Genomic DNA, 113,823 nt, shown 5'->3' with positions numbered 1-113,823 from the left:
GAACACCATCGGGATCGCGAAGCTGGAGACGGCGCTGCCGCCCCAGATCGCCATCGGCACCAGCGCCAGGAAGGCGGTGGCGTTGGTATAGAGGCTTCGCGCCAGGGTCTCGTTGATCGACCTGTCGATGATGTCGCGCAGTGGCATCGACTTGTAGAGCCGCATGTTTTCACGCATGCGGTCATAGACCACGACCTTGTCGTTCACCGAATATCCCACAAGCGTCAGGATCGCGGCGATGGCCGTCAGGTTGAAATCGAGGCCGGTGATCGCGAAGAAGCCGATCGCCTTGGTGACGTCGAGTACCAGCGTGATGATGGCGCCGACCGCGAACGGCCATTCGAACCGCACCCAGATGTAGACGAGCATGGCCAGGCTGGCGATCACGACTGACAGGATGCCGGCCCATGCAAGCTCGCCCGAGACCTTCGGACCGATGACGTCGGTGCCTTCGATGGTCGCGCTTGGGTCGAGCTTGACGATTTCCGCCTTGAGCTTGGTCACCGCGGCTGTCTGTGCCTCTTCGCCGCCGTCCTGGCGTTGGGCGCGGACAAGGAGGCTGTTGTTGTCGCCGAAGGACTGCAGTGCGATTTCGCCGAGGCCGAGCGTGTTCAAGCCTTCGCGGAACGTCGCCAAATCGGCGGCCTCCTTGGTCTTGACCGACATCTGGATGCCGCCACGGAAATCGACGCCGTAGTTGAGGCCCGGATGGACGAACAGGACCACCGAGGCGATGGAGAGGATCGCCGAGACGGTGATGCCGAAGAAACGGGCCTTCATGAACTGGATGTGCTTGTCATAGGGGCTGAAGGGGATCAGCGGCCTGATGTTGAGCACCTTCAGCTTGCTGCGACGGGTGATGGCGATCATCACGACGCGCACGAAGGCGACGGAGGTGAACATCGAGATAATGAGGCCGAGACCCATGGTCACGGCAAAGCCGCGAACCGGGCCGGAGCCGAAGTAGAACAGGATGGCGGCGGCGATCAGGGCCGTCATATTGCCGTCGATAATCGTCGAATAAGCCTTCTTGAAGCCGTTATCGATGGCGGCGAAGGCGCCGCGGCCCTTGCGGGTTTCCTCGCGGATGCGCTCGTTGATAAGGACGTTGGCATCAACCGCAAGGCCGATACCGAGGACGATGCCGGCGATGCCGGGCAGCGTCAGCGTGGCGCCGACCAGCGTCAGGGCCGAGAAGGTCAGGATCGTGTGGATGAGCAGTGCAACATTCGCGAGAACCCCCCATGCGCCATAGAGCACGAAGATGAAGGCGGCAACCAGGACGAAGCCGATCAGGCCGCTATAGATGCCCTTCTGGATCGCGTCGCTGCCGAGGTCGGCGCCGACGGTGCGTTCTTCGATGACTGTCAGCTTGGCCGGCAGGGCGCCGGCGCGCAGCAGGGCTGCGAGTGTCGTTGCGCTATCGGCGGTGAAGTTGCCGGAGATCTGGCCCGAACCGCCGGTGATCGGCTCGCGGATGTTCGGCGCGCTCAGCACCTTGTTATCGAGCACGATGGCGAAAGGCTTGCCGACATTTTCGCGGGTGATTTCCGCAAAGCGGTTAGCACCGGCGCTGTCGAAGCGGAAGGTGACCAGCGGCTCATGCGTGTTCGGATCGAAGCTGACGCGGGCATCGGTCAGGCGGTCGCCGGAAAGCTCGATACGATCGAGCACCGGATAGCTCTGGCCCTGTTCGTCCTTGAGGATGGTGACGCCGGGGCCGGGATTGTTCGGATCGACATTATCGGCAAGCAGATGGAAGGACATCTTCGCGGTCGAGCCGAGAAGCTGGCGCAGATGCGAGGGATCCTGCGCGCCCGGAAGCTGCACGAGAACGCGGTTGGGGCCGACACGCTGGATGGTCGGTTCGGCAACGCCCACCTGGTCGACGCGCTTGCGGATGACTTCCAGGCTCTGCTGGACGGCGGAATCGACGTTGCTGGCGATACCGGCCCTCGAGAAGGACATGGTGATCGCGCCGGCGTTCGGAGCGATTGTCAGGTCGGACTGACCGGCAGAGAGACCGGAGGTGATCGTGTTGGCAAGCGTCTGCAACTGGGTCACCGCATCGCCGCTCTGCGTCGGATCGGTGAGCGTTACGACGATCTGGTCGCCGTTGCGGACGATCGAGCGGGTCAGGATGTTCTTGTCGCGCAGGACGCGGCGAGAATCCTGCTGCAAGGATTGCAGCCGGCCGTTGGTCAGGTCCTTTTCGTCGACTTCCAGGACGAGATAGGAGCCGCCGCGAAGGTCGAGGCCGAGGGCAACCTGGCTATGCGGCAGCCAGGACGGAATTTTGCTCAGAACCGACTGCGGAAGTGCGTTCGGCAGGGCAACGAGAAGGCCAAGCACGATGATCACTGAGTAGAGTGCCACCAGCCATGGTGAAGTACGCATGGGTATTATCCTTGGAAATACGCTGATGCCAGCGGCGGGGCCGCTGGCGGACGCAGGTCATGTCGGGGATGCGCCGAAGGGCGCGGTAACCGGTCAGACGAGGCTGGCCGGCGGGGCGCGGGCAAGATAGGCGCGGAATGTAAAGATTTCCGGTCGCGTGACGTCGCCGCGCTCACGCGGCTGCCACGGGTCGATATGAAGTCCGAAAGACGGAATGGCCGCGAGCGTTACCGGCCCGATATCATGCCAGGTGGCTTTCGGCAGGGCCGCGCGGTCGGCGACGGCAATGCCGCGCAACGGATCGCGCTGGGCGACATAAAGCGGTTGGCTGTCCCTGCCGGAGGAAAAGGCTTCCGCATCCGCCCGCGCGGCAAGATTGATGCCGCCGCCGAGCGCCAGTCCGATATAGGCGAAGAAAGCGACGAACAGCGAAGCGATCACGCGCGTTGCGGCGTGAGGCGTCCTCTCATCGTTCTCTTCGCTGTCGGCAGCGCCGAATTCGAACGGGTTCAACGGTTATAAAGGCCTTTATTCCTTTGCCGGAGCGGCTTCCGACGGTTCGGTCATGATATCAGGACGCTCCGCGTCTTCATAGTGCGGCCTGTCATGATGCACTTGAGCCAGCCGGTCAACCATGCCCAGCGCAATTTCCCGCTCTCCCATGATGACGGTATCGGCGCCATATTGCTTCAGCACGTCGATTTCGGCGTCGGAATGGGCGCGGGCGACGATCAGGATCGATGGGTTGATGGCGCGCGCCTGTTCTGCCGCGCTGCAGGCTTCGAAGGTGTTGGGAATGGCGATGACCAGGCTGCGGGCCTCGGCGATATTGGCATATCCCAGGGTCTTCGCGGAGGCCGCATTGCCGTAGATCGTCTCGATCCCCGCCTGTTTCAGATCGGCGATGCGCTTCTCCGCATCCTCGATGACCACGAAGGGCGTCCCCGAAGATTTGAGGTTTTCCCCAACGATGCTGCCGACGCGGCCGTAACCGATCAGGATGGCATGGCCGGTGAGCGTAACCGTACGCTCTTCCTCATCGACGGTGACGGGGGCGGGCTGCTCGGCGGCGGCGGGCTGGGTCTCGCTTGCCGAGGGTTGTTCGGCTTGCGCGGCGGGCTCGACGGCCTCCGGTGCCTCGCTCGGGCGCTTGCCGTCCAGTCTCTTCCGCAGCCAGTCGCACGCAAAGAAGACAAGCGGATTGAGAATGATCGAGATGATCGCACCGCCGAGGATCAGGTCGCGGCCTTCGCTTGGCAATAGGCCAAGCTCGACGCCGAGGGCGGCGAGAATGAAGGAGAATTCACCGATCTGCGCCAGGCTGGCCGAGATGATCAATGCCGTACTCATCGGCTTGCGGAAGGCCAGAACAATGAGGAAGGCGGCGGCCGATTTGCCGATGACGATGATGAACACCGTCGCCAGCAGCGGCAGCGGGTTTTCGATCAGGATGTTGGGGTCGAACAGCATGCCGACCGAGACGAAGAACAGCACGGCGAAGGCATCGCGCAGCGGCAGGCTTTCCTGTGCCGCCCGGTGGCTGAGCTCGCTTTCCGCCAGGATCATGCCGGCGAAGAAAGCGCCGAGCGCCAGCGACACGCCGAAGAGTTTCGCGGCTCCGAAAGCGACGCCGAGCGCGATGGCCAGGACGCCGAGACGGAAGAGCTCGCGCGAGCCGGTATGGGCAATGCGATGCAGGATCCAGGGAATGACCCGCCGGCCGACGACCAGCATCAGTCCGACAAAGGCGGCGACCTTGAAGAGTGTCATGGCGATGATGCCGGTGAGGCCCATATCGAGGCCGAACAACCGGTTGATGCCGGCCGACAGCGGCTCGACCGCGCCATGGCCGTCGCCGGAAATGCTGGCGGCGGCGGGAATGAGGACGAGGGCCAGCACCATGGCCAGATCCTCGACGATCAGCCAGCCCACCGCGATCTTGCCACGCTCGGTCTCGATCAGCCGGCGCTCCTGCAGGGCTTTCAACAGAACAACTGTCGAGGCGACGGATAGCGCGAGGCCGAAGACCAGGCTGCCGCCAAGCGGCCAGCCCATCAGCGCGCCGAGACCCCAGCCGAGCAGCGTGGCAAAGCCGATCTGGACGATGGCGCCGGGAACGGCGATGCCGCGCACCGACAGCAGGTCCTTCAGCGAAAAATGCAGGCCGACGCCGAACATCAGGAGAATGACGCCGATTTCTGCCAGTTCAGGCGCAAGGCCCTGGTCGGCGACGAAGCCCGGCGTATGCGGGCCTGCGAGCACACCGGCGATGAGATAGCCGACGAGCGGCGGCAGTTTAAACCGATTGGCGATGGCGCCAAAAATGAATGCCAGCACAAGGCCCATGACGATGGTCGAAATCAAAGGCGTGTCGTGTGGCATTAGCCATCTCCTCGATACTGGAAATCCCGCGCAGTTTATGACATATTTGGCTTATGTTGACCAATATGGGTGGTTTCTGGTTGTGAATCAAGGCAATAAACCAATGATTCTCACCCCTGCGCTCTGCCGAGCTGCACGCGGGCTGCTGGACTGGACGCAGTCGGATATCGCTGAACACGCCGGCGTGTCACGCAGCACGATTCGTGACTACGAGGGCGGTCATCATGATATTCACCGGGCAACGGAAGCGCAATTACGCCTCGCCTTCGAAGAGGGCGGTGTCGTCTTCGCGGAAATGCCGGAGCTTGGCTGGGGCGTCTGTCCACGTCGCGCCCCCAAGCCGGGTCAGGACTAGGGCCAGAACTAGGGATTGGGTGCGAGGCAGGCTGGCGAAACGCGATAGGCGTAGATCGTCTTGCCTTTCTTGTAGCCGAATTCGAGCGACCAGCTCTTGATCAGTTCCGATCGGCCGGCCGTGCAATCGAGCGGGCCGTCATCGACATAGAGTACATCGGCGGTCGTGTTCGAGGGCAGCGAGAAATTCTGTTCGTAATAGCTCTTCGGGAAACCGCCGAAATTGCGGGCATGGATGCGATAGGGCTTATCCTTCAGCGTATAGAACAGATCACCGAGAATATCCCGGTCGCTGGAGACGATGTCGGGCAAGTTCGCCTTGGTCGCGATATCGGCGACCTCCCGGCTGATGGCGCTGCGGCCGACATAGCGCTTCATCACCAGATCGCCGTTCGGCAGCTTAATGTCATAGGCAAAGACAGTCAGCACCGGCAACAGGAAGGCGACGACGGCGCCGATGATCAGCGAAACGACGAGGCCCTTCTTCGTCAGGCGATACAGAATCCAGACGGCAAGGATGGTGCCGGCGGCATAGGCGGCGACGGCCCAATTGGCATAGGCCTTGGCGAACAGCGCCTGCAGCGTGATCATGGCGACGACCGGGACCGACAGCCAGACGAGCAGTTTTTCCCTGTCGTCGCTTTTTCCGCGGATCATCCGCCACGCGGCCCAGAGCATGGCATAGAAGATCACGGGGCCGACGACGCCGAATTGCGCGCCGAGGAAGCCGAGTCCACCGAGCAGGTGCTGCACCAGCCCGCCGCCGCTGCCTCCGCCGTTCCACCGGGCAATGCTTTCGGTATGGCGCACCGTCGCCGCATCATGGGCGAAGTTCCACCAGAGGTTCGGGGAAACGACGATAGCGCCGACGATGGCGGCGATGATCACGTCGCGCCAGGCAATGCGCGCCGAACGTAAGGTCAGCATGGCGATGCCGACGCCCGGCAACAGGAAAAGCACCGAATATTTCGTCAGGAACGCGATGCCGAGGCTGGCGCCGAGGATCAGCGCCTCAAGCACCGACGAGCGCCGGGTCAGGCCGAGAAAGGCCCAGATGGCGATGGTGACGAACAGGATCTGGATTGTGTCGGTCGATACCAGCACCGCCGACAGCGAGGCGGCCGGCAAGGTGACGAAGATGACGCCGACCCAGGGCGCGATCTCTTCTCCCGTATCCCCGGCAAACAGCCGCCGCGTGGTCAGCATCAGCATCAGCGCGGTGGCAAGATGGAAGAGCGGCGCGGAAACGCGAATCCAGAATGTCGAGTCCGATCCCGATATCGCATTGAAGAAGCGGATCACCCAGGCGATCATCGGCGGCTTGGAGTAATAGCCGAAATCCAGGTTCTGTCCCCAGAACCAGTATTGCGCCTCGTCGACGAACAGATCCGTCCTGTTGAAGACGAGCATGATCACGCGCCACAGCGTGATGCCGAAGATGATGGTGAGCGCAAGCCGCAGCGAAAGTCTCTGGTGGCTTGTATCGGAATAGGTCGTATCGGACATTGACGGATCGATCTCGGTGCCGGGTCGTGAGGCTTCATACGGAACTATCGAGCTCGACGCCAGCTTCCGATGCGCGGGAAAGACGGCGGAAAGCGCGGCGCGATGCCGCGCACATAGGACCCTTTCATGAGGGATTTGTGTCGCCTACGGGCATTGGAAAGGAATTTTCAGAGCACTCGCGGGGAGCTCTTCACTCGCACCTCTTCGAGGCGGTTCAGAAAAGTGAAGGCGGCAAGCGTCATGCCGGCGGTCAACAGGGCAGTCAAACCAAGAACAATCATTGCTCTCTCCACGTCGACATCGAAGGTGTCTCTACTTGCAGGATTAAAGCATGAAGCTTGCTCGTGACTTGCGGCCTGTCCGGGTTTTACTCGAATTGACCACCGCGAGAAATTGAATCGAACATCGTCCAAATTAAAACCGAGTAGCCGACGACGGCTATTAACCTTCAAGCAAGGAATTAACCATAAACATGGAAGCTGCACGTCGGAATGGGAAAATTGTTACTCGTTCTCACCAGGCATGAAGCCGCCCCGTCGTACCGGGCCAGATCCGGTATCAATCTCATCAAACAGGTCCGGGAACAGACTTTGATGAACGAGCGAGCTTCAGTGTGCCGCGATCAATCGATCGACGGCAACCTCCGCCCTTTCTCGTCCTCTCATTGCATCTGAACCCGATCATCAGCGGTTTCGCCGGGGCTCTTTGCGCCCGGCAGTTCGGCAGGGACGATTTTGGCGCAGGATTCGCCGTCAGATCAGGCAGGGCGGGCGCAGGCGGGAAGCCTTCGCGATCGCTTGCGTTTTGCGGGGCTCGCCGCCGAGCAATGCGAGATCGTGCGCCGCAACCGGCCAATGCTCGAGACCCACCTGAAAGCGGGCCTGCGCGATCTCTTTCATCGTTTCCAGACCTTTCCGGATGCCGCGCGCAATTTCGCCAGCGAGAGCCAGCTCGAACGGCTGCAGGATCTGCAATCCTCGCATTGGGACGTGCTGACAGATGCCCGTTTCGACAGCCTCTATGCCGAGCGCGTCAAGGTTCTCTCCGACAGCGAAAGCAAGATGGGGCTCGATCCGCGCTGGCATGTTGCCGGCCATGGCGTGGTTCTGGAGCATATTCTGGCCGGTATCGTCGAAGAGATGGGCGGCCGGGCCGTCCTGCCGGGAACCAAGCGCCGCGCCCGTGAACTGAGCGAGCTGGTCAAGGCCGCCATCCGTCTTGTCATGGTCGATGTCGAAATTGCCGTGTCGCTGCGCTTCAACGAATTGCGCCTCAACCATCAACGCGCCTTGGCCGATCAGCGGACAGCCGATCAGGCAGAAGTGGCCGGTCTCTTCGCCGATGTCATCCAGGGCCTTGCCGAGCGCGACCTCACCGTCCGCATGCCGGCCGATACCCCGCCGGCCTATACCGAGCTTGTGGAGGCGCTGAACGCCGCGCTGGACGATATCCAGCAGCAATTTACGGCCCTGTCCGGCGGCGTGCAGGCCGCCGAAGCGGCAACGAATGCCATCTCTCGCGATTCCCGATCGCTTGCTCATGATTCCACGGAACAATCCAAGGGTCTCGCCATCTCCGCAAGACAGCTCGCAGACCTTGCCGAGCAGATCGGCGGCAATGCGACAAGCACCCGGTCAGCCGAGCGCGCCGCCGCCTCCACGCGCGTTGCGGTCGAAGACAGCGGTCAGGTCGTCGGCCAGGCGATCTCCGCCATGGCCGATATCGAAACCTCGGCCGAAAAGATCGGCCAGATCATCGGCGTCATCGACGAGATCGCATTCCAGACCAACCTCCTGGCTCTCAACGCCGGTATCGAAGCGGCCCGCGCCGGCGACAGCGGCCGTGGCTTCGCGGTCGTCGCCCAGGAAGTCCGCGCGCTTGCCCAGCGCTCCGCCGATGCCGCCCGCGAGATCAAGGTGCTGGTGACAGGCACCAAGGCGCAGGTCGATGCCGGTGTACGGATGGTCGGTCGCACGCAGGAAGCGATCGGCAACATCGTCCGCCAAGTGACCGATATCAACGATGCCATTTCCGGCATCGCCGCCGCCACCGACGAACAGGCCGCGGGCCTGCGCAGCGTGACGGTGGAAATCGGCAGCCTCAGCGAACGCGCTTCCGTTGCCGGAGACCTCGCCGGTCGTTCGGGACAGGGCGCCGATCACCTTCATGACACCATCCTCGACCTCGGTCGCACCATCCGCGAATTCCGCCTCGAGCGCGAACGGCGCCATGCCGTGGCACCGCGCCCGGTAGTCGGCGCGCAACGTCTGCCGGCCCCTCGGCGCGATGACGTCTTCACCCTGCGTCAGGACGACGATGTCGAATTCGACTTTCCGCCTCGCAGGGCAGCAGCCGGGGGCGAGCGGAATGCTTATTGAGCTCTCTATTTCACGCGCATGCGGGCCGTGGAGCCCGATTTTAGGCAACAAGGATTGAAGCGATGGCGAGCAGGAAAGGCGAAAAGACAGTCAGTCTGGCCGCGGTGCTGGACCTCAACGAGGCCTCGGCGCTTCGCGGCAAGTTGATGGGGCTGCGCGGCAGCAATGTCGCGATCGACGCTTCGGGCGTCGAAAGGATCGGCGCCTTGTGCATTCAGGTCATCATGGCCGCCGCCAAGACTTGGGATGAAGACAAGCTGTCCTTCACCTTTTCGAAGGTGTCGGACGCATTTCAAAAAACGCTGCAGATGATCGGTATCGACATCGATCACCTGCTTGCCAAGGAGATCCGGCAATGAAGAAAAAAGTGCTGACCGTGGACGATTCACGGACCATTCGAAACATGCTTCTCGTCACCCTCAACAATGCCGGCTTCGAGACCATTCAGGCCGAAGACGGCATCGAGGGTCTTGAAGTCCTCGAGGAAGCCAATCCCGATGTCATCGTCACCGACATCAATATGCCGCGCCTTGACGGTTTCGGCTTCATCGAGGGTGTGCGCCGCAACGACAAGTATCGCGCCATCCCGATCCTGGTGCTGACGACCGAAAGCGATGCCGAAAAGAAGAACCGTGCCCGCCAGGCCGGTGCGACGGGCTGGATCGTCAAGCCTTTCGACCCCGCCAAGCTGATCGATGCCATCGAGCGTGTAACCGCCTAAACAGGATCCGCCTCTCATGGATATGAACGAAATCAAAGAGATTTTCTTCCAGGAGTGCGAGGAGCAACTCGCCGAACTGGAATCCGGTCTCCTGAAAATGAATGATGGCGACCGCGATCCGGAAACCGTCAATGCCGTCTTCCGCGCCGTTCATTCCATCAAGGGTGGGGCAGGGGCCTTCGGTCTCGATGATCTCGTCTCCTTTGCCCATGTCTTCGAGACGACGCTCGATTGCGTTCGATCCAACAAGCTGGAGCCGACCCAGGATGTCCTGAAGGTCATGCTCAAGGCCGCCGACGTGCTGGCGGATCTGACCAATGTCGCCCGCGACGGCGGCAGCGTCGATCCGGCCCGCAGCCGGGGCCTGGTCAAGGAACTGGAGGCGCTGGCCCATGGCGAGTTGCCCTCGGCATCCGCCGCCGTCGACGCCGCGCCGAAGCAGGTGAAGCCGGCGGCACCCGCACCGGCTCCAGTCGAGGTTGCGCCCGCTGCGACGGACGATAGCGGCTTCCAGCCGATCCCCTTCAGCTTCGATGATGATTTCGGTGCCGACGAAGCGCCCGTGGCCATGCCGGAATACCAGGTCAGCTTCAAGCCGCGCGCCGATCTCTATGCCAAGGGCAATGATGCGACGTTGCTGCTGCGCGATCTCGCGCGCATCGGCGAGCTGAGCGTTCATTGCAATATGGATGCCCTGCCTGGCCTGGACGAAATCGATGCTGAAGGCGCCTATTTCGCCTGGACGATCTCGGTCCGGACGGACAAGGGCGAAGATGCCATCCGCACGGTCTTCGAATTCGCCGAGTGGGATTGCGAGCTCGATGTCCGGCGGATCGAGGATGCCGCCGCCAAGGGTGACGACGAGCTGCCGATGGTGCCCGTACCCTTCGATCTCTCTGCCCTCGACGATGATAGCGCCGGGCAGACCGTGCAAGTGGTCGAGGAAGCGCCGCAGCCTGCGAATGATGTGGCCGCCGCTGTTGCGGCCGCCGAAACGGCAAGCAATATCGCACAGCTCGCCGCCGCCCGCGTCGAAAAGAAGGAAGCTGCTGCCGCCGCTGCTGCTGCTGCCAGTGCCGCCGCGCAAAACAATGCCGCCGCTGCCGGCGTCGGCCAGACCATCCGTGTCGATCTCGACCGCGTCGACCGCCTGATCAACCTCGTCGGCGAGCTGGTCATCAACCAGGCGATGCTGTCGCAGAGCGTCATCGAGAACGACAACAATGGCACATCCTCGATCAATATGGGCCTCGAGGAGCTGCAGCAGCTCACCCGCGAGATCCAGGACAGCGTCATGGCGATCCGCGCGCAGCCGGTAAAGCCGGTCTTCCAGCGCATGTCGCGCATCGTCCGCGAAATCGCCGATATGACCGGCAAGTCGATCCGCCTGATCACCGAGGGTGAAAACACAGAAGTCGACAAGACGGTCATCGACAAGCTGGCCGAGCCGCTGACCCACATGATCCGCAATGCCGTCGACCACGGCGTCGAGACCCCGGAAAAGCGCGCGGCACTCGGTAAGAACCCGGAAGGCACGGTTCGCCTGACGGCAAAACATCGCTCCGGCCGCATCCTGATCGAACTGGCCGACGACGGCGCCGGCATCAACCGCGAGAAGGTCCGCCAGAAGGCGATCGACAACGACCTGATCGCCGCCGATGCCAATCTTTCCGACGAGGAAATCGACAACCTGATCTTCCTGCCGGGCTTTTCGACCGCTGACAAGATCTCCGACATTTCCGGCCGTGGCGTCGGCATGGACGTGGTCAAGCGCTCGATCCAGGCACTCGGCGGCCGTATCAACATCACATCCAAGCCGGGACATGGCTCGGTCTTCACCATGAGCCTGCCGCTGACGCTCGCCGTCCTCGATGGCATGGTGGTGACGGTGGCCGGTCAGACGCTGGTCGTGCCGCTGACCGCGATCGTCGAGACCCTGCAGCCGGAAGCCGCCGCCATCCATTCCTTCGGCGCCAACCATCGTCTGATCTCGATCCGCAACAGCTTCTGCCCGCTGGTGGATGTCGGACGCATCCTGAATTTCCGCGCTACCCAGGCTGATCCGGTCGAAGGTGTCGCGCTGCTGGTGGAATCGGAAGGCGGCGGACAGCGTGCCCTGATGGTTGACGCCATCCAGGGTCAGCGTCAGGTCGTCATCAAGAGCCTCGAGGCGAACTATACCCATGTCCCCGGCATCGCCGCGGCGACCATCCTCGGCGATGGGCGCGTCGCGCTCATCCTCGATGTCGATGCCGTGGTCGGCGCCTCGCGCGGCCAGTCGCTGAAGGCCGAAATCTCCTACGCAGCGGTGGGTTGAGCCTATGTCCGACGCGATCAAGAGCCTGACCCAGGGTGCCCGAGAGCTGATCGCCTTCCGGATCGGCGATCAGGAGTTCTGCGTCGACATCATGTCCGTCCGCGAAATTCGCGGCTGGACGCCGGCTACCGCCATGCCGCATTCGCCCGGCTATATGCTTGGCGTGATCAATCTGCGCGGCGCGGTGCTGCCGATCGTCGATCTCTCGGCCCGGCTCGGCATGAAACGCTCCGAACCGACGGTGCGGCATGTGATCATCGTCGCGCAGGTCAAGCGCAAGGTCGTCGGCATGCTGGTCGACGCCGTGTCGGATATCCTCACCGTCACCGACGACACGATCCAGCCGACGCCGGAAGTCTCTTCCGACTATGAGCGGCAATTCGCGCGTGGCGTCCTGGCGATTGACCGCCGCATGATCTGTCTCATCGAACTCGAAACCCTGTTCCCCGAACACGAAAGCCAGGCCGCATGAGCGTGATGGGAGCAATAGATCCGAGAGTATCCCCGGACGAGGTGCTGGCCAGCGGCGAATATCCGCTGACCCGCCGCGATCTCTCCGAAATCGCCGCCATGATCTATTCGGACGCCGGGATTTCTCTGAACGAGACCAAGGCCTCGCTGGTCTATTCACGGCTGTCCAAGCATATCCGGGCACTCGGCCTGCCGGGCTTCCGCGACTATTGCCAACTGGTCTCCTCGCCGGCGGGAGCCGTCCAGCGGCGCGAGATGCTGTCGCACCTGACGACCAATTTCACGCGCTTCTTTCGCGAGAACCACCATTTCGATCATCTGCGCGACGAGGTTCTGCCCGGCCTTCTGGCGCGCGCCAAGGCCGGCGGTCGCGTCCGCATCTGGTCGGCGGCCTGTTCCGACGGACAGGAGCCCTATTCCATCGCGCTCACGGTTTTGTCGCTGATGCCGAACGCGGCGGACCTCGATTTCAGGATCCTGGCGACGGATATCGATCCGAAGATCCTCGGCCTTGCTCGCGTGGGCGCCTATGACGAGGCCGCGCTCGAAACCGTCTCGCCCGCCATGCGCAAGCAATGGTTCCAGGAGGTGGAGATCCAGGGGCGCCGCAAGTTCCAGATCGACGATCGCGTCAAGCGGCTGATCACCTTCAACGAGCTGAACCTTTTGGCGCAGTGGCCGTTCAAGGGCAGCTTCGACGTCATCTTTTGCCGCAACGTCGTCATCTATTTCGACGAGCCGACGCAAACGAAGATCTGGTCGCGTTTTGCGGGTCAGCTGCAGGATCACGGCCATCTTTATATCGGCCATTCCGAGCGGGTTGCAGGCGACGCCAAGCATCTCTTCGACAATATCGGCATCACCACCTATCGCCATATCGGCAAGCCCGCGGGGAGAAAACCATGAGCGCTCCCGCCCGCGTCCTCGTCGTCGACGACTCGCCCACCATGCGCGGCCTGATCACCGCTGTCCTGCGCTCCGATCCGGAGGTCGACGTCATCGGCCAGGCCGGGGATGCGCTGGAGGCGCGCGCCGCGATCAAGGCGCTCAATCCCGATGTCGTGACGCTCGATATCGAGATGCCGAACATGAACGGCCTCGACTTCCTCGAGAAGATCATGACGCTCAGGCCCATGCCGGTCATCATGGTCTCGACCATGACGCATCGCGGCGCCGAGGCGACACTGGCCGCCCTTGAGATCGGCGCTTTCGATTGCGTCGGCAAGCCGGTCCCGGGTGAGCCCCGTCCTTTCGGCGATCTCGCGGAAAAGGTAAAGGCGGCGGCCCGTTCGCAGCGGCAATATGTCAAGCCAGCCGCCAGCCATGCCCCGCCGCCCGCGGTTGCGGATTTCCGCGTCGGCCGCAAGATCGTCGCTATCGGCTCCTCCACCGGCGGTGTCGAGGCCTTGATCGCGGTGCTGCAGAAATTCCCGGCCAATTGCCCGCCGACGGTCATCACCCAGCATATGCCGCCGAGTTTCACCCGCAGTTTCGCCGAGCGTCTCAACCGTCTCTGTGCCCCCGTGGTGCAGGAGGCGAGCGACGGCGCGCGGCTGGAGATCGGCAAGATCTATCTGGCCCCCGGCGGCGAAAGGCATTTGCAGGTCGCCAGCGCCTCGGCGCCGCATTGCCGGCTGGTCGAGGGCGGGCCGGTCAACGGCCATCGCCCCTCAGTCGATGCGTTGTTTGATTCGGTGGCCGAGCTTGCCGGCCGCAATGCCGTGGGCGTGATCCTGACCGGCATGGGGCGCGACGGCGCTGCCGGTCTTCTCAAGATGCGCCATGCCGGCGCGCGCACCATCGGCCAGAACGAAAAGACCTGCGTGGTCTATGGAATGCCGAGGGTCGCGTTCGAGCTCGGCGCAGTCGAACAGCAGTTTCCGCTGAACGCCATTGGCGAGGAAATATTGAAAGTAACAGCCGCCCGAAAGGAAGGGAGCGAATAATGTCTCTAGCGGAAAAAATCAAAGTTCTGATCGTTGACGATCAGGTCACCAGCCGCCTGTTGCTAAGCGACGCGCTGACGCAACTCGGCTTCAAGCAGATCACTGCCGCTGGCGACGGCGAGCAGGGCATGAAGATCATGCAGCAGCAGCCGCATCATCTGGTGATCTCGGACTTCAACATGCCGAAGATGGATGGTCTCGGCCTGTTGCAGGCCGTTCGCACCAATCCGGCAACCAAGAAGGCCGCCTTCATCATCCTGACAGCGCAGGGCGATCGTGCCCTGGTGCAGAAGGCGGCACAGCTTGGTGCCAACAATGTTCTCGCCAAGCCTTTCACCATCGAAAAGATGAAGGCTGCGATCGAGGCCGTGTTCGGAGCACTGAAATGATTCTCGAGGCCACCGCCCGTCGTGTGCATATCATTCAGGGCGAGTACAAGGTCATCGGTGACCCCGAGGTGGTCCTGGCGACCATTCTCGGCTCCTGCGTGGCGGCATGTTTGCGCGATCCGGTGGCTGGCGTTGGCGGCATGAACCATTTCCTGCTGCCGGGAATGGCGTCTTCGCCGACGAGCGGCGGCGACGCCACGCGCTACGGCGTGCATCTGATGGAACTGCTGATCAATGGCCTTCTGAAGCAGGGCGCGCGTCGCGACCGGCTGGAGGCGAAGGTGTTCGGAGGCGCGAAGACGATTGCCACCTTCTCCAATGTCGGCGAACAGAATGCGGCCTTCGCCATGCAGTTCCTGCGCGATGAAGGCATCCCGGTCGTCAGCTCCAGCACGGGCGGCGAGCATGGACGCAAGGTGGAGTACTGGCCGGTTTCCGGCCGTGCACGGCAATATCCGCTAACCGGCGCCGAAACGCAGAAGACCGTGGCCCTGGAACAGCGCCCCGTTGCTGCCCCGAAGCCTGTCGACAATGCGATCGAATTTTTCTGATCAGCGAGGACTATCCGATGACCAACTTCCAGCGCGCCGATACGACCGCCATGCAGGAGACGCTCCCCGCCATCCTGATGCGGATCGTCGCCGAATTGCACGATATCGCTTACCTGATCGAGCGCATCGAGCCGCAACTGCTCGATCTCAGCGGCGTCAATGTGCTGGAAGCGCCTGACGCGATGAAGGTGATGCAGGGCATCGATCTGGCCGTGCAGAAGACACGCGGCATTGCCGAATTCATCGACACCATCACCGGCGACATGCCGGATGGCTGGATGGTCGATGTCGCGACCGCGCTGAGCCTGGTGAAGCTCACCGAGATGCAGAAGGCGCTTGGCGGCAGTCAGCGTCACGGCCATTCTCAGCCACTCGCCAAGGCCGCCGGCGATTTCGATTTCTTCTGACCGCAACCGCCGGTACCCGATATTGTTTTTCCTATATTTTTTTAAATAGTTTTCTTCCCGCTTCCTTCGTTTTCCCCGCCGGACGAAACGCTCGCACAAGTTTCGATTCCTATCTTCGCTGCAGGGCACAAAGCCATCAGGTCTTTGACGAATCGTGCGAGAACAGAATGAATCTGTTAAATCAATTAGTTCCCTTGTTCAGGAATCTGCAGAATCTCGGGAGGACGCGGTTGCTGACTCTCGCCGGCGTGGGCATTTTGTCCGTGGCGCTGGTCCTGTTTGCAGCCCTTTACGTCAACAAGCCTGCCCAGGAGACGCTTTATGTCGGCCTGGATGCGACCGATCTGAACCAGATCAGCATTGCGCTTGCCGAAGCCAAGATCAATTTTCAGGTAGGGACGGACGGCACCAGCCTGACCGTGCCGACCGGCATGACCGGCAAGGCCCGCGCGCTTCTCGCCGAGCGCGGCCTGCCGAACAGCACCAATGCCGGCTATGAACTCTTCGACAATGTCGGATCGCTCGGTCTGACCTCCTTCATGCAGGAAGTGACCCGCGTCCGTGCGCTGGAAGGCGAAATCGGCCGGACGATCACCTCAATCTCGGGCATTAGCGCGGCTCGCGTCCATATCGTCATGCAGGATGTCGGCAATTTCCGGAAGGCGGATCAGAAGCCGACGGCCTCGGTGATGATCCGGGCCAATGCCGAAGCGGCGCGCAAGGCAGCCCAGGCTATCCGCCATCTCGTCGCCTCCGCCGTTCCTGGTCTTGAGGTCGACGATGTCACCATCCTCGATTCCACCGGGCAGCTGCTCGCTTCCGGCGACGATCAGAGCAATGGTGCGCTGAACCGCAATCTCGGCATCGTGCAGAATGTTCAGGGCGAAATCGCATCGAATATCGACAAGGCGCTGGCCCCCTTTCTCGGCATGGACAATTTCCGCTCCAGCGTGACGGCCCAGCTGAACACCGACAGCCAGCAGGTGCAGGAAACCACCTACGACCCGGAATCGAAGGTCGAACGTTCGGTTCGCACCACCAAGGAAGCGCAGAAGTCGCAGCAGCGCCAGTCGGATACGGCGGCGACTGTCGAGCAGAACATTCCTCAGGCAGCACCTCAGGCCGGCGGCAATGGGCCGACATCGAACGACCAGACCGATAAGCGCGAAGAGCAGACCAACTACGAGATTAACAGCAAGACGACCGCAACGGTCCGTAACAGCTACAGGATCGAGAAGCTGTCGGTCGCCGTGGTGGTCAACAGGGGTCGTATCGCCCAGATGGTCGGTCAGCCGGCCGATCCGGCAAAGGTCGATGCCTACATCGCCGAGATGCAGAAGATCGTCGCAACCGCTGCCGGCCTCGATCCAAGCCGCGGCGACGTGGTGACCGTCAATGCGATGGATTTCCTCGACACCCAGCTGCTCGACGACAACGCATCGGGTCTCAACATCATGGACGTGCTGAGCCGCAATATCGCCGGCATCATCAATGCGCTCGCCTTCGTCGCGGTCGCTGTCCTCATCATCTGGCTGGGCTTCCGCCCGCTGATCCGCTCGCTTGGCGGTGGTGCCAACGGCACGGCTCTGCCGGATGCGGCCGGCCTGGAATTGCCGGATTTCGCACCTGGCGCGGTCGGCGGACCCGGCGCCGCGCTGATGGACGGCTTCGGTTCGGATTTCGGCTTCGACAGTACCGACGATCTGCTGACGATGGGCGAGGACAACAGCACCTTCAATCGCCGCGTCAAGGAAGGGCCGGAGCGTCGCCTCTCGCGCATGGTGGAAATCAGCGAGGAGCGAGCCGCCAAGATCCTCAGAAAATGGGCCGTCGACAAGGCCGCCTGATAAAAGGACCGGGAGAGATCCCGGTCTTTTCGCGTGAACGGATAGGGTCCGGTCAACTCGTTGCAATCTTGGATTTCGCAAATATTAGCAGCAAGCCGTCGTCACGAAATCAGGCTGTATGAGATGTTGGCAAGTGAAGAAGAGGCGGCAAATTTCATTGCTGGGTAGAAAGAATCGACTTACAGTTTGTTCATCTGTCCGCAACAGCGCCGAATCAGCGCGAATCGGGCCGTAATCCGCCCCCGGTGAATTCAAGGATTGAAGACGCAGGGACGCGGAGAAATCAGTTTATAGTTTGTTGATTGGGTTTCTGGCGATCTGAGCCAATGCGATTGCCGAAGTGGAATTCATGTTAGCGCTTGCGCGCCGTGCCTCCGCCGGATGCGTTTGAGGCGTGATCGTAATTTAAGTTGGCGCAGGCGCCTTTTTTGAAGATCGATGTCGGTTTTCGGGGGCGTGCCCTGGGTCCAGACCGAGCAATGCTCTCGTTGACGTCTGATCGTTCGACAGTGGCAGGAACGCAGAAAATGGACATGCAGATATCGCAGGCGAGCAAGGGCGACAAGGATGCGCGAGCAGTCGCCGCTTCCAGCGCCATGTCGCGCGATCAGCTCATTCTGCAACTGACTGCGGTCGCGGGACCTGCCTATCTCCAATCCGGCCTGCGCGTGTTGACGGACTATGTCGGCGCCTCTCATTATCTCCTGGCGCGCTCCGACCTGATCCAGGAGAGCGGGCTCGATTTCGTCGTATCTTCGGATTGGCCCTTCGATCTCGTCCGGCGCCTGGCTTCCGAACTCACGGGTGGCTATGGCCGCACGGGCGAAGTGGAAAAATCCATGTCGCTGTTCCAGCCGAATTTTGCCTTCCTGCCCGATGATGTCGAGCCGCCGGAGGGTGTCAGCCGTCACTATTGCGCGCTGACCTTCAATGTCGGGCGCACGCGGTTCTCGCTGATGCTTCTGGCCCGCGACAGCCTGTTATTGTCGGCGGAACGGCTGCGCGATGTCGGGCTGCTGGCGGGCTATTTCGCCAGCTTCACCCGCAGTGTCGAAGGCAAGCTGGAGCGCGATTTCGATTTGACCGAACGCGAGCTGGAATGTCTGTTCTGGATTGCCGAAGGCAAGACCAGTGACGAGATCGCCATGATCCTCGGCATCTCGCGCAATACCATCAACAACTACATCACCAGCGTCATGCGCAAGACCGCGACGAAAACGCGATCGGAAGCCATCGCGTTTGCCGTCAGAAACAACCTCGTTTGAAGGCCTATTGAATGCGATATCAGCCGGGCAAGGCGACGGACATGTCGGGCGAGACAAAGCTTAGCCGTTTGCATCGGATTTCTGGTCGTTCCGATCTCTTCCCGAAGCTGGTGTCGATGCAGAAATTGATCGACGCGCAGAATTTCGCACTCTACCGCCTCAGTGGCTCCGGCCTGCCGAGCAAGCAGCGCCTGGTCTGCGAACTGGAGAACTGGGGGTCGGCCAATCCCGTCATGAACAAGGCCTTCGTCGAGGCCTATGGCGAGGCGATGATCGAGCATATCGAGAAGTCGCTGCTGCCGCTGATGTGGAACGGCCGCGACAGCGACAGCACGGCCGAGACGCCGGATTTTGCCGCATTCACCCAGCGCCTGAAACCGCATCTCCTGCCTTTCGCCGGTGTTGCCTTTCCGGTGCGGCTGGGCTCAGTCGGCAACGGCTACGTCGTCTTCACCGCGAAGTTCATGGACGTTACGAGCGATATGATCGTCGAGCTGCATGGCCGCAGCTGCCAGATCATGATGGAGCTTCTGTCGCTCGATGAGCGCCGCTCGCCGGCCGCCGAGGCATTGAGCGAACGCGAGATCGCCTGCCTGCAATTGGCCGGCGACGGACGGATCAGCGAGGAGATCGCCGAAAAGCTCGGCCTGTCGGTGCATACCGTCAACGCCTATCTCGGCTCGGCGACGATCAAGCTTGACAGCGTCAATCGCATCCAGGCGATCGCGAAGGCGATCCGCTTCGGTTACATCAGCTGACGCCGACGCTCCTCAGCGGATCTTCATATCGTAAATTCCGGAATGATTTGGACGTCCTCAGGCCGCCTGCGTTGCGCCGCCGATCGCATAACGGGCATCCTTCAGACTGCGGGCGAGAAGCGCGGTGTTCTCGTCCGGATCGGCGGATGCTTTTTCGAAGGCGATATGGTTGATCTCGATGCCGGCATGGTGGTCGGCAAGCGCGAGCTTGGCATAGATGGTGACGCCGCGCGGCTTGATTTCGAGGTCGATCGTGACCTCGGCCGGGCCGCTCCAATCGAGTTTGTAGTCGCCTCCAAGCCCGAAATTGACAATACCGGGAAGGAAATAGAGCTCAGCGGCCGAGGCCACGAGATCCGCAAGATTGCCGTAGCGTTCGAATCGCAGCAGCGAAATCAGATCGGCGGCGTCGAGGAGCCGCAATTCGCTGGCGACCGGGCTGATGGCCTCAGCGAGAATGCGTTCACGTTGAGCAGAGTAGGGGGATTTTTTCATTTGATTTATCGTACCCGTGTTCTATTCGACTGTGCGTAGATCCGATGGATTAGCTCTGCGACGGCCTTGTAAAATACTGACGGGATGACACTATCGACCGAGACTTGCGCAAACATGGAGCGCGCGAGTGGCGGATCCTCGAAAACCGGGATGCCGTTTGCCTCGGCGATCTCCCTGATTTTCAGCGCGATGAGGTCCTGACCCTTGGCAACGACGACGGGCGCGTCGCCTTCCTCGCGGACATAGCGCAACGCCACGGCGAAATGGGTCGGGTTGGCGATAACCAGGGTTGCGCGCGGCACCTGCTTTATCATCCGCCGGCGGGCACGGTCGCGGGCAACCGAGCGCTGGCGCGATTTGACGATCGGATCGCCCTGCGACTGCTTGAACTCGTCCTTGATCTCCTGCTTGGTCATCTTCAACTGATCGAACCAATGGTGGCGGCTCCACAGCACGTCGGCAATGGCGACGACGGCGGTCGCCAGCAGCACGAGTATCAGGATTCTCTGGACGATGGTCGACAGCCGAACGAAAATCGTCTGCGGATCGGACGCGAGCGAATCGATCGCGTGGAAGAACTGGCCGCGCAGCACGAAGAACATGATGATGCTGACCACCACGATCTTGGCGAGCGACTTGCCGAATTCCACAAGGCCGGATGTGCTGAAGATGCGGTTCCAGCCGGAAACAGGCGATATGCGCGAGAATTTCGGCTGAATGCGGTCGAGAACCGGCGTCGGCAGGTTTTGGAACATCGAGGAGCCGATCCCGAAGATGAAGAACAGAACGATGGCTGGCAGCACCAGATTGCCGACTTCCCAACCGATTCGGGTAAACAGCGAAAGGGCGTCCGGACCCGTTTCCAGCTTCCATTGATCCGGTTTCTCGAAGAGGTCTCGCAGGACCTCGCCCATGCGCCCCATGCGCTCCGGCAGGAAGAAGGTGACATAGATGACGGTCGCCAGCATGGAGGCAAAGATGGTCGCTTCCCGGGAGTGGGGCACATTGCCCTTCTCCATCGTGTCGCGGAGTTTTTTCTCCGTCGGTTTCTCTGTTTTACTGTCCCTGTCTTCGTCAGCCAAAGCAGCCGTCCTTCGCGAAACGGAAAGAGGCCGCGCAGCATGCGCGGCCCTGTTTTGAACAGTCTAGGACGATTCAGGTGAGTCGCGTCGAACTTACGCGGCTTTCTCCACAGGTGTCATGTCCTTGGCCTTGAGTTCGATCTGGCCGGAATTGGAAAGCCGGATGGCTTCCTGCGCGATGGCGCGTCGGGCGACGGCGATTTCGCGCGCATTGACGCCGTTGCTGGGCACCTGCAGATCGGATTCGATCATGCGGCGCTGGCGTGGGCTGATCGATGCGAGCACGATTTCGCGGATATCCATCGTCGAGCCGCGCAGCGCCATGGTGATGATATCCGAGGCGATGTCGTTGAGCAGCAGCACACGGCTCTGCTGCGGCATGAGCATGAGGTCGTCGAAGAGGAAGATCTTCGGGCGGACCTTGTCGACCGATTCCTTGCTCAGCGTTTCGAGCGACGTCAGCAGCGTATCGACCTGCGGCTTGTCGAGCTCGTTCATCAGCTCCGCTACCTTGGTGGAGCCGGATGCATTGCGCTCGGCCTCGATTTCCGTCATCAGCCCCTGAACCCGGTTCTCGATGATCTGCGCCGCTTTCGGGCTGACATCCTTGAGATTGACCGTGCGGTTCATGATGTCGGCGCGCTGCGCCTCCGGCAGCTGCAAAAGGATCTTGGCGCCGAAGGAGGACGGCATCATCGACAGCATATAGGCGATAGTTTGCGGATGTTCGCGCAGGAAGAACTTGGCGACGAAGGCCGGATCCGCTTCGCCGAGGCGATCCCAGATCGAAGCCTCATAGGCCTGGAAGGCCGTGCGCCGGCCAAGCAGGCTGTCGACCTCGTCGGGCGTCAGGCCTTCTTCGAGAATGCTCTCGATCGCCTTGGCATTGTCCATCAGGCCGGCGCCTTCGGTGAAGAGGTCTTCGAATTCCGCCACGAGCTGCGCCAGTTCGTCGGGCGGAATGAGCCGCAGCGATTGCGCCGACGCAATGATGAGCTGCAATTCATGCTGCGTGAAATATTTCAGCAGCCGTCCCGCCACCTGTTTTCCCATGGCAAGGAGAACGGCTGCGGCCTTCTCGGCCTGAGACAACGGTTTCTCGGCAAGGGCGCCGCTGAAATCGTCAAAGTCCATCATGGTCTTCATCTCCGTCCCGAACAGGGAGTGGGCTTATTCTGAAAAGAAATCAGGCTTTCATTGCCCGATCCCGAAATGATCTTCGGGAAATAGTATGCAAAATCAAATAAATGGAGCGAAATGACTCATTTCGCCCTATTGTTGGACAGCTCGATCAGCTTGATGCCGAACCGGGTATCGTCATGCTCCAGTACGGTAATCTCGCCCCGGCCGATGCAGCGGCCGTTCACGGTGATTTCGACGGGCTCGCCGATTCTCTTGTCGAGGGCGATGATCGCGCCTTCGGTCAGGTTCATCAGGCCGGAAACCTGCATGCGGCTGCTGCCAAGCACGATCTGGACGTCGATCGGGATATCCATGATCAGGTCGAGATTGGCGCTCAGCGCGCTGCCGAGAGCGGCCGGTTCGGCAAAGGCGGAGGGGCCGCCGAAATCGCCGGCGCCGAAGGCGGAGCCCGCATCGTCGCCACCGAATTCATCGCCGAAGGCCGAAAGACCGGCGGCCGGCTCGGCACCGAACGCGTCGAGATCGAAATCCGTCGCGACGCCGTCGGTGTCTTTCTTCAGGACGCCACGCAGGCCGTCGATAGCCTCGTCCAATGCGGCGTCGCTGCTTGCGATTTCCAGCGAATCCTCGCTGCTTTTCTGTGTCGTCTTCGTAGCCATGAAATCACTATTCCAGTTGAAACTTGCCTCAAGCTGCCGTGAGTGCGGGCCGCACCCAGGCCGCTCAATTCATCAGGTGTCGAAGAAGCTCGTCGTCGGAATTCACGGTGTCCTTGACGCGCACCGTGTAGTTCTCGCCGGAGCGGCCGAATTCGCAGACATAGAGATCCTTGCTGTTGGCGCTGACCTCGACCTGGACGTCGCTCGTATCCATGAAAGGAATGACATCGCCGACGGCGAGCCTGGAGATCGTGTCGAGCGTCAGCGATTGCAGCCGGATGCGGGCTTCGAGCGTCACCTGCGAGCGGCGAACCTGCTCGTTGAGTTGCTCCGCCCATGCGCCGGTCGAGGAGGACGGGTTCTTTGCCCTGGGCGCGCTGACCACGGTGCGCAGCAGCTCGTATTGCGGAACGATCACGATGATTTCCGAAACGGTCTTGCCGAGCGAGATCGTCATCGCGATGGCGGCGGCGAAATCGTCGGTCTGGCCGGCAACCGGCTTCGGACGATCCTCGATATTGTAGGGCCGATCCAGATAAGGTTCGAAGCCGCCGGTCGCGTTGACGGCGGAGCGCAGCACGTTGGCGATCTTGTCGAACACCATGACGGACAGGTCGAGTTCGATCACCGAAAGCGGCCGCGCGGCGGGGGAATCGATCGTCTCGGGCTGGGCGCCCAGCAGATGCTCCATCAAGGTCATGACGAAGCCCGTGCCGCAGCCGAGCAGGAAGTTCTGCGACCAGTTGCGCAGGGAGCCATTGACCAGGGCGCAATTGCTGCCGATGCCGGCGACAAGCTCGCTCATCAGGCCCGACCGGCAGCCGGCATAGCCGACGGAGACATCCAGGCCGGTTTCGCTCTTGATGATGTCGGGGAGGAACTCGGTATAGACCTGGCCGAAGGCCGTGCCCAGCTTTGCAAGCGTCGCCGGGTCGCCGAGACCACCGGTCAGCTTGGCGAAGAGGACGGGATCCATCGTCTGTTTTGGGTGCGTGGATTGCTGGCTCATGATGGTCACGCTGCCTTGCTTTCACCGCCGGGGTTCATCATTTCCTGCTCGACCGCGTCGATGGACGGCCGCTCGTAGGAGGAGATCGTCTTGCGGCCGTATTCCAGCGCCACCTGCGGCACGGAGCCGTTCATGTAGGCGAGCAGCGTCTGCTTCACGATCACGTAGAGGCGGTGCTGCTTGTTGCGCACGATCTTGATCTGCGACACCAGCGGCGCGCAGACGGAGTAGGACAGGATGATGCCGAGGAAGGTGCCGACCAGCGCCGAGCCGATCAGGTGCCCGAGCACCTCCGGCGATTCGTTGATGTGGCTCATGGCCTTGATGACGCCGAGGACGGCCGCGACAATACCGATGGCCGGGAAGGAATCGCCCATGATCGTGATTGCGTGATAGGGCTTCATCTTGTCATGCTGGATGGTGTTGATTTCCTCGTCCATCAGCGCCTCGATCTCGTGCGAGCGGGCATTGCCGATGATGATGAGGCGGACGTAATCGCAGATGAAGGCCGTCAGGTCCCGGTTCTTCAGCACCGTCGGAGCGGCCTGGAAGATCACCGATTCGTCCGGATTGTCGATATGGGCTTCGATCTCGTTGCGCGACTTGGTGCGCAGGTCCCGCATCAGTGCGTAGAGTACGCCGAGGGTGTCGAGATAGTCGCGCTCCTTGGGAACCGCATGCCTGAAGGCTTCGCCCAGCGCCTTGCCGGAGTCTTTCAGGACCTTCATCGGATTGGCCATGATGAAGCCGCCGATGCCGGCGCCCGCGATGATGACAAATTCGAAGGGCTGGAACAGCGCGTTCACATCCCCGCCCATCGCCATGAAGCTGCCAATGATGCAGCCGCAGGTCACTACAAATCCGATAATAATATTCATCGCCGGTCCACACCTGAACGTTGCTTCCTCAAATCAACTAGGAAACCTGCCTTGCGTGAGGCTGTTCGACACGTCAGTCAGCGGGCCTTTTGTCGTGTCAGCCTCGCACAAGCCAATGTCGGCACAGTAACGGCTAAGGGCATCTATGCCCGGCTAACGACATGTTGGAGCGCCGCGCTATCGGGCGTTTCCTGTCCCGTTATTCTCCAATGTCCGGAGGGCGTTGAAAATGCAGTCTGGTATTTATGTGTCGCTGTCATCGCAGATGGCGCTCGAGCGGCGTCTGACGACGGTCGCCGACAACATGGCCAACGTGAACACCACCGGTTTCCGTGGCACCGAGGTCAAGTTCAATCAGGTGCTCAGCAACACCGAAAACAAGCTCAACGCCAAGGTCGCCTTCGTCTCGCAGGGCAATGATTATCTCTCCACCAGCAATGGCGAATTGCAGAACACCGGCAATCTTCTCGATTTTGCCGTCAAGGGCGAAGCCTGGTTCGGCCTCAATACGCCGGCCGGCCTGGTGCTGACGCGTGACGGCCGTTTTACGATGACAGACAGCGGCGCTCTGGTCTCGGCACGCGGCTATCCGGTGCTCGATCCCGGCGGTGCACCGATCCAGCTAGATCCCACCGGCGGGGCGCCGACTGTCGCCTCGAATGGCACGATTTCGCAGAACGACAAGCAGGTCGGCCAGATCGGGCTTTACAACGCTGACGTCACCAAGGGTTTCCTGCGCTACAACAACAGCGGCGTGCTGCCCACGGAAACGCCACAGCCGGTAATCGACCGCTCCAATATCGGTGTCGCACAGGGCTATCTCGAGAATTCCAACGTCAACGGCCTGCGGGAAATGACCGAACTGATCGAGGTCAGCCGCGCCTTCGACAACATCACGTCGCTCACCAACAGCAGCGAAAGCACGCTCTCGGAAGCGATCAAGACCCTCGGCGGCAGCCAGTAAGAAGGGCGGATCATGTTCGAGGACCGGATGCCGGAGGGGGCTTTGTCCCCAAGGCTGCCGCATATGGCCGCGCTGGCGGAGCAATATGCGATGACGGAAAACGCGGTCGCCCATGGCGGCCATGTGCGGACGATCGCGGCCGGGCACTACACCGTCGCCGGTCTTTCCAGGCATGTGCGCCTTGGCGAGTTCGTTGCCCATCGTTCGGCGACCGGCATCCATCTCGGTGAGGTCGTGCGCGTCGAACCGGAATTGACCTATGTCTGTCCGATCGAGCCGGGCGAGCCGATCGGTATCCACGACACTGTCATCCGCAAGGGCGCCTTCCGCATCGCGCCGTCGGAAAGCTGGTGCGGGCGCACCATCAATTCGCTGGGCGAGCCGATCGATGGCCTGGGGCCACTGACGGCGGGCACGCAGCCGCGCTCGATCTCCAATACCGCGCCGCCCTCCATGACGCGCAAGCGCGTCGAGACGGGCTTCAAGACCGGCGTGCGCGCCATCGATATCTTCTCGCCGCTCTGCCTCGGCCAGCGTCTCGGCATTTTTGCCGGCTCCGGCGTCGGCAAATCGACGCTGCTGTCGATGCTCGCCCGCGCCGATGCCTTCGACAAGGTGGTGATCGCGCTGGTCGGCGAGCGCGGCCGCGAAGTCCGTGAATTCATCGAGGATACGCTCGGTTCCCACATGAAGAAGTCGGTCGCGGTTGTTGCAACCAGCGACGAGAGCCCGATGCTGCGCAAGATGGCGCCGCTATCGGCGATCACCATCGCCGAGCATTTCCGCGATCAGGGCGACAATGTGCTTTTGATCGTCGACAGTGTCACCCGCTTTGCCCACGCCATCCGCGAGGTTGCGACCGCATCCGGCGAGCCGCCGATCGCGCGCGGCTATCCGGCTTCCGTCTTCACCGAGCTGCCGCGCCTTCTGGAACGGGCGGGGCCAGGGCCGGAAGGCACGGGCACGATCACCGCGATCATTTCCATCCTCGTCGACGGCGACAATCACAATGACCCGATCGCCGATTCCACCCGCGGCATTCTTGACGGTCACATCGTCCTGCAGCGCTCTCTTGCAGAAGAGGGACGCTATCCGCCAATCGACCCGCTGGCCTCGGTGTCGCGCTTAGCGCGCAAGGCCTGGACGCCGGATCAGGAAAAGCTGGTGTCGCGCCTGAAGGCGCTCGTGCACCGTTACGAGGAAACGCGTGACCTGCGCCTGATCGGCGGATACCGCCAGGGCGCCGACGCGGATCTCGATATCGCCGTCCGTCAGGTGCCGATCATCTACGAGATCCTGAAGCAGACCCCCGGCGAGCGGCCCTCGGTCGACGCCTTCACCGATCTGGCGACCGCTCTGAAAAATGGCGCGGTCGCCACCACACCGGCAAAGAGAGGCTGACGTGAGAGAATCCGATGCAGACGAGCCGGTCGCTCCGCCGAAGCCGGCGAAAAGGCGGACCGTCACCGACAAGGCGCTGGCCTGCACCGGCCTGGTGCTCGCCGGTATCTCGGCCTTCTTCCCGTGGTACGTATTTCTGAACCCGGACAAGTTCGGCATTCAGGTCGCCGAGGGCGACCGGACGCGAGATCTGCCGAACTGGCCAGGGCGCGAGATCGTCAGTGTCTCGCCGCTTGCCATGGTCAACAAGAATCCGGGCGAGCCGAAGGATATGATCCCCGATCCGCTGACGACGGCGACGGTCAGCAGTGTCGGGCGCGAGGATGACAAGGGCCCGCCGGCGGAAGATCAGCCGTTCCCCGGCAAGTCGCCCTTCCATCTGCTGCACGTCGCAAACGGCCGGGCGCTGATCGAGGATGACAACGGCATGTTCGTTGTGCGCGTCGGCTCGCTCCTGCCCGATAACAGCCGCCTGGCGACCATCGAGCAACGCGACGGAAAATGGGTGATCGTTACCTCCACCGGCGACGTTTACAGCCATGAGTAAATGCTCGAAATCGCCCGCATGCCGGGCCTTTTAAAGACTTCCGCAAGAACGCGACCACCGCAAGTCCCACGCAAGATTATCCCTCTAATGTCCCTGGTGTAAGAACGGAGAGAAGCCCATGCAACCCATTCAACTCTTTGACCTGGCCTCGCGGCAAGCCGAGTGGCTTCAGACGCGCCAGGAGGTTGTTGCCGGCAACATCGCCAATGCCAATACCCCGAAGTTTCGTGCCAAGGACGTAACGCCGTTCCAGGCTGTTCTGGACAACCAGAATGTCGGCATGGCGAAGACCAATCCGGCGCATCTCTCCGGCAACGAATTCAGCCAGAGCGGCGACATTAACGTCGAGGAAGCGTCGCTCAACCAGGAAATTGGTGTCCAGGAATCGGGTAACACCGTCGGCCTGGAAGACGAACTCGCCAAATCGGGCGAGATCAAGCGCCAGTACAGCTTGAACACCGCTCTCGTCAGCTCCTTTCATCGCATGATGTTGATGACCGTAAAACAATAGATGAAGTGAAGATGTCATGGATCCCTTATCTGCCGCATTGAAGATTGCGGGCTCCGGCCTGGAGGCTCAGTCGACCCGCCTGCGCGTCGTCTCCGAAAATATCGCCAACGCCCGTTCGACGGGCGATACGCCCGGCGCCGATCCCTATCGCCGCAAGACGGTGACCTTCGGCGCCGAACTCGATCGCGCCAATGGCGTGACAACGGTCGGGGTAAAGAAGATGGGCGAGGATACTGGCAAGTTCGTCGAGCAATACGACCCGGACAATCCGGCGGCGGACCAGAAGGGTTACGTCAAGATGCCCAACGTCAACATCCTCGTGGAAATGGCCGACATGCGCGAGGCCAATCGCTCCTACGAGGCCAATCTTCAGACGGTCCGGCAGGCACGCGACCTCATCTCCTCCACCATCGATCTGTTGAAGAATTCATAATGATTGACGCTATCAAGAATGTCTCCTCCCTCTCGGCAACCCGTGGCCTCGGCAGCATCGCCACGGATCTGAGTTCCGCCGCATCCAACGCGATCGCATCGACGCCGGAAACGGCAATCGGAAGCTCCGCTGTCGGCAGCTTCGCATCGGTCATGTCCGATGTTGCGAAGAATACGGTCAGCACGCTGAAGGAAGCCGAAAATGCCTCCTTTGCCGGCATCAAGGGCACGATGAGCACCCGCGAAGTGGTCGATAAGGTCATGCAGGCGGATCAGACGCTGCAGACGGCAATCGCGCTGCGCGACAAAATGGTCTCCGCCTTCCTCGATATTACGAAAATGCAGATCTAGGGCGGATTGCTCCGCTCAAACTATGTGACTTGGCGTGTTCCTGTTCCAAAGCCGCTTGGCGGCTTCCGGGATCGCGCTCCAGACCGAAGGACGAAAACATGAGAGCGCTCGCTATTGCCGCGACGGGCATGGACGCCCAGCAGACCAATCTCGAAGTGATCGCGAACAACATCGCGAACATCAACACGACGGGCTACAAGCGTTCCCGCGCCGAGTTCTCGGACCTTCTGTACCAGACCGAGCGCGCCAAGGGCATCGCCAACCGGCCGAACCAGGCGGTGGTGCCGGAAGGCGCCAATATCGGCCTCGGTGTGCAGACAACGGCCGTGCGCAACATCCAGATACAAGGCGAGCTGTCGCAGACGTCGAACGATCTCGACGTCGCGCTTGTCGGACGTGGCTGGTTCCAGATCCAGATGCCTGACGGCACGACAGCCTATACGCGCGCCGGCTCCTTCAACAAGAGCGATACCGGCCAGATGGTCACACCCGACGGCAACGTGCTGCAGCCCGGCATTACCATCCCGAGCAATGCCAGCAACGTCGTCATCAACCAATCCGGCCAGGTCTCGGCGACAATCGGCACGGCAACGACGCCGACGGTTCTCGGCCAGTTGCAGATCGCCAATTTCGTCAACGAGGCCGGTCTGCAGCCGATGGGCAGCAACCTCTTCACCCAAACGCCGGCCTCCGGCGACCCCGTCGTCTCCGACCCGAACGAAAATGGCTTTGCCTATATGAAGCAGGGCTATCTGGAATCCTCGAACGTCGATCCGGTCAAGGAAATCACAGACCTGATCACGGCGCAGCGCGCCTACGAGATGAATTCCAAGGTCATCACCACCGCCGACGACATGGCGCAGATCGTCAGCAAAAACCTGAAGTAATAGAGGGACGGGCCGAACATGAGGTTTCGCCGGATGAAAAGCTTAGCAATGGCCTGGTTCGCCGCAGCGGGCCTATCCGTCATGTTCGCGCCGGCCTTCTCCGCCGGCGCAACGGGTGTCGATGGAACCAGCATGGGTACCGCCGTGGTGCCGACCGAGGTGATCTATCCCGGCGATATTATCGGCAGCGGCCAGCTCGAGGAAGTCGATGTCACCAACCCAAACCTGACCGGCGACTACGCCCGGACGATCCGGGACGTGACGGGCAGGGTATCGAAGCGCACGCTTCTGCCCGGCCGGACCATCTCGATTTCCTCCTTGCGCCAGCCCTTTGCCGTGACGCGCGGCTCGAACGCCCGACTGGTGATGAGCATGGGCAGCATGACGATCACCGCGGCCGGAACGCCCCTGGATGACGGCGCGGTCGGCGACAGCGTGCGCGCCCGCAATCTGGATTCCGGCATCATCGTCAACGGCACTGTCCTCGAAAATGGCACGATCCGCGTGGTCTCGAAATGAGAAGCCTTCGTCTTTTTCTCGCGGTTCTGATGGCATTGCCCAGCCTGGTCGTCTCCGATCCGGCGCTTGCGATGCAATCGCGCATCAAGGATATCGCCTCGTTGCAGGCCGGCCGCGACAACCAGCTGATCGGCTACGGCCTGATCGTCGGTCTGCAGGGGTCCGGCGACGGCTTGCGGTCTTCGCCCTTCACCGAGCAATCCATGCGCGCAATGCTGCAGAATCTCGGCATTTCAACGCAGGGCGGCCAGTCCGCCGCCAAGAATACCGCCGCCGTGATGGTCACGGCCAACCTGCCGCCCTTCGCCAGCCCCGGCAGCCGCATCGACGTCACGGTCAGCTCGCTCGGCGACGCGACCTCGCTTCGCGGCGGCACGCTGATCATGACCTCGCTCAGCGGCGCCGACGGGCAGATCTATGCCGTGGCGCAGGGCTCCGTCATCGTTTCGGGCTTCCAGGCGCAAGGGGCGGCCGCCAGCGTCACCGAAGGCACCACCACCGCCGGCCGCGTGCCGGGCGGCGCCATTATCGAACGTGAGCTGCCGTCGCGCTTCAAGGATTCCGTCAATCTCGTCCTGCAATTGCGCAACCCGGACTTTTCCACCTCGGTTCGCATAACCGATACGGTCAACGCATGGGCGACCTCGCGCTTCGGCGCGCCGATCGCGGAGGCGAAGGATTCGCAGGAGGTTGCGATCAGCAAGCCGAAGATGGCGGACTTGACGCGGCTGATGGCGGATATCGAAAATCTCGCCGTCCAGACCGATACGCCGGCCAAGGTCGTCATCAACGAGCGCACCGGAACGATCGTCATCGGTGCCGATGTCCGTGTCTCGCCGGTCGCGGTCAGCTACGGCACCCTGACGGTCCAGGTCAGCGAAAATCCGCAGGTTATCCAGCCGGAACCCTTCTCCGACGGCCAGACGGCTATCCAGGACCAGACAGATATTACGGCGACCAAGAGCGGTGGCGGTGTCGCCATGCTCCAGGGGCCTGACCTGAAGACACTCGTCTCCGGCCTGAACAATATCGGCGTCAAGCCGGACGGCATCATCGCCATCCTGCAAGGCATCAAATCGGCCGGCGCCCTGCAAGCGGAGCTCGTGCTGCAATGATCTCGATCGCTATCGCCCGAAAGATGCTGAATGCCTGCTCTACGGGCATGGTCGCCCTGCTGCTGTCCGTCTGCGCCTGCGCGGCGCAGGAAGCACGGAAACCGATCGTTGATCCGGCATCCAGCCAGGACGAAATCAGGCAGTTCTGCACCAATATCGCCGATCCGGCCCGCGACCAGCGCTATCTGCTGCAAAAGCAGGAGCTTGAAAAGCTGCAGGCCGACGTCAATCAGCGCATCGCCACCATGGATCAGCGCAAGGCGGAATATGAAGACTGGCTGAAGCGCCGCGACGACTTTCTGAAAAGCGCCGATGCCGGTCTGGTCGACGTCTACAAGAACATGAAGCCCGATGCGGCGGCGGCGAGCCTTGACGGCGTCAAGGTCACCATAGCGGCGGCGATCATCATGAAACTCTCGCCGCGCCAGGCGAGTCTCGTTTTGGCGGAGATGGATGTGCAGAAGGCGGCAGCCGTCACCAACATCATGGCCAGCGCGTCTGATCCGAATACATCGAAGTCGAAGGACCCTTCATGAACATGCGTCTTACGGCCACCTGCGCGATCGTCGCCTTACTCGCCGGCTGCCAGTCGCCGCAGGCTCTTAAGGAAATCGGCCGGGCGCCGGCCATGAGCCCCATCGGCAGCGGCCTGCAATATGCGCAGACGCCGCAGATGTCGCAATATCCGAAACGGCCGCACCAGGTCGCGCAGGGCTATTCGCTCTGGAACGATTCGCAGGCGGCCCTTTTCAAGGACTCGCGCGCGCTCAATGTCGGCGATATCCTGACCGTCAATATCCAGATCAATGACAAGGCGAACTGGGACAACGAGACCAATCGCAATCGCACGAACAAGAGCGACATGAACTGGGACATTGCCGCCAGGATCTTCGGCTGGACGCCAAGCACCAAGGCCGACGCAACCTCGGGCTCAGACACCAGCACCGACGCCAAGGGCAAGATGCAGCGGTCCGAGCAGATTACCCTGCTCGTCGCCGCCGTCGTGACTGGCATTCTCGAGAACGGCAACCTGATGATCAGCGGTTCGCAGGAAGTTCGCATGAACCAGGAAATCCGCATTCTCAACGTCGCCGGCATCGTGCGGCCGCAGGACGTCACCGCGGACAACACGATTTCCTACGACAAGATCGCCGAGGCGCGTATTTCCTACGGTGGCCGCGGCCGCCTGACGGAAATTCAGCAGCCGCCGAGCGGTCAACAGGCGGTCGATCTGCTGTCGCCGCTCTGACGGCTGCGTAGTACACGGGATTTTGGGAACGGGCAGGTAACAGACATGGCAGAAGCCGCAGACGCATCGGCAAACAGCAAGGGATCGCCGCTGGTCATGACCATCGTCGGACTGCTCGCCCTGACCGTCCTTGGCGGCGGCGGCGGTTGGTTTCTCGGCACTGTAGTCGCGCCGAAGATCAAGGCGGCAACGGCCGCCGTGCAGGCTTCCTCATCGGCGGCCGATGGTGAAAAGCAGGCAATAGCCCCGGTGGAATCGAACAATATCGTTCAGCTCGATCCAATCATCACCAATCTCGGCTATCCCTCGCAGAACTGGATCAGGCTGGAAATCGCGCTGGTGTTCAAGGGCCAGCCGGACGCGCAGCTCGCCCAGGCGATCCATGAAGATGTGCTCGCCTACGTCCGCACCGTGTCGCTGCAACAGATCGAAGGTCCCCGCGGTCTGCAATATCTTCGGGATGACCTTCAGGAACGTGTTGACCTGCGCTCCGAAGGACGCGTATCGAAAGTCATGTTCAGGACTTTCGTGATCGAATGATTCGATTATTACTTATTTTATCTACATTAGTATTTGCTATATTGTCGCCTGAACTGGCGATGGCGCAGCAATTGTCGCAACAGATTCCAACGGATCTCCTGAATACCCCGGTGAATGGATCGGTCGCGGCCTGGATCATCCGCACTTTCGGGCTGCTGACGATCCTGTCGATCGCGCCCGGCATCCTCATCATGGTGACGAGCTTTCCGCGCTTCATCATCGCATTTTCGATCCTGCGCTCGGGCATGGGTCTGGCGACCACACCATCGAACATGATCCTGCTCAGCCTGGCGCTGTTCATGACCTTCTACGTCATGTCGCCGACCTTCGATCAGGCCTGGAAGGATGGGGCGCAGCCGCTGCTTGCCAATCAGATCTCGGAAGCGGATGCGGTCATGCGTATCGCCGAGCCTTTCCGCACCTTCATGGCGAACAACACGCGCGACAAGGACATCAAGCTCTTCGTCGACCTGGCGAAAGAGCGCGGGCAGACGGTGGTGATCGACAACAAGATTGACTACCGCGTCCTGATCCCCGCCTTCATGATTTCGGAGATCCGTCGTGGTTTTGAAATCGGCTTTCTGGTCGTGCTGCCGTTTCTGGTCATCGACCTGATCGTCTCGACCATCGTCATGGCAATGGGCATGATGATGCTGCCGCCGACATCGATTTCGTTGCCCTTCAAGATTCTGTTCTTCGTGCTGATCGACGGCTGGAACCTGCTGGTCGGCAGCCTGGTGCGCTCTTTCCACTGACAAGCTGAAGCCAGCGGACCCAAAGCCTGTAGGCCTTTAGGTCATCGGGGTAATGCCCCGATGACCAAGCGTTCCTATTCGGCGGCGATTGCCGCCGCGCTCCCGTCCTCGATCAGGAACGGTTCGGTGCGTACGGGCAGCGCCGGCACATCCATGTGATCCGGAGCGAGACCTTGCTTGGCGCGCTCGACCATCATCCCATAGGCCGTCTCCAGATGGCTGGTGAAGCGTTCGGCGTCGAAGAGCGGTTTGATATAGCGGTTGGCGGCGAGCACGCCCTTGAGCCTGGCGGCGCGCTCCGGCTCTCCGGCAAACGCCACGGCCATATCCTCATAGGCCTGGACATCGGCGGCGACCAGTTCCGGCACGCCGATGGCGTTGAGCAGGCTTTCGCTGACGCGCGAGGCGAAGTTCGTGCCCTTCATCGTCAACACCGGCAGGCCGCCCCAGAGCTGCTCTGAGGTCGTCGTATGGCCGTTGACAGGGAAGGTGTCGAGACCGAGATCAGCAAGCTGCTGGCGATCGATGTGGTCTTCGTAGCGAATACGAGTCGTGAAGACGACGCGCTTGCGGTTGACGCCGCGCCCCTCCAGGCGCGCCCAGAGATTGGCCTCGGCGCGCGGGCCGTTGCACAGCAGCCAGAGCACGCTGTTCTTGGTGCGCTTCAGGATATTGCACCAGACGTCGACCATCTGCGAGGTGATCTTGCGGTTGCCGTTGAACGAGGCGAAGACGAAGGCGTCTTCCGGCAGCCCATGCTGCGCGCGCGTCGTCGGCCGTGGCTTCGGACGATAGATCGGGTCGTTCGGCTGATAGCTTTCGGGCAGCCGGCAGAACTTCTCGTGGAAATGCGGCTTCGACTGTTCCGGCAGCACGTAGGGATCGCCGATGATGTAGTCGAGATCGATATTGACGGTGGAGCCGGGAAAGCCGAGCCAGGACGTCTGGATCGGCGCGGCCATATGGTTGAGGATACGCGCACGGCTATCCTTGGTGTGTCCCTTGAGATCGACGAGAATGTCGATGCCGCGGGCGCGAATGACGTCGGCCGCCGCCTGATCGGAGAGACCGCGGATATCGACCATCGCTCCCCATTTTGAATAGTCGAACTCTTCCTCTCGCTGCGACGCCAATGGCGAATGGTCGAAGAGGGTGATCTCGAACCGGTTCCGGTCGTGCAACTCCAATATGCGCTGCAGGAGCTTCATGGTCGCGTGGCCCGGCCAGAAGTCCGCCGAGAGATAGCCGATGCGGATCTTGTCAGCCCATGCATGCGGCGCCTTGCGGCGTGCTTCGGCATGTCCGACCAGCAGCGGCACCGTGTCGTGGATGGCGAATTTGTTGATCGCTTCGTCGCCGCACCAATGCAGATGGAAGAAGGGGTTGTCCGGCGTCACATGGTCGAGATTGCCCGCGGCCAGCGCCGTCTTCACGGGTGCCATGTGCTTGTCGACCGTTACGAGGTCGGACACTTCGCGCGCGAAGATCAGATAAAGCGTGCGGAAGACGATGTTGTCGGGATGGTTCTTGAACAGCGTTGCGACGATGTGCCGGTTGCTTTCGTCGTAAAGGTTGTCGGTCAGCAGTTTCGCGGCCAGCAGCCGGTGCCTGAGCTCGGGTCCGTCGACCAGCACGGTCTTGAAGCCGGTCAGCAGCTCCTTTTGCTGGCGGCCCAGGAAAATGCGGACGAGGGCATAGGCCAGCTCCGGATCCTTGAAGGCCAGCGGCAGGATCAGGCTGCCGATCGATAGCGCCTGGTCCTCATTGCCGCAATCGGCATGCAGCAGCAGGGCTTCGCGCAGATAGTCCTCGCGATGGGGCTTCTGCCTGCCCGCCAGTTCATAAGCCTTGGCGGCGTCCGATTTGAAGCCGAGCTTGAGCAGCGTCTTTGCCAGCAGCGCGTAGGTCTTCGGCGATGTATCGCTATTGAGCAGCTCGTTCAACGTTTCGAGCGCGCGCGTATACTGCCCCTTCTGGTAGAGATTGGACGCTGTCACAAAGGCGTTTTTGATAGTCACGAGCGAGAACTCCGAGCGAAATGTTGAACAGGCACCGGCTGGAGGCCGAGGACCGTCATCATGGATTCGCCGGATCATCGCGCGCGTAGCTTGCCTGAAACCGAAGCGGCGAATGAACCGCTCGTTTACGCGCTGTTAGCTACGTTTGGGACATCCGTTGCCGCGCCCCCCGGATTTAAGGAATTCGCAAGCAATGGATGCGAGCTTACTCGTGACATGACGGGTTTGGTCCCCTAGGAAATGGGGCCGAGGAGCATGAAGCCGCTCCGTCATCGCCGGTATTAGAAGTCCGGTATGTCCTCCTTTTTGTATTCAGTTTCCAGGGGACACACTCATGACCAGCATTAACACCAACAATTCCGCTATGGCTGCCCTGCAGACGTTGCGTGGCATCAGCAGCAGCCTGCAGGACACGCAGAGCGCCGTTTCGTCCGGCCTGCGTATCTCCAAGGCTTCCGACAACGCCGCCTATTGGTCGATCTCTACTTCGATGAAGTCTGACAACAGCGCCATCGGCGCCGTTTCCGACGCCCTCGGCCTCGGCGCTGCCAAGGTCGATACGGCATCCACCGCTGTCAGCAGCGCCATCGACGTCGTCGGCCAGATCAAGGACAAGCTCGTCACCGCCATGGAAGGCTCGGTTGACAAGGGCGCAGTCCAGGAAGAAATCGGCCAGCTCCAGCAGCAGCTGCAGAGCGTTGCGCAGTCCGCTTCGTTCAACGGCGAAAACTGGGTCATGGCTGCCAGCGGTGACTCCGCTTCGGTCGTTTCCTCCTTCATCCGCGGCACCAACGGCACCGTTTCGGTCAGCACCACGTCCTACAAGTTCGACTCCGGCGCAACCGGCAACGTTCTGTTCGGCTCCAACTCTGGCACGATCGACACTGCTTCCGGTATTCTCGGCACCAAGACCGGTTCCTACTCGGTGTTCAGCCTGGATATCTCGAGCATGACCACGGGCCAGATCTCTAGCGCCCTCAACATGGTTCAGACTGCTCTGAACTCGTTGACCAGCATGGGTTCGAAGCTCGGCTCGATCTCCAGCCGTATCGACCTGCAGACGACTTTTGCTTCCTCGCTCTCCGACTCGATCCAGTCGGGCGTTGGCAAGCTGGTCGATGCAAACATGGAAGAAGAGTCCAGCAAGCTTTCGGCTCTGCAGACGCAGCAGCAGCTGGCCATTCAGTCGCTCTCGATCGCTAACTCTTCGACACAGTCGATCCTGTCGCTCTTCCGTTAAGAAGTAGGACTGGCGTTCCGCGCCAGCTGAAATTCCTAAACAATAAGTTAACCGCGCCTCTCTAAGGCGCGGTTTTTTTTATATTTTTTGCTGTTTCGAGGTTCAGATTTTCTTAACTATATTGTTGTTTTCTAGGGTCATTGAAACGGCGAGTTAACCATAACCAACTGGGGTTAACAGGCATGATGCTGAATGCCGTTACCGGTTTTTAGACCCGGAATGTCCCTTATTTAACCACTGCCAAAGGGGCAAAATATCATGACGAGCATTCTTACCAACAACGCTGCAATGGGCGCCCTTCAGACACTGCGCGGTATCAGCAGCAACCTGCAGGACACGCAGAGCGCCGTTTCGTCCGGCCTGCGTATCTCCAAGGCTTCCGACAACGCCGCCTATTGGTCGATCTCTACTTCGATGAAGTCTGACAACAGCGCCATCGGCGCCGTTTCCGACGCCCTCGGCCTCGGCGCTGCCAAGGTCGACACGGCAACCACCGCCGTCACCAGCGCTCTCGATATCGTCAGCCAGATCAAGTCCAAGCTCGTCACCGCCATGGAAGGCTCGGTCGACAAGGGCTCGGTCCAGGAAGAAATCGGCCAGCTCCAGCAGCAGCTGCAGAGCGTTGCGCAGTCCGCTTCGTTCAACGGCGAAAACTGGGTCATGGCTGCCAGCGGCGACTCCGCTTCGGTCGTTTCCTCCTTCATCCGTGGCACCAACGGCACCGTTTCGGTCAGCACCACGTCCTACAAGTTCGACTCCGGCGCAACCGGCAACGTTCTGTTCGGCTCCAACTCTGGCACGATCGACACTGCTTCCGGTATTCTCGGTACGGTCACCGGTTCCTACTCGGTGTTCAGCCTGGATATCACCGGCATGACCGGCGGCCAGATCTCCAGCGCTCTCGACATGGTTCAGACCGCTCTGAACTCCATGACCAGCATGGGCTCGCGCCTTGGCTCGATCTCGACCCGTATCGACCTGCAGACGAGCTTTGCTTCCTCGCTCTCCGACTCGATCCAGTCGGGCGTTGGCAAGCTGGTCGATGCAAACATGGAAGAAGAGTCCAGCAAGCTTTCGGCTCTGCAGACGCAGCAGCAGCTGGCCGTCCAGTCGCTCTCGATCGCTAACTCTTCGAGCCAGTCGATCCTGTCGCTCTTCCGTTAATAGGAAGAGCCGGCGCTCTGCGCCGGTGGCAACAGCCGAGCAAAAAGTTTACCGCGCCTTCCCTGGAGGCGCGGTTTTTCGTTTTGGGGCAGGGGGCTTAACCGGCCGCCTTGTTCCGCAGCGAGTCGATGAAGGCGTCGAACAGCTTGCGCATGGCCACCTGCTTATAGGGATAGGTGGCGGGGCTATCCATGTTGTGGACCACCATCGCCACATCGAGTTCGAACACCAGCAGGCGCCCGTCGGGGAGTTCCGCGCAGTCGATGCCGAAGTAATCGAGCCCGATGCGACGGTAAAGCGCGTCGAAACTGTCCTTGTGGCGGATCGCGAAATCGGTGTCGAAATCCTCCATCCAAGCCTGTTCGACCGCCCGTTTTACCGGGCTTTCCGCCATGCCAGCGCTGAGATAATGCACGATCCAATGCTCGGACAGCGCCATGTGGCTGGCGAAAGCCTTGCCCTGGATGAACACGATGCGCTGCTTGTTGTACAAGCCGTCCGCGCCGCGAAAATCGATGAAGGGCGCGACATAGATCTCCGGAGCCGCCTGCGTCTCGAGCCAGGCCGACAATCCCGAGGGGTCGGCGATGCGTTCCATTCCATGGCCGGCATGGGTGCTGATCGGTCGAACGACGAGCGGGAAGGTAAGTCCTGGCGCACATTTGTAGAGCTGTTTCGCGCCCGCGCCGACGGCGACAAGATCCTCGCGCGGTACGCGATAGGTGATTGGGGACAGAATGGAAGGTTCGCCGGCCAGCATGGCGCTCACGCCATCACGCGTCAGCCGGCTGACCAGTTCCGGATCGTTGTTCATGATCGGGCCGTCGAAATCGGCCAGCAGCGTCCGCATCCGCGCCAATACGGGGGCGTTCTCGGTGGATTCGCCGATCGCCATGAAGGCGACGTCGTGTGCCGGCAAGTCGCCAAGTTCAGTCGTCTCGGCATCCACATAATGCAGCCAGAGAACGCAGTCGCTGTCGACCAGCAGGAAATCCAGCGGCGTGTTCGCCATGAAATCGCCAGGTGTCACAAAGGCCAGCAATCGCGGTCCCTGTCCATTTCCATGGATCACGCAGAAGTCCTGTTTCAGCTCCACCGCGCTCCGGAACATCTGGCGTGCCTCATCGGCGCGGCCCATGGTTTGCAGGATCGTCGCCAGGTCGAACAAGGCGGTGGCATCGGTGGCGTCAGCGCGGATGCGTTGCGTCAGCTCGCTCCACATCGGTGCCACGTCGCCGCCGGCATAGATAAGCGAGACGATTTTGTGCATCCCGATGATTCGGCTGGAGTTTTCGGCGATCTCGGAGGCATGGTCGGCAGCAAGGCCGCGGGTCATCAGCATGGGAGCAAATCCTGTCGGGAACCGAGTTTCAAGACGCCCTGGATCAGCGCGTCGATATCCGTCTGCCGCGTGCGGTGGTTCACGATTGCCGCGCGGATAGCCGGTTGTCCTTTGATGTGGGTCAGGGACGGGGCGACGCGTCCTTCAGCGTGGAGATCTTCGACGATCCGCGCGTTGATCTCCGCCGGCGCATCGCCAATGGGGCCTACATAGGCAAAGCAGACAATGTTGAGGGCGACCGGAGCGAGCAGCCGCAAAGCGGGCTCCTGCTCGACCCTATGGGCCAGATCGCGCGCAAGAGTGCAATTGGCGGCCATCGAATCCGCCAGCGCCTTGATGCCGTAGGTCTTCAGAGTGAACCAGGTCTTGAGCGCGCGAAACCCGCGCGACAGGTCGGGACCATAGTCGCAGGGCCACCAGTCGCCGCCTGCCAGGCCTGTGGCCGCGCGGCTGAGATAGGCAGCCTCCGAAGCGAATGTCTGGCGCTGCCAGGCGCTGTCCCGCACGAGGAGGAAGCCGGCGTCATAGGGCACCTGGCCCCATTTGTGGAAGTCGAATGCGAGCGAATCGCAGGACTCGATCCCCGTGAACAGATGCGCGAGATCGTCGCAGAGGATACCCAGCGCCCCCAACGCACCGTCGACGTGGAAATGCAGATCATGGGCGTCGGCGATGCGTCGCAAGGCGATCAGATCGTCGACGGCACCGGTATTCACGGTTCCCGCCGTTCCGACAAGCAAGAATGGCGCATGTCCCTCCTGCTTGTCGCGAATGATGGCGCACTCGAGGGCTTCGATGTCGATCTGACCGACGGCATTGACCGGAATGCGCCTGAGATGATCGCTGCCGATACCCGACATCTCGACGGCGCGGGGCACGCAGCCATGCACTTCACTCGATGCGTAGGCCATAAGCCACGGTTCGCCTGGAAGCCCCGTCGCGCGGACGCCGGTGCCTAGCTTTCTTGTCTTTGCGAGCAGCAGGGCGACAAAATTGGCCTGTGAGGCTCCAGTCAAAAAGACGCCGCCGGCGGTGTCCGGAAACGAGAATATCTGCTGCGTCCACCGGATGATCTGGCGCTCGACTTCGATCGGCATGTGGTCACGCCCGCCGAGATTGGCGTTCAGCCCCCCGGCAAGCATCTCCGCCAGCATGCCGGCGGCCGTGCCGCCACCCTGCACCCAGCCCATGAAGCCTGAATGGATATTGCCGCTGCCATAGGGCAGGACATTGTCGCGGAAGGTGGCGTGGACATTGGAGAGTTCAGTGGGCTCGATGGGCAGGGGCGCATCGAAGAGTGCGCGCACTGATGAGGGCGCGGGCTGCCAGACGGGCTTTTCGGAAAGCGTTTCCAGATGGTCGATCATGTCGTCGAGCATCCGGTGGCCCTGCCGGCGCAGGGCTTGCCAATCATCGGGGTCGAGGCTGGTCCGTTGGCGAGGGTCCTCCCCCGACAATCCGCCGCCTTGCAAATCTAACATCTCGACTCCGCGCCTTACTGACTATGCCTGTAATCTTACGCCGCCCAAGATGGCGCGAAGCTGACCTGAAGGGCTCGCCCCGGGGCAATCCGCTTGTTCGGCCTCCTGCCGGCAAGCCTATGCGCGGTAATGTTCGTTAACTTTTCGGCCGGCTGTTAACTCTTTATTAAGCCTGATGCTGTCATTTGCGACTAACGCAACGGTTGGTTAACCTCTCCTAAGAGCCGGTTAACAGGCATGACGCTGATTGCCGTTCCCGGCCGCAGACCGGAATGTCCCTTCCCATTTCAGCCATAAGGGGCACCCTTCGATGACAAGCATCCTGACCAACGACGCGGCAATGTCCGCCCTCCAGACTCTGCGCTCGATCAGCACCAACCTGGAAGATACGCAGAACCGGGTTTCCTCCGGCTATCGTGTCGCCAAGGCTTCGGATAACGCCGCCTACTGGTCGATTGCGACCACGATGCGTTCCGACAACAGCGCGCTCTCGGCCGTCTCCGACGCGCTCGGCCTCGGCGCCGCCAAGGTCGATACCGCCTATACGGCCATGGACAATTCCATCTCCGTCGTCCAGCAGATCAAGGACAAGCTCGTTGCTGCAACGGAAAACAGCGTCGACAAGGCCGATGTCCAGGAAGAAGTCTCGCAGCTTCAGCAGCAGCTCGAGAGCATTGCGCAGTCCGCATCCTTCTCCGGACAGAACTGGATGATCGCGGCCGACGGCGCGTCCGCATCGGTCGTATCGTCCTTTGTGCGCAACAATGACGGCTCGGTCGCGGTCAACAGCACCAGCTATGCGTTCGATACGGGATCGGCGGGCAACGTCATGTTCGGTGCCGACGCCAGCGGCACGATCGACACCACCTCCGGCATTCTCGGCACGAAGCAGGACATCAACGGCACATCCTATTCCGTCTTCAGCCTCGACATCACCAATATGACGAGCGGCGATATCGCCAAGGCGATGAACCTGGTGCAGTCGGCGCTGAACACGATGACGAGCACCGCTTCGCAACTCGGCTCCCTGTCCACCCGCATCGACCTGCAGACGAGCTTTGTCTCGGCGCTCAGCGACACGATCGATTCCGGCGTCGGCAAGCTCGTCGATGCCAATATGGAAGAAGAATCCAGCAAGCTTTCGGCCCTGCAGACGCAGCAGCAATTGGCCATCCAGTCGCTGCAGATCGCCAACAACAGCGCTCAGAACGTTCTGGCGCTCTTTAAGTGAGCCTTGACCGGAGCTTGCGTCGCGATCCGGTGGCGGCATTTCCTTCTTGCCGCCGCCCATAAGCTTTTGCTAACCCTGTTGGGTAACTGATTTGCAATATCTGCGCAGGGCTTGGCGTCCGATCGATTTGGTCGGCGCCGTTTCAAGGCCCTGCTCGAGCGACGGGCCGCGTGGGATCATTCCCGCTGGCGGGCATGAGGCCGATCGTTGCTGCCGGTTTGATCCGGTTTGCCAGTCCCAATGGAATTACGGGTTTTCAGATGAGCAATGTGACGACGAACCGCGCCACCTCGGCGGCGCTGACTGTGTTGCGTGGGGTCAACAAAGATCTTGGCGTCGTGCAGCAGCAGGTTTCATCCGGTTTTCGCGTGGCAAGCGCAAGCGACGACCCGACCTATTGGTCGATGGCGACAACCATGCGGTCGGACCAGAGCAGCCTTTCCACCATCACCGACGCGCTCGGTCTTGGCGCCTCGAAGGTCGACACCGCTTCCACCGCCATGGATACGGTTGTCAGCATCGTGAGCCAGATCCGCGCCAAGCTTGTATCGGCGCAGGAAGCCGGAGCGGACAAGAGCGCAGTCAACACCGATATTCAGCAGCTCAAGGATCAGCTGCAATCGGTGACACAATCTGCCGCCTTCTCCGGAGAAAACTGGCTCTACAACACCAGTGCGCAGGCCGACACCCAGAAATCGGTGATCAGCAACTTCACGCGCGGTTCGAGCGGCCAGGTCAGCCTGGTATCGATCAACTACGACAGCTCGCAAACCCTGATGATCGACACCGCCGATGCAAGCCGGGGACTGCTGACGAAGAATATCGATGCCAGCACGCTGGGCACTTCAGATGGCACGTCAACAGCTCGCAATTACTATCTCCTGGCCGCCGATTCCGGCACAGCGCCGACCGATGGCACTGAGATCTCCATTTCCGATAGCACCACGGATGCCGAGCTGACCGACATGCTCAACGTCACCAATTCGATTTTGACGTCGGTGACATCGGCTGATTCGACGCTGGGCGCGATGAAGTCACGTATCGACGATCAGTCGGACTACATCTCCAAGCTCAGCGACGGCATCAAGACCAGCGTCGGCGATCTTGTCGACACCAATATGGAAGAGGCCTCGGCACGCCAGAGCGCGCTGCAGACGGCGCAGCAGATGGGCATCCAGTCGCTTTCGATTGCCAATACCATGGCGAGCAAGGTGCTGATTCTTCTTCAGGGAAAATGATTTCCGCGAGAGGCGCGGCTAGGGTTGCCGCGTCTGCCGCATTCATCCTCGCACAAGTTTGACCCCCTACGGTCCCTCGCAATGGCAGGGTTGCATCATACTCCGGAGACGGTCGGCGTCACGCCGGGAGGATGCGGCCGCAGGACGGAAACCGGAAGCGTGATGATCGACGTTTTGAGCATGGGAATTCAACGGGCCTGTCGAGGCATCCACGCGCGGCCTTGTGCCGGCAAAGGCGAGGGAATGTTCTCATGAGCCCGACGCTATCCCGCTATCTCAAGGATTTCGGTGCGGAATTGCCCCCGTCCGCCGCGCTGCCGGATTTGATCTTCGACGAGACACCGGCCTTTCTCGACAGTCCTGTGGAACCGCCGGTCGATATCGAAGCCGAGCGCCGCGACGCTTATGCGCAGGGCCATGAGGCTGCGACACAGGAATTGTTGCTGAGGCATCAGCAGGCGCTCGAGGCAATGGCCGAAGCCCACCGAGGCGAGATGGACACGCTTCGCGCTCGCTACGAGGAGCAGGCGGCCGAAAGGATCGCCGCCGATATGACGCAGATCGCCACCATACTCGGGCAGACGGTCAGCATCGAGGCCGCCGCCGTGCTTGCACCGATCATGACGGAAGCGCTGACGGCCAAGGCCGTCGCCGATCTTGCCGATCTGGTGGCTGCCTCCATTCTCGATGGTGCAGTCGGCCCGGTTACCGTCAGCGGTCCCCGCCATCTCTTCGATATCCTCCATGCCCGTCTCGACGATCATGGCGCCCTGCTGCGCCATGTCGAGGCCGACGATGTCGATCTCTCCGTGACGATCGGCGAGAGCGTCCTCGTGACCCGCATGTCCGCCTGGGCCGCTAGCCTGAGAGAGATACTGAAATGAGCGATGGCGATCAGAATCAAGGCAAGCACGAGATCATCATCGTCAAGCGGCATGGTGCCAACGAGCATGAAGGCGGTCATGGCGGCGCCTGGAAGATCGCCTATGCCGACTTCATGACGGCGATGATGGCCTTCTTCCTGGTGATGTGGCTGGTGAATGCCGCAAACGAAGAGACCAAGGCCTCGGTCGCCTCCTATTTCAATCCGATCAAGCTCGCCGACGAAAAGCCGACCGAGAAGGGGCTGAAGAAGCCTGTCGATCAGGCCGACGGGAAAAAGAACGAGGCGAAATCGCAGAACGAGGAAACCAATCCGAACAACGGCAAGTCAGCCAAGACCGGCGAGGATCAGACCTCGACCTCGGGCGACCAGACTGCCTATTCGGAGGCCGATTTCTTCGAGAATCCCTATTCGGTCCTGGCCGAGATCGCCCAGCAGGTCGGCCAGCAGGCCAATGTCAGCGCCAAGGGCGAGGGTGGTGCCGCCCAGTCGGGTCCGGCGACTGGCGCCGATGGCGGCCAGGCCTATCGCGATCCCTTCGATCCGGATTTCTGGACCAAGCAGGTTCAGGTTTCCAGTGCCTCGAAGAAGGCCAATGAAGAACAGGCCGCCAAATCCGATCAGGTGTCGAAGGGAGAGGTGATCGCCCTTTCCAAGGCGACAGCTGCCGATTCCGGTGAGCCGACCGACAAGCCCCAGACGCCGGAAGATCAGCCGACGTTGAGCGACCAGCGGCAGAAGGGGCAGGGCGTCGACGAAAAAAGCGCCTCGGCGACGCAGAGCAAGGACATAGCGCCACCCAAGGACCAGCAGCAGAGCGCCAAGGAGCTGCAGCAGGCGATCCAGGCCGAGATCAGCGGCGTCGCTGGTCAACTGGCCGAGGGCGTTCAGGTGGCGTCGGCCGAGGGCGGTCTTCTTGTGACGATTTCCGACCAGTCCAACGATCCGATGTTCAATATCGGTTCGGCCGTGCCGCGCCGGGAAATGGTGCTGGCAATGGCGAAGATCGGCAAGATCCTGTCCGACCGCAAGGGCGTGATCCTGATCCGCGGCCATACCGATGGCCGCCCCTACATGGTCGGCGGTCACAACGACAATTGGCGCCTGTCGCTCGATCGTGCCCAGAGCGCCTACTACATGCTCACCAGTGCCGGGCTGGACGAGAAGCGGATCGAGCAGGTTTCCGGTTTTGCGGATCGCCGTCTGAAGCTGCCCAATGATCCCTTTAACGACGCCAACCGCCGCATCGAGATTTTGATCGAGGATGCCAAGGATCAGTCAGGTGGCCAGGCCCCGACGGCGCCGGGCGCCGGCAAGCCGGGTCAGGGCAAGCAAACCCAGGGCAAACAGGGATAGTTCATGGCGCGCATTCAGCATCGTCATCGCCTCGCGCTCGCGTTCACCCTCGGCATGCTCATGCCGGGGGGGCTTCGTGCGGAGAGCCAGGATGGCCTGCCGCCCTACAAGATATTGCGCTCTCTCGAATTCATCCAGGATTCCGTGGTGGCGGGCGACAGTTCGGCCGGCGAGATGCAGCGCTTCATGCTGTCGACCATTGACGAACGCCTGCGCAACGCAGACAAGTCCGTGTTCGACGATAGCCGAAACGTCGATGCCGCGCTGATCTATGCCATGAGCGGCGGCAATCCGGAGACGCTGGAATATCTGATGTCGCGCGACATCAACGGCAATTTCGACAATCGCGTCGCCGACGTCCTTCGGAAATATCTGAACGGCAAGGGACTGCTGGTGGTCAACACGCTTGCCGATATCGCCAGGGAATATCGCGACAAGAAGATCGGTCCCTATCTCTCGCTTGTCGCAGCCAATGTCATGTCCGCCAAGAATCCGAAGGAAGCCCTGAAGCTTTACGACTGGGCGCGTCTGGCGTCGCCGGGCACCATTGTCGAGGAATCGGCCCTGCGCCGCTCCCTGGCGCTCAGCGCCGATGCCGGCATGGTGCCGCAGGGGCTTGGTTATGCGGCGCGCTACACGCGGCGTTTCCTGCACTCGCCCTATGCCAGCCAGTTCGCCGATCTCTTCGTCCAGCTCGTCGTCGATCATGATGCGGACGTCAAGCAGCAGGACATCATCGATATCCTGTCCTTCATGGATCCGCCACGGCAGCGGGAAGTCTATCTGCGCATGGCGCGCCGCGCCGCCATCGCGGGCAAGGCCGATCTTGCCGCGCTGGCCTCCGGCCGCGCCCAGGCCATCACCAATGACGGCAGCGATGCGTTCAGCGCGCTGGCGGGCTTCTATGGCGGCGTTGCCGGGGTATCGACACCTGATATGGGAACGGCGATCCGCAAGATAGACCAGATGCCGGCCGGTGAATTGAACCAGCAGGACCGCGCTTTGCGCGAAGCCGCCAGGATGGTGGCGGACGAGATCCTGCGCGCGCCCGACCCGACAAGCCTGAAGCAAGGCTCGCCGCTTAATCTGCCTAATCAAGAACATACTGAACACGATGCTGCTGTGACGAACCAATCGGGGGCCAAATCCCCCGGCACGGCGGGTGTTGAGGCGGGAGCCGCGGTGAATGCGGCTCACACCCCGGAGGAAGGAAGGCAGGAGGCCGATCCTTCGTTCAATGCATTCGTCACGACGAGCCGCTCGAAGCTTGATGCCATCGACGGCCTGTTGAAAGCAGGAAAGTAATTGATCATGCAGGATATCGGTATCTCCAGTGCCCCGTCCGGGGCCGATCTCATTGCTGTCGCCAAGGGTGGACGTCCGGCGAAACAGGATGACGGCGCCGGCAAGGGGTTCCAGGATGCGCTGACCAGCTCGCTCGGCAACGGAAGCAAATCCGGCGCGAATGCCAATGGCGACGCGGGCACGGTTGCGGCGGGCGCTGATACCAACATCAACGCGGATGGAGCTGCTGCCCAGCCCGCCGATCTCGCGACGGTCGTTTCCGCCACGGGGGGTAGCATTGGTACCGGAGCCGAGATGATCGACCCGTCCCTGGCGAACCTCGCCAATTCGGCAACGCTGACCAAGGGCGCCAAACCGCCGGTCGGCGCCAAATTTCCGCAGGAAGCGAGTGCCGCCAATCTCTCCAAATCGCTGATGGATCTTCAACAGGCAGTCCCCGACGACACCGCAACAGCCGATGCGACCAAGACGACCGGCGGAGCGGATACGGCGCAGCCCCAGGTCCTGGCTCCGGATCAGCTCGATGATCTCGCCCAGCAATTGGCGGAAGTTGTCCTTGACGATCCGTCTGCCGAGACTGATGGTGACGGCAAGACGACGCCCGTCAAGGCTGGTAAAACCCCGCCGGTTACGGATGATGGTAAGTCATTGCCGACGCAGAGCACTCAAACGGGCAGTGCTGTATCGGACGTGCTGTCGCTCTTGAATGCGCAGCAGACAGCGGTCGCGCCGCAGAGCGCTGCGGCCGCCTTCACCGGAACGGACGTGAAACCGCAAGCGGCGCCGGATCAATCCTTGCCGACGATCGCCAATGTGGCGACGAAGGATGCGTCGGTGGATACCCAGGATACCATGGCGGCCGTTCCGAGCGCCGGCGACGATACGGCCGCGGCACAGACCTTCCGGCTGGTGCGTGCAGATGGGCGTGGTGGTTCGCTGGACATGTCGGTGAGCAAGGGCAGCGATGATACGGCGCAGGCCGACATCTCGCTATCGGGCGGCGGTAATGCGCAGACCGTCACGGTCCTCGATTCCCGCCGCTATCTCGGTCTTGCGGCCAATTCCAATTCGGCCCTCGTCACCTCCGTCCTTGGTGGAAACAAGGATTGGTCAGGAGCGATGCAGCCGGGCTCGGCGCTCGCCAACGCGGCGAGCTGGACGAGCACCGGCAAGGTCGTCAACACACTGAAGATTCAGCTGAATCCCAACAACCTTGGCGAAGTCACCGCAACCATGCGGCTTTCGGGCGATCAGTTGAGCGTCGATCTGAAGGTGCAGACCGGCGAGGCCTACCGGCAGCTCCACGCCGATCAGAGCCACATGGTCGATGCCCTCCGCGCCCAGGGCTATCAGGTCGACAGCATCACCGTCAGCATGGCCGCGAACAGCGATCAGTCGTCGGATAGCAACCGGCAATCCGGCTTCCAGGGGCAGTCCCAACAGCAATCCTTGATGAATCAGGGGCAGGGTGGGGACGCGCGTCCAAAGGGACAGAACTATTCGGGGCAGCAGGCAAATGGCAATGACGGCAATCGCAGCACGGGCGAACGCGGCATGGAGGACAGTGCTGCAGGCTATGCTCAGCGTCTGCGCTCTGGCGACGTTTACCTCTGACGCCCTTGCGTCGGGAAATGCGGCATCGCCAGACAATGGTGCGGCCGGCCTTTGCGAACGCGAGATCCAGTCGGCGGCGGCAAAATACGGGATACCGGAAGGGATCCTCTATTCGGTTGGCCTGACGGAGACGGGACGCAAGGGGTCACTCTATCCTTACGCACTCAACATCGAAGGCAAACCGTATTTCCCCGCGTCTCAAAATGCTGCCCTGCAGACCTTCGCGGCGGCAAAACAGAACGGCGCAAAGCTGATCGACATAGGCTGCATGCAGATCAATCAGTATTTTCACGGAGAGAATTTCGCATCCGTCGCCGCCATGTTCGATCCGCATAGCAATGTCGAATACGCCGCAAAGTTCCTTCGCGCCCTTCATGACAGGCATGAGACCTGGACGATGGCGGTAGCTCGATACCACGCTGGGCCGAACAACGACCCCGCCCAGAAGGTCTATGTTTGCCGCGTCATCGCCAATCTGGTGGCCACCGGCTACGGGAAATGGACGCCCAACGCAGCAAACTTTTGTCACGATTGAGCAACCTATAGATTGCATGCCGTCATATTGTCGCCGCAGCTATCCGCCTTCGAATGGTTGACAGCGGCCAGATGAGATGAATAGCGTATATTCATAATGTTCTAATTAACAATTTTTTTTAGGTGCTGAATCGAGATTGCCCACTACATCTAGTGCAAATCGCGCCCTAAATCTTAATCAATTATTAATTCCCGTCACTCATTTCCGACAGTTGTTCGTGATTCGCCCGATTCGTACCCATAGGTCATCGAAACACCACACTGATTCGGAGGCGGACGAATGATCGTAGTGGTTGATGAGCGCGAGCTCGTTAAGGACGGCTATACTTCACTTTTTGGGCGGGAAGGCATCCCGTCAACGGGGTTTGATCCCCGGGAATTCGGCGAATGGGTTGTGACGGCCGCGGAGGGCGATATTGCCGCGGTCGAAGCATTCCTGATCGGACAGGGCCAGCACGTACACGACTTGCCTCGGGCAATCCGTGACCGTTCGGCGGCACCGGTCATCGCCGTCAGCGATCAACCCTCGCTGGAATCGACACTGGCGCTTTTTGACTGCGGCGTCGACGATGTCGTGCGCAAGCCGGTGCATCCAAGAGAAATCCTGGCCCGTGCGGCGGCGATCCGTCGCAGGCTGAAGGCGATCTCCAATTACACCGATATCGGCCCCATCCGTGTTTTCTCGGATGGCCGTGATCCGGAGGTCAATGGCGAGGTCTTCGCATTGCCACGGCGCGAGCGGCGCATCCTGGAATATCTGATTTCCAACCGTGGTCGGCGCGTGACCAAGACGCAGATCTTCAATGCGATCTACGGCATCTTCGATGAAGAAGTCGAAGAGAACGTCGTCGAAAGCCACATCTCCAAGCTGCGCAAGAAGCTGCGCAAGAGGCTCGGTTTCGATCCGGTCGATTCCAAGCGCTTCCTCGGCTACTGCATCGATTGGACTTGATGCGTCCACCGAGGCCTGGCGCGATGGCGCCTTGAAATGAATGAACGAGCCCGAGGATCTTCCGATTCTCGGGCTTTTTCACGACCTCAAGTTCCGCTCATGACGTAGCTGCCATAACGTGCGTCAATGCTTACCATTTCCATGTTCTTCAGGCATTCCGGCGGGGTGCGCGGCAAAATTCGAGATGCTGTTTCAACACGATCGGCTTTTCCTCTTTTCAGACAGCTTCACGCAAGGCCCGGTCCCTACTCTCAGCCCTATAAGGAATAACGAGGATTCCAGATGAGCATTTTCGGCAGCATGAAAACCGCGATCTCAGGGATGAATGCCCAGGCGAACCGTCTGGGGACTGTTTCTGACAATATCGCCAACTCCAGCACGACTGGCTACAAGCAAGCGTCGACGAGTTTCTCGTCTCTCGTGCTGCCGTCTTCCAGCGGCAACTACAATTCCGGTGGCGTCGAGACGACGGTTCGCTATGCGATCTCGCAGCAGGGCAACGTCACCGCCACCACGTCCAGCACCGACCTCGCAATTCAGGGCAACGGCTTCTTCGTCGTTCAGAGCTCGTCCGGACAAACGTTTCTGACCCGCGCCGGCGATTTCTCGGCGGATTCTTCCGGCAACCTCGTCAATGCCGCTGGCTTCACGCTGATGGGCTATTCCAGCGCCTCCGGCGCGCCTTCCGTGGTTGTCAACGGCTTTGAGGGCATGGTGCCGGTCAATGTTACGCCGAGCGGCACGAATACGGTAGCGACCTCGACCGGCAGCATGTCTGGCAACCTCAACTCCAATGCCACTGCTGTCGACGGGACCAGTGGCTCTCTGCCCTCGGCGAATACATCTCCGGTGACAACCGACACCAGCAAGAGCTCGATTACCGGCTATGACAACCAGGGCAACAAGGTTGTCTTCGACGTCTATTACACCAAAACCTCGGACAATAACTGGGAAGTCGCGGTCTACAATCATGCGGACGCCGCATCGGGCGATACGCCGTTCCCCTATGGCGGTGACGGTCTGCTCGGCAGCACGGCCCTGACTTTCGATCAGAACGGCGCCATGACATCTGATGGAGCACTCGACGTCGCGTTCGGAGATGATACGCCGCAACAGAGCATCGCGATGGATTTCTCGGGCTTCACACAGGTTGCCACCGACTTTACCGCCACGGGTAAGATGAATGGCCAGGCGCCCAATCCGGTGACCAGCGTGACGATCGCCAAGGATGGCACGGTCAGCGCGATCTACAAGGACGGCTCCAACAAGGAACTCTATCGCGTTCCGCTGGCCACAGTGGCAAGCCCCGACAGTCTGACGCTGGAAACCGGCAACGTCTACTCGGCTAACGGCGAGTCCGGTGTGACGGTCACGGGTTGGCCGCAGAGTGGAGGCCTGGGCTACATTCAGTCCGGCGCGCTGGAAGAATCCAACGTCGACCTCGCCACCGAGCTGACGAACATGATCACAGCGCAGAAGAGCTACACCGCAAATTCCAAGGTGTTCCAGGCCGGTTCCGACCTTCTGGACGTTCTCGTCAACCTGCAGCGTTAAACACGATAGGGTACCGGGTCAGTCATGTCGCTCACAACAGCTCTCAACAACGCGCAAGCGATATTCAACAATAGCGGCACGCAAAGCAGTGTCGTGTCGAACAATATCGCCAATGCCGGGAATACCGATTATTCCCGTCGCCAAGCGATGCTGACGACCGACATGTCTGGCGCGCAGGTCGTGAAGATCGCCCGCGCCAACGAGCCGGCCCTGCAGAAGGCGTTCCTCTCCAGCACGTCGAGCGATGCGGCACAGCAAAGTCTCCTGAAGGCCTATACCAGCCTCCAATCCGCAACGCTCGGCGGTAACGACAATGAGGTTGCGCCGGCCACCTACCTGTCGAATTTGCAGACGGCGATGCAGACCTATGCGAGCTCGCCGTCCAGCACGACGGCGGCGCAATCCGCCGTCAATGCGGCGCAGAGCCTCGCAACCGCCCTGAACAATGCCACCACGACGGTTCAGAGCGTTCGCACCGATGCCGACAAGCAGATTGCGTCTGACGTCGACACGCTGAACGGTCTGCTGAAGCAGTTCCAGACGGCGAATGACGCGGTCACGAGCGCGACCGCGACGCCCAGTTCCACATCGACAGCGCTTTCCAATGCGCTCGACCAGCGCGATTCGATCCTGAAGCAGATTTCGCAGATCGTCGGCGTCACGACAGTGACCCGCGACAACAACGACGTGGCACTTTACACCACTGGCGGCGCGACGCTGTTCGAGACGATCCCGCGCTCGGTGACCTTCACCCCGACGACATCTTATACGGCCGGCATACCCGGCAACAACGTCTATATAGACGGGGTTGCGCTGACGGCGGGGCAGGGTGCGAGCACGACGGCGCAGGGCAGCCTCCAGGCGTCGCTGCAGATTCGCGACGACGTCGCTCCGACCTACCAGAAGCAGCTCGATGAAATCGCACGCGGCCTGGTGACGACGTTTGCTGAGACGAACAAGACCGATTCCACCAAGGCGCCCGGCCTGTTCACCTGGAACGATGGCACTGGCACCGGTAGTGTTCCCGACAGCGCTACCATCGTCACCGGCATGGCTGGCTCGATTGCGGTTAATCCGGCGCTGCTGACCACTTCCAGCCAGACCGGTGACCCGACACTGCTGCGCGATGGGGGCATTAACGGTGAGGATTATATCGTTAATCCCAGCTTTGACGAAAGTGATCCCACGAAGGCGATGGATGCTGGTTATTCCACCCAGCTCGACGCCTACATCACCGGCATGAACACGAAGATGGATTTCGATCCGACCGCCGGTTCCGACACCAGCGCCAGCCTCATGGATTACGCGTCCTCTTCCATCGGCTGGCTTGAGGGCCAACGCAGCACGGCAACGTCGGCGGCGGAAAACACCTCGGCGGCGCTTTCGCGCTCCTCGACCGCCTATTCGAACGAGACCGGCGTTAACCTCGACGAGGAGCTGACGCTGATGATGGATATCGAGCAGTCCTACAAGGCGGGAACCAAAATATTGAATGCCGTCAACGAGATGCTTCAATCGGTACTGGATATTGCGAGCTAAGCCATGAAACTCTCCTTCATTTCGAGCACAGCCATTCAGAATTCGATGCGCCAGACGATCCGTCAGGCGCAGAATGAAATGACGAATGCCTCGACCGAAGCGACGACCGGCGTCTATGCCGACATCGGCGTCTCGCTCGGCAGCGGTACCGCAAGCAGCGTCAATCTCACGCGGGATGTGACGCGCATCGATTCCATCCTCAGCAGCAACTCGGTCGTCAACCAGCGGATGACCTCGTCGCAGACGGCGCTGAGCGACATGTCCTCCCAGGCCCAGAAGTTCATGGATCAGCTGGTGGCGTTGCGTGGCAACAGCGATGGCAGCAGCATACAGTTGACCCAGCAGACGGCGACTGCGACGATGTCGAGCTTCGTCGCCGATGCCAACACCATGGTCAACGGCGAATATCTCTTTGCCGGCACCAACACCGACGTGCAGCCGATGACCGACAACTCCTCGGCGGCGACCACGGCTATCCAGAGTGCCCTAGATGATTATGCAAATGGGCTTTACCCAAATCCAACCGCTCCGCAGACGGCTGTAGGTTCGTTGACGGGCGATCAGATGAAGGATTTCATCACGAACGTCGCCGAGCCGCTGGTCACGTCGGACAGCAGCTGGTCGGATTGGTCGAGTGCTTCCGATCAGAACATGTCGAGCCGCATCAGCAATTCCGAGGTTATCGAGTCCTCGACCAATGCCAATGCCACCGGCATGCGTTATCTGGCGCTTTCCACCACCGTCGCCAACGCGCTGATGGGGCAGGGTTTGAGCCAGGACGCGCTGAACGCGGTCACCGATCAGGCGACCAGCTATGCACGCCAGGCGATCGACGGGCTCAATAACCAGGCAAGCCAGCTCGGCCTGTCGCAGGCGCGTCTGACCGATGCCAACACGTCGCTGAATGCGCAGAAGACCATCATCAACACCAATATCGGCGATCTGACGGGGGTCGACCCTTACGAGGCGTCGACGAAGGTGAACAGTCTCCAGACGCAGCTCGAGACTGCTTACACCATCGTCTCCAAGATCCAGCAGTTAAGTCTTGTAAATTACCTTTGATGATCAAAGGGATGGAATGACCAGGAAGGATGCATGAATGTATCAGTTCTCATATGCGGAAGTCATGCAGGATGCAGTGGCCGACGCCAAGGAGCGAGAACGCCAGGTTCTGGACCGGTCGATTACTCTTCTCGCCGCGGCTCGTGACAAGGAGAAATACGGCCGCGAAGCCATCGAGGCGCTGTTTTACACGAGACGCGTCTGGGTCAGCTTCATCGAGGATCTGAAAAGTCCGGATAACCAGCTTAACGTCGAACTGCGCGCCAATCTCATCTCCATCGCACTTTGGATCCTGAAGGAATGCGACAGGATCCGGAGGCGCCAGTCGGAGAATTATCAAGGCATCATCGATGTCACCACCATCATCAGGGATGGACTTAAATGAAAAGTACGCTTCGCATATCGCTTAAAGCCGGGGAAAAGATCTTCATCAACGGGGCCGTGCTGCGCGTTGATCGCAAGGTTGCCCTGGAATTCCTGAATGATGTGACTTTCCTGCTCGAGAACCACGTTCTCCAGCCGGAGGAGGCGACGACGCCGCTGCGCCAGCTCTATTTCATCGCGCAGATGATCCTCATCAATCCGGAAGGCAAGGACCAATCGACGGCGATGTTCCGCAAGTCGATCGTCATGCTGCTCTCGTGCTTCCGTCACGAGGAAGTGCTCGCCGAGCTGAAGCGCATCGATGGCCTCGTCGCCACCGGCCGCGCCTTCGACGCGCTGAAGGCGATCCGTGGCCTCTACGCGATCGAGGACACTATCCTGAACAACCAGGAAATGCCGGCAGCAACGATCGAGCATATTCGTCGGGAGATCGCACCGTGGCGATAGATGCAGTTACCAGCAGCACCAGTACCAGCAGCTCCTCGAGCACCGCGGCGACGGCGGCGGCGAGCGCCAGCCTGAACTACAACGACTTTCTCAAGCTTCTCATCGCGCAGATGAAGACGCAGGATCCGACCGATCCGATGGATGCCACTCAGCAGATTTCGCAGCTCGCGAGCTTCTCGCAGGTCGAGCAGCAGATCCAGACGAACTCGCACCTGGAAACGGTGTTGCAGAACCAGTGGATCTCGCAAGCGTCGGATTACATCGGCAAGGAGATCATGAGTGCCGACGGCACGACCACCGGCACCATCAAGGAAGTAACCGTCTATTCGGACGGTATTATCGCGCAAACGGAAGCAGGGGATAAGATCCTGTTGCAGGCGGGCGTTACCGTCGCACCGGCAGGAACGACGATTGTCGCGCCGACGACAACGAGCGATACTACCACCAGTGATTCGACGACTGAGTAGTGTCGACACGACCAGCAGCTCATGAGGAGCCGGCTGAGCAGAGGATGATGAGGCCATGAACGAAGCCGATGCATTGGATATTTTCCAGGCAGCCATCTGGACGGTGCTTGTCGCCTCCGGCCCGGCCGTTCTCGCCGCCATGGTCGTCGGCTTGGTGATCGCCCTGATCCAGGCGCTGACCCAGGTGCAGGAGGCCACGTTGACCTTCGTGCCGAAGATCGTCGCCGTCATGGTGACGGTCGGGATCAGCGCGCCTTTCGTCGGTTCGCAGATCTCGATCTTCACCAATCTGGTCTTCTCCCGCATCCAGTCGGGATTCTAGGGCCGACCCGAAAGCCTGAAACGGCTTCCGGATCTCGTGTGGGTGTGGGGTCAAGCCACTCTCGCGCAAGCTTCGCCTTCTACTGATCGGTTCGAATAGGGCAGACGGTTCAGCCGTTTGCCTCCTCTCATGAAGAGACGGAACCGGTCGATGGCACAACCACCCGCATTAGCACTTCCCAAAGTGAATCCCAGCGTCCGTGATATCGGGTTTGCCCTCGGCATCATGGTCATCCTGTGCGTGCTGTTCCTGCCGATCCCGCCGTTCCTCATCGACATGGGCCTGGCTTTCTCGATCGCGCTCTCGGTGCTGATCCTGATGGTGGCGCTGTGGATCAAGAAGCCGCTGGAATTCTCGTCCTTCCCGACCATTCTTTTGATCGCCACCATGATCCGTCTGTCGCTGAACATCGCGACGACGCGCGTCATCCTTTCGCATGGCTATGAAGGTCACGATGCGGCGGGGGGTGTCATTGCGGGCTTCGCCAGCCTGGTCATGTCCGGCGATTTCGTTATCGGTCTGATCGTCTTCCTGATCCTGATCACCATCAATTTCATCGTCATCACCAAGGGCGCGACGCGTATCGCCGAAGTCGGCGCGCGTTTCACCCTGGATGCCATCCCCGGCAAGCAGATGGCGATCGACGCCGATCTGTCGGCCGGCCTGATCGACGAGAAGGAAGCGCAGCGGCGGCGCAAGGAGCTGGAGGAGGAAAGCTCCTTCTTCGGCGCCATGGACGGTGCCTCGAAATTCGTGCGCGGCGATGCCGTCGCCGGCCTGCTCATCACCTGCATCAACATCTTCGGCGGCATCATCATCGGCTATTTCCGCCACGGCATGGAGATCGGCCAGGCGGCGGATGTCTTCGTCAAGCTTTCTGTCGGCGACGGCCTGGTGTCGCAGATGCCGGCGCTCATCGTCTCGCTCGCCGCCGGCCTCCTCGTTTCGCGCGGCGGCACCGCCGGCTCCACCGATCAGGCTGTCATGGATCAGCTGAGCGGCTATCCGCGTGCGCTTGCCGTATCGGCGGTCCTCATGGGCATCCTGGCCGTCATGCCGGGCATGCCGTTCTTCCCCTTCATCACTCTCTGCGGCCTGTTGGCGTCCGGCGCATGGCTCATTCCGCGCCAGGTTGCGGCTGAAAACAAGCTGCTGCGTGACGCGGAAGAAAAGAAGGTGATGCAGACGAAGGAAATGGAAAAGGACTCGGTCAAGTCGGTCCTGAAGACGTCGGAAATCGAACTGGCACTCGGCAAGATCGTTTCGACCCGCCTGCTCGGCGCTCACCAGGAGCTGGCCTTCCGCGTCGGCAAGATGCGCAAGAAATTCGCGACGCAATACGGTTTCGTCGTGCCGGAAATCAAGGTGACGGACGACATCGCCATTGCCGACAAATCCTACCAGATCCGCATCCACGGCACGACGATCGCCTCCAACACTCTGCGCGTCGGCGAAGTGCTTGTCGTCACCGGCTCGGGCCGCAAGCCGACCGTTCCCGGAGACGAGATCCGCGAGCCCGCCTTCGGCATGCCCGCCGTCTCCGTCCTCGAAGCCTTCACCGACGATCTGAAACGCGAGGGATTCCAGCCGATCGACAATGTCTCCGTCGTGCTGACCCATATGAGCGAGGTCATCCGCAACAACCTGCCGGCGCTTCTCTCCTATAAGGACGTGAAGATCCTGATCGATCGCCTCGACCCCGAATACAAGAAGCTCGCCGACGAGATCTGCTCGTCGCACATGTCCTATTCCGGCCTGCAGGCGGTGCTCAAGCTTTTGCTTGCCGAGCGCGTCTCGATCCGCAACCTGCATCTCATTCTGGAAGCCGTGGCCGAGCTCGCGCCGCATGTGCGCAAGACCGAGCAGATCGTCGAGCATGTGCGTGTACGCATGGCGCAGCAGCTCTGCGGCGATCTCGCGGACAACGGCGTGCTACGCGTGCTGCGCCTCGGCAGCAAGTGGGACCTGATCTTCCATCAGGCGCTGAAGCGCGACCAGAAGGGCGAGATCGTCGAGTTCGACATCGATCCGCGCAGCCTGGAGGAGTTCAGCGAGCAGGCGGGCAAAGTTATCCGTGAATACATGGATCGAGGCATGCCCTTCGTCCTTGTCACGTCGCCGGAAACGCGCTCCTATGTGCGTATGATCATCGAACGCCTGTTCGCGACCCTTCCGGTCCTGTCGCATGTGGAACTGGCCAAGGGGATCGAGATCAAGATTTTAGGTTCCATTTCATGATATCCGACCCCCAGGGCACCATTCTGGCGTTGTTTCTCGCCTTCTGCCGTATTGGCGGCTGTGTAATGGTGCTTCCGGGGTTCTCGTCTGGCCGCGTGCCGCCGCAGATCCGGCTATTGCTTTCGGCGGCCCTGTCGATGGCGATCCTGCCGCTGCTCTGGAACACGATCTATCCTGAGGTATCCAAGAGCAGCGCCACCTATATCAGCCTGATCTTCACCGAGACGGTGATCGGCCTGATGTACGGCATGATGGCGCGGCTTTATACGCTTGGGCTGCAATTCGCCGGCACGGTCATCTCGATGCTGATCGGCTTCAACGCGCCGGGGGGCATGGACGTCATCGAGGATTCGAACGAGACGTCGCTCACCAGCCTGATCAGCTTCTGCGGGCTGATGATATTGTTCGTCCTGGATTTCCATCATTATGTGCTGCAGGCGCTGGTCGAGTCCTATTCGGTCATCCCCTTCGGCGGCCATGTCGATGTGCGCGCCTCGCTGATTTCGATAACGGATACGCTGGCGACCACCACCTTCATCATGCTGCGCCTGGCGAGCCCCTTCCTGCTCTACGGCCTGATGTTCCAGATATCGATCGGCTTCATCAACAAGCTCGCGCCGCAGATCCCGATCTACTTCATCTCCACGCCCTATCTGCTGATGGGCGGGCTTTTCATGCTCTATCTCAGTATCGCGACCATGATCAGCCAGTTCTCCGGCGCTTTCCTCAGCGTCTTCAACGGGCATTAGCGAGATGGCCGAGAAGAGCCGGTCCGAAAAACTGAAGCGCCTCGTCGCCGTGCAGCGCCATTTGGAGCGGATCGCCGAAAACGAGCTCGCCGACACCACCCGCCAGCGCGCCGAGGTCGGCGATGCGATGGAAAGGGTGATCGGGGCGATCAGCTCTGCCGATCCGGTGCATGCGGTATTTTCGATGCAATATGCCCAGCGTTACGGCCGCCTGACGCTCAGGGACCAGCAGCTTGAGGGCATCCAGGAGCTGATCGAAATGAAGGTCCTGCAAGAGCGCACCAAGGCGGAGCGGCTGGAAGAGCATATGAAGGATGCCCGCGAGCTGGAAACGCGCGAGACGGACGACAATGCCGTCTATGACATCATCGATCAGCGCTTCGCGGATAGTACGCCAGCCTCCAGCAAGGTTCAAAAACCATAATCATCAGGATCTTGGAGGAAATGGCGCGTCGTCGAATCGCCCGCTTCCTCCAACCGTTCGATTCGGCATGATCCCGCTTGAAGGCTGCTTCGCGCGTCCGGGGATCATGCGACAGTGAAAGGAAACGTGACGTGGCTATTTCGCCTCCGAGTGATTTGGTGCTGGATGTCGTCCAGGCCGCCAGTCCGACCGACGTTCAGGCCGCCCAGGAAAAGCTTGCGGCCAACAGGGCTGCCTTCGCCGCCACCAGCCTGGCGGAAAACGGCAATGGCTTCGGCTCGACCGTGGACGCGCTCAACAGCGCCGCGACACAGGCCGGCCTCGCCAATGCCAACACCCATACGGGGCCGACGAAAGTGCCGCAGGTTTATCGCAAGTTCGAGGCCATGGTGCTGCAGAACTTCGTGAAGAACATGCTGCCGAACAGCGAAACGCTCTACGGCAAGGGCTCCGCCGGCGAAATCTGGAAGGGCATGATGGCCGAGCAGATGGGCAATACGCTCGCCAAGAACGGCGGCGTCGGCATCGCCGAAAAAATGTATCAGGATGAGGTCTCCAAGATGCGCAACACCGGCGCCATCAACTCGGCGACCAACGAGAATGACAAGAAGATGGCGCTGAGCGCCGTCGCCGATTTTCAGCGCAAGACGCTCGCCGCGTCCGAGACCGATGGTGACGGCGATACCACCGTCACCAATCAAGACGCGTTGACATCCAAGAAAGCATGAGTTGGGGGAAGACATGGAAGTAATTTCGAACGACTACCGGATCAAGTCGGTCCTCGGACGCCTGGAAATGATCATCGACAACGAGAACAACCGGATCGGCAGCGATCCGGAATTCGATCTCAAGGTGTCGAACGCTCACAAGAGCCGCTGCCTTTACGAACTGACGATGCTGTTTCGCGATACCAATCCGGCGGAGCTTGCTGTCACTCATATCGAGCAGCTGCATGGGTTGAAGAAGAAGCTGACCTTGAATGCGCGTCGCGTTGAAGCCCATCTCGAGGCCGTTCGCGCCGTCGCGGATATCCTGAAGAATGCCGTGCAGAACGCCGATGCGGACGGCACCTATTCGCAGGAGCAATTTCGTGTCCGCGAGGCCGGATGATCAAGCTCGTCCTCACCGGCCTCTGGGTCTGCGTCGTGACATTGGCTTCGGTCTATTTCTCGGTGCAGACGGCGACCGCGCCCGCGACCAGTCCTGACGACGCCAAAAAGGCGCAGCAGGAATTCGTCAAGGGCGAAGCGATCAACGTGCCCGTCATCGCCAACGGTCAGGTGACCGGCTACTTCCTCACCCGCATCTCCTTCATGATGGACAAGGGCAAGGCCAGTGCGCTGCAGCCGCCGCTGGCGGCTCTGACGACTGACGAGCTCTATTCGCTGTTGGTGGGCAATAAGGCGATCGACATCGCCCATGTCGAAACCTTCAATGTCGCTGCCTTTCGCGACGAGATCAAAAAGAATATGAACGAACGGCTCGGCGGCGACTATGTCGGCGATGTGCTGGTCGAACAGCTCGATTATCTCTCCAAGAACGAGATTGGCAGCGGTGAGGGTTCCGGGAAGAGAACAGCAAAGCCCGTGAAGATCGTCCAGGGCGATTCGCCATCGGACGCAGCACCGAAGCCGGCGCATTAAGTTTCGTCGGCGCCGATTGATCCGGCCGCTACGTTCGAGGGACGGCCGTATTCGCCGATAGTCCGAAACGGCATTAACGAAACCTTGTTTTTCCTCCGCAATTGCAATCGATTTCTCTAACGGAAGCTTGGGGCGGCCTTGTTATAAGCTCCCCCTAGCGACGTATCTGATGTTTTCCAACCGGCAGGTGGGTGAGATCTGCGTCGCAAATTTTTGCCGGCGCCGGGTCCATCGAGCGTCCGAGGCAGGAGGTTGTGGGTGAATCTGGTCGCAAATTTTGCCGTGCACGCATCGCGTCGAATGATTTTCGACCTGCCGGTCTGCGATCTCGGTTGGGAAGATACGCTCGCCTTCATCAACGAACTGGCCTCCCATCCCACCGGCCAGACCGTGATCTCCTTCGTCAATGCCCATAACATGCTGATGATGTTGCGCGACGACGACTATCGTGACGTCCTGGCGCAAAATCTTGTTCTGCCCGATGGCGTCGGTCTCGATATCGCCTCGCGGATTGCCCATGGCGATCCCTTTCCCGCCAATCTGAACGGCACCGATTTCGTGCCGGCGCTGTTGACCTTCATGGATCGGCCGAAGCGCATCGGCCTCGTCGGTGGCCGCCGTCATGTCATCGAGAAGGCCGCGGAAAATTTCCGCAAGCATGCGCCCTGGCATGAGTTCATCGTCATCGCCGACGGCTTTTTCGGCGAGGCGGGGAACGATCTGGTGACGGCGGAGATCAGCCGCCGCAAGATCGATGTGCTGATCGTCGGCATGGGAACGCCGCTGCAGGAAAAATGGGTTGCCGAGCATATCAAGCCGCAGCATGCCCGGCTGGTGATGACGGTCGGCGCCCTGTTCGATTTTGTCTCCGGCACCGTGCCGCGGGCACCCGCCCTGGTGCGCGCCACGCGCTTTGAGTGGGCCTATCGTCTGGCACAGGAGCCGGGCCGGTTGTGGCGGCGCTACATGCTTGGCGTGCCGCTCTTCCTCTATCAGGTCGTTCGGCACCAGTTCGGCCGCAAGCAGCGTATTTTGCGAGCCGACTGATCCCCTTTCGGGCGGCTGTTAACCTTTTCTTCGCTATGAAAATTTAGAATGGGTTAACCATCTGCATCGGTCGCTGACCGTGCGCGCGAGATAACCCGCCATGTTCGAAAACAAGGCCAGGACCAGACCTCATCCTGTCGAGACGGAAGCCCTGGAGGTTTCCGGCGGAGCGGTTCGTCATGCCTATCTCGACCGCGGCGAGGATGGCTATCTGATCGCGGCCAATCTCCAGCCCGCCGATCGCCATGCGGTGAGCGATGTGCAGCTGCTGGCGATCATCCAGAAGATGCTGGACGGCGACCCCTATCCGGTCTCGGGGCGGGCCAGATCCCTGGCTGTGGAAGCCGAACAGGCACAGCCGCTGCCCGACCGCATTCGCGATATCCTGCGAAACCGCCCCGCTGTCGATGAAGCAATCGTGGACGGCGAGCCGGCGCCGATTGCCTATGACCCTCCTGCCGCCCTCCATGTGGATGACGCGGCGGTTTCTCTGCCGTCTCCCGTGGTCGTTCCGGCAGTCGCGCCTGCGCCGCAACGCCGCTGGGCATTCGGGCTCGGTTCCATCGCTTTTGTCGTTATCGCTTCGCTGGCCGGTGCCTTCGTTCCGACGATGTTGGCCTCGCCGCCGCGCTATGCCTCGCAGGCTGTCCTGCGGGTGGAGGGGCAGGGGCTTCTCGATGTCGCCACCAAACGTATCGTCGCTCCGTCCCTGCTCTCCGATCTCGTCGCCAGATTGAAGCTCGATCGTGATCCGGAGTTTACCGGCGGCCGGGCCGGCGCCTTTGGTGTCGCCATGGACCTGCTGTCGGGTAACGGCAACGCATCCGACGCGCCGTCGCGCGCGCAGGCCGCTCTTCGCAAGGACATTGCCGTCACCGCCGATGCGCGGAATGGCATTTTGCGTCTCACGGTCACCACCGGCAATCCAATGAGATCGGCCGAGATCGCCAACCGCTTGGCCGATGCGACGATCTATGACGCCATGGTTGCGCAAGGTACGGGTCTCACCGGCAAAAATAGCGCGCCCGCAGATCGGAGCCTCAAAAACCTCGATCAGGCAAAGGCGGTGCTCGCCAATTTCGAGGCGCAGTACGGCGACGACAAGATCGCGGCGGCCTTGGATCTCCAAGCGCAGCGGCAGCGGTTGGATGGCGAGATCAAAGCCTCCGAGGCGGCGGTGCTGAGCGCCAAAGCCCGTGCGTCGGCCGCCAGATCCGCGACCCCCGCCACTGTCATGAGCGGCGCGTTGCCGGGCGATCTGTCGTCTACCGGTCTCGATGATCTGCGCAGCCGCTACAGCGCCGCGAAGATCGTCCTCTCCCAGCTTTCCACGCAGCTCGGCCCGCGCCATCCCCGCCTGCTAGCACAGCAGGCAACCGTCGATAGTCTTGCCGCCGACATCCGCAATCAATTGCAGCGCCTCATCGCCAGTAGCGACGCCGCCCTGAAGGCGGCGCTTGAGGATCAGGCAGCACTTTCCGCCCGAATGAAGGCTCTTGGCCAGCGGACCGTCGATGTCGATATGGCGGGCCTTGCCAGGCTGCAGGATGATGTGGCGGTAGCACAAGGCCGTTATGACGCCGACCTGCAAAACGTCGATGCCGCTTCACCCGAGGTCGCGCCGCCGATCACCGTCCTTGCCCCGGCCACGGCCGCAAAGGCGCCGCTCGACGACGATCTCGCCGGCAACCAGATCGCAGGTTTCCTGATCGGTCTCGTCGCGGCATTTTGCCTCGTGTTCCTCAGAAAATGGGTTGGCGGGGAGCTGTTTTCGCAAGATCGCACGGCCGGATCGATCGCTGTGCCGGAACCGCGTTTCGGTCCCGCGGCCGAACCGATCCCAGACCGCCCGCAATCGCACTTCGACGAGGTCATTCCCGTCGCCGATGATCAGCCCATCGTCACCGACGAACTCACGCAGATCCAGCGGGAATTGGCGCTGCTGCGTGCGAAGGTGGAAACTTATGCCGCACACCGGCGGACCGGGCGCGGCTGATTTCTCCTTGCAATTACCGCTTTCAGATATCATAGGGCGTTCGTAGGCAAATCTGCCGGGCCGACGGCTTGTAGATTGCCGCCGAACTATATCGGGAGAGACGCGTGACGACTGTGATCGACGGCAAGCAGGTGGCGGCTTCGGTGATCGAGGCGGTAAAGGCGGCAACGTCTGCTCTGGAGACGGAGACGGGCGTGAAGGCCGGTCTGGCGGTGGTGATCGTCGGTGACGATCCGGCCAGCCACAGCTATGTGACTTCCAAGAGCAGGATGGCCAAGGAATGCGGCTTCAAATCGATCCAGCACACACTGCCGGCCGAGACGACGCAGGAAGAGCTGGCAAAGCTGGTGCAGTCGCTGAACGAAGACTCCTCCATCCACGGCATCCTGGTGCAGCTGCCGCTGCCCAAGCATCTGAACTCGGAGCCGATCATTCAGTCGATCTGGCCTCAGAAGGATGTCGACGGTCTGCATGTGGTCAATGCCGGCAAGCTTGCCACCGGCGATCTCAAAACCGGCCTCATCTCCTGCACGCCGGCTGGCGCCATGCTGTTGGTGCGGCGTATCCACGGTGAGGACCTGTCTGGGCTGAATGCCGTTGTGATTGGCCGCTCCAACCTGTTCGGCAAGCCGATGGCGCAGCTTTTACTTAATGCCAATGCGACGGTGACGACGGCGCATTCGCGCACCAAGGATCTGCCGACCATCGCCCGCACGGCCGATATTCTGGTGGCGGCTGTTGGCCAGCCACAGATGGTGAAGGCCGACTGGATCAAGCCGGGCGCCACCGTCCTTGATGTCGGCGTCAACCGGATTGCGGCGCCTGAGCGCGGGGAGGGCAAGAGCAGACTGGTCGGCGATGTCGCCTTTGCCGAAGCATCCGACGTTGCCGCTGTTATTACACCGGTTCCGGGCGGTGTCGGGCCGATGACCATCGCCATGCTGATGGCCAATACCGTCATCGCTGCTCACCGGGCAGCCGGAAAACCAGTACCGAAATTCTGACTTGAGTTAGTCGGCTGGCGCCACGCCGGTCGAGGCGCGAACGATCAGCTCGGTTTTCCAAAGCTCCTGTTCGGGGAATGTCTCCGTATGCTTGATCCCGGCGATCAGCCGCTCGGCGATGCGTACGCCGGCGACGCGCAGCGATGAGCGCGTTGTCGTCAGCGGCACGGTGAAATTTTCCGGCTTCAGAAGCGTCAGCACATCGTCATGGGCAATCAGTGAGATATCCTCGCCGAGCTTCAGTTTCGCCTGGTTAATGGCGCGCACCGCGCCCAGCGCCAGCACGGTACTGGAGCAAAGAATGGCGGTCGGCCGCTTGTCGAGTTGCAGAATGCGTTCCATGACGAGCAGGCCCTGCTCATCGGTCATTGCCGTATGGCTGACGCAGGCTTCGTCCAGCGCCAGACCGCGCTCGGCAAGGGCGGCGTCCACGCCGTTTTTCCGCCGGATCGCAAAATCGAGATACATGGGACCGTTCAGCAGCGCGAAACGCCTGTGACCAAGCTGCAACAGCAGCTTGGTGGCGTCGTAGAAGGCCGCTTCGTTGTCGATGTCGAGGAAGGGATAATCCGGTTCCGAGCCGATGGATCGCCCATGCACGAGGAAGGGCACGGATAGCGATTTCAGCATGTCGAGACGGGGATCGTGGCCGCGCATATAGTTGACGAACAAGGCGTCGACATTGCCACTGACGGCAAGCCGCTTCAATGCGCCGACCTCGTCGTTCGGATCGGCGGGCGTCACGACGAAATGAAAATCATGCCGCAGTGCTTCTTCGCCAAGCCCGGTCAGAAATTCGCCGAAATGCAGGTCGGTGGGATTGCCGGGTGCGGTCGGCATGACCAGGCCGATCGAGCCGGCCTTGCCGGTTGCCAGCCGTTGCGCTGCCTTGTTGGGCCGATAACCCGTTTCCTGAACCGCCTTGAGCACGCGCTCACGGGTCTCACGATTGACTTCCGGATAACCGTTCAGCGCGCGGCTGACCGTGGTCTGCGACAGGCCGAGCATTTGTGATAGCTGCTTCAGATTCACTTGATTTGGCTCCTCCATCTCCCCCGCCGCGATGACGCCCAAATCCCTCCCGCCAGGCGACCGGCTTCCAAAGCGCTTTTAACTATGTAGCAAGACACGCATTTGAAACAAGACAAATAGCGAAATATTGCCATCCATTTCGTGCTGCAACGCGAGATATGCTGTGCATTGCGGCCAAATCCGCAAAATCGCTTGACTCCGCGCCGTCGGCAATGGGATGAGTGGGCAGCCAAAGCGCTTTGAGGAAATGAGCGCACAGCACGCGGGATGTGCTCGGCTCGTAAGATTTGTATTTGGGAGGACAACCACATGAAGAAGTTGTTTTTGATGACCGTTGCCGTTGCCGCACTGGCATCCGGAACGGCGATGTCGGCCGATCTGAAATTCCAGCCCGGCCAGGACGCGAAGTTCAACTGGAAGAGCTATGACGACTTCAAGTCCGCTCATGCGGATCTGAAGGGCGAGACGCTGACCATCTTCGGTCCGTGGCGTGGTGAGGACGAAGCACTCTTCACCAGCGTCCTGAATTATTTCACCGAGGCGACCGGAGCGAACGTCAAATATTCGTCCTCGGAAAACTATGAGCAGCAGATCGTCATCGACACCCAGGCCGGCTCGCCGCCGAACGTCGCGATCCTGCCGCAGCCTGGTCTTCTGGCCAATCTCGCCAGCAAGGGCTATCTGGCGCCGCTCGGCGACGATCTTGCCTCCTGGGTCAAGACCAACTACGGCGCCGGCGACAGCTGGGTCGGTTACGGTACCTACAAGGGCAAGGATGGCAAGGACGCCTTCTACGCCTTCCCGTACAAGGCCGACCTGAAGTCGCTCGTCTGGTATGTGCCGGAAAACTTCGAGGAAGCCGGTTACAAGGTCCCCACGACCATGGAAGACCTGTTCAAGCTCTCCGACCAGATTGTCAAGGACGGCGGCACCCCCTGGTGCATCGGCCTCGGTTCGGGCGGCGCCACCGGCTGGCCGGCGACCGACTGGGTCGAAGACCTGATGCTGCGCACCGTATCGCCGCAGGATTATGACGGCTGGGTCGACAACAGCCTGAAGTTCAACGATCCGAAAGTCGTCAACGCCATCGACGAATTCGGCAAGTTCGCCAAGAATGCGAAATACGTCAACGGCGGTGTCGCTGCCGTCGCCTCGACCGACTTCCGCGACAGCCCGAAGGGCCTCTTCGCGGTACCGCCGAAGTGCTACCTACACAAGCAGGCCTCTTTCATCCCCTCCTTCTTCCCGGAGGGCACGAAGCTTGGCCAGGACGCCGACTTCTTCTACTTCCCGCCCTATGCGGCGCATCCGGAACTCGGCAAGCCGGTTCTCGGCGCCGGCACGCTGGCGGCCATCACCAAGGACTCGAAGGCCGCGCGCGCCTTCATCCAGTTCCTGCAGACGCCAATCGCCCAGGAGGTCTGGATGGCGCAGTCCGGCTTCCTGACCCCGTATAAGGGTGTCAACACGGCCACCTACGCCAACGATACGATGAAGAAGGAAGGCGAACTTCTGACGACCGCCACGACCTTCCGCTTCGACGGTTCCGACCTGATGCCGGGCAAGATCGGTGCGGGCGCATTCTGGACCGGCATGGTGGACTTCGTCGGCGGCAAGTCGGCGCAGGACTCGGCTGATGCGATCCAGAAGGCTTGGGACGGCATCAAGTAGCCTGACAGTGCGCAAAGGCATCGCCGGTATCTCCCGGCGATGCCGATCTGCCTTGCGACGATCGGTGCCCTGGAGAGCGCCGACGATGCCGGGCGGATGGCTTCGAGCAAGCAAAAAAATCGGGAGGAAAAGATGATTTCGCAGATCCTGTCGGCGGTCGGAGCCATGATATTCGGCGTTGCCGTCTGTGCCGCGTACTTTCTGTTTTCCAACAAGTTGCTGGACCTGATCTTCCCGGCAAAAGAGGGCGACGATGTCCATCGGGTCGCAGTTAATCTGCGTCGTCGCGGACTGATCCGTCCCTGGCTTTTCCTCGGGCCGGCACTCCTGCTGCTTGCCGTCTACCTGGTCTATCCGGTGGTCGCGACCTTCATCTTGTCCTTCTATGGTCCTGACGGCAGCAAATTCGTCGGCGGCGCCAACTATGTCTGGGCCTTCAACGACACGGAATTCCGCCAATCGATCTTCAACAATATCCTGTGGCTCGCCGTCGTACCGGCTGCCTGCACCTTCTTCGGCCTGGTGATCGCCGTCATGACCGACCGCATCTGGTGGGGCAACATCGCCAAGGCGGTCATCTTCATGCCGATGGCGATCTCCTTCGTCGGCGCTTCGGTCATCTGGAAATTCATCTACGAGTATCGCGGCGGCACCGACACGCAGATCGGCCTGTTGAACGCGGTCGTGCAGCTTTTCGGCGGCACGCCGGAAGTCTGGATCACCATCCCGTTCTGGAACAATTTCTTCCTGATGGTCATGCTGATCTGGATCCAGACCGGCTTTGCCATGGTCATCCTGTCGGCGGCGTTGCGCGGCATTTCCGAGGAAACCATCGAAGCGGCCGTCATCGACGGCGCCAATGGCTGGCAGATCTTCTGGAAGATCATGGTGCCGCAGGTCTGGGGCACGATCGCCACGGTCTGGACCACGATCACCATCCTCGTCCTCAAGGTATTCGACATCGTGCTGACCATGACCAACGGCCAGTGGAACACGATGGTGCTGGCAAATCTGATGTTCAACTGGATGTTCCGCGGCGGCGGCGATTCCGGCCGCAGCGCCGTCATCGCGCTTATCATCATGGCCGCCGTCACGCCGATCATGATCTGGAACATTCGTCGTGCAAACGCGGAAACGAAGGGGCGCTGACATGATTGGAAACCTCGGCCGCATCGGCCCCGCCCGCCTCTTCGTCCACTTCTGCGTCCTGCTCGTCGTCCTTCTCTGGCTGCTGCCGACGCTCGGCATCTTCGTCACCGCCCTGCGCGACAAGGACCAAATTGTCGTCTCCGGCTGGTGGACGGGCTTCTCCGGCTCATCGCAGACGGCGGCCGTGCGCCTGGCCGGCCCCGACAAGGCAGTGCAGGACGGCCCCAACTACGTCATCGCCGGTACGGTTGCCGGTGAAGGCAACAGCGGTAACGGCAAGATCGAAGCCTTCGGTCTACGCGTGCAGGAACCGGCGACCTACAAGGTCGGTTCATCCGCCGACCTTGGCAATGGCGAGACGCTTACCGTCAATGCCGATGGCAGCTACCGCTACCAGAAAAATGCGCCTTTCGAGGCGGATGCGCGCGCCAAGCGCATCTATCTGACCATCGCCACCCCGCCGCAATTCACCCTGGAGAACTATCGCAACGTTCTGACGGGCGAGGGCGTCGGCCAGTCCTTCATCAACTCGCTGACAGTCACCATTCCGGCGACGGTCATCCCGATCCTGATCGCGGCTTTCGCGGCCTATGCGCTCGCCTGGATGGAGTTTCCCGGTCGAGCGCTACTGATCGCGCTGGTCGTCGGCCTCATCGTCGTGCCGCTGCAAATGTCGCTGATCCCGCTATTGCGCATCTATAACGAGATCGGCCAGATGTTCGGCGTGCCGTCGAAGACCTATCCCGGCATCTGGATGGCGCATACGGCCTTCGGCCTGCCGCTCGCCATCTACCTGCTGCGCAATTATATCGCCGGTCTGCCGAAGGAGATCATCGAATCCGCTCGCGTCGACGGCGCCAGCGATTTCGACATCTTCGTCAAGATCATCCTGCCGCTGTCCTTCCCGGCGCTCGCCTCCTTCGCGATCTTTCAGTTCCTCTGGGTCTGGAACGACCTGTTGATCGCCATGGTGTTCCTCGGCACCGACAAGGATCACCTGGTCCTGACGGCTGCCTTGAACGCGCTGCTCGGCTCGCGCGGCGGCAACTGGGAAATCCTGACGGCCTCGGCCTTCGTTACCATTCTCATCCCGCTCCTCGTCTTCTTCGGTCTGCAGCGCTACCTCGTGCGCGGTCTGCTGTCCGGGTCGGTGAAGGGGGGCTGATCAAAGATCTCAGTATTCATACAGGACCATATAGAATGAGCATTGCCTCTCAATCGATTTCGACCGTGGACAAGGACTGGTGGCGGGGAGCCGTGATCTATCAGATCTATCCGCGTTCCTATCAGGACTCCAATGGCGACGGCATCGGCGACCTCAAGGGCATTGCTGCCCGTCTGCCGCATGTCGCCGCCCTCGGCGTCGACGCAATCTGGATTTCGCCGTTCTTCACCTCGCCGATGCGTGATTTCGGCTATGACGTTTCCGATTACGAGGATGTCGATCCGATCTTCGGCACGCTTGCCGATTTCGATGTGATGATGAGCGAGGCGCATCGTCTCGGCATCAAGGTGATGATCGACCTGGTGCTGTCGCACAGCTCCGACCGTCACCCCTGGTTCGTCGAGAGCCGTTCCAGCAAGGATAATCCCAAGGCCGACTGGTATGTCTGGGCCGATGCCAAGCCGGACGGTACGCCGCCCAACAACTGGCTGTCGATCTTCGGCGGCTCGGCCTGGGCCTGGGATCCGACCCGCATGCAATACTATCTGCACAACTTCCTGACCTCGCAGCCGGACATGAACCTGCATAATCCGCAGGTGCAGGATCGCCTGCTCAATGTCGTGCGCTTCTGGCTCGACCGCGGTGTCGACGGTTTCCGTCTCGACACCATTAATTTCTATTTCCACGACAGGGAACTGCGCGACAACCCGGCGCTCGAGCCGTCGCGCCGCAACGCCTCGACCGCGCCGGCGGTCAATCCCTATAATTTCCAGGAGCATCTCTACGACAAGAACCGCCCGGAGAACCTGGCGTTCCTGAAGCGCTTCCGTGCCGTGCTCGACGAATATCCGGCAATCGCCGCCGTCGGTGAAGTCGGTGACAGCCAGCGTGGTCTCGAGATCGTCGGCGAATATACGGCCGGCGATGACAAGATGCATATGTGCTACGCCTTCGAATTCCTGTCGCCGGATGCGCTGTCGCCGGATCGTGTCGAAGAGGTCATGGACGATTTCGGCGCGGCTGCGCCGGACGGCTGGGCATGCTGGGCGTTCTCGAACCATGACGTCGTGCGCCATGTCAGCCGCTGGGGCGGTCTTGTCGCCGACCGCGATGCCTTCGCCAAGCAATATGCAGCCCTTCTTCTGACGTTGCGCGGCTCGGTCTGCATCTATCAGGGTGAGGAACTCGGCCTGACGGAAGCCGAGCTCTCCTATCAGGACCTGCAAGATCCCTACGGCATCCAGTTCTGGCCGGAATTCAAGGGTCGTGATGGCTGCCGCACGCCGATGGTCTGGGATAGCCAGATGGCCCAGGGCGGCTTCTCGACGGTGAAGCCCTGGCTGCCTGTGCCGGTGGAACACATTCTGCACGCCGTCAGCGTACAGCAGGGCGACGAGAACTCGGTGCTGGAGCAGTACCGCCGCTTCCTCGCCTTCCGAAAGCAGCATCCGGCCTTCGCCAAGGGCGAGATTGCTTTCGTCGAGCCGCAGGACGACGTGCTGATCTATACCCGCCGCCATGACGACGAGACCATTCTCTGCGTGTTCAACATGAGCGCGACGGAAGCAGTCGCGACGCTGCCCGAGGGGAACTGGCAGGCCCTGACCGGTCACGGTTTTACAAGCAATAATTACGGCAACAAGATCGATATTCCGGCTTGGGGCGCTTATTTCGCGCGTCTGGCCTGAGTACCTGGGAGGAGGGCAGAGATGACAGGACTTGTTCTAAAAGACATCCGTAAATCATACGGAAGCGTGCATGTCCTGCACGGCATCGATCTGGAGATCCAGCAAGGCGAGTTCATCGTCTTCGTTGGACCGTCCGGATGCGGCAAATCCACCTTGCTGCGCATGATAGCCGGGCTGGAGAGCATCACCGCCGGTGATATGCTCATCGCCGGACAGAAGGTCAACGAAGTGCCGCCCTCGCGGCGCGGTATCGCGATGGTCTTCCAGTCCTATGCCCTCTATCCGCATATGACGGTCTACGACAACATGGCCTTCGGCATGCGGATCGCCAAGGAAAGCAAGAAGGAGATCGACCGCCGCGTTCGCGCAGCGGCGGCGAGCCTCCAGCTCACGCAATATCTTGAGCGCCTGCCCAAGGCGCTTTCGGGCGGCCAGCGCCAGCGCGTCGCCATCGGTCGCGCTATCTGCCGCAATCCGAAGGTCTTCCTCTTCGACGAGCCGTTGTCGAACCTCGACGCGGCCTTGCGCGTCGCGACCCGCATCGAGATTGCCAAGCTCAGCGAATCCATGCCCGAGACGACGATGATCTACGTCACCCACGATCAGGTCGAAGCCATGACTTTGGCCGACCGCATCGTCGTCCTGTCGGCCGGCCGTGTCGAGCAGGTGGGGGCGCCGCTTGAACTTTACGAGCATCCGGCCAACCTTTTCGTCGCGAAGTTCATCGGCTCGCCGGCCATGAACATCATCCCGGCGACGGTGACCGAGGCTGGCGAAAAGACGACGGTGACGCTGACGGGTGGCAAGTCGGTGACCCTCGATATCCCGACGGCCGCCTCCGAGCGCGGCAAGACCGCGAGCTTCGGTGTTCGCCCGGAAGACCTCAGGGTGGCGACGGACGAGAAATACCTCTTCGAAGGCGAGGTCTCGATCGTCGAAGCGCTCGGCGAAGTCACACAGCTCTATATCGAGGGCCTGGTGGATGGCGAGCCGATCATCGTCAAGATCCCCGGCATTGCGGACGTCAAGCGCGGGCAAAAGATGCGCTTTGCGGCCGACCGGCAGAAGCTGCATCTCTTCGATGCCGACGGCCATACCTATCGTAAGCAATAGGGCATCTTGCCAAGAATACTGGAGCGCCAGCCCGATCAAACACATAAAATAAATGCAACTTGGGCTAGCGCTTCCAAACCTTCTGTTAAATACCCGCTGGTAGCGTATGAGCCGTAAGCTACTCTAGGGATTTACGGCAATGGCAGCTCGCGGCGCAGCGAATTCAGGCCAGCATTTTCTCAATAAGGAAGAGTCCTTCATGTACGACCGCGAGGTGCGGTACAGAATGCAGGACACGATGAACGCGGCACGGATCGAATACACCCAAAAAGGTGTCATGAATCTGGCCTCGCGCCGCTGTGACATCATTCGCATCTCGCAGACCAGTGCGATCCTGGCGATCCTCACGCAGTTCAATCTGCCGAAGCAATTCTATCTCGACATACCCGATGCCCGCATCAGCAAGATTGGCTGCGTGCTGATGAAGATCTTCTCCAACAACACGGTGGAGGTCCGCTTCCTGCGGCTGCTGTCGGAGAAGGAAATGAACAAGATCTTCGTCTACAGCACCCATCCGGCGCATCGCGACCGCGTGCTCGATATCCGCGCCTGAGCAAAGTCAGCCAGAGGCGTCCGAGCGGCATTCGGTTGGTCAGATCGCCGCCCGGAATTTCCTGAGCGCGTCCTCGATATAGCCCATCAGCGGGTGCTGGCCATCGTCCTGAAGCCACTTGTCGACAGCAAGGCGAAGGGGGCTCACCGATATCATGGAAACCAGCCGCAATTCGTCGCGGTCCTTGGCTGGAAACAGCGCGCATAGGCTTTCGTAGACGGCCTGCTCAAGTCCCAGATAATTGCCGCGTGTGCGGACACGCAACGCATTGCTTTGTCGCAAGAGCCGGGCAGTCGCAAGGAGCTGGGGTGTCTGGACGCGTGCGACCAACTTCCGCAGCGCCTGATGCACGATCTCGAGCGGTTGCCCGGCCGATGCGCTCTCCAGGATCGAGGTCTTGAAGGCCTCTATATAGCCGCGCTGATGCGCCAGAAGAATCTCGTCCTTGCTTTTGAAATAATAAAAGAAGGTTCGCCGGGAAATACCCGCCGCGGCCGCGATCTCGTCGAGCGTCGTCTCCTGATAGCCTTTTGCAAGAAAGGATTTCATTCCGACATCCGCGATGCGTTGAAACGTCAATCGTCGTTTTTGCTCGCGCAGGCCTTCCGGTTTTGAGGGGGCTTCATGCATTGAAATATTTTGTCACAAGTTGTCGCGACACACAAATCTGTCAGGACTTGCTCCCGGCTTTTTGCCACTTTCATTCCAGGTGAAATAATTCGTCTGTCTCGCTCGATGGTTGCCGCAAAGTTGCCAACATTAATTTTTACATCAAGTGTAATAATTAATGTTAACTCGAGATGCCCGAAGCGGGCAGAGGAGAACCGGTACGCCATGCCAGTCAGCCCGATTTTCAATTGTGATACGACAGCAGTGCATGGTCCGATCCCCTCCAGGGCCCGCCGGGCGGGTCAGTTCGCTGTCTGGCCGACGGTCGCATCGCTGAGCCTGTTGGTAGCCGGCTGTGCGTCGGCACCCCTGGACCGCGCGGGCTCCTTGCGATCCTATGATGGGCTGAAACAATCGGACGGGATGGTGACCCGCTCACTTCTCAAGGTGAACAAGGATGATGTTCTTGCGGCAAAGACGGTGAAGATCATTCCGACCGCTTTTTCGATGCGGGCCGAAAGTGCCGCTTTCACGCCTGCGCAGCGAAACTTGGTAACCAATGCTGTGGACAGAACGCTTTGCTCTGGCTTGAGCGAGCGCTTCGTCATCGTCGGCCTGTCGGAGCCGGCGGACTTGACCGTTCGTGCGGTGGTCACGCAGGTCAAGCCTACGAACACGACGGCAGTCGGCGCGTCGAAAGTCGCGTCGGTGGCTAAAAGCGTGCTGCTGCCCGGTATCCCCGTTCCTGTTCCACGCATCCCGATAGGAATGGGCAGCCTGTCTCTCGAAGCCGAGGCGATTGACGGTCAGGGCGCGCAGAAGGCGGTGATGATCTGGGGGCGCGGCGCGAGTGCTTTCTTGGATTCCGGAACGGTCGCCAAGGAGGGGGATGCGTATAGTCTCGCCGTGAAGTTCGGCAGTGATTTCAGCAAGCTGCTCGTCAAGGGCAAAACACCGTTCGGAACGATGCCCTCTCTCCCATCCAAAGCGAAGTGGAACGCTCTCGTCGGGCGCGGACCGAAATACGAAGCCTGCAAAACCTACGGCAAGTCGCCGGGCGTTGCCGGTTTCATCGGAGAACGCATGGGGCTTCCACCCAAATGGACCGACAAAACCGCGCCGAATGCCCCGTAAACATCTTACCCGCTTTCAGGCGAAATCGCCTGAAAGCGGAATGCTCTAGTGGCGGAACAACACGCTGGCGCCCTGATCGGCCGGCCCGGCGGCACGGCGGAAGGGGGCGAAGAGCTCACGACCCATGCCAAACTCGTTCTCGGAGAGGTCGGCGACGACAGGTTGGCGTTCGGCCATCGTGGCGGCGTCGACCAGCACTTCCAGCGTGCCGGCAATCGCGTCGATACGGATGATGTCACCTTCCTGGATGCGGGCGATCGGGCCGCCGTCGATGGCTTCCGGCGTGACGTGGATCGCAGCTGGAACCTTGCCAGAGGCGCCGGACATGCGTCCGTCGGTCAGAAGCGCCACGCGGAAGCCGCGGTCCTGCAGCACGCCAAGGGCAGGCGTCAGCTTGTGCAGCTCCGGCATGCCGTTTGCCTTTGGTCCCTGGAAGCGGACGACGGCGACGAAATCGCGGTTCAGCTTGCCGTCCTTGAAGGCCTGCTGCATCTCCAGCTGATCGTGGAAGATGACGGCGGGGGCTTCGACGATATGGCGCTCCGGCTTGACGGCGGAGATCTTGATCACCGCCTTGCCGATATTGCCGCGCAGCATCTTCAATCCGCCATTGCCCTGGAACGGCGCGTCGATCGTCGACAGCACCTTCGGGTCACCGCTCTTTTCCGGTGCCGGTTCGCGGACCACGCCGCCATCGGCGCCGATCTTCACTTCGATCGAATAGGCGGAAAGCCCCTGGCCGGCGACGGTGCGAACGTCGTCGTGCAGCATTCCCTTCTTCAGGAGCTCCTTGATCAGGAAGCCCATGCCGCCGGCGGCATGGAAATGGTTCACGTCGGCGAGCCCGTTCGGATAGACGCGGGCAAGCAGCGGAATGATGTCCGAAAGCTCGGAAATATCCTGCCAGGTGAGGGCGATGCCGGCTGCGCGCGCCATGGCGACGAGATGCATCGTGTGGTTGGTCGAGCCGCCGGTCGCATGCAGGCCGACCACGCCGTTGACGATCGAGCGCTCGTCGATCATCTCGCCGGCGGGCGTGAATTCATTGCCCATGGCGGTGATGGCGAGCGCCCGTTTCGTGGCCTCGCGGGTCAACGCTTCGCGCAGCGGTGTGCCGGGATTGACGAAGGAGGCGCCAGGCATATGGAAGCCCATGATCTCCATCAGCATCTGGTTGGAATTGGCTGTGCCGTAGAAGGTGCAGGTGCCGGGGCCGTGATAGGACTTTGATTCGGCTTCCAGCAGCTCGGCGCGGCCGACCTTGCCTTCGGCAAAGAGCTGGCGCACACGCGACTTCTCGTCGTTCGGCAGGCCGGTGGTCATCGGTCCAGCCGGAATGAAGACGGCCGGCAGATGGCCGAAGGAGAGGGCGGCGATGAAGAGACCCGGCACAATCTTGTCGCAGACGCCGAGGAAGACGGCTGCATCGAACATGTTGTGCGACAGGCCGACGCCCGCCGACATGGCGATCAGGTCGCGAGAAAACAGTGACAGTTCCATGCCCGGCTGGCCCTGCGTGACGCCGTCGCACATGGCGGGCACGCCGCCGGCGACCTGGGCGATACCGCCGGCTTCTGCCGCTGCTTCCCGGATGATCGCGGGATAGGTCTCGAAGGGCTGATGCGCCGAGAGCATGTCGTTATAGGAGGTGATGATTCCGAGATTGGGCACGCGGTCGCCCGCCAGTGCCTCCTTCTCGGAGGGGGAACAGACGGCGAAGCCGTGGGCAAGGTTGGCGCAGCCGAGAATGGAGCGTTGCGCACCCTTGGTTGCGGCGTTGCGCAGGCGCTCCAGATAGAGCTCGCGCGTTGGTTTCGAACGTTCGACGATACGTGCGGTAATCGCGGATATGCGGGCGTCAGCGGCCATGGTCGATCTGCCTCCGGCTGTTCTTGCGCTTGGTCCCGAAAGATCACCTTCGATCTTGTCTAGGAAAGGATCAGGCGCAGGCTTGAAATGTCACTGCTATGCCGGCACACCCTTTCGGGCGCGTGGCGCAGCAGCCGTTGCTGTGTCATTCCGGGTCCGATGACGACCATTCGGTCGTGTCAGGGAGCCCAGTAAATCTCGACCGGAGAAGCGGCCCGGCGCAGCATGGCGCGGATCGGCATTTCGGTCTCTTCTCCCGGTGCCTCGGCCTTGGCGAGAACGTCCTTCTTGCCCTCTCCCTCAATATGGAGCACCAGCAATCGGGCATCCTGAAGGCTGGAGAAGGTGAAGGTCAGCCGCGGTTCGCCGGCTCCCTCGGCTTCCATCGTGATGATGCCGCGCGGGGTCTTCGGATCAAGCGCAGTCGCGAGATTGTTGCCGCCCGGAAAGAACGAGGCCGTGTGGCCGTCATTGCCCATGCCGAGGATGACGACATCGAAGGGATGGCCGACGCCCTTGGTCTCTTGAGTAGCGATGACGGCGGCCTCCTCAGCGGAAGCCGCGGCCTGGTAGAGCGGAAGGAACTGCGCCGAGGCGGCCTTGTCCTTCAGCAAGTTTTCCTGGACGAGCAGATGGTTCGAACGCGGATTATCCGCTGGTACGAACCGTTCGTCGACGAGGGTGATCGTCACCTTGCCCCAGTCGAGCGGACGCGATGACAGCGCCTGGAAGAAGGCCTTCGGCGTCGAGCCGCCGGAGACCGCGATGCTTGCGGAGCCGCGGGCGGCGATGGCGGCCGAGAGAACCTCGACCACCTTGTCCGCGAGCTTGCCGGCGAGTTCGGCGCCATAGGCGAAAGCATGCATATTCGCTGTCATCGTCACCGTCCTAGATATCGTCATGCCAGGTGCGGCCGTCGCGCTCGATCAGAGCGATGGCCTGGCTCGGACCCCAGGTGCCGGCGGTATAGCCCTGCACCTGCTGACCGGCTTCTTCCCAACCCTTCAGGATCGGGTCGACCCAATCCCATGCGGCTTCCACTTCGTCGCGGCGCATGAACAGCGTCTGGTTGGAGCGGATGACGTCCATCAGCAGGCGCTCGTAAGCATCCGGGTTGCGGACGTTGAAGGCCGAGGCGAAGCTCATGTCGAGCGAAACGTTGCGCAGGCGCATGCCGCCCGGACCCGGATCCTTGATCATCAGCGACTGCTTGACGCCTTCGTCCGGCTGCAGGCGGATGATCAGCTGGTTGGCGACGGTGCGGCCGGCGGCCTGATCGAAGATGTTGTGCGGGATCGGCTTGAAGGTGATGACGATCTCCGACATGCGGCCGGCAAGACGCTTGCCGGTGCGGATGTAGAAGGGAACCCCGGCCCAGCGCCAATTGCCGATCTCGGCCTTGATGGCGACGAAGGTTTCGGTGTTGGACACGCCGCCTTCGAGTTCATCGAGGTAGCCCTTGACCGGGCCGCCCGAGGATGCGCCGGCGCGGTACTGGCCGCGAACCGTAGCCTGCTCGACGTTGGAGGCATTGATCGGCTTCAGCGCGCGCAGCACCTTCAGCTTCTCGTCGCGGACGGCTTCGGAATCCATCGAGGAGGGGATTTCCATCGCGGTCAGGCAAAGGAGCTGCAGGATGTGGTTCTGCACCATGTCGCGCAGCGCACCGGCGGTGTCGTAGTAGCCGGCACGGCCTTCGAGGCCGACCGATTCCGCAACCGTGATCTGGACGTGGTCGATGTGATTGGCGTTCCACAGCGGCTCGTAGAGGGCGTTGGCGAAACGCAGCGCCATCAGGTTTTGCACCGTCTCCTTGCCGAGATAGTGGTCGATGCGGAAGATTTGCTCTTCCTTGAAGACCTTGCCGATCGTGTCGTTGAGCTGCAGGGCCGAAGCGAGGTCGCGGCCGATCGGCTTTTCGACGACGATGCGGGTCTGCTTGGTGATCAGCTTGTGGTCATGGATCTTCTGCGAGATGTCGCCGAAAATGCCGGGAGCGACGGCCAGATAGAAGGCGCGGACGCGGTCCTTGCCCTCATCGAGGATCTTCTTCAGCTGATCCCAGCCGGCATCGCTGCGGGCATCGACCGGAACGTAGAACAGGCGGGCGAGGAATTTCTTGACCTCAGCCTCGTCATATTCGCCCTTCTTCAGGTGTTCCTTGAGGGCGGCGTCGGCGAATTTGCGGTATTCCTCATGCGAGAGCGCGCTGCGCGATGCGCCGATAATGCGGGTCGGTTCGGAGAACTGGCCTTCGATCTGGCGATGATAAAGAGCGGGCAGGAGCTTGCGCTCAGCAAGGTCGCCGCTGCCGCCGAAAACGACATAGTCAAAAGGTTCAACGGGAATGATTTGGCTGCTCATGAGGTATCTCTCAATCGGTCTTGGTTGAGGCCCCTTTTAATCTAATCGATTTAAAAAGGCCAGTGTGCATCGCAAAATTCAGACTCGGTTTTTAGAGCGGATTGCCGAAAGAGGAAATCCGTTCCGTATCTAAAACCTGTCGCGCAACGCAAACCACGAGAGCGCCAGGAACAGCAGAGGCGCCCGCATGCGGGCGCCACCGGGAAACGGCGGGATGTTCAGCGCCCTGAAAAGCGCAAGATCGTCGGCATTCCCGAGGACCGTTTTCGCATAAAGTTTACCGCAATAGTTTGACAGCATGACGCCGTGTCCGGAATAGCCGCCGATAGAGGTCACGCCGGGCATGACGTCGCGCACGAAAGGCTGGCGCGGCATGGTGATGCCGACCGATCCGCCCCAGGCATGGGTGATGTCGATCTTGTCGAGTGAGGGATAGATTTCGGCGATCTGGCGGCGGATATGCTGCGTTATGTCGCGCGGATTGTCCGCCGTATAGGCCTCGCGGCCGCCGAACAGCAGGCGTCCATCCTTCGACTTGCGGAAATACCGCACCACAAACCGCGAATCTGCCACCGCCTCGCCGCCGGGCAGTACATCGGGAAATCTGTCGAGCGGTTCGGTCGCGCCGATGAAGGAGCGGATCGGCATGACGTGACTTGCCGTAACCGGCTCCAGATTGCCGATATAGCCGTTGCAGGCGATCAGCACGCGATCGGCGGTGATGACGCCGCCATCGGTCTCGATCAGCGTCTTGCCGCCCGATTGTCGGACCGCCTTTGCCGGCGTCATCTCGAAGAGGGAGGCGCCGGCCGCCGCAGCGACGCGCGCCAAGCCGATGAGCAGCTTCAGCGGGTGGATATGGCCGGTGCCCATGTCCCTGACACCGTAGAGATAGCGCTTCGACCCCAGCCGCTCCTGGGTCTCCGCCGTGTCCATGAAACTGACATGCGGATAGTCGTAGCGCGTTGCGGCGATCTCCGCGTTTTCCCTATAGGCGCGTTCGTAGCTCGGCTTGTGCGTGACGTTCATCTGGCCGGGCATGAAGTCGATGTCGATGCCATGCTCCGTGGCGAAATCGAGCAGATGCCGCTTGGCGTCCTCGGCAAGATCGAAGAGCGCCTTCGAGCGCTCATAGCCGATCTTCTCTTCCAGCTCTTCCGGCCACCAGCGCTGGCCGGTGCCGAGCTGGCCGCCATTGCGCCCGGAGGCGCCATCGCCGAAGCGGTTGGCGTCGATCAGCACGACGTCGACACCGCCCTTGGCGAGATTATAGGCAGCCTGCAGGCCGGTATAGCCGCCGCCGATGATGGCGACGTCGGCGCGGCGCGAGCCGTCGAGCTTGGGATAGGCCGGGCGCGGCCCGACGGTTGCCTGATAGAAGGAAAGCCCCGGCGCGATCGGGCTCTGCCATGCTTCCTGCGATGTCATGGGTGGCCCTCCCTCACACGTTGAGCAGAAGGAATTCCCGCTCCCAGGGGCTGATCACCTGCATGAAGGTCTCGAACTCGCCGCGCTTGACGCCGGCATAGATGTCGATGAAGTCCTTGCCGAGGACTTCATGGAAGGCCGGTTCGCCCTCCAGCAGCGCGATGGCTTCGAGAAGGCCGCGCGGCAGGTCGATCGAGCCTTCATTGGCCGAATCCTCGGTCGGCGCCGTCGGTTCCACCTTCTTCATGATGCCGAGCAGGCCGGAGGCGAGCGAGGCTGCAAGCGCGAGATAGGGATTGGCGTCGGAACTCGGTAGCCGGTTCTCGACGCGGCGGGCCTGTGGATCGGAAACCGGCACGCGGAAGGCCGTGGTGCGGTTGTCGTAGCCCCAGGCATTGTTGACCGGGCAGGACATGTTCGGCGCCAGACGCCGATAGGAATTCACGTAAGGCGCGAGCATCGCCAGGGCATTCGGCACATAGCGCTGCATGCCGCCGATGAAGTGGAAGAACTCCTGCGACGGACTGCCGTCCGGATTGGTGAAGACGTTCTTGCCGGTCTCGATGTTGACCACCGACTGGTGGATATGCATCGCCGAGCCCGCCTGGCTCTGCATCGGCTTGGCCATGAAGGTGGCATAGATGCCGTGCTTCAGCGCCGCTTCGCGGATGGTGCGCTTGAACATGAAGACCTGGTCGGCAAGCTCGATCGGATCGCCATGACGCAGGTTGATTTCGAGCTGCGCCGGCCCCTCCTCGTGGATCAGCGTATCGATCTCGAGACCCTGCTTTTCCGAAAAGTGATAGATATCGTCGATCAGCTCGTCGAATTCGTTGATACCGGCGATCGAATAACCCTGGCCACCGAGGATCGAGCGGCCGGAGCGGCCCTTCGGCGGATGCAGCGGATAGTCCGGGTCGTCGTTCTTGGCGACGAGATAGAATTCGATCTCCGGCGCCACGACCGCTTTCCAGCCGCGCTCCTTGTAGAGATTCATAATCTGCTTGAGCAGATTACGCGGCGTATAGGACACCGCCTCGCCCTCGGAATTGACGATGTCGCAGATCACCTGCGCCGTCGGATCGGTTTCCCAGGGCACGACAGAGAGCGTCGAGAGATCGGGCACCAGCTTCAGGTCGCTGTCGCGCGGCTCGTAGCGAAAGTTTTCGGTCTCTTCGGGATATTCGCCCGAGATTGTGTGGCGATAGATTGCCGAAGGCAAGGCAAGCGAGGTGTTGGAGGTAAATTTCGAAGTCGGCATCATCTTGCCGCGCGGTACGCCTGCAAGGTCCGGCGTGATGCATTCAATATCTTCGATGCCGCGCGCCCGCAGCCACTGGGTTGCTTCCTTCCAATTTGCCACGCCGCGTGCCGATCGTAGACTGCGGGGAACTGTAGTGACTTTCGAGACCGGCTTAGAAGCTTTCAGCGGGGTCTTTTTCGAAGGCATAAAACACCGTATTTGCGTGGATCGGAGATTGCATCATAACGGCAGTTTGCCAATTGGCGAGGGGGGACCGCTCCCGCTTTCGCCATATGATGGAAAAATAGTCACGCAGCGCGATAATCGATGAAGGAATGAAACTTGGCCGGCAAATATGATGTGATCGTTCTCGGCGCGGGCGCCGCGGGCATGATGTGCGCCATTCGCGCCGGCCAGCGCGGGCGCTCCGTGCTGGTGCTCGACCATGCCGCCGCACCGGGCGACAAGATCCGCATTTCCGGCGGCGGCCGCTGCAATTTCACCAATATCCATGCCGGCCCGAAGAACTTCGTCTCCGCCAATCCGCATTTCGCCAAGTCAGCGCTGGCGCGCTTCACGCCGAGGGACTTTCTCGCCATGGTCGAGAGCCACGGCATCGCCTGGCATGAAAAGACGCTTGGTCAGCTTTTCTGCGACAACAGCGCCAAGGACATCATCTACATGCTGACCGACCAGATGCGTGCGGCTGGCGTGGATTTGCGGTTGCGCACGGAAATCAATGCGATCGAGCCTGCCGCTGGCGGAGGCTATCGCGTCGCCACCTCGGACGGTGTCTTTGAGGCGGCCTCGCTGGTCGTCGCCACTGGCGGCAAGTCGATCCCGAAGATGGGCGCCACTGGCTTTGCCTATCGTATCGCCGAACAATTTGGCCTGCCGCTGGTCGAGACACGTCCCGGCCTGGTGCCGCTGACCCTCGATCCGCAATTGCTGCAACGCCTGGCGCCGCTCTCCGGCATCACCGCGCCTGTCGAAATCCGCCATGGCAAGACGGCGTTCCGCGAGGCCCTGCTTTTCACCCATCGGGGCCTCAGCGGTCCGGCGATCCTGCAGATTTCCTCCTATTGGCGGGAGGGGGATGAGATCACCGTGGCGATCGAGCCTGATGTCGATGTCTTCGTGATGCTGAAGGCGGCGCGCCAGGCCAATGGCCGGCAATCGGCGCAGACGGCTTTGGCGGAAATCCTGCCGAAACGGCTGGCGCAGCATTTCGCCGAAGGCGAGGGCATGTCCGGCAACATGGCAGACCAGGGCGACAAGCGCTTGCAACAGCTTGCCGCCGCCGTCCAGGCCTGGCCTGTCAAGCCATCGGGCTCGGAAGGCTACCGAACGGCGGAAGTCACGCTCGGTGGTGTCGACACGACCTGTCTCGATTCGAAGACGATGCAGGTGAAAACCATCCCCGGCCTCTTCTTCATTGGTGAATGCGTTGATGTCACCGGCTGGCTCGGCGGCTATAATTTCCAATGGGCCTGGGCCTCCGGCCATGTCGCGGGCGAGGCGGCTTGAGGTGGCCTTGCCAATAGATCGCGAAGCAGGCAAGGACATTTCCAACGACGACACTATTCGATGGAGGCGATGATGACGTTCAAGACCCGGACATTCCGATCCGCAACTCTTCCCGGCATGGCGGCAGCCATGATGGTGTCCTTTGGGATGCTCACCCTTACGGCGCTGGATGCCAGTGCTGCGTCTGCGGCCTGCAAGAAGCTGGATCCGAACGGCCAGGATGCGGGCGGCGACACCAATTTCGCGCTGGCGATCCGCGACAAGAAGGGCGATGTCGTCAAGAAGATGCTTGCCTGCGGCGCCAAGCTGGACATGAAGACGACCGAAGGCTGGTATCCGCTGCACACCGCCGCCTATTATGGCCCAGCCAGCATGGTGGATCTGCTGGTCTCCAAGGGCGCCGACGTCAATGTTCGCGGGGATTATGATGGCTGGACGCCGCTGCATATGGCGGCACAGCAGGAAGATCCGGCCATCGTCAAGGCGCTGTTGAAGAATGGAGCTGACAAGACCATCAAGTCGTCCTCAGGCAAGACTGCCGCCGAGATGGCGACCGATCCGGCGATTGCCGAGCTGCTGAAGTAAAATTAGATGCCTTGGGTTCCGCGCTTTTCGAGCAAATGTTCGAAAGGTGCGGCAATTGCGACTAACCTCTGGTTTTGGCGTTTTCATTTCCTACATCTTTATTTTCTACATTGCCTGTTGCCGGAACGGCCTGTTGCCGGTTATCGTGTCAGTGCGAAAATGGGATATAGGCTCATGAACAGAACACAACGTCGCGCTCGCGCCATTGCAATTGCTCAAACCCGTGACAACGCCAAGCTGGTGGCCGTCAGGCTGCTGATGCTCGCAACAGGCGCCACGGCGGCCTGCATCGCTTACCTTGCGGTGCGCGGCTTCTGATATCGTCGGCCTGATCGGCTGATTTCGCCGTTTCCCCGGCGAACGACTTGCGCAAACGCGCCACGTCTTGTTTCGGCTGACCCGTCGCATCAGCCGTTTTCCTGTGCTCTTCCTCGTGCCAAGGGCTGCCATCGCCCTTTATCCGAAAATTAATCTATCAAACTCACAATCTGCGCAGATTTTCTGGGGCCGCTTCCACAACGTGAAGCAGAAGCAATGATTGCCGCCTGACATCGTTCAGGTCCCCGTCTGCGAACATCTCAAGATTGAAGATTTTGCATCCGGTCAGCGCTGTGAAGGCGCCGGCAAGGGGGGAGCAGTTGTGAGAGGCCCGAGCTACGATGTTCATTGACAAGATCCTGTCCCGTTTCAAGATCAAGACGAAGGTTCTCCTCTTCGTCCTGCCATTCGTCATCAGCATTTCCGCCGTCGGCCTCACCGGGCTCTATGCTTCCGGGCTTTTGCAGGGGCGCATGGAAATCTCCAACAGCGTGCTGCAATCGCTGACGGGCTTCAAAAACCTCTATGGTTCGATGGATGACTTCCTGCGCATCACCAATGAGCAGCAGCGCGACAAGCTGTATGAGGACATCAAATCGCAGCAGGGTGTCCTGGCGTCGACGCTCGACCAGCTCGGCAAAGATGCGGATGGCCGTGACAATCTGACCGATGCGACGACCAAGACCGCCGCCATGGCGAATGAGGTCGGCAAGCTCTGGACGCTGCACGAACAGGAAGTCGATTTCCGCAAGGCGATCGACGATGCTCAGAAGGCGCTGATCAAGGCTCGTTTCAACGTCGATTTCAACGGTCAGCAGCTGGAAGACCAGATGCGCCAGGACCAGGCGGCCGCGACATCGACGCTGCGGTCGGCCGACCGCCTGCTGAAGGGCGGCGATCAGCTCGTTGCCGTTGCCGAGGATTTCAATAAGGCCGCAACCCCTGTCGATAAGGTCAAGCTGCTCAAGGACCGGTTGCCTGATCTGAACAAGGCACAGCGCTCGATCAATCTCGCTCTTCCGCAAAACCAGAAGAGCGTCGTGCAATCCCTTGTCGGCACGATCAAGGACCTGACCGCCTTCACCGAGAGCACGGATGTCCCGACCGACGATACGATTGCCGGCATCACCCGGCTTCTTTCCCGCTTCCGCCAGACCTCGACCTATACGCAGTTGGCCGCGACGCAGATGATGCGCCAGGCGACGACGACCTTCGTGGATATGGACGCCAAGGTTGTTCAGACCAACTCCGTTCTTCAGGATACCCGCCGCCTCCAGGGTTCGATCTATTCGTTGCAGCTGGTGCTCGGCGAATTCCTGGCCAATACCAGCAAGGATAATCTGACGCGTCTGCGCCAGGAGGTCTTCAAGCTCCGCGGCTCGCTGGATACGATGAAGCAAAGTGCCAAGGGCATGGATTTCATCGACGGCATCGATGCGGCTATCCGGCCCGCCCTCAAGGCGATCGAGGACGGCGGCGACCAGCTGGTCAACACGTCGACCCAGCGCGTTGCCGAATATGCCGCCGCGCGCCAGCAGCTCGATCAGGTCTGGGGCCAGCTCACGGCCTTCGCCGAAACGCAGAAGCAGAGCGCCGGCACGGAGCGCGAGCAGGCAAATTACATCTCGATCCTTGCCACCATTCTGGGCATCATTCTTTCCGTCGCCGGCGGCATCGCTCTGGTGCTGACCTTGCAGCGTCCGATCGGCCAGATCACCGCCGCCATGCGCCGGATTGCCGATGGCATGCTGGAGACCGCGATCTCCGGCGAAAAGCGCCATGACGAAATCGGCGACATGGCGCGCGCGCTCGGCATCTTCAAGGAAAATGCGATTTCGAAAATCCGCATCGAAGAGCAGAGCGACGAGGAGCGCGCCGCCGCCGAGCACGAGCGCCAGCGCAACGACGCCGAAAAGCGTGAGCTCGACCGCCAGATCGACTTTGCCGTCAGCGAACTTGCCGCAGGCCTCGAGCGTCTGGCGCAGGGCGATATCTCCTCGACGATCGAGAAGCCATTCATCGGTCGTCTCGAACAGCTCCGCCAGGATTTCAACAGCTCGCTGTCGCGCCTGCAGCAGACGATCAGCCAGGTGCGCGACAATGTCGAGATGATCCAGTCCAACGGCAACCAGATGGCCGCCTCCGCCGAGGACCTGTCGAAACGCACCGAACAGCAGGCCGCTTCGCTGGAACAGACAGCCGCCGCCGTCGACGAAATCACCGTTACGGTTCGCTCATCCGCCGAGCGCGCCAAGGATGCGGATGCGATCGTGCGCGAAGCCAAGCGCAGCGCCGATGACAGCTCCGTCGTCGTCGGCAATGCCATCGACGCCATGACGCGTATCGAGGATGCGTCCCGCAAGATCGAGCAGATCATCGGGGTCATCGACGAAATCGCCTTCCAGACCAATCTGCTGGCGTTGAATGCCGGGATCGAGGCTGCCCGCGCCGGTGATGCCGGCAAGGGCTTTGCGGTCGTGGCCATGGAAGTGCGCGAGCTGGCCCAGCGCTCCGCCGCCGCGGCCAAGGAGATCAAGGGGCTGATCAACAAATCGACCCAGGAAGTCAATTCCGGCTCACAATTCGTGCAGCAGGCCGGCTCGGTCCTGGCGCAGATCAGCGGCCAGATCGTCACCATCAGCCAGCATGTCGAAATGATCGCCCGCGCCAGCCACGATCAGGCAAGCGCGCTGCAGGAGGTCAACGCCTCCGTCAACCACATGGACCAGATGACACAGAAGAATGCCGGCATGGTCGAGGAGACCACGGCGGCCAGCCGGGAACTGGCCTCCGAGGCGGACGCGCTGCTCTATCTCATCCAGCAGTTCAAGATCGAGAGTGGATATAGTCCGAGCCAGTTGCGGGCAGACGCTGCCTGAGTGAAGCAATCGCGGGCATCATCACAGGCGGATCGGCCAACATTGGGCCGGTCCGCCTTTTTCGTTTTGAGCCATGCATAGGTACGATCGAGGATGTTTCCGAACCAGGTGAACACAACATAGGAATTGTGACCATGCACCTGGTAGAAATCGTCCTCGCTCAGGCTCGATCGTCCAAGACGGTATTGGTCGCGAAGTTGGATGATGTTGGCAATAATGACGCTGTCGAGCATGGGAAATCTCCACGTTGAAAGGCATCCCTTCAATTACACATAAGAATTTGCTTTATATACAATCGTTTTCGCCTTATGTTTTTCAACTATGAAAAACTCGACCTGGGATGCCTATCAACTTTTCCTCGATGTCGCCCGTGGCGGCGGGCTGACGGGCGCCGTTTCGTCAAGCGGATTGAGCCCGGCGACGATCGGTCGACGCATGCTGGAGCTGGAGAGCCAGGTCGGCCGCCCGCTCTTCCAGCGCAGCCAGACCGGTTATGCGCTGACCGGCGACGGCCAGGAACTGTTCGATCAACTCCTCGACATGGAGGCGGCGGCCCGCAAGGTGGATAGCTGGCAGCGCGAGGCGCAGGGCGCGGCCATCGTCCGGATTACCGCAGGCACCTGGGTCGCCTGGGTGCTCAGCCAGAACATGCCGTCGATCTGCTCCGAGCGGGACGGCTTCCGCATCGATCTGCAAATCGCCGAACGTCGCGCCAGCCTCGCCCATCGCGAAAGCGATATCGGCATCCGCGCCTTCGAACCGGAGGAGGCAAACCTTGCTGCCATCAAGACCGGTGACGTCGCCTATGCCGCCTATCAGGCGCGCAACATGCGCTTCGCCGGCCCCAGGCGCTGGATCGCGGTTGCGGAAGAAGAGGCGATCTCCGCCTATCTGCGCTGGCCGCATCAGAACGAGCGCGAGGCGATCGCGGTGACGGTCACCCGGCCGCGCTCGCTCCATGATCTGGTTCTTTCAGGGTCGGGCATCGCCGTTCTTCCCTGTTTCGTTGGTGATCTGGAGCCTCGGCTGGAGCGGGTGGGTGAGGAAATCGCGTCCCTGCGTCACGGGCAATGGATCGTCATGAACGATACCGACCGCCATCGCCGCGAGATCCGCACGGTGGTCGACCGCATGGCCCGGCTGCTGAAGAGCCATGCCGATCTCTTCGCGGGCAACCGTCCGACCTATGTTTGAAAACCGCAAGCGGAAGACGGCGTGGTCCGTCTCCGGTCGATGAACCGCACGATCCCTCGATTTCACGTAAATCCGTGAAAGCTCATGGGGCTTGCTTTTCCCCCTTGTGGCCTTTGGGATTCCTTTCTAGTCTGGCGGGAAAAACAGAGGGTTGGGTGTCGCGAGGATGCCCTTGAACAAAACAGGAGAGACCATGAAGTCCATGTTCGCACGGCTCGCGGCAACTGCCTTTGCGGCGGTTTCGCTGGTCACGGTCGCCCAGGCGGAAGACAAAGTCGTCAACGTCTACAATTGGTCGGATTACATCGATGATTCGATCCTGGCCGATTTCACCAAGGAAACCGGCATCAAGGTCGTCTACGACACCTTCGACGCCAACGAAACGCTGGAGACCAAGCTGCTCGCGGGCAAGACCGGCTATGACGTCGTCGTGCCGACCGCCTACTTCCTGCAGCGCCAGATCAAGGCCGGTGTCTTCCAGAAGCTCGACAAGTCGAAGCTGCCGAATATCTCCAACATGTGGGACACGGTGCAGCAGCGGATCGCGGCCTACGATCCCGGCAATCAATATGCCGTCGACTACATGTGGGGCACCAGCGGCGTCGGCTACAATGTCGACAAGGTGAAGCAGATCCTCGGCACCGACGAGGCGCCGGATATCAACGTGATCTTCGATCCGGCGCTTGCCGCCAAGTTCAAGGATTGCGGTATCTACGTGCTCGACTCTCCGACCGACGTCGTTCCGGCGGCGCTGCGCTATCTTGGCCTCGATCCGAACTCGACCAAGCCGGAAGACTTCAAGAAGGCCGAGGAACTGCTGACGGCAATCCGTCCCAATATCCGCAAGTTCCACTCATCGGAATATATCAATGCGCTCGCCAACGGCGACATCTGCCTCGCCTTCGGTTACTCCGGCGACGTGCTGCAGGCGCGCAACCGCGCAGCCGAGGCCAAGAACGGCATCAATATCGCCTATTCGATCCCGAAAAAGGGCGCGCAGATGTGGTTTGACGTGATGGCGATCCCGGCGGACGCGCCGCATATCGCCGAAGCGCACGCCTTCATCAACTATATGATGAAGCCGGAAGTCATCGCCAAGGCCAGCAACTTCACGGCCTACGCCAACGGCAACAAGGCGTCGCAGCAGTTCGTGAGCAAGGAAGTGCTGGAGGATCCGTCCGTCTATCCGACGGAAGAGGTCTCGAAGAACCTTTACACCTTGAAGCCATGGGATCCGAAAACGCAGCGCGTGGCGACGCGCTTGTGGACGAAGGTCACCACTGGCCAATAATTTCAAAGCAGGCCCGGACGGCAACGTCCGGGCCTTTTTCTGACGGCATAAGGTAAAGATCAGGACCGCGCTGGAATGGGGAAGAGCCGGCGCAGCATCCTTTCATTTGGGGATAAATGATGAAGTCTCTCGGTAATATCCGGCGTTCCTTTGCTCCGTGGACCGACCCTTCGGCAAAGCCTTACATTTCCTTCAAGAACGTCACGAAGAAGTTCGGCGATTTCGTCGCTGTCGACAATCTTTCGCTGGATATTTACAACCGCGAATTCTTCGCCCTGCTCGGTGCCTCCGGCTGCGGCAAGTCTACGCTCTTGCGCATGCTGGCGGGCTTCGAGCAACCGACGACGGGCGAGATCATCCTCGACGGCCAGAGCCTTGCCGGTACACCGCCCTATCGCCGCCCCGTCAACATGATGTTCCAGTCCTATGCGCTCTTCCCGCATATGACGGTGGAAAAGAACATCGCCTTCGGGCTGCGCCAGGACGGCATGCCGAAGGCGGAGATCGACGATCGCGTCGCGCAGATGCTGAAGCTGGTCAAGCTGGAGCAATTCGCCAAGCGCAAGCCGCATCAGCTTTCCGGTGGCCAGCGTCAGCGCGTGGCGCTTGCCCGTTCGCTCGCCAAGCGCCCGAAGGTGCTGCTGCTCGACGAGCCGCTCGGCGCGCTCGACAAGAAGCTGCGCGAGGAGACCCAGTTCGAGCTGATGGATCTGCAACAGAGCCTCGGCCTCACCTTCGTCGTCGTCACCCACGACCAGGAAGAGGCGATGACCATGGCCGACCGCATCGCCGTCATGAGCCATGGCAAGGTGGCGCAGATAGCGACGCCTGCGGAGATCTACGAAGCTCCCAACTCGCGCTTCGTCGCCGACTTCATCGGCGATGTGAATATTCTCGAGGGCAATGTCACCTCGGCCCGTTCGGGGATCATCGAGATCGCGGTCGATCCCGCCATCACGCTGCGCGTCGCCTCCAACGACACGCCGGCGGAAGGAAGCCGCGCCAGTCTCGCCATTCGGCCGGAGAAACTCAGGATCACGCCGCGCCCGCCGGCCAATGCCTCGGTCAACGCTGCCGAGGGTGAGATCTGGGATATCGCCTATCTCGGCGACATGACCGTCTTCCACGTCAAGCTGCAGAACGGCCAGGTGGTCAAGGCTTCGTCGCTGAACGCGGTCCGCGCGGTGGAAGAGCCCTTCGCTTACGACCAGAATGTCTGGGTTTCCTTCGACGAAAACGCCGGCGTGCTGCTGAAGGATTGATGATGAAAACGCTAGGTTCCTCCCTCTGCCAGCGCCTTGTCATCATCATCCCCTATGTCTGGCTGCTGCTCTTCTTCCTCGTGCCGTTCCTGATCGTCTTCCGCATCTCGCTGTCGACGAAGGCGCTCTCCATCCCGCCCTATGATCCGTCCTTCAACTGGTCGGACAGTTTCAGCGACTGGTGGGACAAGCTGCAGACCATGTCGTTCGACAACTACACATGGTTGGCCGGCGATCCGCTCTACATGAACGCCTATCTCGGCAGCCTGAAGATCGCCGGCATCTCGACGCTCCTGACCCTGCTCTTCGCCTATCCGATCGCCTACGGCATGGCGCAGGCGCCGCGCACCATCCGCCCAACGCTGCTGATGCTGGTCATCCTGCCGTTCTGGACGAGCTTTCTGATCCGCGTCTATTCCTGGATGTCGATCCTCAGCACCACCGGTCTCTTGAACCAGCTCTTGATGGGGCTCGGCATCATCAACGAGCCGCTGGTGATCCTCAACACCAACACCGCCGTCTATATCGGCATGGTCTATTCCTACCTGCCATTCATGGTGCTGCCGCTCTATTCCGCGCTGGAAAAGATGGACGGTACGCTGATCGAGGCGGCGCAGGATCTCGGCTGCACGGCGAACGGCGCTTTCTGGCGCGTCACGTTCCCGCTGTCGATCCCCGGCGTGATCGCCGGCTGCATGCTGGTCTTCATCCCGGCTGTCGGCGAATTCGTGATCCCGGACCTGCTCGGCGGTTCTGAAACGCTGATGATCGGCAAGGTGCTGTGGAGCGAGTTCTACGGTAATACCGACTGGCCGCTGGCCTCTGCCGTGGCAACGATCCTGCTGCTTGTGCTGGTGGTGCCCATCGTCTTCTTCCAGCACTTCCAGGCGAAAGCCGAAGAGAGAGGGAGATAGGTCATGACCCGCTGGTCCCGTTTCAACATCGTCTCGGTCACGCTCGGCCTGGCTTTTCTCTACCTGCCGATCCTGTTGCTGGTCATCTATTCGTTCAATGCCTCGCGCCTGGTCACGGTCTGGGGCGGCTTCTCGACGCAATGGTATGTTCATCTCTTCAGCAACGATACCATGCTGAATGCCGCCTGGCTGACGGTGCGTATCGCGCTTCTGTCGGCGACGGTCGCCACGGTGCTCGGCACGCTCGCGGCGCTGACGCTGGTGCGCTACACGCGCTTCCGCGGCCGCATCCTCTTTTCCGGCATGATCTACGCGCCCTTGGTCATGCCGGATGTCATCACCGGCCTGTCGCTGCTGCTGTTCTTCGTCACCGCCGGCATCGACCGTGGTTTCTGGACGATCGTCATGGCGCATACGACGCTGACCATGTGCTTCGTCGCTGTCGTCGTGCAATCCAGGCTGCTGACCTTCGATCGTTCGATCGAGGAAGCGGCGCTGGATCTTGGCGCGCCGCCGATGCGTACCTTCTTCGAAATCACATTGCCGATTATCGCGCCGGCTGTGTTCTCCGGCTGGGTCCTGGCGTTGACGCTATCGCTCGATGATCTGGTGATCGCCACCTTTGCCTCGGGCGCCGGCGCCAAGACGCTACCGATGCTGATCTACAGTCAGGTCAAGCTTGGCGTGACGCCGGAAATCAACGCGATCTGCACCATCCTGGTCGGTATCGTCGCCATCGGCGTCATCTGCGCGTCTATCGCCACCAAACGCCGCGAGGTGCAGCGCCAGAGGGATGAGCACGCTGCGGCCGCCGGCTGAGGACTTTATTGCTGCGGCTGATCGGGCTTCGGCAGCAGCGTCGTGACCGGGGAGATCACCGGGTCCGGCCAGGTGCCGCCGATGAAGAAGGGCAGCATTGGCAGATCCGACGTGTCGACTGGGTTGCTCGCCTCGATGGCGCCTGACAGCGCCAGCCCGTTGCTGCGGAACGGAACGACGCCGTTCAGCGTCACCGTCTCGTTGCGTCCGGTGATCTTGGCGCTGTGAACCTCGGCCGATCCCTTGGCGAAGCTTGCATCGACATTAAGGCTGTCGAAATCGAAGGCCGTGTCGGCAATATCGCTCATTCGGAAGAAGGTCTTGTCGGCGGCAAGGGCGCGGAAGGCGGAGATGTTGAATTGCCGGAAGGAGCCCGCCTGTCCGGAAAAATTCATCTTGCCGGCGACATCGCCGAGATTGGCGGCCCAGATCGGCTTCGAGGTGCTGAGCGCCAGATCCAGCGATCCCGTTGTCATCGGCAGCGGACCAACGAGCTTGAGACGAGAGAAAAGCCCGCCGAAATCGGCGTTGCGGATGGATATCTGCAATTTGCCGCCGCCATCGAAGTCGCCTTGCGTGACCTCCAGATGCGCGGTCAGATCCCCGCCCTCGAAGCCGCTGTCGCCGATGTCGAATTTCGCTTTGCCACCGGCCACCAGCAGGCTGGCGCCGATATTGTCGAACTGGAAGGGACCGAGCCAGGCCTTGTTCGATGACATCCGCATATCCAGGTCGAGGCGCTGCAATGGGTTGCCGTTGAGCAGCGCGTCGATGGCGGTATCGGCCGCCAGCCGCATGGAGAATGCCGCCAGGAACGGATTGAGGTTCATCTGGTCGAAGGCGAGCGTGCCGGAAATCTTTGGCTTGCCGGCTGTCGTGTAGCTCAGATCCATGACGCCGGACGCGGCGGAATCGTTGACCTTGAAGTTCAGATTGTTGAAACGCAGGCCATTCTGGATGGCGACGATATCGGCGTTGAGCGAGACGTTCTGCAACGTATTGGCGGCCGGCAGATGCTCCCCGCTCCAGGCAAGGAATGACGGCATGTTCGGCACGCTCAGATCGAGATTACCGGCGAGCGTCGAGAAATCGGAGATACTGGTGACACCGCTATAGGTCCAGTTGATCAGCGGCGAGGAGAAGCTCGTCCTTGCATCCACGCTTTTGCCGGCAAACAGCAGCAGCGGCTGGGTAGAACTGAAATCGATCTTGACGTCCTGGTCGTTGAGCCGCGCCAGGATGACGGCCGTCATCGGCCGCGACAGCCGTGGCCATGTGATGTCCGCATTGACGCCGTTCATCTTGTAGGTGTTGCCGGTGCGCTCGTCGGCCATCTCGACAGTGCCGTCCTCAATGGTCAGCGTGCCGATGTCCGCATCCTGCTCCCGCTGCATCGGCATGCCCTGATTGGTGGACGTTTCCACCCGCTCGATCGCCTTGGACAGCAGTCCTTCGTTGGTCCAGTCGATCAGGCCGGTCTCGTCGCGGCGGATGTAGATTGTCGGGCGCAGGAAATGAAACTCATGGAAATGCGCGCGTCCACGCAGCGCTGCAAATAGCGAGAAGTCCGCCGAAAGGCTGTCGATATGGCCGAGCACCTTGCCGTTCTTCGTCGGCTCGCGAATGTTGACCTGATTGAGCGTCACGCGCGGCGTCGGCCAGAATTCCAGGGTCGGGTCGCCCTCGATCTGGGCGCGATATCCGGTCCAGTCGGAGAGTGCCTTCTCGATGCCGGAGCGCACCAGCCCGCTGGAGATCAGGAACGGGGCGGTTGCCCTGAAGACGGCGAAGACGATGAGGATGGTCAGCAGCACGATGCCGGAGGTGCGCGCGACGGTCGGCAGCCAGCGCGAGGCAGATCGCATCGTCAATCGCCACTTCCTATTCCTCGACGTGCTCATGATCTCACGGAGACTTTCATACTCATAGCGCTGATATGCCTGTGTTTGCCGGATATAGGAAATGATCGGCGGATGCAAACGTTGTAGAGCGGGAGGACCGACGACTCTGAGACTTTATAATGCGCTGCAGCATGGTATATAAGCCGAAAAGCAGGGGGAGATCATATGCACGATAGTGAACCGCTCTGGACCCCGTCGGATGAGTTTCGTCGACACAGCCCGATGTTCGCCTTCATGCAGGAATGCAACCGGCGTTTCGGCCTGTCGCTCTCGGATTTCTCCAGCCTGCACGCCTGGTCGATTACCGAGCGCGAAAGCTTCTGGACAGCAGTGTGGGATTTCTGTGGCATCAAGGGAAAACGTGGCGAAAGGGCGCTGATCAATGGCGACCTGATGCTGGAGGCGCGTTTCTTTCCCGATGCCGAACTGAACTTTGCCGAGAACTTGCTGGCGACGAGCGGTGAGGGCGATGCCCTGGTCTTCTGGGGAGAGGACAAGGTGCGCGATCGCTGGTCCTGGGATCGGCTGTCGGCCACAGTGTCACGCCTGCAACAGGCCTATCGCGCCCTCGGCATCGGCAAGGGCGACCGTGTCGCCGCGATGGTGCCGAACATGCCGGAAACCATCGCCTGCATGCTGGCCGCCGCCTCGATCGGCGCCATCTGGTCCTCCTGCTCCCCCGATTTCGGCGAGCAGGGCGTTCTCGACCGCTTCGGTCAGATCGAACCGAAGCTCTTCATTGCCTGCGCAGGCTACTGGTATGGCGGCAAATTGCAGGATGTGACGGCGAAGGTCGGCGCCATCGCACAGCGCCTCGGTGTTCCCACCGTCACTATTCCCTATGCCGGCGATGCCGATGCGGTTGCGGCGGCGACGCCTGGCGCCAAGACGCTGTCCGCCTTCATCGCGCCCTTCGAGGCAAAGGCCGTCGAATTCGTGCCTCTGCCGTTTGCGCATCCGCTGTTCATCCTGTTTTCCTCGGGCACGACCGGCGTGCCGAAATGCATCGTCCATTCCACCGGCGGCGCGCTGTTGCAGCTCATCAAGGAGCATCGCCTGCATTGCGGCGTCGTTCCCGGCGAAAAGGTCTTCTATTTCACCACCTGCGGCTGGATGATGTGGAACTGGCTGGTAACGGGGCTTGCCGCCGGTGCCACCCTCTGCCTCTACGACGGTTCGCCCTTCGCTCCCGACGGCAACATCCTCTTCGATTATGCGCAGGAGGAGGGCTTCGCCATCTTCGGCACCTCGGCGAAGTATATCGATGCGGTGCGCAAGGGCGGCCTGACGCCGAAGACCTCGCATGATCTCACCAGCCTGCGGCTGATGACCTCCACCGGCTCGCCCCTGTCACCGGAAGGCTTCACCTTCGTCTATGAGGGCATCAAGGACGATATCCAGCTGGCCTCGATCGCCGGCGGCACCGATATCGTCTCCTGCTTCGTGCTCGGCAATCCCTTGCAGCCGGTCTGGCGCGGCGAGATCCAGGGAGCGGGTCTCGGCCTTGCCGTCGATGTCTGGAACGAGGATGGCAAGTCGGTGCGCGGCGAAAAGGGCGAGCTCATCTGCGCCAAGGCCTTCCCCTCCATGCCGGTGATGTTCTGGAACGATCCCGACCGCGCCAAATACCACGCCGCCTATTTCGAGCGTTTCGACAATGTCTGGTGCCATGGCGATTTTGCCGAATGGACAGAGCATGGCGGCCTGATCATCCATGGCCGGTCGGATGCGACGCTGAACCCCGGCGGGGTACGCATCGGGACGGCGGAGATCTACAATCAGGTCGAGCAGATGCCCGAAGTTCTGGAGGCTCTCTGCATCGGCCAGGATTGGGATGATGACGTGCGCGTTGTGCTGTTCGTGCGCCTGGCGGCGGGCGCCGTCCTGACGGAAGATCTCGTCAAGGCGATGAAGACCCGCATTCGCACCGGCGCCTCGCCGCGGCATGTGCCGGCCAAGATCATCGCGGTTACCGACATCCCGCGCACCAAATCCGGCAAGATCGTCGAACTCGCCGTCCGCGATGTCGTTCATGGCCGGGCAGTGAAGAACAAGGAAGCGCTCGCCAATCCGGAAGCGCTGGACCTGTTTATCGGGCTGGAGGAGCTGAAAAGCTAACCTCCTCTTAGAATTGACGGGCAAACGATCACCTTGGAATAGTAACCTGGCGTTAAGAGAGATTGGTCAAAGGTAAATCCAACCTGGGGCCGCTCGCATGAACTCGGAGCGGCTTGGAGCGGTGGCTCCCGTGACATGACGTTGATCGACTCGAGCTTTCGTTAGGCAGCATCAACTCCAAAGGCAGCACGATTCGCTGCCTTTTTTTCGTTCGCGCTGCACAAATACGCGCCCGCTCTGTACATTGCCCCGCCGACCAAGTATGTGCACGCTTGAAGAAGAGGCCTGCGACGTGCGGGCCACGATGATCCGTGCCTCCTGGCGCGTGAAGAATTCCGAAAGACAAGACATGACCGAATTCGAAGGCATCGTTCCTGCGATTGCCCAGGCTTTGGCAAAGCGTGGTTACGAAACGCTGACGCCGGTACAAAAGTCGATGCTCGATCCCGACCTTGCTGGCAAGGACGCATTGGTTTCGGCCCAGACCGGCTCCGGCAAGACGGTTGCCTTTGGCCTGGCGCTGGCCCCGACCCTTTTGGACGGCGCCGAGCGCTTCGGCCGCGCCGGCACGCCGCTGGCTCTGGCGATCGCGCCGACCCGCGAACTGGCGCTGCAGGTCCAGCGCGAGCTGGAATGGCTCTATGAGCTGACCGGCGCCACCATCGTTTCCTGCGTCGGCGGCATGGACATGCGCACCGAGAAGCGGGCGCTGGAGCGCGGCGCGCATATCGTTGTGGGCACGCCGGGCCGTCTTTGCGACCATATCCGCCGCAACTCGCTCGATATTTCCGAGCTGAAGGCCGTCGTGCTGGACGAGGCCGACGAGATGCTCGATCTCGGCTTCCGCGAGGACCTCGAATTCATCCTCGAGACATCGCCGACCGAACGACGGACGCTGATGTTCTCGGCGACCGTGCCGCGCTCGATCGCCAAGCTCGCTGAGAACTACCAGCGTGATGCTGTCCGCATTGCCAGCGCCACAGAAGCCAAGCAGCATGTCGATATCGACTATCGTGCGTTGACGGTCGTGCCGAGCGACAGGGAAAATGCCATCATCAACGTGCTTCGTTACTACGAAGCGCAGAACGCCATCGTCTTCTGCTCGACGCGTGCAGCGGTCAACCATCTGACGGCACGCTTCAACAATCGCGGTTTCTCCGTCGTTGCCCTCTCCGGCGAGCTTAGCCAGAGCGAGCGCACGCATGCGCTCCAGGCCATGCGCGACGGCCGCGCCCGCGTCTGCATCGCGACCGACGTCGCCGCTCGCGGCATCGATTTGCCAGGCCTCGATCTGGTGATTCACGCCGATATACCGACCAATCCGGAAACGCTGCTGCATCGCAGTGGTCGTACCGGTCGCGCCGGCCGCAAGGGCGTTAGTGCCCTGATCGTGCCGCTCAGCGGCCGCCGCCGTACCGAACGCCTGCTGGAAGCCGCCCGCATTCGCGCCACCTGGGCAAAGCCGCCATCGGCCGATGAAGTCAGCCAGCGCGACGACGAGCGCCTTCTCGCCGATCCGATTTTCTCCGCACCGTTGGGTGACGACGAACAGTCGTTGGTTCAGCAGCTGTTGCAGACCCATGGCGCCGAACAGGTCGCCGCCGCATTCCTGCGTCAATACCGCGCCGGTCATTCCGCGCCGGAAGATCTGCAGGATGTGCCCTCCGAAGGCGAACGTAAGAAGCCCCGCCGCGACGATTTTCCAGTCACGCGGTATGACGAAGCGCCCGCCGGCGCTGGCCGCAACGATTTCACCGATGGTGTCTGGGTGTCGCTCTCGGTCGGCCGCAAGCAGAATGCCGAGCCACGCTGGCTGATCCCGATGCTCTGCCGCAACGGCAACCTCACCAAGCGCGACATCGGCGCGATCAAGATGCAGCCGGAAGAAACTTTCGTCGAGTTCTCGGCCGAAGGCGCAGAACGCTTCCTGGCGGCGATCGGTCCGGACAAGGCTCTGGAACGTGGCATCCGCGTCAAGCCACTCGCTGGCATCCCGGATTTTTCGCAGGCCAAGCGCGAGGGAGGCTACGGTAAAAAGCCTTTCGCCGACAAGGCCGCTCGCCCGCACGACGACAGCAAGCCGAAATGGAAATCCGAGCGCAAGCCGGAACGGGCACAGGCAGGCGAGGGCGCTTCCGACAAGAAGCCCTGGGTGAAGAAGCCGGGCAAGCCGAACTTCGCCAAGAGCGATGCGGGCCCGCCGGCCGGCAAGCCGAATTTCGCTAAGCGCAAGGCCGTGAAGGCTCGCGGCGAATAGGCTCGGCCTATCCCGCTCCTTGCGGGCGGGAAAGCAAAATCTAGCATTTAGCCGAAAGGCTAAGTGCTAGATTTTGCAAGGGCGGGGGTAGGTAGGGACGCACTTAATCCTTGGAGTGATTTAAGCAAGAACGGGACCCCCGCTCTGGCAATTTCAATGGCTTAGAAATTGCGCTTAGCCTCAAATATGCTGAGACCCCCGTATCGCAATTCCTAAACCAGTGAAATTGCTTTCTCGCCCGCCAAGGGCGAGATAAGGCTCCGAATTTGTAGCAACCGTCCCTCAATTTCACTGACCGGAAATCAATTCACCAGCACTTGCGGCGACGGGAAGGTCACGTCCCCCTTCGTTCGGCAACGAATTAATCGCGAAAATCGCCCGGTCAGCGTTTGCCTCAGCCACGCCGTGCGGCTTCAATCACCCCGACGTCGATTTTCTTCATGGTCAGCATCGCATCGAAAGCTCGCTTTGCTTGATCACCGCCTGCCGCAAGCGCTTCGGTCATGACGCGCGGTGTGATCTGCCAGGAGATGCCCCATTTATCCTCGCACCAGCCACAAGCCTTTTCCCTGCCGCCATTGTTGACAATAGCGTTCCAGTAGCGGTCGGTCTCTTCCTGGTCGTCAGTTGCGATTTGAAATGAGAAGGCTTCGTTGTGCTTGATTGCGGGGCCACCGTTCAGGCCGATGCAAGCAATGCCGGCGACGGTGAATTCAACAACCAGGACGTCTCCCTGTTTGCCCTCGGGATAGGTTCCAGGGGCACGAATGACGGCGCCCACTGCGCTGTCTGGAAAGGTCTTGGCGTAGAAGTGGGCGGCGGCCTCGGCGTCTTTGTCGTACCATACGCATATCGTGTTTTTTGCCATTGCGTAGTCCTCCTTTGCGTCTCTCACTCACTCCCTCCTGAAATGAGATAAGAGGCAAACCGTCTTTCTCCAGCCCATCCAAGCTATTTTACCTGCTCAAATGGTCGAAGTTCCGCCTTTGGGCAGACAATTACGCTCGGTCGCATTTGCGGCAACCGCCCGCTAATTTGACAGACCGAAAATCAATTCGCCAACACCCGCGGCGACGGGAACGTGACTTCCACCAAGGTCCCCTCGTTCGGCGAGGAATTGATCGCGAAGGTCGCGCGGTTGGCGTCGACCATGGCTTTGGTCAGCGGTAGGCCGAGGCCGGTGCCATCTCCGCGTTTGCGGGAGTTGGTCGAGACCTGGCGGAAAGGCTTCATTGCCTGTTCCAGCTCCGAGCGCGTCATGCCGACGCCGGTATCGCGGATACGCATCACCACGCTGCCATTGCCCTCATAGGAGGTGGAGACCACGATCTGGCCGCCGGACGGCGTGAAGCGGATGGCGTTCGACAGGATGTTGAGCGCGATCTGCTTGATTGAGCGCAGGTCGGCGACGACATTTGGCACGGCTTGCGAGAGCGCGGTGCGAATGATGACGCGCTGGCTGTTGGCCTGCGGCTGCACCAGCGATACGGCTTCGGCAATCGCTTCGTTGAGGCCGACCGAGGCAAATTCCAGGTCCATCTCGCCGGCTTCGATCTTGGAAATATCCAGGAGATCGTTGACGATATCGAGCACATGCCGGCCGGAGCGGCCGATGTCGGTCGCATATTCGACATAACGGGAGTGGCCGATTGGCCCGAAGCGCTCGCCGGCCATCATGTCGGAAAAGCCAATGATGGCGTTGAGCGGTGTGCGGATTTCATGGCTGACGCGGGCAAGGAAGTCCGTCTTGTGGGCATTGGCGGTTTCCGCCGCGCGCTTGGCGTTGCGCAGCTCTTCCTCGGTGCGCTTCCATTGCGTGATGTCGCGGATGACGGCGCAATAGCCGTTGGAGGAATTCAGCCGCCCCATGGTCATGAACAGCGGCACGAAGCCGCCCGAGGCTTCGCGGCCCATGACCTCGCGGCCGTCGTTCAGCACGCTCGCCACGCCATGGCCTGAGAGCCCGCTGAGGTAATCGAGCACTGCCTTCTGGCTCTCATGCGCAAACAGCATGACGAAAGGCTTGCCGCGGGTTTCCTGATCGTCGAAGTTGAAGAGGGCGCTTGCCGAGCGGTTCATCGAGCGGATGTCGCCGTCCTGGCCGATGATGACGACGCCGTCCGTTGCTGTTTCCAGCGTCGACTGCAGCTCCTCGATTTCGACCTGAAGCTTGGCGAGCTTTTCGATCATGCGCTCCGGCCGCGCTTCTTCGGGCACGGGTTCCGACGGGGAGGCATCATTCTTCTCGAGCGGCATCAGCGCCAGCATCAAGGCGGTGCCGTCTTCCCAGCGGATCGACTGCAGCCGCGCGGTAACCGGCACCAGCGTGTCGTCGGCGCGCACCACCATCATCGTGCCCGGCTGCTCGGTCTTGCCCTCGAGGTCATGGCGCTGCAGCAGCGCATCCAGACCGCCGACATGGTCGAGGTCGGAGAGGTTCTCATAGCCCGTCAATCGCAGGAATTCCGGGTTGCCATGGATCAGCCGGTCGCCAGCATGGATGAGGATGGCAAGCGGCAGTTGATCGACGATCTCGTCCGACAGGCCGTTGCGCATTTTCACGCGCGACGGAATGGCGGTGTTCAAGACGCCCAGCGGATCGAGATGTTCTTCAGGCTCTGATGCTTCTGCGTCGGGGGCGGCGGCTTCCATCGGCTTTTCGGCTTCAACCAGGGGCTCCGGTTCGGACTGCGCGACAGCGTCGGTCTCCGGCGCGATCGCGTCTTGCGGCTGGTCTTCGGCCGTACCGGACAGAATCTCGTCCGCCGCATTCGGCTTCGGAGCGGCTTCGGCACCTTCTTCCGGCTGCGCGCCCTGTTCGGGCGTCTCGGTGCGTTTGCCGAAAGGTTCGAGCTGACGGGCGATTTCGCGGAAGGCTGCCTGCTCGCTCAGCGACAGGCCACCCGGCATCGACGAGCGCCGTTCGTGGAGCTGGATGATCTTGTCGGTCTCGCGCCGGTTTGGCGTCTCGGCAATCGTCAGCGCCGGCGGCTCTTCATTCGCGGGAGCGGGTTCCTCCGTTGCCTCGGGAACAGTGTCCTCTCCTTCGGCAACATATTCCTCAGCAGCGGAATGCAGCACATCTTCGGCAATTGCCGGAGCCGTCGCATCCGTCTCGACCGCCGCCGGTTCTTCCGTAGCGCGCGGCGCCCGAACGGCCTGATCTTCCTCTGTACCCAGCGTCAATCCGAGTTTCATCGGATCTTCGATGGCGTCGGAGAGACGGACGACGCCGAAGCCCCTGAAGCCGTCGAAGTCGCGGCTGCGCGTATAGGTCGGCAAGGCGGCGAGGTCGACCGGCACGATCAGGCTGGTCTTCTCCACCGGCCAGTAGATCGTCCGGCCCGACCATGTGTCGCGCCGTGCCAGAAGCTCGGCGATCTTGCCGTCCGGATCGAGATTGAAATGCGTGGCAACATCGGTGAAGGCAGTGCCGGTCACCTTGGCGGCATGTGGGCCAACGGCCTCGGCGAATTCTCGCGAAACCTCGCTGAAGCGACCCTCGGCATCGATCTTCCAGACGAAGCGGGTAGCGCGGCCATTACGCTTGAAGATGAATTCTCCCGGCTGGCCGTCCGCGACTACATCGTCTTCGGGAGCAGCCGGCTCGGCGCTCGCTTCCTCGTGCTCCACTGGGCTTTCGACGGCGGCTGACGCAACCACGTCATCGCTTTCATCCGTCAGTTCGTCGGCATGCGCAGCTGCTTCGATCTGTTCCTCACTTGCGCCGTCCATCGTCGCCAGCTGGCGGAGATCCTCGCCCGCGGCATCGGATTGCGCGGGTGTCGTCTCATGGACGTTGACGTCTTCCGGCGTGTCTTCCACTTCCTCGATATCCGCCACGGCATCGAGAACGTCTGCGGAGGGGGAGGCGGCATTCGCGACAGGGGCGGTGTCGGAAACAGGTGTCGGCTCGACCGCTGCGGCCTCAAGCTCGCTGCGGGCTTCTTCCGCCTCTGGCTCGACCTTGGCGATTGCGGCTGGAGCAGCGGATGTGTCGGGGCCTTCCGTCGGATCGAGATGACCGAGCACGGTTTCGACGACGAAGAGCAGGTGCAGGGCAGGGATTTCCGACAGCTTGCCGACGGCGGCAGGCAGATAGCCACGGCCGGTCGGGATCGGCCGCTTGATCAGCCGTTCCGGCAATGCCCCTGCCATGGTCGTCAACATTTTCGCGGTGTGCGGCGTCACGCCAAGGGCCTCGAAACCGGTGGACGCGGCGATGACGTCGCCATCACGGCCGATCACCGCCATATGCGTATCGGGATCATCGAAGCCGTCGATCATCCGCTTGGCGCTTTCGGCGGCTGCCAGTGGCTTGACCGAGACTGGAGAGGAAAACAGGATTGCCTCTTCGCCCGCCTGGACGCGGATGATTTCGACAGCGGCGTTAACCACGGCACGCTGGAAACCGGAGGCCATGCGGATCAGGAAAGTGCGCTGGTCGCCGACGGCGCCAAGCCCGCGTGCCGTCGCTTCGATCTGGCGGAAAGAGACGTCGCCGGCCTTCGGCCCCTGATCGAGAAAATCATAAATAATGTCATAGCCAAAGAGATTGGCCCCGGCGCCATTGGCCCAGAGAACGCGATCCATGCCTGCCGAGAACATCACCATGGCCTCGCCGCGCGCAAAGCGTTCCCGAACGCGGGGGTGCACGGCGATGTCAATGAATGGATACTGGACTGCGGGCATGTTCCAACCTGCTTTGCGGGCGTGACCGCCTCTCTTGCTTTAACGCTTTATTAATACCGGTGCGCCGGTTTCAGGTCCAGCGAACGGCCAGTTTTTCGGCTGGCAGGGTTAACGCGTTGTGCGGCGCACAAATATGTTGCACTGCACAATAATCTATATTATATAAGCCTCACTCACATTCACGAAGGGCGCTCGGAGGAGGGCCCGCACTAGGAGCGTTACCATGGCTACTGTAAAGAAAGACGACGTTTTTTCAACGGCTGCATTCGACCCTTCCAAGCTCTCCGAATCCTTCCGCGACTTCGCGGAAAAGGGCGCGGCCCAGTCCAAGGAAGCCTTCGCCAAGATGAAGACCGCCGCTGAAGAAGCCGGCAAGACCGTTGAAGCCACCGTGCAGACTGCGCAGGCCGGCTCCGTCGAGATCGGCCTCAAGGCCATCGACGCGCTGCGCACCAATGCTGAGAGCTCGCTGGCGCACATGGAAGCCTTGCTTCGCGTCAAGTCCGTTGCCGAACTCTTCGAACTGCAGACCTCCTTCATTCGCAAGCAGGCTGAAGTGACCGTCGAGCAGGCCAAGTCCATTCAGGAAACCACCAAGCAGGTTGCTGAAAAGCTGGCAAAGCCGGCCAGGGACGCAGCTGAAAAGGCCATGTCCTCCTTCAAGGCAGCCTAATTTCCCAAAAAGCCTCCCAAGGCCAAAACGTCCCGTTTTCAGGTGAAAGCGGGACGTTTCTGATTGAGGGCGATGGAGCGGCTTTTGTTCCGTCGTTTGAAGGTGCGGTGCCCAAGAACTGGGTATCATGCCCAGCTTTTTCATATTGCGGGTAGATAGGACTTGAAATAATTTCAAAGTCCTCGTATGTCACCCCCGTTCGCGGCGACGCGAGCATGTGCGGTTGTAGCTCAGTTGGTTAGAGCGCAGGTTTGTGGCACCTGAGGTCGGAGGTTCGAGACCCCCCAACCGTACCATTTTTCCCTTGATAGCTAAGAGATCATGGCTCCCCGGCATCGGCCGCGAGCTATTTCTTGCCTTCGGGCTTCTTGACGACGTGCCCCGGCGAGATCGGATCGCTTGCCGGAAAGGTTTCCTCAAGCGCCTCCTCGAGATAGTCGTCTTGCTCCTTGTGTTCTTTCTGGGCCTGCTTCGTTTTCTTTTTCTCAGCCATCATTTTCGCTCCCTGAGATCTTCCTAAGATACTAGATCAAGGCTGCCCCTTGTCCAGCTTCGTCTGGACCGTCTGAGGCATTTCCCATGGAACCCTGCCTGCTCCCGACCGTTAGCCAATATCAGCAACAAGACGGAAGGAACTGGCATGTCCGTGCCACACGAGCCAATTCCAGAGACGCCACCGATGCCCGATCCCGGCTGGATTCCGAAGCCGCCGATAGAGGAGCCGGAGCCTGACAGCTTGCCGGATGAACTTCCTGTTCCCAATCCCGATGAGAACGAGGAGCCGCCGAAGCATGTGCAGCGCCGGGGGCAGCGTTACAAAAACATCCGCCGTTCTTCGCTCACCAGCTCCTGCAGAAAATCCGCGACGGTGCGAACCCGCACTAGGTCGCGGGCGCTCTCGTGGTAGGTGGTCCAATAGGCGCGTTTGATCGAGATATCGGGCAGGATGCGGGTCAGTTCCGGGTATTGCCGGGCGATATAGTCGTGCAGGATGCCGACCCCGGCGCCGGAGCGCACGGCTTCGGTCTGGCCGATGGAAGTGGAGATTTCGAAGGAGGCGTCCCAACTCCGCATGATTTCGCCGGAGAAGTTCAATGAGGCGGTAAAGAGCAGGTCTTCGACATAGCCGATGCGCGGATGCAGCTTTAGCGCTTCGACGCTGTCGGGCAGGCCGGCCTTGTCGAGATAGGCTTTCGAGGCATAGAGCCCGAGCGTGTAGTCCGTCAGCTTCGAGGAGACCAGCCGTCCCTGTTCCGGACGCTCCAGCGTAATGGCGATATCGGCCTCGCGCTGCGACAGCGAGAAGGAGCGGGGGACGGGCACGAGCTGGATGCGCAGCTCCGGATAGCGCGCGATCAGCCGCCCGAGCCTGGGCGCCAGGAAGGAGACGCCGAAGCCGTCCGGCGCGCCGATGCGCACCGTGCCGGTAATGGCGCTGTCGAGATGACCGACGCTTGCCTGCGCCCGCAGCATCTCGGTCTCCATGCGTTCGGCGGCGTGCAGGAAGATTTCGCCCTCGGCCGTCAGCTCGCAGCCATTGGTGCGGCGCACCAGCAGCCTGGCCTTCAGCCGTTCCTCCAGCGTCGTCACCCGCCGCGACAGGGTCGCATGGTTGACCCCCAGCCGCTTCGAGGCCGCGAGGATCTGGCCCGTGCGGGCCACGGCGAGGAACATGCGGACGTCATCCCAATCCATATGCACACCTTGGGCTTCAATTTTTGCACAACGGTTGCTTATAACAGCTCATTGATTTGTGCAAATTGAAGTGCGATCCTGCACTCATCCAAGAAAACGAGGAGGCACATCCATGCATGAGATTGGTCATTTTATCGGCGGCAAGCACGTCGCCGGCACCAGCGGACGCACCGCCAACGTCTACAATCCGGCAACCGGCGAAGTCCAGTCGACGGTAGCGCTTGCCAGCGTCGAGGAAATCCGCGCCGCCGTCGAAAACGCCAAGACAGCGCAGCCGAAATGGGCCGCCACCAATCCGCAGCGCCGCGCCCGCGTCTTCTTCAAGTTCGTCGAGTTGCTGAACAAGCATATGGACGAGCTGGCCACGATGCTCTCCAAGGAGCACGGCAAGACGGTTGAAGACTCCAAGGGCGATGTCATTCGCGGCCTGGAAGTCTGCGAATTCGTCTGCGGCATTCCGCACCTTGCCAAGGGTGAGTTCACCGAAGGCGCCGGCCCGGCGATCGACATGTATTCCATCCGCCAGCCGGTTGGTATCGGCGCCGGCATCACGCCGTTCAACTTCCCGGGCATGATCCCGATGTGGATGTTTGCGCCTGCAATCGCCTGCGGCAACGCTTTTATCCTGAAGCCGTCCGAGCGCGATCCTTCCCTGCCGATCCGCCTTGCCGAACTGATGATCGAAGCCGGCCTGCCGGCGGGCATCCTCAATGTCGTCAACGGCGACAAGGCTGCGGTCGACGCCATCCTGACGGATCCGGATATCGGCGCCGTCTCCTTCGTCGGCTCGACGCCGATCGCCCGCTATGTCTACGGCACGGCGGCTGCGAACGGCAAGCGCGCACAGTGCTTCGGCGGTGCCAAGAACCACATGATCATCATGCCGGACGCCGATCTGGACCAGGCCGTCAACGCCCTGATGGGTGCGGGCTACGGCTCGGCCGGCGAGCGCTGCATGGCGATCTCCGTCGCGGTTCCCGTCGGCGAAGACACGGCGAACCGCCTGGTCGAAAAGCTGATCCCGAAGATCGAATCGCTGCGCATCGGCCCTTACACCGACGACAAGGCCGACATGGGCCCTGTTATCACCAAGGACGCCTATAACCGTATCAACGGCCTGATCGATCGCGGTGTCGAAGAGGGCGCCAAGCTCCTCGTCGACGGTCGCGGCTTCAAGCTGCAGGGCTACGAGGACGGCTATTTCGTCGGCGGCAGCCTGTTCGATCACGTCACGGCGGACATGGATATCTACAAGGCCGAGATTTTCGGACCGGTCCTCTCGGTCGTCCGCGCCAAGAACTATGAAGACGCGCTCGAGCTGCCGATGAAGCACGAATATGGCAACGGCGTTGCCATCTACACCCGTGATGGCGACGCAGCTCGTGATTTCGCCTCGCGCATCAATATCGGCATGATCGGCATCAACGTTCCGATCCCGGTTCCGCTTGCCTATCATTCCTTCGGCGGCTGGAAGGCCTCGAGCTTCGGCGACCTCAACCAGCACGGCACGGACTCGATCAAGTTCTGGACCCGCACCAAGACGATCACCGCCCGCTGGCCGTCAGGCATCAAGGATGGTGCCGAATTCGTCATGCCGACGATGAAGTGATCTGCGTCGATCTTGTATGAGATCCGCCGCCGCCCGATGTTGAGTTGGGCGGCGGTTTTTTATTGCGGTTATTTCCCGCTCCGTCATCTTGCCGGAGATCTTGTTTTAGATTAGAACAAAACAAGAACAATTGGAGGGCAGCGCAATGCCTGCGACCTATCAGATCGACTATCTCGAATTCCCATCGACCGATGCGTTGAAGACCCGGCGTTTTTTCGCGGAAGCCTTCGACTGGACCTTCGTCAGCTACGGGCCGACCTATCACGTCATCGAGGCAGCCGGGATCGACGCCGGTATCGATGGCGATGCGGGGGAGGCCACCGGCTCGCCGTTGCCGGTCGTGCGCGCGACCGATCTGGAAGCGGCGCAGCGTGCGGTCGAGCTTGCCGGCGGTGTGGTGACCCGTGCGGCTTTCGACTTTCCGGGCGGTCGGCGCTTTCATTTCCGCGAGCCGGGTGGTTGCGAGATGGCGGTCTGGATTTCGGTGCCGTGAAAATTGGTTTTTGCAGCAGGGTAGGGAAGCCGCAGGCTTTGGTGCTTGCCGCCAGACACCCTGTTGCTAATTATAATAGTTGGGTGAGTCTTCTGTTGGGTGGCAATCCTCGATTATGCCAGGGAGCTTCGAGACAAAAAGGTGCAGTCGTGAAAACCGGTCTTGATCCGGTCGGCTCCATCAGAATAACGTGAATGTAAATTTCATATTTTGGAATTGTTCCAAACTAAGAAACGCACTATATAGCTCTCGACCCGTCCTTTGCGGCCTCGATTCCAGGAGATCGGCATGCGCCTGACCAAGCAGACCAACTACGCAGTGCGTATGCTCATGTATTGCGCCGCCAACGAAGGCTACTTGAGCCGCATCCCGGAAATCGCCAAGGCCTATGGTGTTTCCGAGCTGTTTTTGTTCAAGATTCTGCAGCCATTGACCAAGGCTGGCCTGGTGGAAACCGTGCGTGGCCGTAATGGCGGCGTGCGCTTGGGCAAGCCACCGACCGATATCAGCCTGTTCGACGTCGTCCGGGTGACCGAGGATAGTTTCGCCATGGCGGAATGCTTCGAGGACGGTGCCGTCGAATGCCCGCTGGTCGATAGCTGCGGCCTGAATTCGGCGCTGCGCAAGGCGCTTAACGCCTTTTTCGACGTGCTGACGGAATATTCCATCGACGACCTCGTCAAGGCCCGCCCGCAGATCAACTTCCTGCTTGGCCTGGATGAGTTGGATCACAGGGGCATCGCCAAGAAGATGCCGATCACGGCACCGGCCGCCTGATCCCACTTTTTAAGTCGCGTGTATTTTCAATCCGCGGTTGCCTGAGGCAGCCGCGGATTTTCCTTTGTACAGTTGCATAATATTGTAATGAGCCGTTGGTAATATCGAAGAGAAAAACGCAAAATTCTTCGAAAAATATCCAAAATACGCGCATGGTATCCAGATTGTTGCCTATGCAGGGCATTTTTTGTGCAAAAATTTCCAAACTCCATGATTTGGAAAAATTTTAGGCGGCCCATGTTGCTTTCATACATTAAATAGCGTTCCATCGGCCCGATCCGGATAGGAACCTCTGGGAACCACGGCTTCAAAAGAAGAACAAACCTGGGAAACGACATCATGAAAAAGATCTCTGTCCTCTTGGCAGTGACCGCCTTGGCTTCCGTCATGGCGACGTCCGCCTGGTCGAAAACGCTTGTTTACTGCTCGGAAAGCTCGCCGGAGGGTTTCGATCCGGGAATTTACACCGGCGGCAACACCTTCGATGCCTCTTCGCGTACGGTCTATAGCCGTCTCGTCGAATTCAAGCATGGCAGCACCGAAGTTGAGCCGGGCCTGGCCGAAAGCTGGACGGTTTCCCCCGACGGTAAGGAATACACCTTCAAGCTCCGCAAGGGCGTGAAGTTCCAGGTGACCGACTTCTTCACTCCGACGCGCGATCTCACTGCCGACGACGTCATCTTCTCCTTCGAGCGCCAGCTCAAGGAAGACAGCCCCTGGGCCAAGTATGTCGCCGGTGGTTCCTACGAATACGCAGACGGCATGGGTTTCCCCAAGCTGATCAAGTCGATCGAGAAGGTTGACGATCTCACGGTCAAGTTCGTGCTGAACCGTCCGGAAGCACCGTTCATCGCCGACCTCGCGATGGATTTCAGCTCGATCCTGTCGAAGGAATATGCCGATAAGCTCCAGGCCGATGGCAAAATGGCGCAGATGAACCAGCAGCCGCTCGGCACTGGCCCGTTCACCTTCGTCGCCTACCAGCCAGACGCCGTCATCCGCTACAAGGCGAATGAAACCTATTTCAAGGGCAAGGAAAAGATCGACGATCTCGTCTTCGCGATCACGCCCGATGCTTCCGTGCGCGCGCAGAAGCTGAAATCCGGCGAATGCAACATCATGCCTTACCCGAACGCCGCCGACATCAAGGACCTGAAGGCCGATCCGAACCTCAAGGTTCTCGAGCAGGCCGGCCTGAACGTCTCGTACCTCGCCTACAACACGCTGGTTGCGCCTTTCGATAAGGTCGAAGTGCGCAAGGCCATCAACATGGCCGTCAACAAGCAGGCGATCGTCGATGCCGTCTTCCAGGGCTCGGGCACGGTTGCGACCAACCCGATCCCGCCGACCATGTGGTCCTATAACAAGGACGTCAAGGACGACGCCTACAGCCCGGACGAAGCCAAGAAGCTGCTTGAAAAGGCCGGCGTCAAGGATCTCAGCATGAAGATCTGGGCGATGCCGGTATCGCGCCCGTATATGCTCAACGCGCGCCGCGCCGCCGAGCTGATGCAGGCGGACCTTGCCAAGATCGGCGTCAAGGTCGAGATCGTCACCTATGACTGGGCTCAGTACCTGAAGCTGTCCTCCGCCAAGGACCGCGACGGCGCGGCTATCCTCGGCTGGACCGGCGACAACGGCGACCCGGACAACTTCCTTGATACGCTGCTCGGCTGCGACGCTGTCGGCGGCAACAACCGCGCGCAGTGGTGCAACAAGGAATTCGACGATCTGGTGAAGAAGGCCAAGCAGACCGCCGACGTCAAGGAGCGCACCAAGCTCTATGAAGAGGCTCAGGTCATCTTCAAGCGCGAAGCACCGTGGATGACCATCGACCATTCGGAAGAGTTCATCCCGATGACGAAGAATGTCTCCGGCTACGTTCAGGACCCGGTCGGCGTTCATCGCTTCGATGGCGTCGATATCGCCGAATAACAAAAAATCTGTGAGAATGCCCGGCTAAGACCGGGCGACCCGGCGGTCAGGCATTTTGCCTGACCGCCGGAAAAATTTGGACACCTGTCATGTTGCGATTTCTTTTCAGCCGCCTTGCGGTGCTGATCCCGACATTCCTCGGCGTATCGATTATCGCCTTCTCCCTCATCCGGCTGCTTCCGGGCGATCCTGTCATGCTGCTGTCGGGCGAACGGGTCATGTCGCCGGAGCGACATGCCCAGATCACGCACGATCTCGGCTATGACCGCCCGATGGTCGTCCAGTACGGCAGTTACATCTGGAAGGCGCTGCACGGCGATCTCGGCGCCTCGATCACCACCAAGCGTGATGTGCTGACCGACTTCTTCACCTTCTTCCCGGCAACGCTGGAACTGTCGATCTGCGCCATGATCCTGGCGATCTGTCTTGGCATCCCGGCCGGCGTTTTCGCCGCCGTCAAGCGTGGCACATGGTTCGACCAGAGCGTCATGGGCGTGGCCCTCGTCGGCTATTCCATGCCGATCTTCTGGTGGGGTCTGCTGCTGATCATCGTCTTCAACGGTTACCTGCACTGGACGCCGGTTTCGGGCCGCATCGGCCTCATTTATTTCTTCAAGCCGATCACCGGCTTCATGCTGATCGACAGCCTCCTGTCCGGTCAGAAGGGCGCCTTCGCCTCCGCGCTCAACTCGCTGATCCTGCCTACCGTCGTGCTCGGCACCATTCCGCTCGCCGTCATCGCGCGGCAGACGCGTTCGGCGATGCTGGAAGTGCTGGGTGAGGATTATGTCCGCACCGCCCGCTCCAAGGGCCTCTCGCCGCTACGCGTCGTCTCCGTGCACGCGCTGCGAAACGCCATGATCCCCGTCGTCACCACCATCGGCCTGCAGGTCGGCGTGCTGCTCGGCGGCGCCATCCTGACGGAAAGCATCTTTTCCTGGCCGGGCATCGGCAAGTGGATGATCGACGCCGTCTCCAAGCGCGATTATCCCGTGGTGCAGGGCGGCCTGCTGTTGATCGCGGGCATCGTCATGCTCGTCAATCTTGCCGTCGATCTGCTCTACGGTTTCATCAATCCACGTATTCGTCACTAGGAGCGGCCCATGAGCACGGTCAGTGTCAAGTCCGACCGCCCCTCCGCTCTTGCGGAGTTCTGGTATTATTTCTCTCGAAACAAGGGCGCCGTCATCGGACTGGCGATCTTTCTTTTCGTTCTGTTCCTGGCGATCTTCGCCGGCATCGTCGCCCCGCATGATCCGGATGCCGCTTATGGCAGCGCCATGCAGCGCCTGCCGCCGTTCTGGTCGGAAGGCAGCAATAGCAGCTTCCTGCTCGGGACCGACGCCAATGGCCGCGACCTTCTCTCGCGCCTGATCTACGGCACGCGGTTCTCGCTGTTCATTGGCCTCGTGGTCGCCTCGCTTTCGGCGATCGCCGGCATTCTGATCGGCCTCGTCGCCGGTTATGTTCGTGGCCGCACCGATACGATCATCATGCGCGTCATGGACATCATCCTCGCCATCCCCTCGCTGCTGCTCGCTCTCGTGCTGGTGGCGATCCTGGGGCCTGGCCTGACCAACGCGATGATCGCGATCTCGATCGTCAACCAGCCGCATTTCGTCCGCCTGACCCGCGCCTCGGTGATGGCCGAGCGTGACAAGGAATATGTCATCGCCTCGCGCGTTTCCGGTGCCGGGCCGCTGCACCTGATGTTCAAGACCATTCTGCCGAACTGTCTCGGGCCGTTGATCGTGCAGGCGACGCTTGCCTTCTCCTCCGCGATCCTCGACGCCGCCGCTCTTGGCTTTCTTGGCCAGGGCGCGCAGCCGCCGACGCCGGAATGGGGCACGATGCTGGCGGATTCGCGCGAATTCTTCCAGAGCAACCCCTGGCTGGTCACTCTCCCCGGTCTCTGCATCCTGATCACGGTTCTCGCCATCAATCTGATGGGCGACGGCCTGCGCGATGCTTTCGACCCGAAGCTGAAGAGGTCGTAATGGCACTTCTCGATATTCAAAATCTCACCGTCGAATTCCAGACCGCGTCCGGCCTGTTCCGGGCAGTGGACGGCGTATCGCTCACCTGCGACAAGGGGGAAATCCTCTCGATCGTCGGCGAATCCGGTTCCGGCAAGTCCGTGTCCATGCTGGCCCTGATGGGACTTCTGCCCTGGACGGCGAAGATCACCGCCGACCGCATGATGTTCGACGGCAAGGATCTGCGCGGCATCTCCTCGCGCCAGCGCCGCAAGATCGTCGGCAAGGACATGGCGATGATCTTCCAGGAGCCGATGTCGAGCCTCAATCCGTGCTTCACGGTCGGTTTCCAGCTTGGCGAGACCCTGCGCATTCACATGGGCCTCGACCGCAAAGCCCGTCGCGATCGCTCGATCGAGCTTCTCAACCT

At 60.9% G+C, this 113,823-nt stretch carries 105 protein-coding genes and 1 tRNA gene (2 of these 106 cut by a window edge); 80 read left to right on the top strand and 26 right to left on the bottom strand.

What is annotated here, in order from left to right; all coding sequences use genetic code 11:
- The 3 genes from secD to AC1RO0_RS21820 all read right to left on the bottom strand — a co-directional run.
- On the bottom strand, positions 1-2,397 hold the 5' portion of the coding sequence (secD, locus tag AC1RO0_RS21830; protein WP_498594865.1) for a protein translocase subunit SecD. Its footprint begins 159 nt before the window's first position; 2,397 of the gene's 2,556 nt are visible here — the first part of the coding sequence; it begins with the start codon at positions 2,395-2,397; its stop codon lies beyond the left edge, outside the window.
- A gap of 93 nt (positions 2,398-2,490) precedes the next feature.
- Positions 2,491-2,910, bottom strand: coding sequence for a hypothetical protein (locus AC1RO0_RS21825; RefSeq protein ID WP_498594864.1), 420 nt, complete (start codon positions 2,908-2,910; stop codon positions 2,491-2,493).
- 15 nt (positions 2,911-2,925) lie between these two features.
- Positions 2,926-4,779, bottom strand: a complete 1,854-nt coding sequence (locus AC1RO0_RS21820) for a cation:proton antiporter domain-containing protein (protein WP_498594863.1) — start codon at positions 4,777-4,779, stop codon at positions 2,926-2,928.
- A 37-nt stretch (positions 4,780-4,816) separates the two neighbouring features.
- Between AC1RO0_RS21820 and AC1RO0_RS21815 the strand changes: the two genes are divergently transcribed.
- Positions 4,817-5,134: a helix-turn-helix domain-containing protein gene (locus AC1RO0_RS21815; RefSeq protein ID WP_498595005.1), complete on the top strand. Its 318-nt coding sequence runs from the start codon at positions 4,817-4,819 to the stop codon at positions 5,132-5,134.
- An 8-nt stretch (positions 5,135-5,142) separates the two neighbouring features.
- Here AC1RO0_RS21815 and AC1RO0_RS21810 read toward each other — a convergent pair whose 3' ends face one another.
- On the bottom strand, positions 5,143-6,639 hold the full coding sequence (locus AC1RO0_RS21810) for an ArnT family glycosyltransferase (protein WP_498594862.1): 1,497 nt from the start codon (positions 6,637-6,639) through the stop codon (positions 5,143-5,145).
- A gap of 734 nt (positions 6,640-7,373) precedes the next feature.
- Between AC1RO0_RS21810 and AC1RO0_RS21805 the strand changes: the two genes are divergently transcribed.
- The 13 genes from AC1RO0_RS21805 (at position 7,374) to visR (ending at position 19,689) form a co-directional block, all read left to right on the top strand.
- Positions 7,374-9,017 (top strand): globin-coupled sensor protein, encoded by a 1,644-nt coding sequence (locus tag AC1RO0_RS21805; protein WP_498594861.1) that lies wholly within the window; start codon positions 7,374-7,376, stop codon positions 9,015-9,017.
- Between the two features lie 62 nt (positions 9,018-9,079).
- Positions 9,080-9,376 carry an STAS domain-containing protein gene (locus AC1RO0_RS21800; RefSeq protein ID WP_034520242.1) on the top strand — a complete coding sequence of 99 codons (297 nt, stop codon included), beginning with the start codon at positions 9,080-9,082 and terminating at the stop codon, positions 9,374-9,376.
- Complete coding sequence (gene cheY1, locus AC1RO0_RS21795; protein WP_007695696.1) at positions 9,373-9,738, top strand: chemotaxis response regulator CheY1; 366 nt, start codon at positions 9,373-9,375, stop codon at positions 9,736-9,738. The genes AC1RO0_RS21800 and cheY1 overlap by 4 nt, the downstream gene beginning before the upstream one ends.
- Before the next feature lie 16 nt (positions 9,739-9,754).
- Positions 9,755-12,055 carry a chemotaxis protein CheA gene (locus tag AC1RO0_RS21790; protein ID WP_498594860.1) on the top strand — a complete coding sequence of 767 codons (2,301 nt, stop codon included), beginning with the start codon at positions 9,755-9,757 and terminating at the stop codon, positions 12,053-12,055.
- A gap of 4 nt (positions 12,056-12,059) precedes the next feature.
- On the top strand, positions 12,060-12,527 hold the full coding sequence (locus tag AC1RO0_RS21785) for a chemotaxis protein CheW (protein ID WP_498594859.1): 468 nt from the start codon (positions 12,060-12,062) through the stop codon (positions 12,525-12,527).
- Positions 12,524-13,432: a protein-glutamate O-methyltransferase CheR gene (gene cheR / locus AC1RO0_RS21780; RefSeq protein WP_498594858.1), complete on the top strand. Its 909-nt coding sequence runs from the start codon at positions 12,524-12,526 to the stop codon at positions 13,430-13,432. Before AC1RO0_RS21785 ends, cheR begins: the two co-directional genes overlap by 4 nt.
- Positions 13,429-14,472, top strand: coding sequence for a protein-glutamate O-methylesterase CheB (gene cheB / locus AC1RO0_RS21775; protein ID WP_498594857.1), 1,044 nt, complete (start codon positions 13,429-13,431; stop codon positions 14,470-14,472). The genes cheR and cheB overlap by 4 nt, the downstream gene beginning before the upstream one ends.
- Positions 14,472-14,861, top strand: a complete 390-nt coding sequence (locus AC1RO0_RS21770) for a response regulator (RefSeq protein WP_007695708.1) — start codon at positions 14,472-14,474, stop codon at positions 14,859-14,861. Before cheB ends, AC1RO0_RS21770 begins: the two co-directional genes overlap by 1 nt.
- Entirely contained in the window at positions 14,858-15,412 is a 555-nt protein-coding gene (gene cheD, locus AC1RO0_RS21765) for a chemoreceptor glutamine deamidase CheD (protein ID WP_007695710.1), read from the top strand. The genes AC1RO0_RS21770 and cheD overlap by 4 nt, the downstream gene beginning before the upstream one ends.
- A gap of 17 nt (positions 15,413-15,429) precedes the next feature.
- The gene (gene cheT / locus AC1RO0_RS21760) at positions 15,430-15,819 is read left to right on the top strand and encodes a chemotaxis protein CheT (protein ID WP_498594856.1); all 390 of its coding nucleotides are present in this window, start codon (positions 15,430-15,432) and stop codon (positions 15,817-15,819) included.
- 167 nt (positions 15,820-15,986) lie between these two features.
- Complete coding sequence (gene fliF / locus AC1RO0_RS21755) at positions 15,987-17,666, top strand: flagellar basal-body MS-ring/collar protein FliF (RefSeq protein ID WP_498594855.1); 1,680 nt, start codon at positions 15,987-15,989, stop codon at positions 17,664-17,666.
- Between the two features lie 527 nt (positions 17,667-18,193).
- Positions 18,194-18,931 (top strand): transcriptional regulator VisN, encoded by a 738-nt coding sequence (visN, locus tag AC1RO0_RS21750; RefSeq protein WP_498594854.1) that lies wholly within the window; start codon positions 18,194-18,196, stop codon positions 18,929-18,931.
- An 11-nt stretch (positions 18,932-18,942) separates the two neighbouring features.
- Positions 18,943-19,689 (top strand): transcriptional regulator VisR, encoded by a 747-nt coding sequence (visR, locus tag AC1RO0_RS21745; protein ID WP_498594853.1) that lies wholly within the window; start codon positions 18,943-18,945, stop codon positions 19,687-19,689.
- Positions 19,690-19,746: 57 nt separating this feature from the next.
- On the opposite strand, the gene AC1RO0_RS21740 is transcribed toward visR, so the two are convergent.
- From AC1RO0_RS21740 to motA, 6 genes are all read right to left on the bottom strand, one after another.
- A complete protein-coding gene (locus tag AC1RO0_RS21740) occupies positions 19,747-20,184 on the bottom strand; it encodes a BspJ family T4SS effector nucleomodulin (RefSeq protein ID WP_153366808.1) in 438 nt (145 codons plus the stop codon).
- 5 nt (positions 20,185-20,189) lie between these two features.
- Positions 20,190-21,266 (bottom strand): flagellar biosynthesis protein FlhB, encoded by a 1,077-nt coding sequence (gene flhB, locus AC1RO0_RS21735; RefSeq protein WP_498594852.1) that lies wholly within the window; start codon positions 21,264-21,266, stop codon positions 20,190-20,192.
- A 93-nt stretch (positions 21,267-21,359) separates the two neighbouring features.
- On the bottom strand, positions 21,360-22,403 hold the full coding sequence (gene fliG / locus AC1RO0_RS21730; protein ID WP_498594851.1) for a flagellar motor switch protein FliG: 1,044 nt from the start codon (positions 22,401-22,403) through the stop codon (positions 21,360-21,362).
- 125 nt (positions 22,404-22,528) lie between these two features.
- Positions 22,529-23,068: a flagellar motor switch protein FliN gene (gene fliN / locus AC1RO0_RS21725; protein ID WP_498594850.1), complete on the bottom strand. Its 540-nt coding sequence runs from the start codon at positions 23,066-23,068 to the stop codon at positions 22,529-22,531.
- 64 nt (positions 23,069-23,132) lie between these two features.
- Positions 23,133-24,080, bottom strand: coding sequence for a FliM/FliN family flagellar motor switch protein (locus AC1RO0_RS21720; protein ID WP_498595004.1), 948 nt, complete (start codon positions 24,078-24,080; stop codon positions 23,133-23,135).
- Between the two features lie 2 nt (positions 24,081-24,082).
- Positions 24,083-24,955 (bottom strand): flagellar motor stator protein MotA, encoded by an 873-nt coding sequence (motA, locus tag AC1RO0_RS21715; RefSeq protein ID WP_007695731.1) that lies wholly within the window; start codon positions 24,953-24,955, stop codon positions 24,083-24,085.
- A gap of 229 nt (positions 24,956-25,184) precedes the next feature.
- On the opposite strand from motA, the gene flgF reads away from it, so the two are divergent.
- From flgF to fliP, 13 genes are all read left to right on the top strand, one after another.
- Positions 25,185-25,919, top strand: coding sequence for a flagellar basal-body rod protein FlgF (flgF, locus tag AC1RO0_RS21710; RefSeq protein WP_498594849.1), 735 nt, complete (start codon positions 25,185-25,187; stop codon positions 25,917-25,919).
- Between the two features lie 12 nt (positions 25,920-25,931).
- On the top strand, positions 25,932-27,320 hold the full coding sequence (gene fliI, locus AC1RO0_RS21705; protein ID WP_498594848.1) for a flagellar protein export ATPase FliI: 1,389 nt from the start codon (positions 25,932-25,934) through the stop codon (positions 27,318-27,320).
- Between the two features lies 1 nt (position 27,321).
- The gene (locus AC1RO0_RS21700; protein WP_498594847.1) at positions 27,322-27,867 is read left to right on the top strand and encodes a flagellar protein; all 546 of its coding nucleotides are present in this window, start codon (positions 27,322-27,324) and stop codon (positions 27,865-27,867) included.
- Positions 27,868-27,985: 118 nt separating this feature from the next.
- On the top strand, positions 27,986-28,378 hold the full coding sequence (gene flgB, locus AC1RO0_RS21695) for a flagellar basal body rod protein FlgB (protein ID WP_007695746.1): 393 nt from the start codon (positions 27,986-27,988) through the stop codon (positions 28,376-28,378).
- 16 nt (positions 28,379-28,394) lie between these two features.
- A complete protein-coding gene (flgC, locus tag AC1RO0_RS21690) occupies positions 28,395-28,811 on the top strand; it encodes a flagellar basal body rod protein FlgC (RefSeq protein WP_007695748.1) in 417 nt (138 codons plus the stop codon).
- Complete coding sequence (gene fliE, locus AC1RO0_RS21685; protein WP_007695750.1) at positions 28,811-29,161, top strand: flagellar hook-basal body complex protein FliE; 351 nt, start codon at positions 28,811-28,813, stop codon at positions 29,159-29,161. The genes flgC and fliE overlap by 1 nt, the downstream gene beginning before the upstream one ends.
- Before the next feature lie 98 nt (positions 29,162-29,259).
- On the top strand, positions 29,260-30,048 hold the full coding sequence (flgG, locus tag AC1RO0_RS21680; protein WP_007695760.1) for a flagellar basal-body rod protein FlgG: 789 nt from the start codon (positions 29,260-29,262) through the stop codon (positions 30,046-30,048).
- A 33-nt stretch (positions 30,049-30,081) separates the two neighbouring features.
- Positions 30,082-30,567, top strand: coding sequence for a flagellar basal body P-ring formation chaperone FlgA (gene flgA, locus AC1RO0_RS21675; RefSeq protein ID WP_498594846.1), 486 nt, complete (start codon positions 30,082-30,084; stop codon positions 30,565-30,567).
- A complete protein-coding gene (locus tag AC1RO0_RS21670; protein WP_498594845.1) occupies positions 30,564-31,682 on the top strand; it encodes a flagellar basal body P-ring protein FlgI in 1,119 nt (372 codons plus the stop codon). Before flgA ends, AC1RO0_RS21670 begins: the two co-directional genes overlap by 4 nt.
- On the top strand, positions 31,679-32,218 hold the full coding sequence (locus AC1RO0_RS21665) for a MotE family protein (protein WP_498594844.1): 540 nt from the start codon (positions 31,679-31,681) through the stop codon (positions 32,216-32,218). The genes AC1RO0_RS21670 and AC1RO0_RS21665 overlap by 4 nt, the downstream gene beginning before the upstream one ends.
- Positions 32,215-32,931 (top strand): flagellar basal body L-ring protein FlgH, encoded by a 717-nt coding sequence (flgH, locus tag AC1RO0_RS21660; protein WP_498594843.1) that lies wholly within the window; start codon positions 32,215-32,217, stop codon positions 32,929-32,931. Before AC1RO0_RS21665 ends, flgH begins: the two co-directional genes overlap by 4 nt.
- 45 nt (positions 32,932-32,976) lie before the next feature.
- Positions 32,977-33,471, top strand: a complete 495-nt coding sequence (locus AC1RO0_RS21655) for a flagellar basal body-associated FliL family protein (protein WP_498594842.1) — start codon at positions 32,977-32,979, stop codon at positions 33,469-33,471.
- Positions 33,468-34,226, top strand: a complete 759-nt coding sequence (gene fliP / locus AC1RO0_RS21650) for a flagellar type III secretion system pore protein FliP (protein ID WP_498594841.1) — start codon at positions 33,468-33,470, stop codon at positions 34,224-34,226. Before AC1RO0_RS21655 ends, fliP begins: the two co-directional genes overlap by 4 nt.
- Positions 34,227-34,300: 74 nt before the next feature.
- On the opposite strand, the gene AC1RO0_RS21645 is transcribed toward fliP, so the two are convergent.
- A complete protein-coding gene (locus tag AC1RO0_RS21645; RefSeq protein ID WP_498594840.1) occupies positions 34,301-36,244 on the bottom strand; it encodes an O-linked N-acetylglucosamine transferase, SPINDLY family protein in 1,944 nt (647 codons plus the stop codon).
- A 334-nt stretch (positions 36,245-36,578) separates the two neighbouring features.
- Here AC1RO0_RS21645 and AC1RO0_RS21640 point away from each other — a divergent pair, with 334 nt between their 5' ends.
- Positions 36,579-37,484 carry a flagellin N-terminal helical domain-containing protein gene (locus AC1RO0_RS21640; protein WP_498594839.1) on the top strand — a complete coding sequence of 302 codons (906 nt, stop codon included), beginning with the start codon at positions 36,579-36,581 and terminating at the stop codon, positions 37,482-37,484.
- A gap of 258 nt (positions 37,485-37,742) precedes the next feature.
- Positions 37,743-38,648, top strand: a complete 906-nt coding sequence (locus AC1RO0_RS21635) for a flagellin N-terminal helical domain-containing protein (protein WP_498594838.1) — start codon at positions 37,743-37,745, stop codon at positions 38,646-38,648.
- A 97-nt stretch (positions 38,649-38,745) separates the two neighbouring features.
- On the opposite strand, the gene AC1RO0_RS21630 is transcribed toward AC1RO0_RS21635, so the two are convergent.
- The gene (locus AC1RO0_RS21630; RefSeq protein ID WP_498594837.1) at positions 38,746-39,990 is read right to left on the bottom strand and encodes an ATP-grasp domain-containing protein; all 1,245 of its coding nucleotides are present in this window, start codon (positions 39,988-39,990) and stop codon (positions 38,746-38,748) included.
- On the bottom strand, positions 39,984-41,471 hold the full coding sequence (locus AC1RO0_RS21625) for a pyridoxal phosphate-dependent decarboxylase family protein (RefSeq protein WP_498594836.1): 1,488 nt from the start codon (positions 41,469-41,471) through the stop codon (positions 39,984-39,986). Before AC1RO0_RS21625 ends, AC1RO0_RS21630 begins: the two co-directional genes overlap by 7 nt.
- Positions 41,472-41,781: 310 nt before the next feature.
- Here AC1RO0_RS21625 and AC1RO0_RS21620 point away from each other — a divergent pair, with 310 nt between their 5' ends.
- From AC1RO0_RS21620 to folD, 24 genes are all read left to right on the top strand, one after another.
- Complete coding sequence (locus AC1RO0_RS21620; protein ID WP_153366779.1) at positions 41,782-42,702, top strand: flagellin N-terminal helical domain-containing protein; 921 nt, start codon at positions 41,782-41,784, stop codon at positions 42,700-42,702.
- Positions 42,703-42,962: 260 nt separating this feature from the next.
- Positions 42,963-43,940 (top strand): flagellin N-terminal helical domain-containing protein, encoded by a 978-nt coding sequence (locus AC1RO0_RS21615; RefSeq protein ID WP_153366777.1) that lies wholly within the window; start codon positions 42,963-42,965, stop codon positions 43,938-43,940.
- A gap of 251 nt (positions 43,941-44,191) precedes the next feature.
- On the top strand, positions 44,192-44,824 hold the full coding sequence (locus AC1RO0_RS21610) for a hypothetical protein (protein ID WP_498594835.1): 633 nt from the start codon (positions 44,192-44,194) through the stop codon (positions 44,822-44,824).
- Complete coding sequence (locus AC1RO0_RS21605) at positions 44,821-46,179, top strand: MotB family protein (protein ID WP_498594834.1); 1,359 nt, start codon at positions 44,821-44,823, stop codon at positions 46,177-46,179. Before AC1RO0_RS21610 ends, AC1RO0_RS21605 begins: the two co-directional genes overlap by 4 nt.
- A 3-nt stretch (positions 46,180-46,182) precedes the next feature.
- Complete coding sequence (motC, locus tag AC1RO0_RS21600) at positions 46,183-47,484, top strand: chemotaxis protein MotC (RefSeq protein ID WP_498594833.1); 1,302 nt, start codon at positions 46,183-46,185, stop codon at positions 47,482-47,484.
- Positions 47,485-47,490: 6 nt separating this feature from the next.
- A complete protein-coding gene (locus AC1RO0_RS21595; protein WP_498594832.1) occupies positions 47,491-49,098 on the top strand; it encodes a flagellar hook-length control protein FliK in 1,608 nt (535 codons plus the stop codon).
- Positions 49,061-49,633: a transglycosylase SLT domain-containing protein gene (locus tag AC1RO0_RS21590; protein ID WP_498595003.1), complete on the top strand. Its 573-nt coding sequence runs from the start codon at positions 49,061-49,063 to the stop codon at positions 49,631-49,633. Before AC1RO0_RS21595 ends, AC1RO0_RS21590 begins: the two co-directional genes overlap by 38 nt.
- Positions 49,634-49,912: 279 nt before the next feature.
- Positions 49,913-50,584, top strand: coding sequence for a transcriptional activator Rem (rem, locus tag AC1RO0_RS21585; RefSeq protein WP_498594831.1), 672 nt, complete (start codon positions 49,913-49,915; stop codon positions 50,582-50,584).
- 282 nt (positions 50,585-50,866) lie between these two features.
- On the top strand, positions 50,867-52,138 hold the full coding sequence (locus tag AC1RO0_RS21580) for a flagellar hook protein FlgE (protein ID WP_498594830.1): 1,272 nt from the start codon (positions 50,867-50,869) through the stop codon (positions 52,136-52,138).
- Positions 52,139-52,162: 24 nt separating this feature from the next.
- Positions 52,163-53,677: a flagellar hook-associated protein FlgK gene (gene flgK / locus AC1RO0_RS21575; protein WP_498594829.1), complete on the top strand. Its 1,515-nt coding sequence runs from the start codon at positions 52,163-52,165 to the stop codon at positions 53,675-53,677.
- A 3-nt stretch (positions 53,678-53,680) separates the two neighbouring features.
- Entirely contained in the window at positions 53,681-54,739 is a 1,059-nt protein-coding gene (locus AC1RO0_RS21570; RefSeq protein ID WP_498594828.1) for a flagellar hook-associated family protein, read from the top strand.
- Positions 54,740-54,776: 37 nt separating this feature from the next.
- Positions 54,777-55,124 carry a flagellar biosynthesis regulator FlaF gene (flaF, locus tag AC1RO0_RS21565; protein ID WP_007700180.1) on the top strand — a complete coding sequence of 116 codons (348 nt, stop codon included), beginning with the start codon at positions 54,777-54,779 and terminating at the stop codon, positions 55,122-55,124.
- Positions 55,121-55,570: a flagellar biosynthesis repressor FlbT gene (gene flbT / locus AC1RO0_RS21560; protein WP_498594827.1), complete on the top strand. Its 450-nt coding sequence runs from the start codon at positions 55,121-55,123 to the stop codon at positions 55,568-55,570. Before flaF ends, flbT begins: the two co-directional genes overlap by 4 nt.
- On the top strand, positions 55,561-56,037 hold the full coding sequence (flgD, locus tag AC1RO0_RS21555) for a flagellar hook assembly protein FlgD (RefSeq protein ID WP_498594826.1): 477 nt from the start codon (positions 55,561-55,563) through the stop codon (positions 56,035-56,037). Before flbT ends, flgD begins: the two co-directional genes overlap by 10 nt.
- A gap of 55 nt (positions 56,038-56,092) precedes the next feature.
- Complete coding sequence (gene fliQ / locus AC1RO0_RS21550; RefSeq protein ID WP_007700174.1) at positions 56,093-56,359, top strand: flagellar biosynthesis protein FliQ; 267 nt, start codon at positions 56,093-56,095, stop codon at positions 56,357-56,359.
- A gap of 150 nt (positions 56,360-56,509) precedes the next feature.
- On the top strand, positions 56,510-58,597 hold the full coding sequence (flhA, locus tag AC1RO0_RS21545) for a flagellar biosynthesis protein FlhA (RefSeq protein WP_498594825.1): 2,088 nt from the start codon (positions 56,510-56,512) through the stop codon (positions 58,595-58,597).
- Complete coding sequence (gene fliR, locus AC1RO0_RS21540) at positions 58,594-59,346, top strand: flagellar biosynthetic protein FliR (RefSeq protein ID WP_498594824.1); 753 nt, start codon at positions 58,594-58,596, stop codon at positions 59,344-59,346. Before flhA ends, fliR begins: the two co-directional genes overlap by 4 nt.
- A 4-nt stretch (positions 59,347-59,350) precedes the next feature.
- The gene (locus tag AC1RO0_RS21535; protein ID WP_498594823.1) at positions 59,351-59,770 is read left to right on the top strand and encodes a hypothetical protein; all 420 of its coding nucleotides are present in this window, start codon (positions 59,351-59,353) and stop codon (positions 59,768-59,770) included.
- Positions 59,771-59,901: 131 nt separating this feature from the next.
- Positions 59,902-60,498 (top strand): rod-binding protein, encoded by a 597-nt coding sequence (locus AC1RO0_RS21530; protein ID WP_047467232.1) that lies wholly within the window; start codon positions 59,902-59,904, stop codon positions 60,496-60,498.
- 13 nt (positions 60,499-60,511) lie between these two features.
- Positions 60,512-60,880, top strand: a complete 369-nt coding sequence (locus AC1RO0_RS21525) for a hypothetical protein (protein ID WP_007700153.1) — start codon at positions 60,512-60,514, stop codon at positions 60,878-60,880.
- Entirely contained in the window at positions 60,877-61,413 is a 537-nt protein-coding gene (locus AC1RO0_RS21520) for a hypothetical protein (protein ID WP_498594822.1), read from the top strand. Before AC1RO0_RS21525 ends, AC1RO0_RS21520 begins: the two co-directional genes overlap by 4 nt.
- A gap of 258 nt (positions 61,414-61,671) precedes the next feature.
- Positions 61,672-62,460, top strand: coding sequence for a WecB/TagA/CpsF family glycosyltransferase (locus tag AC1RO0_RS21515; RefSeq protein WP_498594821.1), 789 nt, complete (start codon positions 61,672-61,674; stop codon positions 62,458-62,460).
- Positions 62,461-62,560: 100 nt separating this feature from the next.
- Positions 62,561-64,456, top strand: coding sequence for a GumC domain-containing protein (locus AC1RO0_RS21510; RefSeq protein WP_498594820.1), 1,896 nt, complete (start codon positions 62,561-62,563; stop codon positions 64,454-64,456).
- A 104-nt stretch (positions 64,457-64,560) separates the two neighbouring features.
- Positions 64,561-65,460 carry a bifunctional methylenetetrahydrofolate dehydrogenase/methenyltetrahydrofolate cyclohydrolase FolD gene (folD, locus tag AC1RO0_RS21505; RefSeq protein WP_498594819.1) on the top strand — a complete coding sequence of 300 codons (900 nt, stop codon included), beginning with the start codon at positions 64,561-64,563 and terminating at the stop codon, positions 65,458-65,460.
- A 6-nt stretch (positions 65,461-65,466) separates the two neighbouring features.
- Here folD and AC1RO0_RS21500 read toward each other — a convergent pair whose 3' ends face one another.
- Complete coding sequence (locus AC1RO0_RS21500) at positions 65,467-66,492, bottom strand: LacI family DNA-binding transcriptional regulator (RefSeq protein ID WP_498594818.1); 1,026 nt, start codon at positions 66,490-66,492, stop codon at positions 65,467-65,469.
- 309 nt (positions 66,493-66,801) lie between these two features.
- Between AC1RO0_RS21500 and AC1RO0_RS21495 the strand changes: the two genes are divergently transcribed.
- The 6 genes from AC1RO0_RS21495 to AC1RO0_RS21470 all read left to right on the top strand — a co-directional run bounded on the left by AC1RO0_RS21495 (position 66,802) and on the right by AC1RO0_RS21470 (position 73,831).
- On the top strand, positions 66,802-68,163 hold the full coding sequence (locus AC1RO0_RS21495; RefSeq protein WP_498594817.1) for an ABC transporter substrate-binding protein: 1,362 nt from the start codon (positions 66,802-66,804) through the stop codon (positions 68,161-68,163).
- A gap of 132 nt (positions 68,164-68,295) precedes the next feature.
- Entirely contained in the window at positions 68,296-69,312 is a 1,017-nt protein-coding gene (locus AC1RO0_RS21490; RefSeq protein ID WP_498594816.1) for a carbohydrate ABC transporter permease, read from the top strand.
- A gap of 1 nt (position 69,313) precedes the next feature.
- Positions 69,314-70,477 carry a carbohydrate ABC transporter permease gene (locus tag AC1RO0_RS21485; protein ID WP_498594815.1) on the top strand — a complete coding sequence of 388 codons (1,164 nt, stop codon included), beginning with the start codon at positions 69,314-69,316 and terminating at the stop codon, positions 70,475-70,477.
- Positions 70,478-70,512: 35 nt separating this feature from the next.
- Entirely contained in the window at positions 70,513-72,165 is a 1,653-nt protein-coding gene (bglA, locus tag AC1RO0_RS21480; RefSeq protein WP_498594814.1) for a beta-galactosidase BglA, read from the top strand.
- Positions 72,166-72,186: 21 nt separating this feature from the next.
- Entirely contained in the window at positions 72,187-73,278 is a 1,092-nt protein-coding gene (locus AC1RO0_RS21475; protein WP_498594813.1) for an ABC transporter ATP-binding protein, read from the top strand.
- 199 nt (positions 73,279-73,477) lie between these two features.
- A complete protein-coding gene (locus AC1RO0_RS21470; RefSeq protein WP_007700115.1) occupies positions 73,478-73,831 on the top strand; it encodes a hypothetical protein in 354 nt (117 codons plus the stop codon).
- Between the two features lie 39 nt (positions 73,832-73,870).
- Here the strand turns inward: AC1RO0_RS21470 and AC1RO0_RS21465 are convergent, their stop codons facing one another.
- Positions 73,871-74,461: a TetR/AcrR family transcriptional regulator gene (locus AC1RO0_RS21465; RefSeq protein ID WP_498594812.1), complete on the bottom strand. Its 591-nt coding sequence runs from the start codon at positions 74,459-74,461 to the stop codon at positions 73,871-73,873.
- Positions 74,462-74,665: 204 nt separating this feature from the next.
- Between AC1RO0_RS21465 and AC1RO0_RS21460 the strand changes: the two genes are divergently transcribed.
- Entirely contained in the window at positions 74,666-75,574 is a 909-nt protein-coding gene (locus AC1RO0_RS21460; RefSeq protein ID WP_498594811.1) for a DUF3313 domain-containing protein, read from the top strand.
- A gap of 45 nt (positions 75,575-75,619) precedes the next feature.
- On the opposite strand, the gene edd is transcribed toward AC1RO0_RS21460, so the two are convergent.
- The 5 genes from edd to AC1RO0_RS21435 all read right to left on the bottom strand — a co-directional run bounded on the left by edd (position 75,620) and on the right by AC1RO0_RS21435 (position 82,685).
- A complete protein-coding gene (gene edd / locus AC1RO0_RS21455; RefSeq protein ID WP_498594810.1) occupies positions 75,620-77,443 on the bottom strand; it encodes a phosphogluconate dehydratase in 1,824 nt (607 codons plus the stop codon).
- A gap of 179 nt (positions 77,444-77,622) precedes the next feature.
- The gene (gene pgl, locus AC1RO0_RS21450) at positions 77,623-78,321 is read right to left on the bottom strand and encodes a 6-phosphogluconolactonase (RefSeq protein ID WP_498594809.1); all 699 of its coding nucleotides are present in this window, start codon (positions 78,319-78,321) and stop codon (positions 77,623-77,625) included.
- A gap of 10 nt (positions 78,322-78,331) precedes the next feature.
- Positions 78,332-79,807, bottom strand: a complete 1,476-nt coding sequence (gene zwf, locus AC1RO0_RS21445; RefSeq protein WP_498594808.1) for a glucose-6-phosphate dehydrogenase — start codon at positions 79,805-79,807, stop codon at positions 78,332-78,334.
- Between the two features lie 129 nt (positions 79,808-79,936).
- Positions 79,937-81,235 carry an NAD(P)/FAD-dependent oxidoreductase gene (locus tag AC1RO0_RS21440; RefSeq protein ID WP_498594807.1) on the bottom strand — a complete coding sequence of 433 codons (1,299 nt, stop codon included), beginning with the start codon at positions 81,233-81,235 and terminating at the stop codon, positions 79,937-79,939.
- 13 nt (positions 81,236-81,248) lie between these two features.
- Positions 81,249-82,685 (bottom strand): glutamine synthetase family protein, encoded by a 1,437-nt coding sequence (locus AC1RO0_RS21435; protein WP_498594806.1) that lies wholly within the window; start codon positions 82,683-82,685, stop codon positions 81,249-81,251.
- Between the two features lie 135 nt (positions 82,686-82,820).
- On the opposite strand from AC1RO0_RS21435, the gene AC1RO0_RS21430 reads away from it, so the two are divergent.
- The 4 genes from AC1RO0_RS21430 (at position 82,821) to AC1RO0_RS21415 (ending at position 87,787) form a co-directional block, all read left to right on the top strand.
- Positions 82,821-84,005 (top strand): BaiN/RdsA family NAD(P)/FAD-dependent oxidoreductase, encoded by a 1,185-nt coding sequence (locus tag AC1RO0_RS21430; protein ID WP_498594805.1) that lies wholly within the window; start codon positions 82,821-82,823, stop codon positions 84,003-84,005.
- A gap of 72 nt (positions 84,006-84,077) precedes the next feature.
- On the top strand, positions 84,078-84,590 hold the full coding sequence (locus AC1RO0_RS21425; RefSeq protein ID WP_498594804.1) for an ankyrin repeat domain-containing protein: 513 nt from the start codon (positions 84,078-84,080) through the stop codon (positions 84,588-84,590).
- 174 nt (positions 84,591-84,764) lie between these two features.
- The gene (locus AC1RO0_RS21420) at positions 84,765-84,908 is read left to right on the top strand and encodes a hypothetical protein (RefSeq protein WP_007700089.1); all 144 of its coding nucleotides are present in this window, start codon (positions 84,765-84,767) and stop codon (positions 84,906-84,908) included.
- 341 nt (positions 84,909-85,249) lie between these two features.
- Positions 85,250-87,787: a methyl-accepting chemotaxis protein gene (locus AC1RO0_RS21415; RefSeq protein WP_498594803.1), complete on the top strand. Its 2,538-nt coding sequence runs from the start codon at positions 85,250-85,252 to the stop codon at positions 87,785-87,787.
- Here the strand turns inward: AC1RO0_RS21415 and AC1RO0_RS21410 are convergent.
- The gene (locus AC1RO0_RS21410) at positions 87,718-88,020 is read right to left on the bottom strand and encodes a hypothetical protein (RefSeq protein ID WP_498594802.1); all 303 of its coding nucleotides are present in this window, start codon (positions 88,018-88,020) and stop codon (positions 87,718-87,720) included. The two genes, AC1RO0_RS21415 and AC1RO0_RS21410, sit on opposite strands and share 70 nt — an antisense overlap.
- Positions 88,021-88,108: 88 nt before the next feature.
- On the opposite strand from AC1RO0_RS21410, the gene AC1RO0_RS21405 reads away from it, so the two are divergent.
- The 5 genes from AC1RO0_RS21405 to AC1RO0_RS21385 all read left to right on the top strand — a co-directional run bounded on the left by AC1RO0_RS21405 (position 88,109) and on the right by AC1RO0_RS21385 (position 93,267).
- Positions 88,109-88,981, top strand: a complete 873-nt coding sequence (locus tag AC1RO0_RS21405; RefSeq protein ID WP_498594801.1) for a LysR family transcriptional regulator — start codon at positions 88,109-88,111, stop codon at positions 88,979-88,981.
- A gap of 202 nt (positions 88,982-89,183) precedes the next feature.
- Positions 89,184-90,272 carry a polyamine ABC transporter substrate-binding protein gene (locus AC1RO0_RS21400; RefSeq protein WP_498595002.1) on the top strand — a complete coding sequence of 363 codons (1,089 nt, stop codon included), beginning with the start codon at positions 89,184-89,186 and terminating at the stop codon, positions 90,270-90,272.
- Between the two features lie 119 nt (positions 90,273-90,391).
- Positions 90,392-91,534 carry an ABC transporter ATP-binding protein gene (locus AC1RO0_RS21395; protein WP_498594800.1) on the top strand — a complete coding sequence of 381 codons (1,143 nt, stop codon included), beginning with the start codon at positions 90,392-90,394 and terminating at the stop codon, positions 91,532-91,534.
- Positions 91,535-91,536: 2 nt separating this feature from the next.
- On the top strand, positions 91,537-92,448 hold the full coding sequence (locus AC1RO0_RS21390; RefSeq protein ID WP_498594799.1) for an ABC transporter permease subunit: 912 nt from the start codon (positions 91,537-91,539) through the stop codon (positions 92,446-92,448).
- A gap of 3 nt (positions 92,449-92,451) precedes the next feature.
- Positions 92,452-93,267, top strand: coding sequence for an ABC transporter permease subunit (locus AC1RO0_RS21385; RefSeq protein ID WP_498594798.1), 816 nt, complete (start codon positions 92,452-92,454; stop codon positions 93,265-93,267).
- A 5-nt stretch (positions 93,268-93,272) separates the two neighbouring features.
- Here AC1RO0_RS21385 and AC1RO0_RS21380 read toward each other — a convergent pair whose 3' ends face one another.
- Complete coding sequence (locus AC1RO0_RS21380) at positions 93,273-95,168, bottom strand: AsmA family protein (RefSeq protein ID WP_498594797.1); 1,896 nt, start codon at positions 95,166-95,168, stop codon at positions 93,273-93,275.
- Positions 95,169-95,333: 165 nt separating this feature from the next.
- Here AC1RO0_RS21380 and AC1RO0_RS21375 point away from each other — a divergent pair, with 165 nt between their 5' ends.
- Both AC1RO0_RS21375 and AC1RO0_RS21370 read left to right on the top strand, forming a co-directional pair.
- A complete protein-coding gene (locus tag AC1RO0_RS21375; protein WP_498594796.1) occupies positions 95,334-97,286 on the top strand; it encodes an acetoacetate--CoA ligase in 1,953 nt (650 codons plus the stop codon).
- A 349-nt stretch (positions 97,287-97,635) separates the two neighbouring features.
- Positions 97,636-99,543, top strand: a complete 1,908-nt coding sequence (locus AC1RO0_RS21370; protein WP_498594795.1) for a DEAD/DEAH box helicase — start codon at positions 97,636-97,638, stop codon at positions 99,541-99,543.
- A gap of 394 nt (positions 99,544-99,937) precedes the next feature.
- On the opposite strand, the gene AC1RO0_RS21365 is transcribed toward AC1RO0_RS21370, so the two are convergent.
- Complete coding sequence (locus AC1RO0_RS21365) at positions 99,938-100,411, bottom strand: VOC family protein (protein WP_498594794.1); 474 nt, start codon at positions 100,409-100,411, stop codon at positions 99,938-99,940.
- Positions 100,412-100,593: 182 nt separating this feature from the next.
- Positions 100,594-104,235, bottom strand: coding sequence for an ATP-binding protein (locus AC1RO0_RS21360; RefSeq protein WP_498594793.1), 3,642 nt, complete (start codon positions 104,233-104,235; stop codon positions 100,594-100,596).
- 223 nt (positions 104,236-104,458) lie between these two features.
- Between AC1RO0_RS21360 and AC1RO0_RS21355 the strand changes: the two genes are divergently transcribed.
- Entirely contained in the window at positions 104,459-104,908 is a 450-nt protein-coding gene (locus AC1RO0_RS21355; protein WP_498594792.1) for a phasin, read from the top strand.
- Positions 104,909-105,127: 219 nt separating this feature from the next.
- A tRNA-His gene (locus AC1RO0_RS21350) sits at positions 105,128-105,204 on the top strand.
- 50 nt (positions 105,205-105,254) lie between these two features.
- Here the strand turns inward: AC1RO0_RS21350 and AC1RO0_RS21345 are convergent.
- A complete protein-coding gene (locus AC1RO0_RS21345) occupies positions 105,255-105,404 on the bottom strand; it encodes a hypothetical protein (RefSeq protein ID WP_498594791.1) in 150 nt (49 codons plus the stop codon).
- 317 nt (positions 105,405-105,721) lie between these two features.
- A complete protein-coding gene (locus AC1RO0_RS21340; protein WP_368511669.1) occupies positions 105,722-106,603 on the bottom strand; it encodes a LysR family transcriptional regulator in 882 nt (293 codons plus the stop codon).
- 112 nt (positions 106,604-106,715) lie between these two features.
- Between AC1RO0_RS21340 and AC1RO0_RS21335 the strand changes: the two genes are divergently transcribed.
- The 7 genes from AC1RO0_RS21335 to AC1RO0_RS21305 form a co-directional block, all read left to right on the top strand.
- Complete coding sequence (locus AC1RO0_RS21335) at positions 106,716-108,212, top strand: CoA-acylating methylmalonate-semialdehyde dehydrogenase (RefSeq protein ID WP_498594790.1); 1,497 nt, start codon at positions 106,716-106,718, stop codon at positions 108,210-108,212.
- Positions 108,213-108,357: 145 nt separating this feature from the next.
- Positions 108,358-108,705, top strand: coding sequence for a VOC family protein (locus AC1RO0_RS21330; RefSeq protein ID WP_498594789.1), 348 nt, complete (start codon positions 108,358-108,360; stop codon positions 108,703-108,705).
- A gap of 288 nt (positions 108,706-108,993) precedes the next feature.
- Positions 108,994-109,482 carry an iron-responsive transcriptional regulator RirA gene (rirA, locus tag AC1RO0_RS21325; protein ID WP_007700019.1) on the top strand — a complete coding sequence of 163 codons (489 nt, stop codon included), beginning with the start codon at positions 108,994-108,996 and terminating at the stop codon, positions 109,480-109,482.
- Between the two features lie 339 nt (positions 109,483-109,821).
- Positions 109,822-111,417, top strand: a complete 1,596-nt coding sequence (locus tag AC1RO0_RS21320) for an ABC transporter substrate-binding protein (protein WP_498594788.1) — start codon at positions 109,822-109,824, stop codon at positions 111,415-111,417.
- An 89-nt stretch (positions 111,418-111,506) separates the two neighbouring features.
- Positions 111,507-112,511 (top strand): ABC transporter permease subunit, encoded by a 1,005-nt coding sequence (locus tag AC1RO0_RS21315; protein ID WP_498594787.1) that lies wholly within the window; start codon positions 111,507-111,509, stop codon positions 112,509-112,511.
- Positions 112,512-112,520: 9 nt separating this feature from the next.
- Positions 112,521-113,414: an ABC transporter permease subunit gene (locus AC1RO0_RS21310; protein ID WP_498594786.1), complete on the top strand. Its 894-nt coding sequence runs from the start codon at positions 112,521-112,523 to the stop codon at positions 113,412-113,414.
- Positions 113,414-113,823, top strand: partial view of an ABC transporter ATP-binding protein gene (locus tag AC1RO0_RS21305; RefSeq protein WP_498594785.1) — the start only. 607 nt of this gene lie beyond the right edge of the window; the window shows 410 of its 1,017 coding nt (coding positions 1-410); it begins with the start codon at positions 113,414-113,416; its stop codon lies off the right edge, out of view. Before AC1RO0_RS21310 ends, AC1RO0_RS21305 begins: the two co-directional genes overlap by 1 nt.

Source organism: Rhizobium sp. GW821-FHT14E12, from assembly GCF_058803745.1.
This window is presented reverse-complemented; position numbering and strand designations above follow the sequence as displayed.

What these genes read in the sequence shown, in the direction of transcription:
- rem (WP_498594831.1), top strand. Translation starts at nt 49,913, where the DNA reads ATGATCGTAGTGGTTGATGAGCGCGAGCTCGTTAAGGACGGCTATACT.
- AC1RO0_RS21335 (WP_498594790.1), top strand. Translation starts at nt 106,716, where the DNA reads ATGCATGAGATTGGTCATTTTATCGGCGGCAAGCACGTCGCCGGCACC.
- AC1RO0_RS21475 (WP_498594813.1), top strand. Translation starts at nt 72,187, where the DNA reads ATGACAGGACTTGTTCTAAAAGACATCCGTAAATCATACGGAAGCGTG.
- cheD (WP_007695710.1), top strand. Translation starts at nt 14,858, where the DNA reads ATGATTCTCGAGGCCACCGCCCGTCGTGTGCATATCATTCAGGGCGAG.
- AC1RO0_RS21520 (WP_498594822.1), top strand. Translation starts at nt 60,877, where the DNA reads ATGATCAAGCTCGTCCTCACCGGCCTCTGGGTCTGCGTCGTGACATTG.
- visR (WP_498594853.1), top strand. Translation starts at nt 18,943, where the DNA reads ATGCGATATCAGCCGGGCAAGGCGACGGACATGTCGGGCGAGACAAAG.
- edd (WP_498594810.1), bottom strand. Translation starts at nt 77,443, where the DNA reads ATGGCCGCTGACGCCCGCATATCCGCGATTACCGCACGTATCGTCGAA.
- flgB (WP_007695746.1), top strand. Translation starts at nt 27,986, where the DNA reads ATGCAACCCATTCAACTCTTTGACCTGGCCTCGCGGCAAGCCGAGTGG.
- AC1RO0_RS21525 (WP_007700153.1), top strand. Translation starts at nt 60,512, where the DNA reads ATGGAAGTAATTTCGAACGACTACCGGATCAAGTCGGTCCTCGGACGC.
- AC1RO0_RS21485 (WP_498594815.1), top strand. Translation starts at nt 69,314, where the DNA reads ATGATTGGAAACCTCGGCCGCATCGGCCCCGCCCGCCTCTTCGTCCAC.
- fliF (WP_498594855.1), top strand. Translation starts at nt 15,987, where the DNA reads ATGAATCTGTTAAATCAATTAGTTCCCTTGTTCAGGAATCTGCAGAAT.
- AC1RO0_RS21665 (WP_498594844.1), top strand. Translation starts at nt 31,679, where the DNA reads ATGATCTCGATCGCTATCGCCCGAAAGATGCTGAATGCCTGCTCTACG.
- AC1RO0_RS21375 (WP_498594796.1), top strand. Translation starts at nt 95,334, where the DNA reads ATGCACGATAGTGAACCGCTCTGGACCCCGTCGGATGAGTTTCGTCGA.
- AC1RO0_RS21625 (WP_498594836.1), bottom strand. Translation starts at nt 41,471, where the DNA reads ATGTTAGATTTGCAAGGCGGCGGATTGTCGGGGGAGGACCCTCGCCAA.
- AC1RO0_RS21770 (WP_007695708.1), top strand. Translation starts at nt 14,472, where the DNA reads ATGTCTCTAGCGGAAAAAATCAAAGTTCTGATCGTTGACGATCAGGTC.
- AC1RO0_RS21495 (WP_498594817.1), top strand. Translation starts at nt 66,802, where the DNA reads ATGAAGAAGTTGTTTTTGATGACCGTTGCCGTTGCCGCACTGGCATCC.
- flgK (WP_498594829.1), top strand. Translation starts at nt 52,163, where the DNA reads ATGTCGCTCACAACAGCTCTCAACAACGCGCAAGCGATATTCAACAAT.
- visN (WP_498594854.1), top strand. Translation starts at nt 18,194, where the DNA reads ATGGACATGCAGATATCGCAGGCGAGCAAGGGCGACAAGGATGCGCGA.
- AC1RO0_RS21510 (WP_498594820.1), top strand. Translation starts at nt 62,561, where the DNA reads ATGTTCGAAAACAAGGCCAGGACCAGACCTCATCCTGTCGAGACGGAA.
- pgl (WP_498594809.1), bottom strand. Translation starts at nt 78,321, where the DNA reads ATGACAGCGAATATGCATGCTTTCGCCTATGGCGCCGAACTCGCCGGC.
- AC1RO0_RS21400 (WP_498595002.1), top strand. Translation starts at nt 89,184, where the DNA reads ATGTTCGCACGGCTCGCGGCAACTGCCTTTGCGGCGGTTTCGCTGGTC.
- AC1RO0_RS21465 (WP_498594812.1), bottom strand. Translation starts at nt 74,461, where the DNA reads ATGCATGAAGCCCCCTCAAAACCGGAAGGCCTGCGCGAGCAAAAACGA.
- AC1RO0_RS21415 (WP_498594803.1), top strand. Translation starts at nt 85,250, where the DNA reads ATGTTCATTGACAAGATCCTGTCCCGTTTCAAGATCAAGACGAAGGTT.
- AC1RO0_RS21570 (WP_498594828.1), top strand. Translation starts at nt 53,681, where the DNA reads ATGAAACTCTCCTTCATTTCGAGCACAGCCATTCAGAATTCGATGCGC.
- AC1RO0_RS21395 (WP_498594800.1), top strand. Translation starts at nt 90,392, where the DNA reads ATGAAGTCTCTCGGTAATATCCGGCGTTCCTTTGCTCCGTGGACCGAC.
- AC1RO0_RS21595 (WP_498594832.1), top strand. Translation starts at nt 47,491, where the DNA reads ATGCAGGATATCGGTATCTCCAGTGCCCCGTCCGGGGCCGATCTCATT.
- fliN (WP_498594850.1), bottom strand. Translation starts at nt 23,068, where the DNA reads ATGGCTACGAAGACGACACAGAAAAGCAGCGAGGATTCGCTGGAAATC.
- flbT (WP_498594827.1), top strand. Translation starts at nt 55,121, where the DNA reads ATGAAAAGTACGCTTCGCATATCGCTTAAAGCCGGGGAAAAGATCTTC.
- fliR (WP_498594824.1), top strand. Translation starts at nt 58,594, where the DNA reads ATGATATCCGACCCCCAGGGCACCATTCTGGCGTTGTTTCTCGCCTTC.
- AC1RO0_RS21610 (WP_498594835.1), top strand. Translation starts at nt 44,192, where the DNA reads ATGAGCCCGACGCTATCCCGCTATCTCAAGGATTTCGGTGCGGAATTG.
- AC1RO0_RS21590 (WP_498595003.1), top strand. Translation starts at nt 49,061, where the DNA reads ATGCTCAGCGTCTGCGCTCTGGCGACGTTTACCTCTGACGCCCTTGCG.
- fliP (WP_498594841.1), top strand. Translation starts at nt 33,468, where the DNA reads ATGATTCGATTATTACTTATTTTATCTACATTAGTATTTGCTATATTG.
- motC (WP_498594833.1), top strand. Translation starts at nt 46,183, where the DNA reads ATGGCGCGCATTCAGCATCGTCATCGCCTCGCGCTCGCGTTCACCCTC.
- AC1RO0_RS21800 (WP_034520242.1), top strand. Translation starts at nt 9,080, where the DNA reads ATGGCGAGCAGGAAAGGCGAAAAGACAGTCAGTCTGGCCGCGGTGCTG.
- AC1RO0_RS21740 (WP_153366808.1), bottom strand. Translation starts at nt 20,184, where the DNA reads ATGAAAAAATCCCCCTACTCTGCTCAACGTGAACGCATTCTCGCTGAG.
- flhA (WP_498594825.1), top strand. Translation starts at nt 56,510, where the DNA reads ATGGCACAACCACCCGCATTAGCACTTCCCAAAGTGAATCCCAGCGTC.
- fliE (WP_007695750.1), top strand. Translation starts at nt 28,811, where the DNA reads ATGATTGACGCTATCAAGAATGTCTCCTCCCTCTCGGCAACCCGTGGC.
- cheY1 (WP_007695696.1), top strand. Translation starts at nt 9,373, where the DNA reads ATGAAGAAAAAAGTGCTGACCGTGGACGATTCACGGACCATTCGAAAC.
- fliQ (WP_007700174.1), top strand. Translation starts at nt 56,093, where the DNA reads ATGAACGAAGCCGATGCATTGGATATTTTCCAGGCAGCCATCTGGACG.
- flgC (WP_007695748.1), top strand. Translation starts at nt 28,395, where the DNA reads ATGGATCCCTTATCTGCCGCATTGAAGATTGCGGGCTCCGGCCTGGAG.
- AC1RO0_RS21620 (WP_153366779.1), top strand. Translation starts at nt 41,782, where the DNA reads ATGACAAGCATCCTGACCAACGACGCGGCAATGTCCGCCCTCCAGACT.
- fliI (WP_498594848.1), top strand. Translation starts at nt 25,932, where the DNA reads ATGTTCGAGGACCGGATGCCGGAGGGGGCTTTGTCCCCAAGGCTGCCG.
- AC1RO0_RS21440 (WP_498594807.1), bottom strand. Translation starts at nt 81,235, where the DNA reads ATGACATCGCAGGAAGCATGGCAGAGCCCGATCGCGCCGGGGCTTTCC.
- rirA (WP_007700019.1), top strand. Translation starts at nt 108,994, where the DNA reads ATGCGCCTGACCAAGCAGACCAACTACGCAGTGCGTATGCTCATGTAT.
- AC1RO0_RS21820 (WP_498594863.1), bottom strand. Translation starts at nt 4,779, where the DNA reads ATGCCACACGACACGCCTTTGATTTCGACCATCGTCATGGGCCTTGTG.
- AC1RO0_RS21490 (WP_498594816.1), top strand. Translation starts at nt 68,296, where the DNA reads ATGATTTCGCAGATCCTGTCGGCGGTCGGAGCCATGATATTCGGCGTT.
- AC1RO0_RS21810 (WP_498594862.1), bottom strand. Translation starts at nt 6,639, where the DNA reads ATGTCCGATACGACCTATTCCGATACAAGCCACCAGAGACTTTCGCTG.
- AC1RO0_RS21330 (WP_498594789.1), top strand. Translation starts at nt 108,358, where the DNA reads ATGCCTGCGACCTATCAGATCGACTATCTCGAATTCCCATCGACCGAT.
- AC1RO0_RS21355 (WP_498594792.1), top strand. Translation starts at nt 104,459, where the DNA reads ATGGCTACTGTAAAGAAAGACGACGTTTTTTCAACGGCTGCATTCGAC.
- bglA (WP_498594814.1), top strand. Translation starts at nt 70,513, where the DNA reads ATGAGCATTGCCTCTCAATCGATTTCGACCGTGGACAAGGACTGGTGG.
- AC1RO0_RS21365 (WP_498594794.1), bottom strand. Translation starts at nt 100,411, where the DNA reads ATGGCAAAAAACACGATATGCGTATGGTACGACAAAGACGCCGAGGCC.
- AC1RO0_RS21435 (WP_498594806.1), bottom strand. Translation starts at nt 82,685, where the DNA reads ATGCCTTCGAAAAAGACCCCGCTGAAAGCTTCTAAGCCGGTCTCGAAA.
- cheR (WP_498594858.1), top strand. Translation starts at nt 12,524, where the DNA reads ATGAGCGTGATGGGAGCAATAGATCCGAGAGTATCCCCGGACGAGGTG.
- AC1RO0_RS21385 (WP_498594798.1), top strand. Translation starts at nt 92,452, where the DNA reads ATGACCCGCTGGTCCCGTTTCAACATCGTCTCGGTCACGCTCGGCCTG.
- zwf (WP_498594808.1), bottom strand. Translation starts at nt 79,807, where the DNA reads ATGAGCAGCCAAATCATTCCCGTTGAACCTTTTGACTATGTCGTTTTC.
- AC1RO0_RS21380 (WP_498594797.1), bottom strand. Translation starts at nt 95,168, where the DNA reads ATGAGCACGTCGAGGAATAGGAAGTGGCGATTGACGATGCGATCTGCC.
- AC1RO0_RS21460 (WP_498594811.1), top strand. Translation starts at nt 74,666, where the DNA reads ATGCCAGTCAGCCCGATTTTCAATTGTGATACGACAGCAGTGCATGGT.
- AC1RO0_RS21615 (WP_153366777.1), top strand. Translation starts at nt 42,963, where the DNA reads ATGAGCAATGTGACGACGAACCGCGCCACCTCGGCGGCGCTGACTGTG.
- AC1RO0_RS21370 (WP_498594795.1), top strand. Translation starts at nt 97,636, where the DNA reads ATGACCGAATTCGAAGGCATCGTTCCTGCGATTGCCCAGGCTTTGGCA.
- AC1RO0_RS21315 (WP_498594787.1), top strand. Translation starts at nt 111,507, where the DNA reads ATGTTGCGATTTCTTTTCAGCCGCCTTGCGGTGCTGATCCCGACATTC.
- AC1RO0_RS21630 (WP_498594837.1), bottom strand. Translation starts at nt 39,990, where the DNA reads ATGCTGATGACCCGCGGCCTTGCTGCCGACCATGCCTCCGAGATCGCC.
- cheB (WP_498594857.1), top strand. Translation starts at nt 13,429, where the DNA reads ATGAGCGCTCCCGCCCGCGTCCTCGTCGTCGACGACTCGCCCACCATG.
- AC1RO0_RS21405 (WP_498594801.1), top strand. Translation starts at nt 88,109, where the DNA reads ATGAAAAACTCGACCTGGGATGCCTATCAACTTTTCCTCGATGTCGCC.
- flgG (WP_007695760.1), top strand. Translation starts at nt 29,260, where the DNA reads ATGAGAGCGCTCGCTATTGCCGCGACGGGCATGGACGCCCAGCAGACC.
- AC1RO0_RS21785 (WP_498594859.1), top strand. Translation starts at nt 12,060, where the DNA reads ATGTCCGACGCGATCAAGAGCCTGACCCAGGGTGCCCGAGAGCTGATC.
- flgF (WP_498594849.1), top strand. Translation starts at nt 25,185, where the DNA reads ATGCAGTCTGGTATTTATGTGTCGCTGTCATCGCAGATGGCGCTCGAG.
- AC1RO0_RS21420 (WP_007700089.1), top strand. Translation starts at nt 84,765, where the DNA reads ATGAACAGAACACAACGTCGCGCTCGCGCCATTGCAATTGCTCAAACC.
- fliG (WP_498594851.1), bottom strand. Translation starts at nt 22,403, where the DNA reads ATGATGGACTTTGACGATTTCAGCGGCGCCCTTGCCGAGAAACCGTTG.
- flgH (WP_498594843.1), top strand. Translation starts at nt 32,215, where the DNA reads ATGAACATGCGTCTTACGGCCACCTGCGCGATCGTCGCCTTACTCGCC.
- AC1RO0_RS21790 (WP_498594860.1), top strand. Translation starts at nt 9,755, where the DNA reads ATGGATATGAACGAAATCAAAGAGATTTTCTTCCAGGAGTGCGAGGAG.
- AC1RO0_RS21410 (WP_498594802.1), bottom strand. Translation starts at nt 88,020, where the DNA reads ATGCTCGACAGCGTCATTATTGCCAACATCATCCAACTTCGCGACCAA.
- AC1RO0_RS21390 (WP_498594799.1), top strand. Translation starts at nt 91,537, where the DNA reads ATGAAAACGCTAGGTTCCTCCCTCTGCCAGCGCCTTGTCATCATCATC.
- AC1RO0_RS21320 (WP_498594788.1), top strand. Translation starts at nt 109,822, where the DNA reads ATGAAAAAGATCTCTGTCCTCTTGGCAGTGACCGCCTTGGCTTCCGTC.
- AC1RO0_RS21535 (WP_498594823.1), top strand. Translation starts at nt 59,351, where the DNA reads ATGGCCGAGAAGAGCCGGTCCGAAAAACTGAAGCGCCTCGTCGCCGTG.
- AC1RO0_RS21670 (WP_498594845.1), top strand. Translation starts at nt 30,564, where the DNA reads ATGAGAAGCCTTCGTCTTTTTCTCGCGGTTCTGATGGCATTGCCCAGC.
- flaF (WP_007700180.1), top strand. Translation starts at nt 54,777, where the DNA reads ATGTATCAGTTCTCATATGCGGAAGTCATGCAGGATGCAGTGGCCGAC.
- AC1RO0_RS21425 (WP_498594804.1), top strand. Translation starts at nt 84,078, where the DNA reads ATGACGTTCAAGACCCGGACATTCCGATCCGCAACTCTTCCCGGCATG.
- flgA (WP_498594846.1), top strand. Translation starts at nt 30,082, where the DNA reads ATGAAAAGCTTAGCAATGGCCTGGTTCGCCGCAGCGGGCCTATCCGTC.
- AC1RO0_RS21815 (WP_498595005.1), top strand. Translation starts at nt 4,817, where the DNA reads ATGACATATTTGGCTTATGTTGACCAATATGGGTGGTTTCTGGTTGTG.
- AC1RO0_RS21340 (WP_368511669.1), bottom strand. Translation starts at nt 106,603, where the DNA reads ATGGATTGGGATGACGTCCGCATGTTCCTCGCCGTGGCCCGCACGGGC.
- AC1RO0_RS21655 (WP_498594842.1), top strand. Translation starts at nt 32,977, where the DNA reads ATGGCAGAAGCCGCAGACGCATCGGCAAACAGCAAGGGATCGCCGCTG.
- motA (WP_007695731.1), bottom strand. Translation starts at nt 24,955, where the DNA reads ATGAATATTATTATCGGATTTGTAGTGACCTGCGGCTGCATCATTGGC.
- AC1RO0_RS21310 (WP_498594786.1), top strand. Translation starts at nt 112,521, where the DNA reads ATGAGCACGGTCAGTGTCAAGTCCGACCGCCCCTCCGCTCTTGCGGAG.
- AC1RO0_RS21635 (WP_498594838.1), top strand. Translation starts at nt 37,743, where the DNA reads ATGACGAGCATTCTTACCAACAACGCTGCAATGGGCGCCCTTCAGACA.
- cheT (WP_498594856.1), top strand. Translation starts at nt 15,430, where the DNA reads ATGACCAACTTCCAGCGCGCCGATACGACCGCCATGCAGGAGACGCTC.
- AC1RO0_RS21640 (WP_498594839.1), top strand. Translation starts at nt 36,579, where the DNA reads ATGACCAGCATTAACACCAACAATTCCGCTATGGCTGCCCTGCAGACG.
- AC1RO0_RS21470 (WP_007700115.1), top strand. Translation starts at nt 73,478, where the DNA reads ATGTACGACCGCGAGGTGCGGTACAGAATGCAGGACACGATGAACGCG.
- AC1RO0_RS21360 (WP_498594793.1), bottom strand. Translation starts at nt 104,235, where the DNA reads ATGCCCGCAGTCCAGTATCCATTCATTGACATCGCCGTGCACCCCCGC.
- AC1RO0_RS21580 (WP_498594830.1), top strand. Translation starts at nt 50,867, where the DNA reads ATGAGCATTTTCGGCAGCATGAAAACCGCGATCTCAGGGATGAATGCC.
- AC1RO0_RS21605 (WP_498594834.1), top strand. Translation starts at nt 44,821, where the DNA reads ATGAGCGATGGCGATCAGAATCAAGGCAAGCACGAGATCATCATCGTC.
- AC1RO0_RS21345 (WP_498594791.1), bottom strand. Translation starts at nt 105,404, where the DNA reads ATGATGGCTGAGAAAAAGAAAACGAAGCAGGCCCAGAAAGAACACAAG.